We start from the raw sequence: 111041 nt of genomic DNA, 5'->3' as shown, positions 1-111041 counted from the left end.
GCGGGGCGCCGGTGACCGCGCTGTGCTCGGTGACCGAGTAGCGGCGGGGGTCGGTGGCGTACCACTGCACGGACGCGCGGGAGACGCCCTGGGTGGTGTACGTGCGGTCGGCGGCCAGCACGCGCTGGCTGACCCGGGCCCGCACGGCCAGCGTCTCGCCGTGCAGCCGCACCGCCAGCCAGCGCTCCTGGTCGCCGAGGAGCAGCGCCTGACGCAGGGCGCGCATCGCGCTGAGCGAGGAGGCGGTGTCGTCCTGCGGCGGTACGGTCCACACCGTGCCGCCGATCTTGCGGGGCTTGGCGTAGCGGGCGCCCGGCCAGGCGCCGTGCGCGGTGGGGCGGTCGGCGTCGGAGGAGTCGTACTCCGGCAGGTCCTCCCAGCCGCTGAGCCCGGCCCGGTCGATCTCGTACGGCGTTCCGGGCCCCATCAGCAGTCCGGCCCACTGCATCTGCCCGTCGCGGGTGATGAGTGAGCCGGGGGCCACATCGTCGGTGTATGCGGTTGTCGTGATCTCGGCCATGCTGGCCGTCACCTCACTCTCATGTGCGGGCGTGGGCGGAGGCGAGGAAGAGCAGGTCTTCCGCCGTGCCGCGGGCACCGGCGCCCCGGCTTTCGTGGAACTCCTTGACCTGGTACGGGAGTCGGGAGGCGGCCCGGTGGCGTCGGGCGAGCACCCGCTGCCGGTCCAGCGCGGTCAGCGGCAGCACCCGGCCCGACCGGCGGGAGGCGCCGGGAACCACGACACCGCCCTCGGCGAGCATCGGGATCCTGTCCAGGTGCACCCCGAACTTCTTGCCGAGGATGCTGAAGCTGAGGCTGTTGAGCTTGTCGATGACCCAGTTGGCGAAGGCGACGAGCCCCTGGATCGGCCCCTTCACGACCCCGGCGACGGTCTGCGCGCCGGTGGTGACGAACTGCCCCATCGCGCCGAGCGTGCGGGAGATGGCCTCCTTGATGCGGGTGAACATCCGGGGGATGTCCTTGGTGATCCAGTCCAGCGCCGGCTTGACCGCGTCCTTGAACCCCCGCCAGACCGACGACACCTTGCCGCTGAGCGCCCGGGTGTCCCCGGTGGTCAGCGCCTTCAGCACGGCGAACCCGGTCCCGACGAGGGCGCCGATGACGGTGAGCGCGGTGGTGATCACGCCGAGGTAGACGGTGACGTACGTGTTCACCGCGCTCGCGATGCCCTTGAGCAGCGGGGTCATGACCGTCAGATAGCCCTCGACGTACTTCAGCACGAGCGTGGCGAGCTGCTCCATCAGCCGCTGCCCGGTCTCGGAGTTCAGCGCGAGATCGAGCAGCCACCCGGCGACGGGGAGGAGGAGGCCGGTGACGAAGCCGATGGGGTTGGCGCGGGTGAGGGCGTTGATGATCAGCATGACGCCGGAGCCGATGGTCATGAGGGTGCCGAAGGTGCCCATGAGGTCGCCGAGGATGCCGGCGATGTCGATGAGGCCGGCGACGAGGGACAGGACACCGCCGAGGGCGGACTTGAGGGTGTCGAGTGCGCGCCGCCCGCCCTTGGCCCCGGAGCCGACGGCCTTCAGGCGGGCCGCGGCAGCGGTGGCGGTCTGCCCCGTCTTCGCGACGGACCGGGCGGTGTTCTCGGCGTTCGACTTGACCCGGCGCAGTACGGCGGCGGCCTGGTCGGTGGCGGGACGCACGCTGCCGACGGCCGTGGCGGTCGTCCTGATCCGGTCGGTGAAGGCTCGCACACCGCCGCGGCCCTGTGCCGCCCGGACACGGAAGGCGTTCATGGCCTGGGTGACACCGGCGAACAGATCGGCGGGTTCCCCGCCGGTGGACAGTGCGGCGGTACTCATCCGCGTGCCTTCGCCAGGAACATCAGGGCATCGGCGGTGCGCTGCGGGCTGCTGGTCTCGGCCGCGTAGTAGTGCTCGATGTGCAGTGCGCCGCCCGTCCCCGCCGCACCGGCGTGCGCCGAACCCTGCGCGGCCGCCCGCCTGAGCAGCCGGTCCAGCTTGCTCAGCGGCAGAACGGCCTCCGCCTCACCGGCCTCGGCGAGGATCGCGGGGACACCGCCGGAGCGGGGCATGACGACACCACCGGTGGCCAGCATGGGGATCCTCGGCAGGCTGACGCCGAAGGTCTTGCCGCCGACTCCCGGGACCCAGCCCGGGATGGAGACCTTGATGCCGTTGAGGGCGCCGATCGCGCGGTTGATGATGCCGATGACCGCGTTGATCGGGCCCTTCACCGCGCTCTGGATGCCGCTGAAGGCGCGGCCCGCGATGCCCTTGAGGCCGCCCCAGATGCTGGACAGCTTGTCCTTGACGGCCCGGAAGGCGTTCGGAATCGCCGACTTGACCCAGTTGACGACCGGGGAGATGACGGCCTTGATGCCCTTCCACACGCTGGAGACGACCGTCTTGATCGCGTTCAGCGCGGTGCTGATGACCTTCTTCCAGGTGTTGACGTAGGTCTTGATGACGGTGGCGATCGCCTTGACGACGGTGGAGATCGCCTTCTTGATGCCGTCCCAGACCGACTTGATCAGCTTCGCGGCGCTCTTCATGATCGGCCCGATGGCCTTCATGACCTTGCTGATGACGGACTTGATGACCTCGAAGGCCGCCTTCATGACCTTCTGCATGGTCTTGGAGTTGGCCGCCATGTCGACGACCTTCTCGATCAGCGGCCGGAGCAGATCCATGAGCATGCCGAAGAAGTTGCCCTTCATCGACTTGTTCATCTTGTCCTGGCCCTTGGCCGCCTTACTTGCCCCGGACTCGTATTTCCCGAGATTCTTCCCGGCCGTGGAGCCGGTCTTGCCGGCCTTTCCGATGGATTTCTCCGCCTGGTCGGTGGAGGTCTTGAGGCCCTTTAGTTCGCTTTCGGCGCCCTGAGCAGCGGTCTTGAACTGCTTGAGCTGCCCCTCCCCGGCCTTCGCCTTGTCACCGACGCTCTTCGCGGCGCTGCCGGCCGAGCTTGCCTGTGTCTGGAAGTTCTTGAGTCCGGAAGCTGATCTGTCGAGTGCTCGAACGAGAGACATCCGTTTCCAGTCCTTTCGCGGTCGCGCTCAGAGGCCTGCGAGAGCCACACTCAGAGAGGTGACTGATTCCCTGAGCGCGGTGACGTCCTGCTTCGCGTTGTTCTTCTTTCTCGGCCTGTCGGGAGTGCTCGCGGTTCCGGCTCTTTTCAGCTTGTTTCGGAGGTCGTCGAGGTCACGGTTCACCTTGTCCGCCGTGTCCTGGGCATGGCGAATGTCCTTGCGCAGGCCGTCGACGTGGGACTTCTCAAAGTAAAAGGGGTCGAGTTTGCGTCGCAGGGCATTCGGTTCGACCGCTTTCTGTAGGTCTTCGACCTTCTGCGGAATATTTTTGAGCTTGGCGTCCAGCTCCTCCTTGAGGGCTTTGTCGGCGGCCTTTCGATCCTTTTCCGCCGTTTCGTTCGCTATTCGTGCGGCCTTGGCTTGCTTGTCGAACAGCTCCTTCGTGTATCGAGTCGCATTCTTGAAGCCCGACGCGACGTCTTTCGCCTTCCACTCCTTGACCAACGTCATGTCGAGCTTGAAAAGCTGCATGTCGATCTTGAGGGCCTGGAGCCCGATGACGGCACCGATGAACATCCAGCGCCACAATTTGAACTTCTGCTTGAGTGTCGCGACGTCGGTCTCGAGTCGCGTCAGGCTGGGCGGCAGCTTTTCCAACTCGTTGACCCGGAACAGAATGGTGGGGCTGCTTGTAGGGAGGCTCCCCAGTTCGGTCATGATGCTGCCGATGCTGGCCTCGGCCGTCTTCAGATCCGCGTCAAGCTGTTTGACGTCTCGCGTCATGTGTCCTCCCGGGACGGCGAGAAGGGCCCGGCTGCGGTAGCCGGGCCCTTCTCGGTTGGTGGGTATCGGGGGTGGTCTCAGAACGTGTCCGCGAGGATCAGCCAGGTGATCGAGGCCAGGGCGAGGCAGCCGGCGCACAGTGAGAGGATCTCGCTCGTTCTGAGCCGTCCTGGCAGGACGGAGGGCAGCGTGATGACGCTGGGCGCCGCAGGGTCGTAGAGGACCTCGGTCCGGTCGCCCTCCTGTACACCGAGGGGCGGATGGCGGACCCCTTCGCTCGTCTCGGCTGTCATCTCGGTTCCGTCCGGAAGTGTGAAGATCACCACGGCGTAGTACAAGTCATGGCCGTCCGCCTCCGTCGTCGTGCGGAAGCGGACCAGTTCCCCGGTCGTCCTGACACCGCGCAGCCTCAGGCGGCACCGGCTCAGTATCTGGAATGCGAACGATATGCAGATGATGCCGGTGACGGCAGCGACGAAGCCACCGCCCAGCCGTTCGATCGTCATGGCGGGACCGTACCCGCTGCCCATGCGCAGGATCCGGCTGTTGTCGAGGGGGGTGGCCCTAGCGCCGGCCCCGGTAAGGCTGACGACCCCGCCGCGCCTCCGTCAGGGCGTCCGACCACCCCGCCGCGTAGGCGCGTGACTCCCGGGTAAGCAGTTCTTCGTACACCCGGTTGAGCAGAGCCTCGCGGTCACATGTGGGGCTGTGCAGGAGGTGGGCGAGGCGGGTGTAGGTGTCGATCGGCTGCTTCGAGGAGTTGCTCGTGCCAGTCGCCATGTCGGGCCTGCTTTCCAGTCTGTCCGCTGGTCTGTGGTGCTGATGACGCTCCTGGGGTGCCGGAAGCGTCTGTTCGAACTAGTGTACGAGTAATCCTGTGTAGTCGTACCGTGTTTGGTGACAACTCTCCGTGGTTCTGTGGTCCGGACCTGCGGTGATGCCGGGTGCGCCGAAAGTTGTGTCAGGTTCGTGGAGTAGGATCCGGCCGTTCTCCCGTCGGATAGGAAAACGGTGAACTGCCGGGCCCTCAAAGCCAATTGAAGGTCCGACAGGCGACGGTGGACGGCGACGGGCAGCCGTCCTCGCGCGGGGGGCGCGAAGAGGCAGGGGACTAGAGCAAGGCAAACGGGGTGGACGGGGACGCGAGCAAAGCGCGGAACGATCATGTGATCGACTGGCTGGAACAGGCTCCCGATCTTCCACATCTCATCGCCCGCGTCTCCGAGCTTGTCCTGCGCCTCGGCTACGACCCGGAGGGCCTCGTGGTCCTGCCGCGCGGCGAACTCGACCGACGCGAACTGGCCGCCTACAGCGCAGGCTGGGCCGACATGGTCGCCGAACAGCTGCCGGCGATACGGCGTGCCTACGAGGAGCGGATCACCGCCGCCTACCTCCAGGGCCAGGAGGACGCCCGCACCGGCCGCCGCCCGCGCCACACCCGGCGGCCGGACGGCGAGTCCGGCGGCGAGGTCATCCCGCTGCCGTACGTCGAGCTGCTGCGCCCGCCCTCCGAGGTGACACGCGTGGAGGAGCGGGGGGAGCGGGAGCGGTCGGTGGCGGACGGCGGGCCCCGGCCGACGCCCGCCCGCACATCTGGGCCCGCGCCCACGCACATGTCCACCCCCACGCCCGGCAGGAGCAACGCCGTCGAAGCTCCGCCGGACAGCGGCGGGGACGAGGCCGAGCAGCCGTCGCCGGAGAACTCCGCCGGCGACATCCTGCTCTCCGCCCGTGAGGTGCGCGAGAAGCGCCCGGCGCCGTCGGAGCGCCGGGCGGTGGTCCGGCGCAACGGCCGGCCCAGTGTGCCCCCGCTGACCCTGCCCGGCGGTGATGCGGGGGCCGGGCGGGACAAGGGACGAAAGGCCGATACGGCGGAGCGGCCGGCGGAGGAGCCCGCCGACCCGTCCGGGACCCGGGCCGAGGACCGGCCCCGGCTCTCGGACAAGGCGAGGGCCCTGGCCGAGGAACTGGAGGGAAGAGCGGGCCGCCGACACAGGGACGACTGACCGGCCGACGGGCGCGCGGGTCCCCGAGGGGCTCGGGGCCGCATCGGTGAACCGCCCGGTCCTCACCCGAAGAACCGGGCCAGCTGCCCCGCGGAAGGCGCCGAACCGTCACTCGGCTCCGCAGCCGCCTGCACGCTCTCCGCTTCCTCCTCCACCGCGTCCCCAGGACGCGGCACCGGCGCCGGCGGCTCCGGCTGCTCGCCCTCGTCCGAGTTGACGCAGGCGAACATCCAGTTGGCCGCCGCCAGATGATCCACGGCCGCGGCCAGCAGATGGTCCGTCACCGACCAGTCGGCGGCCTCGCCGTGCAGATCCCGGTTGAGCGCGCTCTCACGCGGCAGATGCTTGATGAGCACCGAGAGCCGCCGCGCGGAGAGGTGGTCCCGGTGCCAGTCGAGCAGGTCGATGCCGTAGTAGCGGAGCAGGTCCGCTTCGAGGGCCTCGGCGTGTTCGTCGACGAACCCGACGAGGCTCAGCCTTCCCCCAGGCCGAGCCCGGTCTCCTTGCCGTAGGCCTCCAGGATGGCGGCGATGTCCTGCATGGTCACCTCGTGCCGCTCGAAGCGGGCGAACTGCTCCTCGCCCATGAGCAGCCCGAGCAGCCCGTCCACGTCGTTGTCGTCGAGCTTGCGCAGGGCCTTGGCGGTGGCGCGGGTCAGCTCCGTGGGCAGGGTGTAGCTCTCGCCGTCGAGCTCGAACGACCAGGTGCGGCCGAGGGCTTCGAGACGCTGGGCGCGGGCGGCGTTGACGTCGAAACGGGCCATGGTGATGGGTGCTCCTTGGGTTCGTGAAGCGTGGTGGGAAGAGCGGGGTTCCGGGGTGGGGCGGGCGCGGGGCCCGCCCCACCCCGGTGGGTCAGGACGCGGCGTACGCGGCGTCCTTCATCACGAAGCTGGCCAGCGCCGAACCGTCGGCCGCGGCCATCGCCGTGAAGGTGATGCCGAGCTGGGCCGGCGACTTGCGGGCCAGCTTGATGTCGTCCGCCGCCGTGACCTGGCCGCGCGGGATGCCGAAGCGGTAGGTCACGGTGGAGCCGTCGCTGGCGCGGACGTCGGTGAACTCCAGGCCGAGGGCGCGCACGTCGGAGTACGGGCGGTCGGCGATGTCGTACTTGTAGACGCCCGTCGAGCCGGTCACGGCGTCGACCTGGCCGCCGCCCATGAAGAACGGCAGCGTGTCCTCGTTGAACTGCAGCAGCGAGAACTTCAGGGTCAGGTCGCGGTCCGAGTACACGAAGTGCACCGGGCTGACGGCCTGCCACACGTCGACCGGCTCCAGCTTGTCCTTCTTGCTGAAGGTGACGCCCTCGCCGTTGGTGAAGCCGAGGTTCTTCCAGCCGGTGGCCCAGTCGGTGGACGGGTCGGTGGAGAAGGTCGTCGGAACCTTGGTGTCGGCGGCGGCGACGTAGAGCCGGCCGACTCCGGCGATGCGGATCTCCGAGGAGTTGGTGCCTGCCATGGGTGGGTCTCCTTATATAGGGGTGCAGGTGTGGTGGTGGTGCGGGGTGCCGCCCCGGCGGTTCCGGGTACGGCGAAGGCCCCGCCGGTTCGCTCGTGAGGCGAGGGGCGGGGCCTTCGGTCTGTGGGGCGCTACGGCGGACGTGGCCGGGGTCAGTAGACGTTCAGGTAGACCTTCAGCACGGCCACGTAGCGGTTGGCCGCGTGGTAGAGGTAGTCGGGCAGCCAGCGCGGGCCGTCCTGCTCCTCCACCTCGGTGATCTGGTTGGTGCCGTAGCGGTTGCCGGCCGCCGCCATCAGCGCGCGGCGGGCGGAGTTGGCCAGGACGTGCGCGGCCTGCTTGGTCGGGCCGTACACCTCCAGTTCGATCAGCGGCTGGTCGACGTGGAGTTCGCCGACCCAGGCGCCGCCGCGCCGGTTGACGAGCACGGCGGCGGTGGTGCCGTCGAAGCTCTCCGGCGGCTCGACGGTCACGAGCGCGGTGGAGAGCGCCGAGTCGGCCTCCAGGATGTCGACGACCAGAGCCTCGACGTCGGGGAAGGCGCTCGGTGGAGTGGGTGTGGTCATGCCGGGTCACCTCGCCGGAAGCGGGAAGAAGGAAGGACCGCCGGGCGGGCGCCGCGCGGGGCGGCGGGGGAGGCGGCACGGCGCCTCGGCCCGGCGTACGGCGAGGGGCGCGACCCCGTTCTGCGGGGTGCGGGCACAGCTCCGCCGCTGCACCAACTGTGACAGACGATCGTGCGCGCACGCAACTAAATCGGCGAGGGAGTTGCGATCGGGGGCGCACGAGGGGCGGAAGCGCGAGGTGGGAGCGGTGGTGCGGAGGGGGGAGGGGGTGAGGCGGGGAGAGGGTGGGGCGGTGGGGGCGTGGGGTTTTTCGGCGCGGGGATGACCGTGCCCACCAGGTGCACCCGTCGGCCCACGGGTGCCCGTAGTCGGCGTCGGATCAGTCGGTGCCGGGAGCGGCCGCCGTCACGGCCTCCACCAACACCCGCCCGTCCGCGCGGTCCTGCTGTACCGAGATCTCCGCCTCGTTCGGCAGGAACTGCTCCACCACCCTCACGAACATCTCCCGCCGGTCGGCGGGCACGCCGAGCAGTTCGGCGACCTCCTCCAGCGTGGGGCGGCGGCCGACCTCCGTGCCGGGCGCGGGCGCGACCAGGTGCTCGTGCGGGTCGGCCAGTTCCTCGGCGGTGAGCCGGCCGGAGCGGATGAGCATGTCGCGGACCGGAACGCCGAGCACCCGCGCCAGGCGGCGCGTGGTCTCGAGGTCCGGCATGCTCTGGCGCTGCAGCAGGCGGGTGACGGCCGCGCGATGCACGCCCGCCTCGTCCGCGATCCGTGACTTTCCGCCGCCGCGTGGACTGTCGATGTCGTAGCCGCGCTCGCGCATGAGGTCTTCGACCCACACGGCGAACGCCTCCAGATCCTGGGTGGTCATCTCTGCTCGCTTCCTTCGGGGGTGGCAAGAGTTTAGCTTGCTTGCGCGCGCGGAATTACGTGCTCTCGTGCAAGCAATGAGGAAAGTTCGTGGGTTTCATGGAGATTCGGGGGGAGTTGGCGGAGTGCCGCAGTCCGGGAATTAGTTGCGGGCGCGCACGCAATCTGTAAGGTGGGGATGTTCACTCGTACGGCTCGTTCACGAACCGACAGGGGGGTCCCATGTCCATGCCCTTAACCAGCTCCTGTCCACCACCATCCGACCGCAGGCAGTCCGACCGGATGCAGCCCGACCGGATGCAGCCCGACCGCCGGCAGTCCGAGCGTTGGCAGGCCGCGGCCGCCTGTGCCGGGCTCTCCCCCCGGGTCGTCTTCTCCAAGAAACCCAAGGTGGCCGCCCCCGCGCTGAGGGCCTGCGCCGGCTGTCCCGTACGGCGGGACTGCGAGGAGACGGTGGCACCGGCCGAGAACTGGTTCGACGGAGTGTGCGGCGGCCGCCTCTGGCGCTCCGGCCGCCCGGTCCCCGTACCGGCCCACCTCCTGCCCCCGGCCCTGGCGGCCGTCGTGGACGCCCTCCCGAGCAAGCACCGGGGAGGCCCCCGTGGCTGACCACCGCCCCACCGCCCAGGCCGCCCTCTGGATCACCACACTGCTCCAGCAGTTCCCCGAGCTGGCCGTGGAGCTGGCCCCCGGACGGACCGGTCCCGGGGCCCGCGCCTCCGTACCGCGGGCCCCCGCCGACCTCGCCGACCGGCTGCGTGAGGAGCGCGAGGAGGCGCTGCTGCTTCAGCAGCGGCACGGACTCGTCGTCCCCGGACACAGCGCCGCGCCCCTGCGGCTGCACATCTCCGACACCATCCGGGACATCACCGACGGCGTGGTCGAACTGGAGGAGGCCGTCCGCGAGCGGCTCGGGCTGCCCCGCGCGCGCCGCGCCCCCGTGCCCGAGCGGCTGCGCCGGATCGCCGAGCTCCTCGACGACGTCGCCGCCGATCCGGTGCTGGCCGCGCACGTGCGCGACGAGACCCGCCGGATGGCCCGCCGCTGCGCCCGCGCGCTGGGCGACACCGAGACGGTCGTACGGATCTCCGGCCGCTGCCCCTGGTGCGAGTCGGTCTCCCTGCGCGCCTTCCCCGACCGCGGCGCGGTGCTCTGCGTCAACCCGGCCTGCCGCTGCTCGGACGCCGACTGCGGCTGCCACGACGACCCGGCCTACCGGCACACCTGGGACGAGGGGGAGTGGGAGCACGCATGAGGAACAGGACCAACGGCGACCTCCCCGACCGGCCGACCCTCATCCCCGGACCGCTCGCCGCCCAGGAGGTCGGTGTCACCCCCGCCACCATCCGCAAATGGGTCCAGCTGGGCCGTCTCAAACCCGCCGGCAAGGCCGGCCGGGCCCAGCTCTTCCGCCTGGAGGACGTCTTCGCGGCCGAACGCACGACGCGTGGGCCGAACCGTGACCCGCGCTGACCGGGGGAACCGTGGGCAGCCATGGCGCGTTGAGAGATGATGGAGGCATACAGCCGTCCGGGGGGAGGTGCCCGTGTCGTATCCGTCACCATGGCAACCGCAGGGACAGAGCGGTGCCTCGATGCTCGCGTCGCACGCCGACCGCGAGCGCGCCGTGGACGTACTCAGAGCGGGGTTCAGCGAAGGACGCCTGCAACAGGACGAGTTCACCAAGCGCGTCGAGCGGGCCTACCAGGCGCGTACGGTCGGTGAACTGCAGCTGGTCATCTCCGACCTGCCGCAGGGACCCATGGCCGTCCAGCCGGTCCTCGCCGCGCCCCCGGTCTTCGGCCCGCCCGTGCCGCGTACGTTCCTGCCCGCCCCGCCGCCGCCCACGAACGGCAAGGCGGTCGGCTCCATGGTCTGCGGCGTGCTCACCACGATGACCGCGGGCATCACCGGCATCCCCGCCGTGATCCTCGGCCACAAGGCCCGCGCCGAGATCCGCCGCACCGGCGAGGGCGGCGACGGATTCGCCATGGCGGGCCTCATCCTGGGCTGGCTCTCCGTGGCGGGCTGGGCGTTCTTCCTGTTCGTCCTCATCATGGCGGGGGCCTCCTCCACCTGACCGCCGCCCGCCCGTGCTCCCGCCTACGGAATCCCCAACTCGAAGATCACGTAGTGCGCGTACCACCCGGAGGCCACGGCCGCCGTCGAGAAGAACACCACCAGGCTCGGCCACTTCAGCCGACTCATCGCCGCCGCCGGGGCCAGCAGCAGCGGGAACACGGGCAGCAGATACCGCCCCGTGTTGGCGAACATCTGCTGCGTCCCCAGCACGGTCACGATCGACGCCAGCGCGTACGCCACCAGCACCAGCGGGGGCTTCCTGCGCAGCATCAGCGCGACCAGGAAGGGCAGCGCCAGCACGATCTGCACACCGAGCAGGTCGGGCACGGAGAACGCGAACAGGTACTGGTTGTGCCCGACCGCCGTGTTGCCGAGGACGTCGAGCGTGTACGCGCCGAAGTCGAAGTAGTGCGCCCAGCCCTCGCGCTGGAGCGTGAAGTAGGCGGTGAGGTCGCCCATGCTCAGGCCCACCCAGGCGACGTACGTGAGCAGCCCGAGCGGCGCGGCGACCATGGCGTACACCGGACCGGCGACGCCGTGCTCATGCCGGCTCTCCCGCCGGGCCAGCGTCACGATCGCGGCGAGCCCCACCGCCCCGATGAGCGCGGCGGCCGTCGGCCGGTTCAGCCCGGCCAGGAAGGCCAGCAGCCCCGCCGCCACCCACCGGCGCCGCATCACGCAGTAGCAGCACCAGGAGGCGATGGCGACGAACACCGACTCCGAGTAGACCGCCCACTCCACGCCCGCGCCCGGCACCACGGCCCACAACCCGGCCGCGATCGTGCCCGCCCGCACCCCGGCGAGCGCCGAGATCACGGCGTAGATGCCCGCGGCCGCCACGAAGGAGGCCAGGACCGACACCAGGATCGCGGAGCCGTACAGGCCAAGGCCGGTGATCTCCGAGACGCCCCGGATCAGCCCCGGGAAGAGGGGGAAGAACGCCACCGAGTTCTGCTCGACGGTGAAGAGCCCGCCCGGCGCGAGCGGCTGCAGCGGCCGGGGGTCGTACCCCTTCTCGGCGACCTGGAGGTACCACCAGCCGTCCCAGGTGCCGAGGACGTCCCACCAGTGGGCGCCGCCGCCGAAGCGCGGGTTCTTCTTGTGGTAGTCGTCGGCCCATTCGAGCAGCCAGGCGAAGACGGTCAGACCGACCAGCTTCGTCACGCCGTACAGGAGCAGTGGGGGGAGGTACGGTCGTAGACCGTCCGGAAGGGCGAGCCGGCTGCCCTTCGGCGGCCGCTCCTCCCCGTCCTCGGGTATGGCGGAGTCCGTCGCCGCGTCGCTGCGGGCCGTGCTCATGACTGGGGTCCCCCCTTGAGCGGCCATCCGGGGCGGCGACCGCTGTCCGGATGGTCGTGAAGCGCGGTCATAAGATCGCACCAGCGTCGCACATGTGCGCCGAAGGTTAGGAGGGGGTGCGTGGGGGAGGCATCGAACGCCGCGTCCGCGGCGGCCGTGCTGTCGGTCGTCATACCCATGTACAACGAGGAAGAGGTCCTTCCCGCTCTGGTCAGCAGGTTGCGTCCGGTCCTCGCCGGCCTCGGCTCGGCGTACGAGGTCGTCGCCGTCGACGACGGGTCCACCGACCGCACCGCCGAGCTGCTCGCCGCCTTCCGTCTGGGCTGGCCCGAACTGCGGATCATCGCCCTGCGCCGCAACTCCGGCCACCAGGCCGCCCTCACGGCCGGCCTGGACCGCGCCCTCGGGGCCTACGTCGTCAGCATCGACGCCGACCTCCAGGACCCGCCCGAGAAGATCCCCGAGATGCTGGAGCTGGCCCGCGCCGAACACCTCGACATCGTCTACGGCATCCGCGCCGACCGCGCCAGCGACACCGGCTTCAAGCGGTGGACGGCGGGGCTGTACTACCGGCTGGTGCGGCGGCTCGCCGGGCCCTCCGTCCCGGCCCAGGCCGGTGACTTCCGGCTGCTGAGCCGGGCCGCCGTGGACGCCCTCAAGGCGCTGCCCGACCAGCAGCGCGTCTACCGGCTCCTGGTGCCCTGGCTCGGTTTCCCCAGCGGGCAGGTGACATACGAGCGCGCCCCGCGCCCGGCCGGGCAGAGCAAGTACCCGCTGGGCCGCATGATCCGCCTCGCCGTCGACAGCGTCACCGGCTTCTCCGCGGCGCCCCTGCGCATCGCCACCTGGCTCGGCGGCTTCGCCTTCCTGGTCTGCCTGGGGCTGATGGCGTACACCCTGAGCGCCCACTTCTTCGACCACACGGTCCCCGGCTGGACCTCCCTGTTCACCGGGGTCCTGTTCATCGGCGCGGTCCAGCTGATCTGCGTGGGACTGCTCGGCGAGTACGTCGGCCGCATCTACACGGCCGTACAGAACCGACCGACGTACTTCGTGGGTCACGACACCGGGGCCGAGCAGACGAAGGGTGCGGAAACCGCCCTACCACAGCAGCGGTCCGGTACGCGAACGTAACCGCGGTGTGTCGGGCGCACTGCCTCTGTTTTGACCGGAGAGATTGCGCTGGGTACGCTCAGACCTTGTGCCTGGGGTGTGCCCTGGCCCTCGTGCGTGCCTTCGACCGCACCGGGGCAAAGAGCGGCCACCGTGATCCGTGCCTTCTTTCTGCCTCGCGGCGGAAGTCCGCGGGATTCGACACACCCGACCGCGTGGGTCGGCGATGTTCCAGGTTAGCTGTACCTATCGGCACACAGAAACCGGAGAAGTAGTGCCTACGATCCAGCAGCTGGTCCGCAAGGGCCGGCAGGACAAGGTCGAGAAGAACAAGACGCCCGCACTCGAGGGTTCCCCTCAGCGTCGCGGCGTCTGCACGCGTGTGTTCACGACCACCCCGAAGAAGCCGAACTCGGCCCTGCGTAAGGTCGCGCGTGTGCGTCTGACCAGCGGGATCGAGGTCACCGCTTACATTCCGGGTGAGGGACACAACCTGCAGGAGCACTCCATCGTGCTCGTGCGCGGCGGCCGTGTGAAGGACCTGCCGGGTGTTCGCTACAAGATCATCCGCGGCTCCCTCGACACCCAGGGTGTCAAGAACCGCAAGCAGGCCCGCAGCCGTTACGGCGCCAAGAAGGAGAAGTAAGAATGCCTCGTAAGGGCCCCGCCCCGAAGCGCCCGGTCATCATCGACCCGGTCTACGGTTCTCCTCTGGTGACCTCCCTGATCAACAAGGTGCTGCTGAACGGCAAGCGCTCGACCGCCGAGCGCATCGTGTACGGCGCCATGGAGGGTCTGCGCGAGAAGACCGGCAACGACCCGGTCATCACGCTCAAGCGCGCTCTCGAGAACATCAAGCCGACCATCGAGGTCAAGTCCCGCCGTGTCGGTGGCGCGACCTACCAGGTCCCGGTCGAGGTCAAGCCCGGCCGCGCCAGCACGCTCGCGCTGCGCTGGCTCGTCGGTTACTCCCGCGCCCGCCGCGAGAAGACCATGACCGAGCGCCTGCTCAACGAGCTTCTCGACGCTTCGAACGGCCTCGGTGCGGCCGTCAAGAAGCGCGAGGACACGCACAAGATGGCCGAGTCCAACAAGGCCTTCGCGCACTACCGCTGGTAGTCGCAGTCCACATCGAGACCGAGAGAAGACTGAAGCCTTATGGCTACCACTTCGCTTGACCTGGCCAAGGTGCGCAACATCGGCATCATGGCCCACATCGACGCGGGCAAGACGACCACCACCGAGCGGATCCTGTTCTACACCGGCGTTTCGTACAAGATCGGTGAGGTCCACGACGGCGCTGCCACGATGGACTGGATGGAGCAGGAGCAGGAGCGTGGCATCACGATCACCTCTGCTGCCACCACCTGTCACTGGCCGCTGGAAGACGTCGACCACACCATCAACATCATCGACACGCCGGGCCACGTCGACTTCACCGTCGAGGTGGAGCGTTCGCTGCGCGTGCTCGACGGTGCCGTGACGGTGTTCGACGGCGTCGCCGGCGTCGAGCCCCAGTCCGAGACCGTGTGGCGTCAGGCGGACCGCTACGGCGTTCCGCGCATCTGCTTCGTCAACAAGCTCGACCGCACCGGTGCCGAGTTCCACCGCTGCGTCGACATGATCGTCGACCGCCTGGGCGCGCAGCCGATCGTCATGCAGCTCCCGATCGGTGCCGAGGCCGACTTCCAGGGTGTCGTGGACCTGGTCCGCATGAAGGCCCTGGTCTGGTCCGCCGAGGCGACCAAGGGCGAGATGTACGACGTCGTCGACATCCCGGCCACGCACACCGAGGCCGCCGAGGAATGGCGCGGCAAGCTGGTCGAGGCCGTCGCCGAGAACGACGAAGAGATCATGGAGCTGTACCTGGAGGGCGAGGAGCCCACCGAGGAGCAGCTGTACGCCGCGATCCGTCGTATCACCATCGCGTCCGGCAAGGGCGGCGGCACCACCGTCACCCCCGTGTTCTGCGGTACCGCGTTCAAGAACAAGGGTGTTCAGCCCCTGCTCGACGCGGTCGTGCGCTACCTGCCGTCCCCGGTCGACATCGAGGCCATCGAGGGCCACGACGTCAAGGACCCGGAGACGGTCATCAAGCGCAAGCCGTCCGACGACGAGCCGCTGTCGGCGCTGGCGTTCAAGATCATGAGCGACCCGCACCTCGGCAAGCTCACCTTCGTGCGCGTCTACTCCGGCCGCCTCGAGTCCGGCTCCGCCGTGCTCAACTCGGTCAAGGGCCGCAAGGAGCGCATCGGCAAGATCTACCGTATGCACGCCAACAAGCGTGAGGAGATCGAGTCGGTGGGCGCCGGCGACATCGTCGCCGTCATGGGCCTGAAGCAGACCACCACCGGTGAGACGCTGGCCGACGAGAAGAACCCGGTGATCCTGGAGTCCATGGACTTCCCGGCCCCGGTCATCCAGGTCGCCATCGAGCCCAAGTCGAAGGGCGACCAGGAGAAGCTCGGCATCGCGATCCAGCGCCTGGCCGAGGAGGACCCGTCCTTCCAGGTCCACTCGGACGAGGAGACCGGCCAGACCATCATCGGCGGCATGGGCGAACTGCACCTCGAGGTGCTGGTCGACCGTATGCGCCGTGAGTTCAAGGTCGAGGCCAACGTCGGCAAGCCGCAGGTCGCCTACCGCGAGACGATCCGCAAGGCCGTCGAGAAGGTCGAGTACACCCACAAGAAGCAGACGGGTGGTACCGGCCAGTTCGCTCGCGTCATCATCGCGATCGAGCCCATCGAGGGCGGCGACACGTCGTACGAGTTCGTCAACAAGGTCACCGGTGGCCGTGTGCCGAAGGAGTACATCCCCTCGGTCGACGCCGGTGCGCAGGAGGCCATGCAGTTCGGCATCCTCGCCGGTTACGAGATGACCGGTGTCCGCGTGACGCTGCTCGACGGTGCCTACCACGAGGTCGACTCCTCCGAGCTCGCCTTCAAGATCGCCGGTTCGCAGGCCTTCAAGGAGGCCGCGCGCAAGGCCAGCCCCGTGCTGCTCGAGCCGATGATGGCCGTCGAGGTCACCACGCCCGAGGACTACATGGGTGACGTCATCGGCGACATCAACTCCCGCCGTGGCCAGATCCAGGCCATGGAGGAGCGGGCCGGTGCCCGCGTCGTGAAGGGTCTCGTGCCCCTCTCGGAGATGTTCGGCTACGTCGGCGACCTGCGGAGCAAGACGTCCGGCCGCGCCAGCTACTCCATGCAGTTCGACTCCTACGCCGAGGTTCCGCGGAACGTCGCCGAGGAGATCATCGCGAAGGCCAAGGGCGAGTAACGCACCGCGTTCCTACGCCGTAGGCTTGACCCCGGAGCCTCACGGGTCGTTCCTCCGCATTCGCGGCGGAACGACCCGGGGCCCGGGACCCAACAGCAAAGATCACCTGGCGCCGATGAAGTAAGGCGTACAGAACCACTCCACAGGAGGACCCCAGTGGCGAAGGCGAAGTTCGAGCGGACTAAGCCGCACGTCAACATCGGCACCATCGGTCACATCGACCACGGTAAGACGACCCTCACGGCCGCCATTACCAAGGTGCTGCACGACGCGTACCCGGACCTGAACGAGGCCACCCCGTTCGACAACATCGACAAGGCGCCCGAGGAGCGTCAGCGCGGTATCACCATCTCCATCGCGCACGTCGAGTACCAGACCGAGGCGCGTCACTACGCCCACGTCGACTGCCCGGGTCACGCGGACTACATCAAGAACATGATCACGGGTGCGGCGCAGATGGACGGCGCCATCCTCGTGGTCGCCGCCACCGACGGCCCGATGCCGCAGACCAAGGAGCACGTGCTCCTGGCCCGCCAGGTCGGCGTTCCGTACATCGTGGTCGCCCTGAACAAGGCCGACATGGTGGACGACGAGGAGATCATGGAGCTCGTCGAGCTCGAGGTCCGTGAGCTTCTCTCCGAGTACGAGTTCCCGGGCGACGACCTGCCGGTCGTCCGTGTCTCGGCGCTGAAGGCGCTCGAGGGCGACGCCCAGTGGACCCAGTCCGTCCTGGACCTCATGAACGCCGTCGACACCTCCATCCCGGAGCCCGAGCGTGACGTCGACAAGCCGTTCCTGATGCCGATCGAGGACGTCTTCACCATCACCGGTCGCGGTACGGTCGTCACCGGCCGTATCGAGCGTGGTGTCCTCAAGGTCAACGAGACCGTCGACATCATCGGCATCAAGACCGAGAAGACCTCCACCACGGTCACCGGTATCGAGATGTTCCGCAAGCTGCTCGACGAGGGCCAGGCCGGTGAGAACGTCGGTCTGCTGCTCCGTGGCATCAAGCGCGAGGACGTCGAGCGCGGCCAGGTCATCATCAAGCCGGGTTCGGTCACGCCGCACACCGACTTCGAGGCCCAGGCCTACATCCTGTCCAAGGACGAGGGTGGCCGCCACACGCCGTTCTTCAACAACTACCGTCCGCAGTTCTACTTCCGCACGACGGACGTGACCGGCGTGGTGACCCTCCCCGAGGGCACCGAGATGGTGATGCCGGGTGACAACACCGAGATGAAGGTGGAGCTCATCCAGCCCATCGCCATGGAAGAGGGCCTGAAGTTCGCCATCCGTGAGGGTGGCCGGACGGTCGGCGCCGGCCAGGTCACCAAGATCACGAAGTGACTTGCGCCTGATCGGCAGCCCAGCCTGAGCTGAGCTCCTGAAGGGGCCCGTACGACTCCGGTCGTACGGGCCCTTTCGCGTGACGGGCCGTACAGGTGTGCGGTGGGTGAACCGTGGACGAACGTTCCCCCGCGTTATCAGTGAGGCCCCTGTGCCGGGCCTAGCCTGGCCCCGATGTCTGGCCTCCCTCTCATACGCACCGCGCAGCCGCTCCCCGCGCCGATCGCGGTTCCCGCACCGCCCGGCCGCGAACGGCGCCCGCGCCTCTACGCGCTCGACGGCATCCGCCTGCTGGCCGCTGTGATGGTGGCGGTCCACCACTACGCCGGCACCCGCCGCGTGAACCAGCCCGGCAACCTGATCTGGGACCGGCCGGTGTCCGAGATCATGCCGACGGTGTTCCACGCGGCGAACTACGGCTGGATCGGCGTGGAGATCTTCTTCGTCATCAGCGGCTTCGTGATCTGCATGTCGTGCTGGGGCCGTACACCACGCCAGTTCTTCGTCTCGCGGGTCATCCGCCTGTACCCGGCCTACTGGTTCGCGGTGCTGTTCACGACGGCCGTACTGGTGGCGGTGCCGGGGGTCTGGGAGAGGCTGCCGCCGAGGGACGTGCTCCTCAACCTGACGATGCTGCAGTCGGGTTCGGGCGTCCGGAACGTCGACGGCGTCTACTGGACCCTGTGGTCCGAACTCCGCTTCTACCTCCTCTTCCTGGTGGTCGTCTGGAGGGGCCTGACGTACCGCAGGGTGGTGCTGTTCTGCTGTGTGTGGGGCGCGGCGGCGATGCTGGCGCCGGTGGCCGGACTGCCCCTGCTGGAGCTGATCGCCGACCCCGAGGCGGCCTGGTACTTCATCGCGGGCCTCGCCCTGTACCTGATGCACCGCTTCGGCCAGGACGTGCTGTTGTGGGGCATCCTCGGGACGGCCTGGCTGATGGGCCAGAAGGAACTGGGCACCCGGATCGACGAGGTCGAGCACGTGGGGAGCTGGCGGGGTGCGGTGCTGATCTTCACCGTGTTCCTGCTGGTGATGGTCGCCGTGGCGCTCGGCCGTACGGACCGGATCCGCTGGCGCTGGCTGGTGACGGCGGGAAGCCTGACGTACCCCCTCTACCTGATGCACTACGCGGCCGGTACGGCGGTCATCAACCGCCTGCGCGACGAGATGGACCCGCGGCTGTTGGTGGCGCTGGTGCTGACGGGGTTCCTGCTGCTGAGCTGGGCGGTGCACCGGCTGGTGGAACGGCCGCTGGCGGGGGCGGTGAAGCGCGGGCTGGACGGGGCTTTCGCCCGGGCGCGGCAGACCCGGCCATAACCCCCGAGCGCTTCCCCATGCGCTCCATGTGACGAGAGTGGCACTACGTGGAAAGTGAGGGGAGTGTCAGGACGCGGATCGCGGGGGTGATCACTCTCCCGGGTTTGACCTATGTCACCCTGCGGGTATTGTCTCCGGCTCGATTGGCGGAGCCCCTGCCCCGTATGGCAGACTAGCGGGGTTGCTCGGTCGAGTGTTGATGCTGCGCGCCTCCCGCCGGGAGGACCGGAAGCGAGTCCCACAGTACTCGTCGCCTTAACTGCCACACGGCAGCGCTGGGGCGGACGTACGGGAATCTTTCGGGAAGTGCGGTGCGGCACCGGCCAGGCGCCCGGTGAGCTTTTCGCTTCCGGCCTGCGGTTCCGGAAGGGCCGTGTGCATTCCCAGCAGGGATGTTCGAACAAGGGACATCTGTGTCAGCGGGATAGCGACACGCCCGACCGCGTGGGTCGGAGACCGGGTACCAGAGCGTTACGAGAGACAGGACTACTGAGTAGCCATGGCGGGACAGAAGATCCGCATCCGGCTCAAGGCCTACGACCACGAGGTCATCGACTCCTCGGCGAAGAAGATCGTCGAGACGGTGACTCGCACTGGTGCGTCGGTCGCGGGCCCGGTGCCGCTGCCCACTGAGAAGAACGTGTACTGCGTCATCAAGTCGCCGCACAAGTACAAGGACTCGCGCGAGCACTTCGAGATGCGCACGCACAAGCGCCTGATCGACATCCTCGACCCGACGCCCAAGACCGTTGACTCTCTGATGCGACTCGACCTCCCGGCCGGTGTCGACATCGAGATCAAGCTCTGAGGGTCGGTGATCTGAGAATGGCTAAGCAGATCAAGGGCATCCTGGGCGAGAAGCTCGGCATGACGCAGGTGTGGGACGAGAACAACCGTGTTGTTCCGGTCACCGTCGTCAAGGCCGGCCCCAACGTCGTGACCCAGGTCCGCACGAACGACGCCGACGGCTACGAGTCCGTCCAGATCGCGTTCGGCGAGATCGACCCGCGCAAGGTGAACAAGCCCCTCAAGGGCCACTTCGCCAAGGCCGACGTCACTCCCCGCCGCCACCTCGTCGAGATCCGTACCGCTGACGCCAGCGAGTACACCCTCGGCCAGGAGATCACCGCCGAGGTGTTCGAGGCCGGCATCAAGGTCGACGTGACCGGCAAGAGCAAGGGCAAGGGCTTCGCCGGTGTCATGAAGCGTCACAACTTCAAGGGCCTCGGCGCCGGTCACGGCACCCAGCGCAAGCACCGCTCGCCCGGTTCCATCGGTGGCTGCGCCACCCCGGGCCGCGTGTTCAAGGGCCTCCGCATGGCGGGTCGCATGGGCAACGAGCGTGTCACCACCCAGAACCTGACCGTCCACGCCGTTGACGCGGAGAAGGGTCTGCTGCTCATCAAGGGCGCGGTTCCCGGTCCGAACGGCGGCCTCGTCCTGGTCCGCACCGCGGCCAAGGGGGCCTGAGGTAACCGATGAGCACTGTTGACATCCTTTCGCCTGCCGGCGAGAAGACCGGTAGCGTCGAGCTCCCCGCGGAGATCTTCGGCGTGGAGAAGGTCAGCATCCCGCTGATCCACCAGGTCGTCGTCGCGCAGAACGCGGCTGCCCGCCAGGGCACGCACAAGACGAAGACCCGTGGCGAGGTCCGTGGTGGTGGCAAGAAGCCTTACCGCCAGAAGGGCACCGGCCGCGCCCGTCAGGGCTCGACCCGCGCGCCGCAGTTCGCCGGCGGTGGCGTCGTCCACGGCCCGCAGCCGCGTGACTACTCGCAGCGGACCCCGAAGAAGATGAAGGCTGCCGCCCTGCGTCACGCCCTCACCGACCGGGCCCGCCACAACCGCATCCACGTCGTCACCGGCGTGATCGAGGGCGAGACCCCCTCCACCAAGGCCGCTCGCACGCTGTTCGGCAAGATCTCGGAGCGCAAGAACCTGCTCCTGGTCGTCGACCGCGCCGACGAGGCCGCGTGGCTGTCCGCCCGCAACCTGCCCCAGGTCCACATCCTGGAGCCGGGCCAGCTGAACACGTACGACGTGATCGTCTCGGACGACGTGGTCTTCACCCAGGCCGCTCTCGAGTCCTTCGTCGCCGGCCCGAAGGCCAACGACACCGAAGGGAGCGAGGCCTGATGGCTACGCGTCACCCGAGCATTGCCCCGAAGGCGGCCAAGGCCGCCAAGGCCGCGCGCGTCGCCAAGGCGAAGCGCCACGCCACCGAGGGCAAGAACACCGTCGTCACCGCGCCCAGCAAGGCGTACACGGACCCCCGTGACGTGCTGCTGAAGCCGGTCGTGTCGGAGAAGAGCTACGCGCTCCTCGACGAGAACAAGTACACGTTCATCGTCGACCCGAACGCCAACAAGACCCAGATCAAGCAGGCCGTCCAGGCGGTCTTCTCGGTCAAGGTCACCGGGGTCAACACGATCAACCGCCAGGGCAAGCGCAAGCGGACCCGCACCGGCTTCGGCCAGCGTGCGTCGACCAAGCGCGCGATCGTGACCCTCGCCGAGGGCGACCGTATCGACATCTTCGGCGGTCCGACCGCCTGAGGGCGGTCCGGATCGTCCGATATCGGACGAGGACTGAGAAATGGGAATCCGCAAGTACAAGCCGACTACGCCGGGCCGCCGTGGCTCCAGCGTCGCCGACTTCGTCGAGGTCACGCGGTCCACGCCGGAGAAGTCGCTGGTCCGCCCCCTGCACAGCAAGGGCGGCCGTAACAATTCCGGTCGTGTGACCGTCCGTCACCAGGGTGGCGGCCACAAGCGCGCCTACCGCGTGATCGACTTCCGTCGTCACGACAAGGACGGCGTGCCGGCGAAGGTCGCGCACATCGAGTACGACCCCAACCGCACCGCGCGCATCGCGCTGCTGCACTACGCCGACGGCGAGAAGCGCTACATCATCGCGCCGCGCGGCCTCTCGCAGGGCGACCGCGTCGAGAACGGTCCCGGGGCCGACATCAAGCCGGGCAACAACCTGGCCCTCCGCAACATCCCGGTCGGTACCACGATCCACGCGATCGAGCTCCGTCCCGGTGGCGGTGCCAAGTTCGCCCGCTCCGCCGGCGCCTCCGTGCAGCTGCTCGCGAAGGAGGGCTCGATGGCCCACCTCCGTATGCCGTCCGGTGAGATCCGCCTGGTCGACCAGCGCTGCCGCGCCACGGTCGGCGAGGTCGGCAACGCCGAGCAGAGCAACATCAACTGGGGCAAGGCCGGCCGTAAGCGGTGGCTGGGCGTTCGCCCGACCGTCCGTGGTGTGGCGATGAACCCGGTCGACCACCCGCACGGTGGTGGTGAGGGCAAGACCTCCGGTGGTCGCCACCCGGTCTCGCCGTGGGGTCAGAAGGAAGGTCGTACTCGTTCGCCGAAGAAGGCTTCGAACAAGTACATCGTCCGCCGCCGCAAGACGAACAAGAAGCGCTAGGAGCGGGTTTAGATGCCGCGCAGTCTCAAGAAGGGGCCCTTCGTCGACGACCACCTCGTAAAGAAGGTGGACGCCCAGAACGAAGCCGGCACCAAGAACGTCATCAAGACCTGGTCCCGTCGCTCGATGATCATCCCCAGCATGCTGGGCCACACGATCGCGGTGCACAACGGCAAGACCCACATTCCGGTGTTTGTCACCGAGTCGATGGTCGGCCACAAGCTCGGCGAGTTCTCGCCGACGCGCACCTTCCGGGGCCACGTCAAGGAAGACCGGAAGTCGAAGCGCCGCTAGTAGCGGGGTGGAATGACCATGACAGACACTGGAAGGACAACCATGGAAGCCAGGGCCCAGGCGCGGTACATCCGCGTCACGCCCATGAAGGCCCGCCGCGTGGTGGACCTTATCCGCGGCCTCGACGCCGCGGAGGCTCAGGCGGTCCTGCGTTTCGCCCCGCAGGCCGCGAGCGTGCCGGTCGGCAAGGTGCTGGACAGCGCCATCGCCAACGCCGCGCACAACTACGACCACACCGATGTCGACAGCCTCTTCATCTCCGAGGCGTACGTCGATGAGGGCCCGACCCTGAAGCGGTTCCGTCCGCGTGCCCAGGGCCGTGCCTACCGGATCCGCAAGCGGACCAGCCACATCACCGTGGTCGTCAGCAGCAAGGAAGGAACCCGGTAATGGGCCAGAAGGTTAACCCGCATGGGTTCCGGCTCGGCATCACCACGGACTTCAAGTCCCGTTGGTACGCCGACAAGTCGTACAAGGACTACGTCAAGGAAGACGTCGCCATCCGTCGGATGATGACGTCCGGCATGGAGCGCGCCGGCATCTCGAAGGTGGAGATCGAGCGCACCCGTGACCGTGTCCGTGTGGACATCCACACCGCGCGTCCGGGCATCGTCATCGGCCGCCGCGGCGCCGAGGCCGACCGTATCCGCGGCGACCTGGAGAAGCTGACCAAGAAGCAGGTCCAGCTCAACATCCTCGAGGTCAAGAACCCGGAGACGGACGCTCAGCTGGTGGCCCAGGCCGTCGCCGAGCAGCTCTCCTCCCGCGTCTCCTTCCGTCGGGCCATGCGCAAGAGCATGCAGTCCGCCATGAAGGCCGGCGCCAAGGGCATCAAGATCCAGTGCGGTGGCCGCCTCGGTGGCGCCGAGATGTCCCGCTCGGAGTTCTACCGCGAGGGCCGCGTGCCCCTGCACACGCTCCGCGCGAACGTGGACTACGGCTTCTTCGAGGCCAAGACGACCTTCGGCCGCATCGGTGTGAAGGTCTGGATCTACAAGGGCGACGTCAAGAACATCGCCGAGGTCCGCGCCGAGAACGCCGCTGCCCGCGCCGGCAACCGCCCGGCCCGTGGTGGCGCCGACCGCCCGGCCCGTGGTGGCCGCGGTGGCGAGCGTGGCGGTCGCGGTCGTAAGCCGCAGCAGGCTGCTGCCGAGGCCCCCAAGGCCGAGGCTCCCGCCGCTCCGGCTGAGAGCACCGGAACGGAGGCCTGACCGACATGCTGATCCCCCGTAGGGTCAAGCACCGCAAGCAGCACCACCCGAAGCGTCGCGGTGAGGCCAAGGGCGGTACGACGGTCGCGTTCGGCGAGTACGGCATCCAGGCCCTCACGCCGGCGTACGTGACCAACCGCCAGATCGAGGCGGCCCGTATCGCGATGACCCGCCACATCAAGCGTGGCGGCAAGGTCTGGATCAACATCTACCCGGACCGCCCCCTCACCAAGAAGCCCGCCGAGACCCGCATGGGTTCCGGTAAGGGTTCGCCGGAGTGGTGGATCGCGAACGTGCACCCGGGCCGGGTCATGTTCGAGCTGTCCTACCCGAACGAGAAGATCGCCCGTGAGGCCCTGACTCGCGCCGCCCACAAGCTGCCGATGAAGTGCCGGATCGTCAAGCGCGAGGCAGGTGAAGCGTGATGTCGGCCGGTACCAAGGCGTCCGAGCTGCGCGAGCTGGGCAACGAGGAGCTTCTGGCGAAGCTCCGCGAGGCCAAGGAAGAGCTGTTCAACCTCCGCTTCCAGGCGGCGACCGGACAGCTCGAGAACCACGGTCGGCTCAAGGCCGTCCGTAAGGACATCGCGCGGATCTACACCCTGATGCGTGAGCGCGAGCTGGGCATCGAGACGGTGGAGAGCGCCTGATGAGTGAGAGCAACGTGACTGAGCAGACTGCAGAGGCCCGCGGCTTCCGCAAGACCCGTGAGGGTCTCGTCGTCAGCGACAAGATGGACAAGACCGTCGTCGTCGCCGTCGAGGACCGCGTCAAGCACGCGCTGTACGGCAAGGTCATCCGCCGTACCAACAAGCTCAAGGCGCACGACGAGCAGAACGCCGCGGGTGTCGGCGACCGCGTCCTCCTGATGGAGACCCGGCCGCTGTCCGCGACGAAGCGCTGGCGCGTCGTCGAGATCCTCGAGAAGGCCAAGTAGGTAATTCCCGCAAGGGAATACCAAAAAGTACGTTCCCGCGGGGCATCCCTCGCAGGACAGTTCCGCCAGGCTCCGGGAGCCGCTTCGCTGAGCGGCTCCCGGGGAACCGGCAGACAAACAGGAGATAGACGTGATCCAGCAGGAGTCGCGACTGCGCGTCGCCGACAACACTGGTGCGAAGGAAATCCTTTGCATCCGTGTGCTCGGTGGCTCCGGTCGCCGCTACGCGGGCATCGGTGACGTCATCGTCGCCACCGTCAAGGACGCGATCCCCGGTGGCAACGTGAAGAAGGGTGACGTCGTCAAGGCGGTCATCGTTCGCACCGTCAAGGAGCGCCGCCGTCCGGACGGCTCGTACATCCGCTTCGACGAGAACGCCGCCGTCATTCTGAAGAACGACGGCGACCCTCGTGGCACCCGCATCTTCGGCCCCGTCGGGCGCGAGCTGCGCGAGAAGAAGTTCATGAAGATCATCTCGCTGGCTCCGGAGGTGCTGTAAGCATGAAGATCAAGAAGGGCGACCTGGTCCAGGTCATCACCGGTAAGGACAAGGGCAAGCAGGGCAAGGTCATCGCGGCCTTCCCCCGCGAGGACCGCGTCCTGGTCGAGGGTGTCAACCGGGTCAAGAAGCACACGAAGGCCGGTCCGACCGCCAAGGGCTCCCAGGCCGGCGGCATCGTGACCACCGAGGCCCCGATCCACGTGTCCAACGTTCAGCTGGTCGTGGAGAAGGACGGCAACAAGGTCGTCACGCGTGTCGGTTACCGCTTCGACGACGAGGGCAACAAGATCCGCGTTGCCAAGCGGACGGGTGAGGACATCTGATGGCTACCACCACCACTCCGCGTCTCAAGACGAAGTACCGCGAGGAGATCGCGGGCAAGCTGCGTGAAGAGTTCAAGTACGAGAACGTCATGCAGATCCCGGGCCTCGTCAAGATCGTGGTCAACATGGGTGTGGGCGACGCCGCCCGCGACTCCAAGCTGATCGAGGGCGCCATCCGCGACCTCACCACGATCACCGGTCAGAAGCCGGCCGTCACCAAGGCCCGCAAGTCCATCGCGCAGTTCAAGCTGCGTGAGGGCCAGCCGATCGGTGCCCACGTCACGCTCCGTGGCGACCGCATGTGGGAGTTCCTGGACCGCACCCTGTCGCTCGCGCTGCCGCGCATCCGCGACTTCCGTGGTCTGTCCCCCAAGCAGTTCGACGGCCGTGGCAACTACACCTTCGGTCTCACGGAGCAGGTCATGTTCCACGAGATCGACCAGGACAAGATCGACCGTGTCCGGGGTATGGACATCACCGTGGTCACCACGGCGACCAACGACGCTGAGGGCCGCGCGCTCCTTCGTCACCTCGGCTTCCCCTTCAAGGAGGCGTGAGCGAGATGGCGAAGAAGGCTCTGATCGCTAAGGCTGCTCGCAAGCCCAAGTTCGGCGTGCGTGCGTACACCCGCTGCCAGCGCTGCGGTCGTCCGCACTCCGTGTACCGCAAGTTCGGCCTCTGCCGCGTGTGCCTTCGTGAGATGGCTCACCGTGGCGAGCTGCCGGGCGTGACCAAGAGCTCCTGGTAAACCCCTAATTCGGGGTTACCCAGGCTCTCGGTAAGCATCTGGGTCGGCAGGGGCCCACCTCCGCATGCCTTAGGCTTGTGGGGTTGGGCGTCTGCCGCCCGTACGACTTACTACGCCGTAGGTCCACCGCGCCGCACCCGTCCCGTCTCGGATCGGGGAGAGGGATGGCGCACCAGGAAACCCCGGCGAGAGAGGCCACAGGCCAATTCATGACCATGACTGATCCGATCGCAGACATGCTGACGCGTCTGCGGAACGCGAACTCGGCGTACCACGACTCCGTGACGATGCCGGCGTCCAAGATCAAGTCTCACATCGCGGAGATCCTCCAGCAGGAGGGCTTCATCACCGGCTGGCGCGTCGAGGACGCCGAGGTCGGCAAGAACCTCACCCTCGAGCTGAAGTTCGGCCCGAACCGTGAGCGCTCCATCGCGGGCATCAAGCGGATCTCCAAGCCCGGTCTCCGGGTGTACGCGAAGTCCACCTCCCTGCCGAAGGTGCTGGGCGGCCTCGGCGTGGCGATCATCTCCACGTCGCACGGGCTCCTCACCGACAAGCAGGCCGGCAAGAAGGGCGTGGGTGGGGAAGTCCTCGCCTACGTCTGGTAGCAGAAGGGAACGGAGGAAACAGCTATGTCGCGCATCGGCAAGCTCCCCATCGCGGTTCCCGCCGGCGTGGACGTCACCATCGACGGCCGCACCGTGTCGGTCAAGGGCCCCAAGGGCTCGCTGACCCACACCGTCGTGGCACCGATCGACATCGCCAAGGGCGAGGACGGCACCCTGCAGGTGACCCGCCCCAACGACGAGCGTCAGAGCAAGGCCCTGCACGGCCTGTCCCGCACGCTGGTGGCGAACATGATCACCGGCGTGACCCAGGGTTACGTGAAGAAGCTCGAGATCAGCGGTGTCGGTTACCGCGTGACCGCCAAGGGTTCGAACCTCGAGTTCGCGCTCGGTTACAGCCACCCGATCCTGGTCGAGGCCCCCGAGGGCATCACCTTCAAGGTGGAGACCCCGACCCGCTTCCAGGTCGAGGGCATCGACAAGCAGAAGGTCGGCGAGGTTGCGGCCAACATCCGCAAGCTGCGCAAGCCTGACCCGTACAAGGCCAAGGGCGTCAAGTACGAGGGCGAAGTCATCCGCCGCAAGGTCGGAAAGGCGGGTAAGTAAGCCATGGCATACGGGCAGAAGATCCTGAAGGGCGACGCCTACAAGCGCGCCGCGATCAAGCGCCGTCACATCCGGATCCGCAAGCGGATCTCCGGTACGGCGGAGCGCCCCCGTCTGGTCGTGACCCGCTCCAACCGCCACATCGTGGCGCAGGTGATCGACGACCTCAAGGGCCACACCCTGGCTTCGGCGTCCACTCTGGACACGTCGATCCGCGGTGCCGAGGGCGACAAGTCCGCGCAGGCCAAGCAGGTCGGCGCCCTGGTCGCCGAGCGTGCGAAGGCCGCCGGTGTCGAGGCCGTCGTGTTCGACCGTGGTGGCAACCAGTACGCCGGGCGCATCGCCGCCCTGGCGGACGCCGCCCGCGAAGCCGGGCTCAAGTTCTGAGCCGCTTGTAGCTAGCGGAAAGAGAGAGGTAATCCAATGGCTGGACCCCAGCGCCGCGGCAGCGGTGCCGGTGGCGGCGAGCGGCGGGACCGGAAGGGCCGTGACGGCGGCGCTGCTGCCGCCGAGAAGACCGCGTACGTTGAGCGCGTAGTCGCGATCAACCGCGTCGCCAAGGTTGTGAAGGGTGGTCGTCGCTTCAGCTTCACCGCGCTGGTCGTGGTGGGCGACGGTGACGGCACCGTGGGTGTCGGTTACGGCAAGGCCAAGGAGGTGCCGGCCGCCATCGCCAAGGGCGTTGAGGAGGCCAAGAAGCACTTCTTCAAGGTCCCCCGTATCCAGGGCACCATCCCGCACCCCATCCAGGGTGAGAAGGCCGCCGGCGTCGTGCTGCTCAAGCCCGCGTCCCCCGGTACCGGCGTTATCGCCGGTGGCCCGGTGCGCGCCGTGCTCGAGTGCGCCGGTATCCACGACGTGCTGTCGAAGTCGCTCGGCTCCGACAACGCGATCAACATCGTGCACGCGACCGTGGAGGCCCTGAAGGGTCTGCAGCGTCCCGAGGAGATCGCGGCCCGCCGTGGTCTGCCGCTCGAGGACGTCGCGCCCGCGGCCCTGCTGCGTGCCCGTGCCGGAGTGGGTGCGTGATGGCTCAGCTCAAGATCACGCAGACGAAGTCCTACATCGGCAGCAAGCAGAACCACCGCGACACGCTTCGTTCCCTGGGCCTCAAGCGCCTGGGTGACGTGGTCGTCAAGGAGGACCGCCCCGAGTTCCGCGGCATGGTGCACACCGTCCGCCACCTCGTGACGGTCGAGGAGGTCGACTGATCATGGCGGAGAACAACCCGCTCAAGATCCACAACCTCCGTCCCGCCCCGGGCGCCAAGACCGCCAAGACCCGTGTCGGTCGTGGTGAGGCGTCGAAGGGTAAGACGGCCGGTCGTGGTACCAAGGGCACGAAGGCCCGCTACCAGGTTCCGGAGCGCTTCGAGGGTGGGCAGATGCCCCTCCACATGCGGCTCCCGAAGCTGAAGGGCTTCAAGAACCCGTTCAAGACCGAGTTCCAGGTCGTGAACCTCGACAAGCTGGCCGCGCTGTACCCGGAGGGTGGCGAGGTCACCGTCGAGGGGCTCGTCGCCAAGGGTGCCGTTCGCAAGAACAGCCTCGTCAAGGTCCTCGGCCAGGGCGAGATCTCCGTGGCGCTGCAGGTGACGGTCGACGCCGTCTCCGGCTCCGCCAAGGAGAAGATCACCGCCGCCGGCGGTACCGTCACCGAGCTCGTCTGACTCCATCAGGCGTCTCGATGACTTGAGCGATCCCGACCGGGGATACCCCACAAATGGGGTATCCCCGGTCGGTCGTTCCTAGGGCGGCCGTGTCGCGGGTAAGGTGACCAGCGCTGCCCACTTTTCACAAGGTTCTCCCAACGGGGCACCTTGAGCGGCAGTCGACCGTTACTCATGTCGTTGTCGTTTGTCGTTGTTCTTATTCGACCTTCAAGACCGTCACCCTTGACGCAGATGCGCGGGGGTCGCAGGAGGCACCGTGCTCACCGCGTTCGCCCGGGCGTTCAGGACGCCCGACCTGCGCAAGAAGCTGCTCTTCACGCTCGGGATCATCGTGGTTTACCGGGTCGGCACCCACATCCCGATCCCCGGTGTGGACTACACGTCCGTTCAGCGCTGTGTGGACGAGGCGTCCGGCAACCAGGGCCTCTTCGGTCTGGTGAACATGTTCAGCGGCGGCGCGCTGCTGCAGATCACCATCTTCGCGCTGGGCATCATGCCGTACATCACGGCCAGCATCATCCTTCAGTTGCTGACCGTGGTCATCCCGCGTCTGGAAGCCCTCAAGAAGGAGGGCCAGGCCGGCACCGCGAAGATCACGCAGTACACCCGTTACCTGACGGTGGCGCTCGCCATCCTGCAGGGCACCGGCCTGGTGGCCACCGCCCGCAGCGGCGCCCTGTTCTCCGGCTGCTCGGTCGCCAGCCAGATCGTCCCGGACCGCGCGATCTTCACCACCATCGTCATGGTCGTCTGCATGACCGCCGGTACGGCCGTCGTCATGTGGCTCGGTGAGCTCATCACCGACCGCGGCATCGGCAACGGCATGTCGATCCTGATGTTCATCTCGATCGCCGCGACCTTCCCCTCCGCGCTGTGGGCCATCAAGAAGCAGGGCACGCTGGCGGGCGGCTGGATCGAGTTCGGCACGGTCATCGCGGTCGGCCTGGTCATGGTCGCCCTGGTGGTCTTCGTCGAGCAGGCCCAGCGCCGGATCCCCGTGCAGTACGCGAAGCGCATGATCGGCCGCCGCTCCTACGGCGGTACGTCGACGTACATCCCGCTCAAGGTGAACCAGGCCGGTGTGATCCCGGTCATCTTCGCCTCGTCGCTGCTCTACATCCCGGCTCTCGTGGCCCAGTTCTCCAGCGGAACCTCCAGCTGGAAGACCTGGATCGAGGCCAACCTGACCAAGGGCGACCACCCGATCTACATCAGCATGTACTTCCTGCTGATCGTTTTCTTCGCCTTCTTCTACGTCGCCATCTCCTTCAACCCCGAGGAAGTGGCCGACAACATGAAGAAGTATGGTGGCTTCATCCCGGGCATCCGGGCTGGCCGACCGACCGCTGAGTACCTCTCCTACGTGCTCAACCGGATCACCTGGCCGGGTTCGCTGTACTTGGGTCTGATCGCTCTCGTCCCGACGATGGCGTTGGTTGGCTTCGGGGCAAGCCAGAACTTCCCGTTCGGCGGGACCAGCATCCTGATCATCGTGGGTGTGGGTCTCGAGACGGTGAAGCAGATCGAGAGCCAGCTCCAGCAGCGCAATTACGAAGGGTTCCTCCGCTGATGCGAATCGTCCTCGTCGGGCCGCCGGGTGCCGGGAAGGGTACGCAGGCCACTCGCCTGGCCGAGACACTGCGCGTGCCGCACATCTCCACGGGCGACCTGTTCCGCGCCAACATCAGCCAGCAGACCGAGCTCGGGAAACTCGCGAAGTCCTACATGGACGCCGGCAACCTCGTCCCCGACGAGGTGACCATCGCGATGGCCAAGGACCGTATGGAGCAGGCGGACGCCGAGCGCGGCTTCCTGCTGGACGGCTTCCCGCGCAACGTCTCGCAGGCCGAGGCGCTGGACGAGCTCCTCACCACCGAGGGCATCAAGCTGGACGCGGTACTGGACCTGGAGGCTCCCGAGGAGGAGGTCGTGAAGCGGATCGCCGGCCGGCGCATCTGCCGCAACGACTCGGCCCACGTCTTCCACGTGTCGTACAAGAAGCCGGCGAAGGACGGCGTCTGTGACGTCTGCGGCGGTGAGCTGTACCAGCGGGACGACGACTCCGAGGAGACGGTCCGTACGCGGCTGGAGGTCTACCACACGCAGACCGAGCCGATCATCGACTACTACAAGTCCCAGGGCCTGGTCGTGACCATCGAGGCCATGGGCCCCGTGGAAGAGGTCACCGCCCGTGCGCTGGCGGCACTGAAGCGCGAGGGCGGCGACCAGTAGTCGTCGGCCTGGTACGGCCGTGGAGTCCTGGGGACTTCACGGCCGTACTGTTGTGTACGTACGAGAATGACCGACCTGAGTGACGGAGAGCGCAGGCCCCCCATGGTGCAGATCAAGAGCCCCGAGCAGATCGCCAAGATGCGTGCGGCGGGGCTGGTCGTCGCCGCCATCCACGCGGCGACGCGGGAAGCGGCGGTGCCCGGGGCGACGACGAAGGATCTGGACGATGTCGCGCGCAAGGTCCTGGCGGAGAACGGCGCTAAGTCGAACTTCCTCGGCTACGGGGGCTTCCCGGCGACGATCTGCACCTCGGTGAACGACGTGGTCGTCCACGGCATCCCGTCCGAGGAGGTCGTCCTCAAGGACGGCGACATCATCTCCATCGACTGCGGCGCGATCGTGGACGGCTGGCACGGCGACGCGGCGTACACGGCGTTCGTCGGCTCCGGTCACGCCCCGGAGCTGATCGAGCTCTCCCGGGTGACGGAGGAGTCGATGTGGGCCGGCATCGCGGCGATGAAGCAGGGCAACCGCCTGGTGGACGTGTCGCGGGCGATCGAGACCTACATCCGCCGCCAGCCCAAGCCCGGCGGCGGCCGCTACGGCATCATCGAGGACTACGGCGGCCACGGCATCGGCACCGAGATGCACATGGACCCGCACCTGCTGAACTACGTCGACCGCAGGCGGGGCAAGGGCCCCAAGCTGGTCCCCGGCTTCTGCCTGGCGATCGAGCCGATGGTGTCCCTCGGCACCCCGCGCACCGAGGTCCTCGAGGACGACTGGACGGTCATCACCACGGACGGCACCTGGTCTTCGCACTGGGAGCACTCCGTCGCCCTGACGGAGGAGGGCCCTCTGGTCCTGACGGCTCCCGACGGCGGCAGGGCCAAGCTGGCGGAACACGGCGTCGTGGCGGCACCGGACCCCCTCGCCTGAAGACCCGCATGATGATCTCGTCCGTGGGGCAGACTTCTCGATTCGTGTTTCAGCGGGGGCTGGCGTAGACTGACTCGTCGGCTCTTGTGTATCCGTATGTCTGCGTGCGGTAGCTCAGAGTCGATCAAGGTAGTCGATTCGAAGGGCGAAGCGTGGCCAAGAAGCAAGGTGCCATCGAGATCGAGGGCACTGTCGTCGAGTCTCTTCCGAACGCCATGTTCAAGGTCGAGCTCCAGAACGGCCACCAGGTCCTGGCACACATCAGCGGCAAGATGCGCATGCACTACATCCGCATCCTCCCTGACGACCGGGTCGTGGTGGAGCTGTCTCCGTACGACCTGACGCGTGGCCGGATCGTCTACCGGTACAAGTAGATCTTGCCCAGGTCCCGCGCACTGTCGTGTGCGCGGGGTTGCCGGCAACTGACCCGGAGAACCTCACATCCCATGAAGGTCAAGCCGAGCGTCAAGAAGATCTGCGACAAGTGCAGGGTGATCCGCCGTCACGGTCGGGTCATGATCATTTGCGACAACCCGCGCCACAAGCAGCGCCAGGGCTGATCGCTCACGGATCACACCCTCTGCATCGACATCGCAGAGACTTCGCGCGACGCGAGCTGAATATGTTCATACGCAGGGCCCAGGCATTTTTTTGTGCCTGATACCCCCGGTTCGGAGGCCGGGGACCCAGTTCGTACCTGGTACGGCGGCTGGGAGCCGGTTCTGCGGAAGACCTCCGAAGATCACCAGGAGCCATTGAATGGCACGCGTTTCCGGTGTTGACATCCCGCGCGACAAGCGCGTGGAGGTCGCCCTCACCTACGTGTTCGGCATCGGCCGGACCCTCTCGCAGGAGACGCTGGCTGCGACCGGCGTCGACCCGAACACCCGCGTCCGCGACCTCTCCGAGGAGCAGCTCGTCGCGATCCGCGAGTACGTCGACAACAACATCAAGACCGAGGGTGACCTCCGTCGCGAGATCCAGGCCGACATCCGCCGCAAGGTCGAGATCGGCTGCTACCAGGGTCTCCGTCACCGTCGCGGTCTGCCCGTCCGCGGTCAGCGCACCAGCACCAACGCCCGCACCCGCAAGGGCCCGCGTCGCGCCATCGCCGGCAAGAAGAAGCCGGGCAAGAAGTAGTCCGCAGCGGACTCGCCGTCCAGCGGTCTTCGCTGTAGGACCGACCACCTCCCGTAGGAGTAATAGATGCCCCCCAAGGGTCGTCAGGGCGCTGCCAAGAAGGTGCGCCGCAAGGAAAAGAAGAACGTCGCGCACGGCCAGGCGCACATCAAGAGCACGTTCAACAACACGATCGTGTCCATCACGGACCCGGCCGGCAACGTGATCTCCTGGGCCTCCGCCGGTCACGTCGGCTTCAAGGGCTCCCGCAAGTCCACGCCGTTCGCCGCGCAGATGGCCGCCGAGTCGGCTGCCCGCCGCGCGCAGGAGCACGGCATGCGCAAGGTCGACGTCTTCGTCAAGGGCCCGGGCGCCGGTCGTGAGACCGCGATCCGTTCCCTGCAGGCCACGGGCCTCGAGGTCGGCTCCATCCAGGACGTCACCCCGACCCCGCACAACGGCTGCCGTCCGCCGAAGCGTCGCCGCGTCTGACGCACGGCCGGTAGGTCTCGGGCTTTCGGGCGGTACGACCCCGTGAAAGGGCCGTATCGCCCGTACCCTTGCAGTACCCGCACTTTTCACCGGGTGCGGTTTCCGTCGGGCGTCAAATAGCGGGCGTCCACGAAAGAAGGATCTGATCCACACATGCTGATCGCTCAGCGTCCCTCGTTGACCGAAGAGGTCGTCGACGAGTTCCGCTCCCGGTTCGTGATCGAGCCGCTGGAGCCGGGCTTCGGCTACACCCTCGGCAACTCCCTCCGCCGTACCCTCCTCTCCTCGATTCCGGGTGCGGCGGTCACGTCCATCCGTATCGACGGTGTCCTGCACGAGTTCACCACCGTGCCGGGCGTCAAGGAGGACGTCACCGACCTGATCCTCAACATCAAGCAGCTGGTCGTCTCCTCGGAGCACGACGAGCCGGTCGTGATGTACCTGCGCAAGCAGGGCCCGGGTCTGGTCACCGCCGCCGACATCGCGCCCCCGGCCGGTGTCGAGGTGCACAACCCCGATCTCGTCCTCGCCACGCTCAACGGCAAGGGCAAGCTGGAGATGGAGCTGACGGTCGAGCGTGGCCGCGGTTACGTCTCCGCCGTGCAGAACAAGCAGGTGGGCCAGGAGATCGGCCGTATCCCGGTCGACTCCATCTACTCGCCGGTGCTGAAGGTCACGTACAAGGTCGAGGCCACGCGTGTCGAGCAGCGCACCGACTTCGACAAGCTGATCGTCGACGTCGAGACCAAGCAGGCGATGCGTCCGCGTGACGCCATGGCCTCCGCCGGTAAGACCCTGGTCGAGCTGTTCGGTCTCGCCCGCGAGCTGAACATCGACGCCGAGGGCATCGACATGGGTCCGTCCCCGACGGACGCCGCCCTGGCCGCCGACCTGGCGCTGCCGATCGAGGAGCTCGAGCTCACCGTTCGGTCGTACAACTGCCTCAAGCGCGAGGGCATCCACTCCGTGGGTGAGCTCGTCGCCCGCTCCGAGGCCGACCTGCTGGACATCCGCAACTTCGGTGCGAAGTCCATCGACGAGGTCAAGGCGAAGCTGGCCGGCATGGGCCTGGCCCTCAAGGACAGCCCGCCCGGATTCGACCCGACCGCCGCCGCCGACGCCTTCGGTGCCGACGACGACGCGGACGCGGGCTTCGTGGAGACCGAGCAGTACTGATCTCCACCACCTCCGGGGTTCGCCTGAGCGGACCCCGGATCTCCGACGGGCGACCGCCCGCTCGGATACTGACCCCGGTACCTGATACGGCCGGGGCAGACACACAGGAGAAGAACCATGCCGAAGCCCACCAAGGGTGCCCGTCTGGGCGGCAGTGCCGCGCACGAGAAGCTGCTGCTCGCGAACCTCGCGAAGAGCCTCTTCGAGCACGGCCGCATCACCACCACCGAGGCGAAGGCCCGCCGTCTGCGGCCGTACGCCGAGCGTCTGGTCACCAAGGCGAAGAAGGGCGACCTTCACAACCGCCGTCAGGTGCTCCAGGTGATCACGGACAAGAGCGTCGTGCACACGCTCTTCACCGAGATCGGCCCGCGCTACGAGAACCGTCCGGGTGGCTACACCCGGATCACCAAGATCGGTAACCGCCGTGGCGACAACGCGCCCATGGCCGTCATCGAGCTGGTCGAGGCGCTGACGGTGGCGCAGCAGGCGACCGGTGAGGCCGAGGCCGCGACCAAGCGCGCGGTCAAGGAGGCCGAGGAGGCCAAGGTCGAGGAGACCAAGGCCGACGAGGTCGTCGAGGACGCCGCTCCGGCCGACGAGGCTCCGGCCGAGGAGTCCAAGGACGCGTAAGCGTTCTGCGGGGGCTGCGCGTCGGCGGCCGCGGCTTCGTCGTGGTTGTTCGCTCGGTTCCCCGCGCCCCGTGGGGCGTTGGCGGGTCCGTTCCCTTTCCAGGGGCGGGCCCGCCTTTGTGTTGCTGAGAGGATCTCTGTGTGAGTGACGAAGTACAGCCCGGTTACGTCCGTGTTCGCCTCGACCTGTCCTACGACGGGAGCGAGTTCTCCGGCTGGGCCAAGCAGGCCGGGGGGCGGCGGACCGTGCAGGGGGAGATCGAGGACGCTCTGCGGACCGTGACGCGGTCGGGGGGGACCACGTACGAGCTGACGGTCGCCGGGCGGACGGACGCCGGCGTGCACGCGCGCGGGCAGGTGGCCCATGTCGATCTTCCGGAGCACGTCTGGCGTGAGCATCACGAGAAGCTGCTCAAGCGGCTCGCCGGGCGGCTGCCGAGGGATGTGCGGGTGTGGGCGCTGCGGGAGGCTCCCAGTGGCTTCAACGCCCGCTTCTCGGCGGTGTGGCGGCGGTACGCGTACCGGGTGACCGACAATCCCGGGGGTGTCGATCCGCTGCTGCGCAATCACGTCCTCTGGCACGACTGGCCGCTCGACGTCGACGCCATGAACGAGGCCGCCGGGCGGCTCCTCGGGGAGCACGACTTCGCCGCCTACTGCAAGCGGCGGGAGGGCGCGACGACCATTCGTACGCTCCAGGAACTGAGCCTGGTCAAGGGCGAGGACGGGATCATCACCGCCACCGTGCGGGCCGACGCCTTCTGCCACAACATGGTGCGCTCGCTGATCGGGGCGCTGCTGTTCGTGGGGGACGGGCACCGGGGGACCGAGTGGCCCGGGAAGGTGCTGGCCGCCGGTGTGCGGGACTCGGCCGTGCATGTCGTACGGCCGCACGGGCTGACGTTGGAGGAGGTCGGCTACCCGGCCGACGAACTGCTGGCGGCCCGCAGCCGGGAAGCCCGCAACAAGCGGTCGCTCCCCGGCGTGGGGTGCTGCTGACGGACCGTCATATTCGAGCGGTGTTGCCTGTTGGCGAGGAAGTGCTTCATGCGCGTTAATTTTCCCTTCTGGAGAGAAGCTGTGTGATTAAGGTCATCCCTTGATGGTTGGTGTGTGCATCGTGCGGGTTTAGGGTGAAGGCTGCTATCGGGGGGGCCGGCGTGTTGTGACAACAGAGGTGCCGGGACCTGTTCCCGATCCTTTGTGTCAGCCGGGGGGGAGCCCGCTGTGTCAAGTCTGTCTGTCGTCATACCGGCCTTGAACGAGGCCGAGAACCTGCCGGGTGTCTTCGCGACGATCCCGGTGGAAGAACTCACCTCGGCCGGTTGGGGCGTCGAGGTGATCATCGCCGACAACGGTTCCACCGACGGGACCGCCGAGATCGCCGAATCCTACGGGGCCAGGGTGGTCCATCAGCCGCTGCGCGGCTACGGCAACGCCTACAAGGCGGGGATCGCCGCGGCCCGCGGTGAGGTGATCGCCACCGGCGACGCCGACTGCACGTATCCCTTCGACGACCTGCCCAGACTGCTGAGCATCGTCGATGAGCACCAGGTCGAGTTCCTCAACACCAACAGGCTCGGCCGGGAGAACCGCGAGGCGATGAAGCCCTCGCACACCGTGGCCAATCACGCCCTCAGCCTGGTCAGCCGAAAGCTCTTCAAGAGCACGATGCGCGATTCCCAGAGCGGGATGTGGGTCTTCCGCCGCTACATCTGGGAGACGCTCAAGGTCACCTCCGACGGCATGGGCTTCTCCCAGGAGATCAAGAACGCAGCTGTGCGGGAAGGTTTCCGCTGTATGGAGGTGCCTATCGAGTACCGGCCACGCGGCGGTGACGTGAAGCTCAACGCCTTCTCCGACGGAGTGTCCAACGTGGCCCAGCTGTTCCGCCACCGGCTCCGCGACAACGCACTGCGCACCGACACCCGGGCCCAGTGGCACGACCGCTCCACCAGACCCGTCCCACCGCCCCTGATGCCGGCTCAGCGTGAGGTGCCTCGGGGCGCCGTGGACCGCGCGGCACAGGGGACGGTGAGGAGCGGCCACTCTCTGGCGTGACGGCCGAGGTTTTCGAGGGGACACATGCGGACTGAGACAGCGCCAGGCGAGCGCCGTGGGAGAGCCGGGAGGCCGGCCCGCGGGCGCGGCTCGTTGGTCCGGGGTGCCCTGGTGGCGGTCGCGCTGGTGGCCGCGCTGATCACGGCGTGGTCGGTTCCGGCGGTCCGTGAGGAACTCGCCAAGTCCTTCACCCGCCAGGACCGCCCTTATCTGGAGCTCTACTTCATCGAGCTCCCCTCCTACGCGGGCACGAAGCTTCAGGCGCAGGTCGCCTTCACCTCGCATGGGGCGCTGTCGTCCCCGGGGCCGTCCGCCAAGGAGCGGGAGGACGGCGCGCCCCAGCCCGGGCCGGGCACCTTCGTCCTCAAGGCCGAGGCGGACCGGGACGGCAAGCCGATCGCCACCGGATGGGCCACGGTGCGTGCCGTCAGCGGGAAGGCGAGCGTCGTGCAGGTCTCCGTGCCGAAGGCCGAGGGTGCCGACGCGCTGCGCATCTCGGTGGCGGGCCGGTCCGAGTACGTGCTCGGCCATCTTGAGAGCGCCGGATGAGCGCGGGGAAGGAGCCCCCGCGTATGGGGCGCAGAATCATTCAGGTCACCCCCTACTATCCGCCGGCCCTCGGCGGGCTTGAGCGCGTGGTGGCGCAGCTGTCCCGCGAACTCGCCCACCGGCACGAGGTGCATGTGGTCACCACGGGGCTGCGGACCTCCGACCTGCCGCGGCACAGCGTCGAGGACGGCGTCCGGGTGCACCGGCTGCCCGCGGTCGAGGTGGCCAACACCGCCGTCTCCGCGCTGCTGCCCGTACAGCTGGCCAAGGCGCGGCCCGGGGACATCGTGCACCTGCACATCGCGCACGCCCTCGTGCCGGAACTCGTCTCCGCGGTCGCCGCGTTGCGGCAGGTTCCGTACGTCGCCCACTTCCATCTCGACGTGGACGCCAGCGGCCCGCTCGGGCGGCTGCTTCCCTGGTACAAGCAGCACTTCCTGGGCCGGGTGCTGCGCCGGGCCGCCGCGGTGGTCGCGCTCACCGAGGAGATGGCCGATTTCCTGGTGGAGCGGTACGGGGTGTCCCGGCAGCGACTGCACATCGTGCCGAACGGGGTGGCGCACGAGTACTTCCGGGAACCCCGGACCGCTCCGGCGCGGCCCCTGCGCCTGCTCTTCGTCGGACGGCTGCAGATCCAGAAGAACGTGGCCCGGCTGCTGGACGCGATGGCGCTGGTCCAGGGGGAGGTGCGGCTGCGGATCGTCGGCGACGGCGAACTCCGCGCCCCGCTCGTGGAGCAGGCGGCCCGGCTCGGGCTGCGGAACATCGAGTTCGCCGGGGCGCTGTACGGGGACGACCTGGTGAAGGCGTACGCCGAAAGCGACGCCTTCGTGCTGCCCTCCGACAAGGAGGGGATGCCGCTCGTGCTGCTGGAGGCGATGGCCTCAGGGCTTCCCGTCATCGCCACCGACGTGCCCGGCAACCGTGAACTGGTCGACGGCACCGGACTGCTCGCGGCGCCCGCCCCGGCAGCACTCGCGCGGCGGATCGACGAGCTGGCCGCCGACGTGGACCTGTGGCGGGACCTGGCCGCGCGCAGCGCCCGCACCGCGGCGGGACTGTCGTGGTACCGGGTGGCCGAGCGCGTCGAGCAGGTTTACACCGAGGCGTTGGCATGACAATCGAGACGGACGACAACACACTCGCGCTGACCGCCGTGACGCACCCCCGGGAGCACCGGACGGAAACCGACACGGAGACCGACACGGAGACCGGGACGGAAACCGATACGGAGACCGGCACAAGGACCGGTCCACGGGCCGACCGCCGCCGGAGGAACAACCGGTTCGCGGTGACGGACGGCGCGGTGCTGATCGCCTCCGCGCTCTCCACCCTCGCGGTGCTGCTGTCCGTCGCGCCACCGCTCGTGCGTCTCGCGGCCGGCCTGTATCTCCTCTTCGGTGCCCCGCTGCAACTGTGGCGTCCGCTCGCCGGGCGGATCGTGCCGACGGGCAGCGGCCGCACGCTGGTCTCGGTCGGTTTGGTCCTCATCGGGGACATGCTGACGGCGCTCGTTGTCAACACGGTGCTGCCCTGGGTGGGCGTGGACCGGCCGCTGACCACCGAGTCGCTGACGGCTGCCACCGCGCTGGGCATCGGCGTCCTGTGGTGGTTCCGCCGGCGGTACGCGCCGTACGAACGCACTGGGCCCACGCGGCTGTGGGCGCTGGCCCGCGCCACCCCCGGCCTTGGCATGGCGTCCGCCGCGGGGGCGGTCACCCTGCTGTGCGCGATCGCGGGAACGATCCGTCTGAACAACGGATACGGCGGGTCGGTGAGCATCGTCGCGAGTGTGCTGGGCGGCCTGCTGCTGTTGCTCTTGTCCGTCAAGCGCGGCAAGTACCACCTGACCGCCCTGGAGACGGGGCTGTACATGGCGGCGCTCGCGCTGCTCCTCCTGGCCTCGCTGCGCGGCTGGTTCATCACCGGGCACGACGTCCAGACCGAGTACCTGTTCTACCGGATGGCGCTGGGCGGCGAGTACTGGGACGTGTCGACCTACCGGCACGCCTACAACGCCTGTCTGAGCATCACCCTGCTTCCGGTGAGCATCCGCCAGCTGACCGGCATCAACGACATCTACATCTTCAAGGCGATCATCCCGGCGCTGTTCGCCGTCACCCCGGTCATGCTGTTCCGCTCCGTGCGGAGCGTGGCCCCGCGCTCCGTGTCGCTGCTCGCGGCGGTCTTCTTCGTCGCCTTCCCGACCTTCCTGACGGACATGGTGTTCCTCGGCCGGCAGGCGATCGCCTTCGTCCTGCTCGGCAGCGCGATCGTGGTGCTCACCGACAGCCGGGGCCCGCGGAGGGCACGGCGGGTGCTGTTCGTGGTGCTGCTGGTCGGGGTGGTCCTCTCGCACTACTCGACCGCGTACGTGGTGATCGGGACGCTGACGCTCGCACTCGCCTACGACAAGGTGTGGCGGCTGGTGTCGCGGCGGGGCCGGGACCGGTTCCGGCGCAGACGGCGCGAGGACCGCATGCTGAGCTTCCTCCAGTGGTGGATGGTGCTCGTGCCGGCGGTGGCCGCCGTGGTCTGGGCCGGCCCGGTCACCCACACCGGCGGCCAACTGCACGAGACGGTGGCCACGGCGGTTTCGGACCTGATCTCGCCCGGCAAGAACCAGTCCGGTTCCTCCGACACCGGCTACAGCCTGTTCGGCGGCGAGCAGTTGTCGGCGCAGCAGCGCCTGGAGCAGTTCGTCAAGGAGTCGGAGGCCGACTCCGCCAAGGACCGTGCGAACCTGCTGCTGACGAAGAAGGAACTCGACGGCATCGACTGGACGGCCGTGTCCAGCGCGGACATGCCGCTCACCCCGCTCGGCCGGATCCTGGACGCCGTGGGCATTCCGGTGCCGTCGCTGAACGGCGCGGTGCGGGGCGCGGTCGCCTACTTCTTCCAGCTGATGACCGTGCTCGGCATCTGGGTGGTGCTCCGGGCCCGCCGCTCGGCGTTCCGTGCCGTCCGGGACCAGGCGACCATGGCCTGGGCCGCGCTGAGCACGGTCGTGCTCTTCACCGTCGTGCCGCAGCTGTCCGTGGACTACGGTGTGCTGCGCGCCTTCCAGCAGGGGCTGTTCTTCTTCGCCCCGTTCCTGGCCGCCGGCACCCTGTGGGTGCTGCGCTGGGCGCGCCGCAAGGAGGTCCTCGGCGCGGTGCTGACCTTCTGTCTGCTGCTGAACCTGGTGGGTGTCATGCCGAAGGTGCTCGGCGGCTACCCGGCGCAGATCCAGCTGTCCAACAGCGGCGACTACTACGACATCTACTACACCCAGGGCCAGGAGGTGCAGGCCGCGCTCTGGCTGGACGCCTGGAAGCGGGCGCAAGAGGACGCGACGCCGATCCAGATGGACAGCTTCTCGTACACCCGGCTCAAGCCGTACATGGCGTCCGACGCCAAGGGCGTGACCACCCCGGTGTGGCTGGCCAAGGAGGCGTACCTGCTGCTGGGCACGACGCCTGCCCGGACCGGACGGGTGTCGATCTTCTATCGGGGTGACCGGATCACGTACGAGTTCCCGCGGGCGCTCGTGGAGAAGAAGAAGGACCTGGTGTACAACAACGGCGGTTCGGTGGTGCTGCGGTGACCGGTTCCGTGCGGCGAGTGCTGCTCGTCTGTCACTTCTATCCTCCGCACATGGGCGGGATCGAGCGCGTCGTCCAGGCCGAGGCGCGTCGACTGGCCGCGCTCGGGCTGGAGGTCACCGTGGTGACCTCGGGCGAGCGGGCGTCCGAGACCGTCGGCGACGACGGCGTCCGGGTCGTGCGGGTGCGCGCCTGGAACGGGCTGGAGTCCCGCTTCGGGGTGCCCTTCCCACTGTTCGGGCCGCAGCTGCCGCGGCAGACGCGGCGCTGGGCGCGGTGGGCGGATGTCGTGCACATCCACGACACCTTCTATCTGACGTCCTGGGCGGCGGCCCGCGCGGCCCGGCGGGCGCGCCGCCCCTGGCTCGTCACCCAGCACGTGGAGCTGGTCGACCATCCGTCGGCGCTGGTCACCGCGGTGCAGCGGGCCGTGTACCGGCTGGCGGGGGCACGCATCTGGCGGGGCGCGCGCACCGTGTTCACCCTCAACGCCCGGGTCGCCGACTTCGTCCGCGGCCACGGCGCGGCGCCGGAGCGGATGCGGCATCTGCCCAACGGGGTGGACACCGAGCTGTACCGGCCGAGCCGGGACGCCCTCGAGCGACGCGAGATACGGGCCGAGTTCGGGCTTCCCCTCGACCGGCCGCTGGCCCTGTTCGCGGGGCGGCTCGTCCCGAAGAAGGGGTACGACGTCGCCCTCGCGGCCCGCGAACGCGGCACCGGCTTCGACCTCGTCCTCGCCGGCGGTGGCGACGCCTCCGCGCTGGACGGCGGCCAGGGCGTGCACTACGTCGGTGCGCTGTCGCCCGAGCGGCTGGCCCGTCTCTACCGGGCCTGCGACATGTTCGTGCTGCCCTCGGTGGCGGAGGGCTTCCCGCTGTCGGTGCAGGAGGCGATGGCGGCGGGTCTGCCGGTGGTGACCACGCCCGACCCCGGCTATGCGCCGTACGGGCTCGACACGGACCGGTTCGTGTTCGCCGAGCGGGATCCGCAGGCGGTCGCGGCGGAGCTGTCGCGGCTGGCCGCGGACGCCTCGCTGCGCACGGAGATGGCCAAGTACTCGGAGCGGTACGCGCGGACCGCGTTCTCGTGGGACGCGCATGCGGAGGCGCTCGTGGCGGCCTACGAAGAGGCCTAGACACGAAGCAGCGAAGGGGGGCGGGACTCAGGTCCCGCCCCCCTTCGCTGTGACAGCGGCCGTTACGGCGAGGCCGTCACAGCGAGCGGAACAGCTCGTTGTACCGCTTCGTCAGCAGCGGCCAGTCGTACTTCTCGACCACGCGGGCGCGTCCGGCCCGCCCCATGTGGTCGGCCAGCTCATCGTCGGTGAGCAGGGCGCGCAGTGCCCCCGCGAGCGCCGCGGGGTCGCGCGGCGGCACGATGAAGCCGGTCTCGCCGTCGGCCACCGTGAAGGGCAGCCCGCCGACGGCCGTGCCCACGGCCGGGGTGCCGCAGGCCTGCGCCTCGGCGAGAGCGGTGCCGAAGCACTCGGAGTCGCTCACAGAGGACAGCACCCCGGCCCGTGCGTGCCCCACGGCGTCCACGAGTTCCCGGCCGCGCAGCTCGCCCACGGCGATCACGCGGTCGGCGACGCCCAGTTCGGCGGCGAGCTTGAGCAGGTTGTCGACGTCGTCGCCGCCGCCGATCAGCTTCAGCCGTGCCTCGGGCAGGTCCGTCAGCAACGAGAAGGCGCGGATCAGCTGGTCGACGCCCTTCCAGCGGGAGGTGCTGTCCATCCGGCCCACGTAGACGACGACCGGCGGCCGCTCGGAGGGCGGGGGGCCGGGGACCCAGCGCTCGGTGTCGACGCCGGGCGGGATCTCCTGGGCGCGCGGACGGCCGTACGCCATCGATCCGGGCGCCACCGCGACGGGGACGGTGGCCCGGGCCATCAGCCGGGGCAGCACGGAGCGCTCGTAGACGGCGATGATCCGGTTCGCCAGGCCGTTGCCGGCGTCCTGCTTGTGCATGGTGCCCGCGTGGTACGTCAGCACGGTGGGCCGACGCTTCGCCGCGAACACCGCGATGTCAGCGAGGCCGGGCACCGGGGCGTGCGCGTTGACCACGTCGACGCGCTCCCGGCGCAGCCGACGGCGCACCTGGAGCGGCCACAGCGGGTTGATCGGGCTGTTGGACAGCTTCAGCCACGCGCCCAGGCGCACCACCTTCACGCCGTTCTCGACGCTCACCCGGGTGCGCCGGCCCTCGGTGTTGGTGGTCAGCACGACCGCCCGCATCCCCGGCTCGGCGGCGACGCCCTCGGCGATGCGGGCGGCGTAGTTCTCGACGCCGCCGATCTTCGGGGGGTAGTACGAGGAGACGACGGCCACCGTGCGCTGCCCCGCTCGGGAGGGGACGACGGAGCGCAGGCGGTCGGTGAACTCCTCGGCGCGGGCCCGGTAGGCCGGCAGGACGGAGCGCAGGTGGGCCCGGTATCCGGCCAGCTGCTCGACGAGCCGGTCCACCATCGGGATCAGGTTGTCGGCGCGCACCTCGTCCATCCTGAGCACCCACTCCCCCAGGCCCAGGTCCTCCATGATCCCCCGGGTCTTGTGGTCGTACTCGATGGCCGCACACGGCACCTCGGAGAGCAGACCGAAGATCACCGAGTGGAAACGGGTGCCGAGGATCAGGTCGGCCTCCCCGTACAGGGCGAAGACGTCGTGGTGGGAGAGGGAGGCGTCGTCGACCAGGTACAGCCGCTCGCTGTCGACCTGGGCGGCGATACGGCGGTTGACGATGCGGTCGTCGTCGTCCTGGAAGGCACAGGTCACCTGGGGTACGAGGATCACATGGCAGTCGGGGTCGGCCAGCAGATGGCTGATGGTCGCGGCCATGGCGGACTCGTACGCCGTCTGCGGGGCCTCGGGCAGATGCTGTCGGGCGGTGACCAGGACCAGCCGGGACCCGGCGGGGATGCCGAGCTCCGTGCGCCAGGGTCTGCTGGACTGCCCCCGGAAGGCGAAGGCGCTGTCGATCCCGCGCTCCATGTTCCGGTCGGGCACCCCGATCTCCGTCAGCCGGCGCACACTGATGTCCTCGCGGACCGAGATCAGCCGGGCGTGGCGCAGCACGCGGCGCATCAGCACCCGCTGCACACGGGTGGGGAACGGTCCGTAGGACTGGGGGCCCAGGACGATCGGGGTGCCGAGCCGGTGGGCCAGCCACAACGGCAGCAGCAGGAACGCCACGCTCAGGTCGGAGGGGAAGTCCTTGGTGCCGCGGAGGTACCCACCGCCCAGCGACAGCACCAGGTCGGCCTCGGCGAGCGCACGGACCTCGCGCCGGATCTCCGCCGGCATCAGCCGGGCGACCGCCCGGACGAGCAGGCCGCCGCCCGGGAGCGCGGCGAGCAGACCGAGGAGGGTGGCGAGCAGCTTGCCGGTGATACGCGTGACACGGCCGGCGTCCTCCTTGCCGACGTGGCGCCGGATGGAGCCCAGGTTCTCGGCGCCGTCGAACTCCGCGTGCTCCGCGGGCTCCTCGAAGCCGGCGATCCGGACCCGGGCGCCGGGGTAGGCGGCCCGTACCTGGTCGATGGCGACGCTGAGCAGCGCCGCGTCGCCGCGGTTGCCGCGCTCGAAGGCGTTGACGATGACGACGTTCACCGGCTGGTGGCCTCTCTGTAATGGTTCTCCAACGCGTCGAGGAACCGCTCGACGTCGTAGCGCTCGGCGCGGGCGGCGGAGCCGTCACCGAGCCGGCGCAGCAGCTCCAGGTCGCCCACGAGGGGGCGCAGCGCCTCGGCCAGTGCGGGGGCGTCGCCCGCGGGGACCAGAGCCCCGTTGTCCTCGCCGACGAGTTCCGGCAGCCCGCCCACCCGGGACGCCACGATCGGCCGCCCGATCTGCAGTGCCTCCAGGGCGACCGTGGGGAAGTTCTCGGGCCACACGGACGGGATGACCACCACCGAGGAGGCGGCGAGCGCCCCGCTCACGGCGTCCGGCGAGACCCAGCCCCGGAAGCGCACCCGTCCGGCAGCCACGAGGTCGGCGGCGGAGGCCTCCAGGGCGGCCCGGTCGGCGCCGTCGCCCACGATGTCGAGCGTGGCCCCGGGGAGCGCGGCGAGCAGGAGCCGGAAGGCGTCCAGCAGGACGTGCACGCCCTTCACCCTCTCCAGCCGCCCCACGTACAGCAGCGCGCCGCCCTCCTTCACCGGCTGAGGCATCGCCGTACGGGGTACTCCGTTCGGCAGGACGTGGACGGGGACCTTGCCGACGTCCTTGCGGACGAGGTCGGCGAAATAGGCGCTGGGCGCGAGGACCCGGTCCAGGCGGCGCAGCCGCGGGAGGTAGGCGGGGCGCTGGAGGAACCGCAGGTAGAGGTAGCGGGCCTGGTCCGACAGGGAGAGGCGCTCACCGCGGGTGGCGGAGTGCAGGTTCCAGCGCAGCAGTTCCAGCGTCCAGTCCTCGGGCCCGTGCAGGGTGAGGATCTGCGGGCAGCGGTCCGTCGCCGCGAGGGCCGCGGGGCTGAACTCGCCGATGGTGTGCAGATGGACGACGTCGGGCTGGAACTCGTCCATGATCCGGGTCAGGCGGCGGTGGGCGTCGCGGTGCCAGAAGTAGCCGAGGAAGCGCTGGGGTGCGCTGCCCTCGATGGCGGGGACGAGGTCGTCCGCGAAGAGTTCGTGGCCCTCGGAATTGAGGGTGGTGGCGACGGTGCGCATCTCGTGGCCGCGGGCGGTCATGCCCTGCTGGATGAGGCGGACGCTGCGTTCCGCGCCGCCCGCCTCGTGACCGATGTTGATGACGTGCAGCAGTTTCATGATGATGTCCGGTCGGCGGGAACGGGCGGTTGCACATGGGGTTCACGGGGCGTCCGACCGCCCCGACGGCGCAGCAGAGCGGTCAGCGCGACCAGCCCGGAGGCGAGGTTGCCCAGGCCCCAGGCCCAGCCGATCCAGACCAGGCCGCGGTGGGCCCACAGCAGTGCCAGCGAGATCGTCACCACGGCGAAGACCGCGTTGTTGACGATGAGCTGGCGCAGCTGACGGGTGATCTTCAGGGCGAAGTTCGCCCAGGCGGAGAGCGCGACGGCCAGCGAACCGATGGCGCAGGCGATCAGCAGCGGCCGGGCCGCGTCCGAGTACTGCGACCCGAACACCCACAGGATGAGCCCGCTGCCTCCCGCGACCACGGCGGCGGCCGGGGTCTGGGCGGCCGCGATGATCACGGCGGTGCGGCGCAGCAGCATGGGCAGCTGGCTCGGGTCGTGCGAGCCCTCGGCGAACAGCGCCTCGCCGACGGAGTAGGCGATCGCGTTGAGCAGGGCCGCGATCTGGAAGGCGACGTAGAAGTAGCCGGTCGCCTCGGCGCCCAGGTGGTGCAGCACGATCAGCGGCAGGACCAGCTGCGGCAGCAGGTTCAGCAGTCCGGAGAGGTAACTGGCCAGGGAGTAGGTGAACTGCTCGCGCAGCCGGGTGCCGCCGACCCGCAGCTCGAAGCGGAAATCGAGCCGGCGGCGCATGAGGAACAGCGCGCACAGCACGGCGGCGGCGAATCCGGCCCCGGTCGATCCGACGATCCCGTACATGCCGAGTCCGGTCAGGAAGGCCGGCAGGGCGAGTTTGGTGACCCCCTGGGTCAGCCCGTCCGACAGGACGTTGAGTTCCGGGGCGCGCGCCCCGGTGAACACCGACTTCGCCAGCTGGTTCAGCGCGGCGAAGGCGCACAGCGCGGCGAAGGTCGCGACCGCGACCGGGTTGTCGCGGACGAAGAGCAGTTTCTCGCCGTACAGGGGCAGCCCCGCCAGATAGCCGAGCGCCAGCAGGCCACCGGCCCCGGCGACCACGCACAGTGCCAGCGTCAGCTGGGCGTTGCGGTCGGACGAGGCGGCGGGGAAGCGCACGAGCGTGCTGTTGAGGCCGAACTGGGCCAGATACGAGATGAGGCTCATCGCCGAGATGAGCGAGGTGGCGATGCCGACCTGGGCCGGGCTGTAGAAGCGCGCGACGACCACCCAGAACAGGAAGCCCAGCGCGGCCGTGGTGGCCGTGGTGGCCAGTACGAAGAACGAGTTCCGGTAGACGGTGTGCACCTGCTTGGGACGGCTATGTCTCGGCACGGCCGGCCCGTCGATGGCGGAGCGCGAGGCTCACGTTTCCCCCCACATGGTGGTAGCGCCGAGGCCGCCGGTGCTACCGGCGGCCTCGATGGTGTGAACGGCCGCCCGGGTCGGTCCCCCCGCCCGGGTCGGCGGCCGTCAGTTCTTGGCCCGGTACGCCGCGACGGCGTCCCGATAGGCGTCGAACGCCGGCTTGCGCTCGCCGGCGTAGTCGATGAGTCCGTAGTACGCCCAGGTCCCCGCGTTCGCCTCGGGCGCCTTCATGTCGCGGTGGGCGTACAAGAACACCTTGGTGACCGCGGTGAGCTCGTCCGCGGCCTTGACCATGTCGGTGGCGATCCGCGCCTGATGGGCGGGGGTGACATGGCTGGTCTCGACGCCGGGCTGGTCGCTGTCGGCGATCGCTCCCCGGCCGTGGGTGGGGGCGCCCGTCTCGGTGATCCAGACCTCCAGATCGCTGCGCTCGTGTTGGGCGAGGACCGAGGTCAGGCTGCGGCGCATGCCGGTGATCCGCTCGTAGGGGCTCTCACCGGTCTTCGTGCTGAGCAGCACGCCGTGCGAGAACGCATGGAAGCTGACCCCGTCCACATGGTCGCCGACCCCGAGCCGCAGCACGTTGTCCAGGAAGTCGGCCGCGGTCTGGCGCTTGCTGTTGGTGGTGGCGGCGTTGGCGAGGCCGCCCATCAGGACGAAGGAGTCGGGGTCGGCGGCCCGGATGGCCTTGGAGGTCTTCTTGACCATCTCCGCGTAGCGCTCGGGGTCGGCGCCGCCCGGCCAGAAGCTGCTGATGTTGGGCTCGTTCCAGATCTGCCAGGTGTGCACGCCCATCGCCGAGTAGCGGGTGACCGCCTCACCGACGAACTGGGCGAAGCGGGTGTTGCTGGCGGGCGGGCAGGTGGCGCCCTCGGACGCGCACGCGAGGTCGCGGGACCACTGAGGGGTGTAGCCAAGCGTGGCGAGCACCTTCAGGTCCCGCTTCTGGGCGGCGCGGGCCACCCGGTCGAACCGCTCCCACAGGTACTGCGACTCACCGTCGGGCTGGATGTTCGTCCAGGCCAGGTCGGCGCGGATCCAGGTGATCCCCAGATCGACGGCGTCGTCGAGCGCCTGACCGAGATCCGCGTCGGTCATCCACGGCAGGGTGTCGCTGTAGGCGAGCCCGAAGTCCACGGGCTTCTTGCGCTTCTCGGCCGCCGGGGCGGCCGCCGAAGGCAGCTCGTACGGCCCGGTGGACTCGTCGGAGTCGGACGACGTGCTGCTGGAAGCCGTGGAGCATCCGCTGCCCAGCGCGATCAGCGCCGGAGCGGTCAGGAGGGCTCTCAGCAGAGGGCGGCGGGATATGACGGGAGGCTCTATATCAGCTCCGTCACCGCGTATGGGTGCTCTCGGCATGGAGGCACCTTAATGGATGAGGTCAATTGTGAAGGAAGGGAGGATGGCGGTGACTATGTGGCCGCAGTGGCGTGGTGGGACGGATCAGCTGTTCGCGGCCGCCGACGCCTGGGCCTGGCCGCGGCGGTTGATCTGCTGGAAGGTGAAGTCGGCGAGGTCGTCACCCGCGGTGAAGACCGCCGTGTCCTTCGTGGTCACGTCCTTGCCGTCGGTGAAGCCGGTGATCGTGAAGTAGGCGTAGCGGCCGTAGGAGTTGGTCGTCGAGCGGCAGATCGCGCCGTTGCAGAAGGCCTTCACGCCCTTGCCGGTGAGGGCCTTGACGATGCTCTTGCTGTCGGCCTGGCTCTTGACCTTGAGGGCCTGCGCCTCGGTGTCGAAGACGGCCACGCCGACCGTCACCGCGATGTTGCCCTTGGTGTACGTGACCCGCATGAGGCGGGTGCAGTCATTGGTGTCGAGGACCTTGGGCAGGGTGCCCTGGCTGCCGCCGGCGCAGGTGGTGGAGTCGGCCGTCGGGCCCTTCTTGTAGACGTTCGAGCCCATGGTCAGCTGCGTGCCGGGGAACATCAGGTCCGGGCTGTTGGCCGCCTTGTCCTTGGCCTTGCTGGCGACGAACTCCTTCGGGTTCAGCGGCGGCGGGGCGCTGGTCGGCGCGAAGGAGGGGGTGCCGGACGCGCTCGGCAGGTCGGCGGTCGCGGGCAGGGAGGCCGTCGGCCGGTTGGCCTCGTTCCCGCTGCCCGCGTTCACCACGGCCATGGCGACGGCCGTGCCGATGCCGACGGTGGCGAGCACGCCCGCGCCTATGAACAGCAGCTTGCGGCGCCTGTTGCGCGTCTCGGACGCCTCGGCCAGCGCGGCCCAGTCCGGACTGGCGCCGTCACTGCCGCCGCTCCACGGCTGCTGGGAGTTCGGTTTCCACGGATCCCACTGGGACTGAGGTCCCCCCTGCCCATAGCTCATGCGCCGCATCTTAGACGGGGGGCATGGGGTGCCGGTGTGTCTCGGCCGCGACCCCCGGGGGAGCATTCCGGCACCGGCGCACAACTCGGTCGTCCAGAGGGTCCCGGGGCCTCGTTTTGACCCGATCGGCGGGGCACGGGTATCCTGCATCTTCGTTGTGTATTGGCTTGCTCATTCTCACGGGACGGGCCCTTACACCGGTCCACCGGGCCGATGACCAGCGACCAGCACGCGGTTTGCGTCACCGCAGTGCGGTCTGGGCTGTCGTGATCGTCTTCGGTGACCTGTCAGGACCATTCACTGAAGAAGCGAAGGCTACGAACCGTGCGTACGTACAGCCCCAAGCCCGGCGATGTGACGCGCCAGTGGCACGTCATCGACGCTCAGGACGTTGTCCTGGGCCGTCTCGCCAGCACTGCCGCCTCCATCCTGCGCGGCAAGCACAAGCCGATCTACGCCCCTCACGTCGACACCGGTGACTTCGTCATCATCATCAACGCCGACAAGGTGCACCTGTCCGGCAACAAGCGGACCCAGAAGATGGCGTACCGCCACTCCGGCTACCCGGGTGGTCTGCGCTCCGTCCGCTACGACGAGCTGCTGGACAAGAACCCGGAGAAGGCCATCGAGAAGGCCGTCAAGGGCATGCTCCCGAAGAACTCGCTGGGCCGTCAGATGCTCTCGAAGCTGAAGGTCTACAAGGGTGACCAGCACCCGCACGGCGCGCAGCAGCCGCAGCCGTTCGAGATCACCCAGGTCGCGCAGTAACACCGGCCAGACCCACCCGAGCCAAGAGAATCTGAGGAATCACCGTGGCCGAGACCACTGCCGAGCAGCCGCTCGAAGAGCTTGACATCGACAGCTACACCACCGAGTCCGAGGTCCCCGTCGAGGGCGAGTACACCTCGGAGTCCCTGGCCTCCCGCTTCGGCGAGCCGCAGCCGGCCGCCGGCCTGGGCCGTCGCAAGAACGCCATCGCCCGCGTCCGGATCGTCCCGGGCTCCGGCAAGTGGAAGATCAACGGTCGCACCCTCGAGGACTACTTCCCGAACAAGGTGCACCAGCAGGAAGTCAACGAGCCGTTCAAGGTTCTCGAGCTCGAGGGCCGTTACGACGTCGTCGCCCGCATCGCCGGTGGCGGTGTCTCCGGTCAGGCCGGTGCGCTCCGTCTCGGTGTCGCCCGCGCGCTGAACGAGGCGGACGTCGACAACAACCGCCCGGCCCTGAAGAAGGCCGGCTTCCTCAAGCGCGACGACCGTGCTGTCGAGCGCAAGAAGGCCGGTCTGAAGAAGGCCCGCAAGGCCCCGCAGTACAGCAAGCGCTAAGCTTCGCTGCCTGCTCGTACGAACGCCCCGGCGGCACTCCACAGTGCTGTCGGGGCGTTCGTTTTACCGCAATCGGGGGCGTATAACGACACAAGGTGCTCAAATGCTTGTGTGACCGGATGCCGCTATCCGGTGAAATGCGCCTTTCGGTAACTGACGCTTCCTCAGGAGGACAAGTGGGACGACTCTTCGGCACGGACGGCGTGCGCGGTATCGCCAACGCGGATCTGACGGCCGAGATGGCGCTCGGTCTGTCCGTCGCGGCGGCGCATGTGCTGGCCGAGGCGGGCACCTTCGAGGGCCACCGGCCGGTGGCCGTCGTGGGACGGGACCCGCGTGCGTCCGGGGAGTTCCTGGAGGCCGCCGTGGTGGCCGGCCTCGCGAGCGCGGGCGTGGACGTGCTGAAGGTCGGCGTGCTGCCGACGCCCGCCGTCGCCTACCTCACGGGAGTGCTCGGCGCCGACCTCGGTGTGATGCTCTCCGCCAGCCACAACGCCATGCCCGACAACGGGATCAAGTTCTTCGCCCGCGGCGGCCACAAGCTCGCCGACGAACTGGAGGACAAGATCGAGACCGTGTTCGAGGAGCACCGGCGCGGGGAGCCGTGGGAGCGGCCGACCGGGTCCGGGGTCGGGCGGGTGCGGTCGTACGACGAGGGGTTCGACCGGTACGTGGCGCACCTGATCGCCGTACTGCCGAACCGGCTCGACGGGCTGAAGATCGTCCTCGACGAGGCGCACGGCGCCGCTGCGTGGGTCTCGCCGGAGGCCTTCACCCGGGCCGGGGCCGAGGTCGTCACGATCGGGGCCGAGCCGGACGGGCTCAACATCAACGACGGGTGCGGGTCGACGCACCTGGAGAAGCTGAAGGCGGCCGTCGTCGAGCACGGTGCCGACCTCGGTATCGCGCACGACGGGGACGCCGACCGGTGCCTCGCCGTGGATCACACGGGCGACGAGATCGACGGGGACCAGATTCTCTCCGTGCTCGCTCTCGCCATGCGGGAGCGGGGGGTGCTGCGGGCCGACACCGTCGTGGCCACCGTCATGTCCAACCTCGGCTTCAAGCTCGCCATGGAACGGGAGGGGATTCAGCTCGTCCAGGCGGCGGTCGGCGACCGGTACGTGCTGGAGGAGATGAAGGAGCACGGGTACGCGCTGGGCGGCGAGCAGTCCGGGCACGTGATCATCCTTGACCACGCGACCACGGGGGACGGGACGCTGACCGGGCTGATGCTCGCGGCACGCGTCGCCGACAGCGGGCGGTCGCTGCGGGAGCTGGCTTCTGTGATGGAGCGGTTGCCTCAGGTGCTGATCAATGTGCCTGATGTCGACAGGACGCGTGTCGCCGACTCGGCCGAGCTCGCGGGCGCCGTTGCGGAGGCCGAGCGGGAGCTGGGGGCGACGGGGCGGGTGCTGCTGCGGCCGTCGGGTACGGAGCCGCTGGTGCGGGTGATGGTGGAGGCCGCGGACATCGATCAGGCCCGGTCGGTGGCCGGCCGGCTGGCCGATGTGGTGAAGTCGGCGCTGGGTTAGGACCTGTCCGGCGGATCATGCCGGAGAGGCGGGCCCCGGCACGCCCTTTCCCCCGGCTCGGCTTCGCTCGAGCCGGGGACTCGTCACGTCGACTTCCCGACTGCGTGGCGGCGGAGGCCGCCGAGCGGCTCCTGCTCGATCTCACGCGCCGGCGCTCGTCCGGCCCGCCACGGCCTCGAAGGTCCGAGATCAGTCATGGGTGTCCAGGCCGTCGCGATCGAGTGCTGTTCGGATCTGGCTGAGCCATTCGGTGGCCAGCCGACGGCCGTCGGGGAGCTGGTCGTCCCGGTCCCAGCGCCACGTTGTGATCATCGCCAGCACGAGGACCCGGCACTCGCGCAGCAAGTCCTGATCGACGCCCGGATAGTGCTCGCCGACTTCTTCGGGCGCATGGGCGAGGTCGAATTCGACGGGCCCACGGCAACATGTCTCGAGGTCGATGAACAGCAGCCCGTTGTGCGTGGTGAGCACGTTGCCCGGGTGCGGCTCGCCGTGCAGCAGCTGCTCGGCGCCGCCGCGCTCGCCGATCAGATGGCTCAGGCTTCGCAACGTGTCGCCGAGCAGCTCCCGGTCCGCTTCGGCGAGCGCCGGAGTGCGGTCGCGGTTCGCCACGAGTTGCCGAGCCTGCTCGACTCGATCCGTGAAGTGCGGCGTCGGGACATCGAGCGTGCGCATGCCGGCGTGCAGCCGCTCGAGGGCGTTGGCGTAGTCGGCCGGTGAGATCTCTCGAGGTGTCACGGGTTCGTAGTGGGTCCACAGCGTGACCACGAAGCCATCACGTTCATGGACGCGTGGCTCCACTCGAGGCTCGAGGGCGGCCACAGGGCACCCGGACGCGACGAGCCGCTGAGCAAGCTCGAGCTCGAACCGTGCGACCTGCTGCGCCACAGGTGCCACCCGGGCCAGGACGTCACAAGGCAGCAGACGCAGAGTGAGCTTGTTCGAGTCATGCAGAACGGTCGCGTCGTCGACTGTCAGGCCGAGCGACGAGGCGGTCGACATGGCCGCGGCCACCGCACGCGGGACCTCTGACGCCTGCATCGTCGACTGGTCCCTCCCCGTGAGCGCCGCCATGACTCTCAAAGCGGCGACCGCGCGCACCCTACCAAGTCGTCGGCTGACGGCCTATCCGTTCGGCATCGCCACCGCCGCCCACGTCGGTACCTTGCGTACGAGCCCCGATGTGGATCGTCCGCTGCTCGTGGTCAGCCGTGCAGTCGGCGTTGCGCGGTACGGTCACCTGGGTGCAGGCGGTGTCGCACTTCGCCGGAGCTCGGGCATCGGTGCTTCTTTCGTTGCGCCGGGTGATGCGGTGACCGCGCTCAGAGGGTCGGGAAGACCGCTGCGAAAAAGAACCACAGCAGTACGGCCCAGAAGACGGCGGCCGCCAGCGACACGAGCAGGGAGTTGCGCCATCTCAGCACCAGGAACGGGAAGAGCGCCGGGAGCGCCCAGAAGCCGGCCACGTCTATCGACATACGGGCGGCCTGGCTGAGAGTTCCCGCGTGTCCCGCGGAGATACGCCGCAACAGCCGCTGGGAGACGAAGCCGTACAGGCCGAAGACGATCGGGAAGAACCACAGCGGAGTGATCGTGACCAGTTCGGACTCGTCGAGATCGTTGAACATGACCAGATAGACACAGGCGGCCCCCAGCACACCGGCGATGAGGGCGGTCAGGTAGAGGGCGGTCAGGGCGGCCGGCTCCACCGACGTGGTCGGCCCGGGAACAGAGCCGGGCGTGAGCACGGGCGAAGCGTACGGAACATCGGCGGCGGGAGCCGGGACCACCCGGTCACAGTGGGGGCAACGGACGTTCTGCCCAGCACGGTCGGCCGTGGCCGAGATCAAGTGCCCGCACGAGGCGTGGAATTCCATGTGCTGACGGTTCACGCGTTGCCTTCCCTGTACCTCTCCGGTGCTGATCGCCGGCCGACGACGCGGCGGTCGGCTGAATCGGCTCCGACTCGATAGTGAAGGGCCCCAGGGCGTCCAGCCTGCGCCGACGCGCGGCTCGTGAACGAGCTTCTTCGCCGCATGTCTTCCTGGCATCGGGGAAAACACGTAATCACTTACGTAGGCGGAGACCTGCGGTCAGGACGGGTGTGTGGCGTGGAGGGCCCACCTCGCCGTCGTGGCTGACCGTCGTCGGCTGAGGCCCGGCGAACCGTATCCGCCTCTGAGCAAGTACGGGCACCTGGAGTACGGTGCATGGGGCTACAAGGTGACCTGGAAGAAGTACCGTTCTGCCCACCTCCGAGACCGGCTGGAAGTACTGGGAAACCCCGACATGACGTACTCGACGGCAATCGGTCAGCGCCGACCTTCGTACGGCCGACGGTTCGGCGCCGTGGAAGAGACGCTGCCGCGGCTGGAGAACCTGTTTGCGGGAGCAGCGGCCTCCTGCGAGGCCGGTGCTCATGCGGCCGTGGCGGCGAGCGCCTTGCGCTTGTCCGCCACGTAGCGCGCGACGGTCCTTCTGTCGCTCGCGGTCAGCAGCTGCTTCTCGGCAGCCTGTTGTACGTCCTGGACGGCTTCGGACAGCCCGGTCTCGACCTGGCAGCCGGCGTCGACGCCCGCCAGCCTGATCTCGTCGCGGCCCAGTGCGCGCAGGGTCTGCCGGTCTGCCGCGGCCTTCTTCAGCCGGGAGTCGATGGTCCTGCGCGGAGCCTGGAGGTCCGTCGCCGGATACCCTGCCTCCGCCATGCACGAGGACCACTTCCGGACAGCGGCACGGTAGCCGGGGTCCGCTTCGACGGCGCCGATCACACGGTTCGCCAGTCCCATGGTGACCGGAGCCACGGTGTTCCAGTCCGCCCCGTACAACTCGGCGCGTGCTCGGGCGACACAGCCGTCGGTGGAGTACTGGAGGCTGACGCCGTCGGGCAGCCGCAGACTCACCCGGTGCGCCGGTGTGCCGGTCAGCGCCTCCTGCCAGGCCGCCTTACGGGGCTCGTCGGCCGGAGGAGGATTGGACTGCTGATGAAGGTACTCGCCGACGATCCCGTACCCGTCCTGGGCCGCCTTCTCGGGGGTGAGCAGCCCGTAGGGGTTGGTCTCCTCGCCGCGGGCTGACGCGGTCCGCGGCTGTGCCGTGTAGCTCTGGCCGCGGGAGGTCATGCAGGCCGCGACGGCACGTTCCTCGCGGTCGTGCAGGCGTACGGCCTCGGCGTAGGTGAACGCGGTGGCGCCGGAGAGAGGGCGGACGTCGACTGCCACGGGCCCGCGGCCGGGCTCCCCGTCGAGGGAGCAGCCGGCCGCGGTCAGCGCAAGGAGCACCGCAAGGAGTGTCCGCCGCGCCGTGGATGCGCTCATACGCACCAGTCGTTCGAGGCGACGTTGTGCCACCACACGGTGTTCGCCAGGGAGCCGTTGTAGTAGCCCCGGGCGAGCACGTAGTTGGAGCCGGTGTAGTTCAGGCCCGAGTAGATACGGACGTTGCAGTTGTTGCCGTGGTTGTACAGCGACTCGGCGTTGTTGAACTTGTTGTACTGGAGAAGGTTCGCGTTGTCGTTGTAGACGACGCCCGGGTCGCCCGCGCCGTTGACGCCGAGGTAGGCGCACAGCGCTCCGGCGGGACAGTCCGACAATGCCGCGTTCGCGGGTGCGGCAGTGATGAGTGCGCCGGTGGTGGCCAGGGCCACGCTTCCCAGGGCGATGCCGGCCCTGGCCAGGATCCGCTTCATGCTGAGTGTTCCTCCATCACTCGAGGCCCCCGCCCACGGGACGGGAGTCGTCCGTGGTGCGCAGTGGTGCCATGGACACGGTGGAGGAGGGTGGTGGTCGAGAAACTTGCGCGAATCTTGCCTCGCAGGTGGCGAGGTGGTTGGGTGACGCCCGGGACACGGTCGACCGCTCAGGGTGGGGCAGGGGGGACGGCGTGACGGGATTTCGGCTGCTGGGGCCCGTGGAGTTATGGGTGTCGGGCCGCCCGGTGGCTCTGGGCCCCGCCAAACGGCGTACGGTCCTGGCGGCGCTGTTGGTGGACGCGGGCCGCTGGGTGGCGGCCGAGACGCTGATCGACCGGGTCTGGGGCGAGGACCCGCCCGCCCAGGTGCGCAGCACGCTCTACGCGCACATCGCCCGCATCCGCCGGATCCTCGCGGACACTGCCCCGCACCTCTCGGCCGGCGCCGACGGAAGCCCGCCGGCCGGCGCCGACGTGCCCCTCCCCGGCGGTGCCGACGCCCACGGCTCGTCCAGCCCGCGCAGCGGGTCCACGACGCCGCAGTTGCTGCGCGGCTCGGGAGGCTACCGGCTCGACATGCCGCAGGACCTGGTCGACGCGCACCGGTTCCGGCGACTGGTCACGCGGGCCCGTGCGGCCGACGAGTCCGACGCGGGGCGGGTGGCCTTGCTGCGGGAAGCCCTGGGGCTGTGGCGGAGCGAACCCCTGGCCGGCCTGTCCGGGGAATGGGCGGCGCGCACCCGCGAATGCTGGCGGCAGCAGCACATCGAAGCGGTCCTGGCGTGGGCGGACGCCGAACTCCGCGTCGGCGGTCACCTCGGCGTGGTCGACACGCTTTCCGCCCTGGTCGCCGAACACCCGCTGACCGAGCCGCTTGCCGTGGCGCTGATGCGGGCCCTGCACGCCGCCGGGCGTGCTCCGGAGGCGCTCGCCTGCTACACCGCCCTGCGCCGACGGCTGGCCGACGAACTCGGCACCGCCCCCGGCGCCGAGGCACAGCGGGAGCACCAGGCGATCCTGAGCGGCAAGCCCGCCGCATCGGCCGTCCGCCGGACACCGCCCGGCGCCGACGCGGCGCATGCCAGGCCCGTTCCCACGCAACTTCCCATGGACGCAGGGGGGTTCACCGGCCGCGAGGAGGAACTGGCCCAGCTGGAGGCGATGCTGGCCACGGCGGCGGAGCGACCGGCCGCGGTGGTGGTCTCGGCGGTGTCCGGGACGGCCGGGGTGGGCAAGACGGCACTGGCGGTGCACTGGGCGCACCGCGCCCGCCCCCGGTTTCCGGACGGCCAGCTGTATGTGAACCTGCGCGGCTACGACCCCGACCAGCCCGTGACCGCAGCCGACGCGCTGGTCCGGTTCCTGACCGCGCTCGGGGTGTCCGGGCAGGACGTCCCGCTGGAGCTGGACGACCGGGCCGCGCGCTACCGCAGCGAGGCCGCCGACCGGCGCATGCTGATCGTCCTGGACAACGCCGCCACCGTGGAGCAGGTCCGCCCGCTGCTGCCCGGCACCGGCACCTGCGCGGTGCTGGTGACCAGCCGCGACAGCCTGGCAGGGCTGGTCGCGCGGGAGGGCGCCCACCGTCTCGACCTCGACCTGCTGCCGGCCGTCGCGGCCCGGACCCTGCTGTGCCGGCTCATCGGCCCGCGCGCCGACGCCGACCCCGACGCGGTCGACGCCCTCGCCGCGCAGTGCGCCCGACTGCCTCTCGCGTTGCGGGTCGCCGCGGAACTCGCCGCCGCCCGCCCCACCACGCCCCTGGCCGATCTCGTCGTCGAACTGGCCGACCAGCAGCGGCGACTGGATCTGCTCGACGCGGACGGCGACCCGCGGGCCGCCGTCGCCGCGGTGTTCTCCTGGTCGCTGCGGCACCTGCCACCGGACGCGGCGCGTACCTTCCGGCTGCTCGGCCTGCACCCCGGCACCGACCTCGACGCCTACGCCGCCGCCGCGCTGAGCGACAGCAGCCCGGCGGACACCCGCCGTGCCCTCGACGTCCTCGCCCGCGCCCATCTGGTGCAACCCGTGGACGCCGCCCGGTACGGCATGCACGACCTGCTCCGCGCCTACGCCGCCCGCCTCGCCACCGCCGAGGACGCGCCACAGACCCGCCGGGCGGCGCTTGACCGGCTGTTCGACTACTACCTGGCGACCGCTGCCGCCGCCATGAACTGCCTTCACCCGGCCGAGGCTCACTTGAGGCCCGAGGTTCGCGCACCCTCCACCCCTGCCCCCGAACTGTCCGACCCGGACGCCGCGCGCGCCTGGCTGAACACCGAACTACCGTGCCTGACCGCGGTCGCCGCCCACACCGCCACCCACGACCGGCCCACCCACACCATCCGGCTCTCCGCCATCCTGTACCGCTACCTCATCGGCGGCCATCACACCGACGGCCTCACCATCCACGGCCACGCCCGGGACGCCGCTCGCCAGGCCGCCGACCCGGCGAGCGAAGCCCGCGCTCTGCTCGGCCTCGGCACCGCCTACTGGCAGCTGGCCCGGCACGAGCCGGCCGGCCGTCACCTTCAGCAGGCACTGACACTGTTCCGTCGCGTCGGCGACGCGACCGGCCAAGCGCGCGCCCTGATCAACCTCGGCCTGGTCGCCGAGCGGCTGGGCCGCTACAGACCGGCCTGCGAGTTTTTCGAACAGGCGCTGGTCCTCTACCGGGGTGCCGACGACCAGGCGGGCGAAGCACTCGCCCTGAAGGACCTCGCCACGGTTGAGCGGCGGCTGGGCCGCTACGGACAGGCCGCCGAGCATCTCCGGCAGGCCCTGACCCTGTTCCGCCGGACCGGCAACCGGTACCTGGAGGCGCACGCGCTCAACGACCTCGGCACCGTCGAGGCGCGACTCGACCAGTACGGGTCGGCCGCCCACCACCAGGAACAGGCCCTGGCCCTGTCCCGGGAAGTCGGCGACCGGTACGGCGAAGCCGGCGCCCTGCACAGCCTCGGCACCATCCACACTCGTCTCGGCCAGCCCGAAAAGGCCGCCGAGCGCCACCAGGAAGCGTTCATCATCTACAGCGGGAACGGCGACCGGGACGGCGAAGCCAGGGCGCTCAACGGGCTCGGCGAGGCCGCCCGTGCCGCCGGCCGGCACGCCGACGCCCTCACCCACCACACCGACGCTCTCGCCATCGCCGAGGACATCGGCAACCCGGGCCAGCAAGCCCGCGCCCACGGCGGACTCGGCGACGCCCACCACGCCCTCGGAGACGCCCACCCGGCCGTTCGCCGCTACGAGCGCGCGCTGGCCCTCTACACCGAACTCGGCATGCCCGAGGCCGACGACATCCGAGCGCTCCTGGCCACGGTGACGGGTCCCCGGCCCCGGCGATAGCCCACCGCTCCAGGCCTCATTCGACGCGCGGTGGGCGCGCTGACGGCGGTGCACTTTTGTTCGGAGCTCTAAGAGGCGTTCGGCGCGGCGGGATCCGCCTGGTTCGGGCTGTCCGGTTCGCCGGGGCCGGTCAGGCGGTTCCCCGTGTCCCCGTCGCGTCGCAGCGCCCACAACGCGACGGGGGCTCCCGCTCCCACCAGCGCGGCCGCCAGACACAGACCGGCTCGGTAGCCGGTGAGGAAGGCGGCCGAGTCATCGGCTCCCGCGGCGGCCGCGGCATGCTCCGAGAACGACACCATCGCGCCCACGACGGCGATTCCGACGACTCCGGATGCCTCACGCATGGCGCTGAACAATCCGGCGGCGATGCCGGAAAGATGGTCGGGCGAAGACTCCAGAGCGCGGGTGGTCAGCGGAACGGCCAGCGCGGAGCCGAAGCCGATGGTCGAAAGGCCCGGCAGAATATGGACGATACTCCCCCCGAAGCTTCCCAGGGCGACCATCAGCAAACCCAGGCCGATCATGAGCAGGCCCGCAGCGGAGATTCGCCCGTCGCCCCAGTGGCGCGCCATCCGGGCAATGAAGGGTGAGGCGACGAGCAGGCAAAGAGCCACGGGGACAAACGTCAGCCCGGCTGACGTCGGGGCGAGGCCGAGGCCGTTCTGCAGAAACTGCGAGGTGAAGAAATAGACTCCGCTCACGCTCAGGCCCCCCAATAGCTGAGTGATGACCCCGCCGACGAAGGGGCGTTGCCGAAAGAGGAGCCGCAGTGCGGCATTCCGGCGCAACGTCAGTTGGTACGACAGGCCCACGGCTGAGGCGACGACAACGACCCCTGATGTGGCCACGGGAACACTGGCGAAACCGTGTTCAGGTCCTTCGATCAGGCAGTAGGCGAGGGCCACCAGCGAGCAACAGGCCGTCGTGACGACGCCGAGCGTGAGGGTGGCTGAGGACGCGGGTGGGGCGCAGGCGCCGGGCCGGGGGATGACGAGACCGATGAGGAGGCTCGCGCATCCCAGCGGCGTGTTCATGGCGAAGACCGACTCCCAGCCCAGATGCTGTGTCATGGTGCCGGAGATCACCGGTCCGCAGGCCAGCGCCGACGCCAAGGTGGCGGTGATGGCGCTGAAGGCCGCATTGCGCGCACGGGGCGGAAGATCGTGGGACAGGACCGCCAGTGAGGCCGGCAGGATCAGCGCCGCGCCGGCTCCCTGCAGCCCTCGGAAGGCGATCAGCGTCAGCCCCGAGGTCGCCATGCTGCACCCGACCGAGGAGACGGTGAAGAAGGTGACACCGAGCAGCAGCGTCGCCCGCCGCCCCACGGTGTCCGCCAGATGCCCGCCCAGCAGGAGAAGGCTTGCGAGAGTGAGGGGGTAAATGGCGGCCACCCATTTCAAGTCGGCGTCCCCCAATGCGAGTTCATCTCGGATTTGAGGCAGTGCCACATTGACGATGGTGTTGTCCAGGGCCGTCATGAACGACGGCAAAAGAACGGCCATAAGGATGGCGAGGACACGAAGTCGACTCACGGTACCTGCCTCGGGCAGCGGGGGAGGGTATGGCTGGGTAGCCGGGATCTTCACGTCGTTCCTGCATACGCTGCCCTCCGGGGATATCAAGCGCGACTCGCGGAGACCCCGACTGCGCTGGCCGTCGGCCACCTCGGCGTGTCACTGGAAGCCCGGCACATCTCCGTGTTTGGCTGATTTCTCACCACTGCCACTGTTCATTGGAAAGCGGTGACGGGTGGCGACGGCTGTCATCACATCCGCCTAAAAGGCCGGCAGTCGAAGAGTCCATTCCTTGCCCAGAACGAAGGTTCGGTGACTCAGTGCCGAAAAGCGTGAGAGACACGGTCAGCCACCATCTCGCCCAGGCCGCCGCACAGACCCCCGATGAGACGGCGTTCACCTTCGTGGACTTCGGCAGCGATCGCCACGGGGTGGCCTCCAGTCTGACCTGGCGCGAACTGGAGCATCGGGTACGCACCCTCGCCGCAGCCCTGCGCCACGCCGGGGCAGCCGTGAACGAGCGCGTGGCCGTCGTGGCACCGCAGAACCTGGACTATGTCGTCGGCTTCCTCGCGGCCACGTGCGCCGGCGCGATCGCGGTGCCTCTCTTTCCCCCGGGTCTGCCCGGCCACATGGAGAAACTCGCCACCGTACTCGCCGACGCCGACCCGGTGCTCGCCCTCACCAGCCCCGCCTCGCTGCAGGCCGTGGAGAAGTTCTGCGCCGACCAGGACGGCCTGCGCGTGCGGGTCGTCACCGAGCAGGACCTGCTCTCGGGGGCGGCGCCGGGGGGCGTACCGACGGGCGCGGAGACCTTTCATCCACAACCCGGGGACTGCGCCTACCTGCAGTACACCTCGGGCTCCACCCGTGTGCCGTCCGGCGTGGAGATCACCCACGCCAACGTCTGCGCCAACGCACGCCAGGCCCTGGAGGCGTACGACATCCGCACCGGGCGCAACTGCACCGTCGGCTGGCTTCCGCTGTACCACGACATGGGGCTGGTGCTGGCGATCGTGCTGCCCGTCGTCGGCCACGTCCACTCCGTGCTCATGGATCCGCTGGCCTTCGTCCAACAGCCCGTCAGATGGCTGCGGCTGCTCACCCGGCATCCGGGAGCGCTCACCGCCGCTCCCAATTTCGCCTACGACTACTGTGCGCGCCGCGTCACCGACGAGGAGCGCGCAGAGCTGTCGCTGGGATCGGTCGCGGCCATGGTCAACGGCAGCGAACCCATTGCAGAGCAGACGCTCCGACGGTTCCAGCAGGTCTTCGCCCCGGTGGGCGCGGTCCGCACGGCCATGCGGCCGTCGTACGGGCTGGCCGAGGCGACCGTCTTCGTCTCCGCCTCACCGGCCGGGGAGGAACCGACCGTCACCTGCTTCGACCGTGACGCGCTGGCGGCAGGCACCGCCCGGGTGGTCGAGACCACCGAAGCGCGGGCGGTGACCCGCCTGGTCGGCTGCGGACGGCCCACCGGCCAGGAGGCCGCCATCGTCGATCCGGTCACCCATGTCCGCCTGGAGGACGGGAACGTCGGTGAGATCTGGCTTCGCGGACCCAACGTCGGACGGGGGTACTGGGGACGCCCGGAACAGAGCGACACCACCTTCGGCGCCACCCTCCACGGCGACGACCCGGGCGACGGAACGCATCGCTGGCTGCGCACCGGCGATCTGGGACTGTGCCACGACAAGCAGCTCTACATCACCGGCCGCATCAAGGATCTCGTGATCATCGACGGCACCAATCACTATCCGCAGGACATCGAGCAGACCGTCGAGAGTGCCCACCCGGCCATCCGACGCCATCACACCGCGGCGTTCTCCGTCCTCACCGACGACGGAGAGCGTCTGGTCGTCGTCGCCGAGCACGCCCGTGACCTCGCTGAACCCCACAGGGTCCGGGACGAGGCGACCCGCGCCGTCCGTGCGGCGGTGTCCGCCGGTCACGCCGTCGCGGTGCACGACTTCATCCTCGCCCAGCCCGGCACCGTACCCCACACCACCAGTGGGAAGGTCGCCCGCGGCACCTGCCGTGAGCACTACCTCCGAGGTGCCTGGAGCTCCGACACCCAAGCACAGAGGGAGACCGGCAACGCATGAACCAGCCAGGCGGACACCAGGAGCCGGTCGAGGACACCCGGGTCACCACCTCCACCACGGACAGCCGCCCCGGATCGGGCGTGGCCGAACTGCGGGCCGCGCTGGTGCAGCTGATCTCGGACATCAGCGGCATCTCGGCGGAACAGCTCGACGACGCCCGCCCCTTGGCGGAGTACGGTCTCACCTCCCGCGACGCCGTCGGACTGACCGGCGAACTGGAGAAGATGCTCGACCGGTCACTGTCCGCCACCCTGCTGTGGGAGCACCCCACCATCGGACAGCTGGTGCACACCCTGGCGAACGCCGACGACGCCGACACCGTGGAAACCGACGGGCGGCCCCGTACGTCCGACGCGGCGGCCCCCGCCACCCCCGCAGAGGACGGCGCCATCGCCATCGTGGGCGTCGGATGCCGCCTGCCCGGGAACGTGCACGGGCCGGACGTGTTCTGGGAGCGGCTCCTGGCAGGGACGGACCTGGTCGGCCAGGTGCCCGAAGGACGCTGGGCGAACTTCGCCGGCGCAGCGCCCGATGCCACCGCCCTGATCGAGTCCACCACACGGTGGGGCGCCTTCCTCGACGACATCGAGGGGTTCGACGCGAAGTTCTTCGGCATCACGCCCCACGAGGCCGAAGTCATGGATCCCCAGCAGCGACTGGTGCTCGAGGTCAGCTGTGAGGCGCTGGACCATGCGGGAGTACCCGCCCACGCGCTCCAGTCCACGCCCACCGGCGTCTTCGTCGGTCTGAGCGCCCTCGAGTACGGGCATCTGACCACCTCGGACCCCGCGCGCCTGACACCGTGGACCAGCACCGGAGCCGCCGGCAGCATCGTCGCCAACCGCCTCTCCTATCTCTTCGACCTGCGCGGCCCCAGCATCACCACCGACTCGGCCTGCTCGTCGTCCCTCGTGGCCGTGCACCTGGCCTGCCGCAGTCTGCGCAGCCGGGAGTGCGACACGGCACTGGCCGCGGGGGTCAATGTGCTCCTGTCCCCGGCGGTCACGGCCTCGTTCGAACAAGCCGGAGCGCTGGCCGCGGACGGCAGGTGCAAACCCTTCGACGCCGCGGCGGACGGAATCACCCGCGGTGAGGGCTGCGGCGTCGTCGTGCTCAAACGACTCGCCGACGCCCTGCGCGACGGCGACAGGGTGATCGCCGTCATCAGGGGCACCGCGGTGAACCAGGACGGCCGGTCGGCCGGCCTCATGGCACCCAATCCGGCGGCGCAGGAAGCGCTGTTGCGCGACGCCCTGCGCGACGCACGGACCGGCGCCGCCGACGTCGACTACGTCGAAGCGCACGGGACGGGCACCCTGCTGGGAGACCCCATCGAGGCGTCGGCCCTCGGAGCGGTCCTCGGCAGCGGCAGAGGGCCCGACCGGCCGCTGCTGATCGGATCGGTCAAGAGCAACCTGGGCCACCTCGAAGGCGCGGCCGGCATCATGGGCCTGATCAAGACCGCGCTGGCCCTGCATCACGGCCGTATCCCGGCCAGCCTGCACTTCGACACGCCCAACCCCCACATCGACTTCACCGGGCTGGGGCTGCGTGTGGTCACCGAACCGACCGCGTGGCCCACCCCCGTGCACCGTCCTGGACGTGCCGGCGTGTCCGCCTTCGGGTTCGGCGGTACGAACGCCCACGTCATCCTCGAGCAGGCGCCGCCCGCCGCTCCGGTGCCCCGTCGGTCCGCGCAGCCCGACGCCGACGAGGGCGCCCTCCCGCACATCCTGGTGGTGTCCGCCCGTTCCTCGGACCGGCTCGCCGACGTGGCCGCGAGCCTGTCGCGGTGGGTGGCCGACGACGACGCGCCCGCCCTCGTCGACGTCGCCCACACTCTCGCCTCGTATCGCCGGGGCCCGGTCTGCGCGGCCGTCGTCGCCCGGACCCGTGCCGAGGCGGCCGCCAGGCTTGCCGCGCTGGCCCGGGACGAGATGGTTCCCGGCCTGGTCGCCGCCTGCGCCGACGCCGGAGCGGCGGCGGCGCCGCTCCGGCCCGTCTTCGTCTTCTCGGGGTACGGCTCACAGTGGGAGGGCATGGGGCAGCGACTGCTGACCGACGACCCCGTCTTCGCCGCCCAGGTGTCCGCGCTCGATCCGGTCTTCGTCAAGGAGACCGGCTCCTCACTGACCGAGCTGCTCACGTCCGCACCGGGCCGGACGGTGGACCGGACCCAGCCGCTGCTGTTCGGAGTCCAGCTGGCCCTGGCGCAGACCGTGCGGGCCTACGGTGTGGAGCCCGCCGCCGTCATCGGGCACTCGATGGGCGAAGTCACGGCCTCCGTGATCGCCGGCGCCCTCGACGCCGACGACGGACTTCGCGTCGTCGTCCGCCGATCGGCCCACCTCGCCACCATCGACGCCGAACAGACCGGTGCGATGGCCGCGATCGAGCTGCCCGCACCGTCACGGACGGACGTCCTCGGGCGCTTCCCCGGTGTCGAGGTCGCCGTGCACTCCTCTCCCCAGCGCTGCACGGTGGCGGGACCGGCCCGAGCGGTGCGCGACCTGGTGGACGAGCTGACCGAGCAGGGGCACCTCGCCCGACTGCTCGAGGTCGGCGGAGCCGGACACTCGGCCGCGGTCGATCCCGTTCTGACACCACTGCGCGAAGACCTCGCCGCGCTGCGCCCGCGTACACCCACGACGCCCTGGTACAGCACGGTCCTCGACGATCCCCGGGCGGGCGCGGCAGCCGACGCGCACTACTGGTGCGCCAACGTACGCCGCCCGGTGCGCCTGCAACAGGGCGTGACCGCCGCCGCCGAGGACGGCCACACCCTGTTCCTGGAGATCTCGCCCCACCCCATTGCCGTCGTCCCGCTCACCGAGACCCTCGACGCGACCGCGGTGGGCGACAGGGCCCTGGTCGTCCCGACCCTGCACAAGAACGCCGACGACACGGTCGACCTACGTGCCGCGCTGGCCAGGCTGCACTTCGCCGGCGTCACCGTCGACAGCGGGCTGTGGCCCGCCGGCGCGCGCACCGCACTGCCGACCCCCGCCTGGCGTCACGAACGGTTCTGGTTCTCCCGTCCCGCCCTCTCGGCCGAAGCCCTGGGCCATCCGCTGCTGGGCGTGCGCACCGACGACCCGCGCAGCGGTGCCGCGCTGTGGCAGGCGGACGTCGGCACACTTCGGCACGGCCCCCGGAGCACGGTCCACGACAGAGCGGTGCTGACCCTGGTCGAGGCCGCGGAACTGGTGATCGAGGCCGGGCTGGACCTGTGGGCCCGCGAGGGCATCACCCACCTCGGCATCGAGGACCTGCGGATCCACCAGTGGCTCGCCATCTCCGGCAGCACCCCCCTGACCGTGGTGTGGGAACCGGACTCCAGCACACACGGCGTCATCTCTCTCCACGCCCGCGGCACCGGCACCGCCTGGCGCTGCCACGCCTCGGCCCGCCTCACCCGAGATCCCGAACTCCAGGACGCCGACCATTCCGCCGCGGCGGAACAGGCGCCCGCGATCGTCCAGAGCTTCTCCTCCGAGCACCCGGAGCATCCGCACCGGCCGTCGTACGCACGCCTGCTGACCGCCATGCTGGACACGCTGAGCGCCGCGGGCACGACGGCAGGCGGCGACCGCGCCGACCGAGCCGCCCCGCACACCGTCCCGGTCGGCGTACGAACCCTGCGGATCAAGGGGCCGGGCATCCTCGACACCGGTTACGAGATCCGCTGCACACCCGCAGACGGGGGCGGCCCGGCGGAGGCCGAGGTCGACCAGTGGCACATCACCGCCGAGGGCGCCACGAGCGAGATCGTCGCCAGGTTCGTTCGGTTGCGTCCCGTCGAGCAGCACGAAGTGCCCCGGCCCCTCGAGACGAGCGCCTACGACATCCGGTGGGAGAAGGCCACCGCCCCACTGCCGCTGGGCAGGCTGCGTCGTGCCCTGCTCGTCAGCGACGAACCGGACGCCGCGGGGGGCACCACGGCCGCGCTCGTGTCGGTCCTGGAAGCCGCAGGTGTCGACGTCGCCCTGACCGATGCCCGGGACGACGCCCCCGACACCGCACTCGACGACTGGCTGGGGGCCCCGCAGGAGGGGCCGAGCGCCGTCGTCCTCTTCCTCCCGCAGCACGACGGGGAGGACGACACGTGGCCACTGCGCACGGCGGCACGGCTGGCCCGCCGCCTGGCCGGTGGTACGTACCGGCAACCGCCGCGTCTGTGGCTGGCCACCGTGCTGGCGCAGGCGACGGCACCCGGGGAGCAGGGAGCACCGCACCTCGCCTGCCTGCGTGGACTCGTGCGGGTACTGGCACTCGAACACCCCCAGCTGCGCGCCTCGCTGGTGGACATCGACAGACAGCCCGGCGCGGTCGACGACCTCGGCCAGGAACTCCTCGCCGACGGCGACGCCGATGAGATCGCCTGGAGGACCGGCACCCGACTCACCGCCCGTCTCGCCCGTGCCGACCTCACCCCCCAGCGCAACGACCAGGTGTCCTTCACACGTCCCGACGGCGCCTACATCATCACCGGTGGCCTGACCGGACTCGGCCTGGCGACGGCGGGCCGGCTCGCCGAGCAGGGCGCCGGGCGCATCGTCCTCAACGGACGTCGCGCCCCCGGACCCGAAGCCCAGGCCGTTCTGGGGGAGTTGCAGGCCCAGGGGGTCTCCGTCGCCGTGGTCCGAGGGGACATCGCGGAACCGGATGTGGCCCCCAGCCTGGTGCGTGCGGCCCTCGCCGAGGGCCATGCCCTGCGCGGTGTCGCCCACTGCGCGGGCCTCCTGCACGACCGTATGATCACGGACCTCGAACCGGAGGACATCGATACGGTGCTGCGGCCGAAGACCGTGGGGGCCCAGCACCTGGAGGCGGCCATCGCCGACCACGATCTGGACTGGTGGGTGATCTACAGCTCCGCCGCCGCCCTTCTCGGCTCACCGGGACAGTCCGCCTACGCGGCCGCCAACGCCTGGCTCGACGCCGTGGCCCACCGACGCAGAGCCGCCGGCCGGCCCGCCACCGCCATCGCCTGGGGCCCCTGGGAGAACGTCGGTACAGCGGCCGGGAACCCCGCGCTGGCCCTGGAGCCCATCCGGCTGGGCGAGGGAATGGACGCCCTGCAGGCACTCGTCGCCCTCAACCGCACGCACGTCGGCGTCGTCCACCTCGACGCGGACCGCGTGTTGGCGGCGTTCCCCGGCCTGTCGGCCATCCCCTTCTTCACCGACGTCCTCGAGGACAGCGCACTCGGCGACGACGACTGGGCCGGCCCCGCCGGCATCGCCGCCCTCCAGGACTCCGCCCCCGACACGGTGTACGCCCGCCTGGTCAGGAGAACGGCCGCCATCATGGGGTTCGGCACCCACGACCTCAGCGAGACGACCCCGCTGACCGAACTGGGACTGGACTCCCTGATGGCGGTCCGGATCCGCAACGCGATCCGCCAGGACTTCGGTGTCGACCTCGCCGCTCCCCGCCTGCTGCGCGGAGCCAGTCTGCGCGAACTCGGCCGAGCGGTGCTGGAGCAACTCGGTCTCGACTCCGCGGCGCCGACGGCGGCCTCCGTGCCGGCGGCGGCCGACCCGCCACCGGCGCAGCGGTCCGCACCCGCGCTGCCCAGCTCCCTGGGTGCCAGGGACGCCGCGGAACGGCTGGTCGCGAGCGCCTGGGCCGAAGTCCTGCACCAGGGGCCCAAGGACGTCCGCGAGGACTTCACCAGCGTCGGCGGAGACCAGCGCGCCGCCGCGGCCATGGTGGACGTCATCCACCGGCGCCTGGGCGACGACACCCGGCTGAGCCTGACGGCCGACGCCGTCCTCGCCCACCGCACCGTCGCGGCCATCGCCGAACTGATCCGGCCGGTGGTCAACCGGACCGGCCCGTCCGCCGTCACCACCCTGCGCCCCGCCCGCACGGGGTCGGCGAGGCCACCGCTGTTCACCTTCCACCCCGCCGGCGGGCCGACCTCGGTCTACCTGCCGCTGACGGGGCTGTTGCCGGCCGGACAACCCGTGTACGGGATGGAGCGGATCGACGAGCTGAGCACGATGGAGGAGAAGGCGGCCCGCTACCGCGCGCTCATCCAGGACATCCAGCCGGAAGGTCCCTACCACCTGCTCGGCTGGTCCTTCGGAGGATGTCTCGCCTACGAGGTGGCTCGTCAGCTGACGCAGGAAGGACAGGGCATCGGATTCCTCGGACTGATCGACACGATCCTGCCCGCCGCCCTGCCGCAACGGGAGTCACCAGAGTTCCTGATCGAGCGCTTCAACCGTTTCGCCGAGTACATCGAGAAGACGTACGGTCACCGCCTCGACCTGCCCTACGAGGAGCTGGCGGCCACCCCGGACGACCGGCAGATCGAGGTGATCATGCGGCTCGTCGCCGACGCCGGCCTCGACATGAGCCCGGGGATCATGGAGCACCAACGGACCTCGTACGTCGACGCCCGTGTCGGCGAACGGTACGCTCCCCGTCCTTACGACGGCCATGTGGTGCTCTACCGCGCCCAGCAGCCGCAGAAGCTCACCACCGCCCTGGATCCCCGCTACCACCGGCAGGACGCCGACCTCGGCTGGGCGCCCCTGTGCCCGTCCCTGGAGATCGTCCCCGTCGGGGGCGATCATCTGTCCGTCATCGACCCGCCCCACGTCCAGACGATCGCGCGGCACGTCACCCGTGCCCTGGGGTGGCCCGCCGAGTGATCGGCGCACCACGCCTGTTCCGTGGGGTCACCTGCGGAACAGGCGCAACCGCTCCTCACCGATCCGGGCGCGGGCCTGGGGGTCGGTGACCCCGAGCCCGGCGCGCGGAGCCAGACACAGGACGGCGACCTTGCCGATGTGCTCGTTGACCTGGACGGTCCGCGCGGCCGCCCCGACCTCCGCGAGCGGGTACGTCGTCGACAGCGCGGGAACCACGCCGCCCAGCGTGATGAGCCGGTTGACCTCGCACTGCTCGTGGAGGTTCGCACCGTGACTGCCGATGATCCGCTTCAGCCGCATCCACAGGTACCGGTTGTCATAGGTGTGTTCGTAGCCCGTACTGGATCCGCAGGTGACGATCGTCCCCCCTCGCCTGGCGAGGAAGACGGACGCCGCGAAGGTCTTCCTGCCGACGTGCTCGAACACGATGTGGGGGTCCTCGCCGACCATGGCGCGGATCGCCTTCCCCATCCTCTTCCAGCCCTCGGGCCGCTCCAGAAGGGTGTCGTCCCCGTCGAGAACCTCCTGACGGTTGATGACGGCGTCGCATCCCAGGGACCTGAGCAGGCGTGCCTTCTCGTCGGAGTTCACCACACCGACCGGGATCCCGCCCCCGTTGCGCACCAGTTGGACGGCGTACGCCCCCAGCCCGCCGGTCGCGCCCCAGACGAGGACGATGTCGCCCTGCTTCATCCGCGCGCCGCGGTCGCTGACCAGCATGCGGTAGGCCGTACTGGCGCACAGGGGGTTGACGGCGGCCTCCTCCCAGGTCAGTGCGGGAGGCTTCGGCATCAGCTGACTCGCCCGGACGACGGCGTAGTGCGCCAGGCCGCCGAAGTTCGTCTCGAACCCCCACGCCTTCTGCCCGAGCCCGAGCATGCCGTCGTGGTGCGTGTCGGGATCCTGTTCGTCGACGTAGGCCGGCGAGATCGAGACATGGTCGCCGACCTTCCACTTGCGTACGGACGAGCCGGTACGGACGACGACGCCCGAGGCGTCGGAACCCACGATGTGGTACGGCAGGTCGTGCCGCGCCTCCCACCGCCCGGCCTTGCCCATCTGCTGGAGGAACTGGAAGGTGGGCAACGGCTCGAACATGGCCGTCCAGACCGTGTTGTAGTTGATCGCACTCGCCATCACGGCGATCAGAGCCTCGTCCGGGGCGAGTTCGGGAAGGGGGACCTCCCCGACGCTGAGGGACTTGCGTACGTCCTTGTCCTCGACGCCCTCGAACATGTTGACGTCGGCGGCGCGCACACAGGCCGCCGGGAAGTGGTCCGGAAGGGGGAGGGACTCGAGGGCCGCTGCGTCCGCACCCGCGATGACCGCTTCGGACAGGGGCGATGTCATTTCGGCTCCAATCTTGCTCACGTCTCACGACTGTTCCCAAGAGAACCGCTGACCTGATGCCTCGCAACCGCTGCTCTGCTGTACGGGCGACTGCCGTGCGTCGAACGGAGTGTCTGCCGGTGGGGGACGGTGGGCTTCGTCATGCTCCGAGCCGTGTTCGTCTCTTTTCTGAAGTGTGCGAGAACGAATCTGGTGTGCCTGGGCCTCGTGGCCGCGCTCGTCTCGACCGAGGCGCATGCGGCTGTTCGGAGCGCGGAAGGCACGCCCGGGTCTCAGGGTGCGGAGGCTCGTGTCACTGCCGTGAAATCGATCGACGACAGAACGCGCGATCTCACGGTCAGTTCGCCGGCGATGGGAAGGTCCATCCCGGTCCGTGTCATTCTCCCCGCGAGCTGGAACAAGCGGCCGAAGGCCACTTTTCCCGCTCTCTACATGCTCCACGGCGGCGACGACGACTACACGGCCTGGACGCGCGAGACGGACGTCGAAGAGCTGTCGCAGAACTCCGATGTGCTCATCGTCATGCCCGACGCGGGGAAGGACGGCTACTACAGCGACTGGTTCGCCGGCCCGCCCCGCTGGGAAACCTTTCACACCGCCGAACTCGTGCGGCTCATGGAGAAGGAGTACCGTGCCGGCTCCTCGCGCGCCGTCGTGGGCCTGTCCATGGGCGGCTTCGGCGCACTCAACTACGCGGCACACCATCGGGGACTGTTCCGGTACGCGGCGGCGATGAGTTCCTACGTGGACCTCAACGACCCCGCAGTGCGCCTGGCCATCGGACTCGGTTCCCAAAGGGTCGGCGTCGACATCAAGAAGGTCTGGGGCGACCCGGTGCAGAACGCCGATGTCTGGCAGTCCCACAACCCCGCCGCCATGCCGCGGGCCTTCCGCGGGACGCACGTCCATCTGTCCGTCGGCAGCGGCATGCCCGGACCGCTGGACATCGGGCGCTCCTCCGACGTCATTCTGGCGAGCGTGGTGGGCGAGGCGGCGCTTCCGGAGCAGATCAGGAAGTTCGCCTCCTCACTGCGCGCGGAACGGGTTCGTGTCACGACGCACCAGTACGCGCCCGGGACGCATTCCTGGACGTACTGGCGCAAGGAACTCCACCACATCTGGCCCACGGTGATGGACTCGCTCGGGCGGCAGGCTCCCGGTTCCGTGGCCGGGCGTCAGCCTTCCTTGCGGGCGAGGATCCGGTAGGCCTGCCCGCCCCGGATCGCCCCCAGGAAGGGGGCGATCACGAGGTCGGCCGCGGCCGCCGCGGCGATCAGCGGGACGGAGGACGTCCAGATGGCCGCGTGGGCCAGGGCGCGGGTGCGGGTCGGGGGCCTCCGGGACCACGGGTGCCGGGGGCTCGGCGTCCAGGAGCGGAAGCGCTCCACGACGGCGCCGCAGAAGTCCCCGCCCGGCCGTCCGGTGACGCGTTGCTCCATCACGGTGGTGAAGCCCCGCTCCAGCAGCGCCTGTCTGAGATTGCCGAAGGGCATCAGGTGCACGTGCTGCGGCTGCATCCAGGGAATCCAGTGGCGGCCCAGCAGCCGGCTGAGGGAGCTCTGCGGGTCGGGGACCTCGATCACCAGGTGACCGCCCGGTTTGAGCACGGTGCGTGCCGCCTCCAGCTCGGCACGGGGATCCAGGGTGTGCTCCAGGTAGTGGAACATGCTGACCACGTCGTAGGCGGCTTCCAGGGATCCGGCCAGTTCCGGGAAGTCGCCCCGGTGACCGTGGTGCACCCAGCCGTACTTCGCGGCCTGTTCCACGGCGTCGCTCCGGTCCAGGCCGTGAAAGACGGTCCGCGGCCAGACGTCCTGGGCGACGAGGCAGAAGTGACCGTGCCCGGCCCCCACGTCCAGCCAGGTCAGGGGCGCGGTGTGCGGGCGCAGGAGGTGGGCGCGAGCGCGGTAGGCGGGACCCTGGAGGGCGAACACCTTCTCCATCTGCCGTTCGCCGACGCCGTCGTAGCAGTCGCGGTAGTAGAAGTCGAGGCCGGCCGGGCTCAGCCGTGGATTCTGGAAGGTGTGACCGCACTCTCCGCACTCCTCCAGAGTGAACCGGCCCGGTTTGCCCTGGTACATGTCCCGCGCCGTCAGGCGGTGTCTCAGGTCGGACGACCCGCACCACGGGCAGGAATCGCGGCGCGGCTCGAAGAACCGCTCGACACCCAGGGCGATCTCGGCCTGGTACTGCGCGCGGAGGCCGGGATGCGGATCGGCCGGACCGCGCAGGGCGTGCACCGCCCGCGCGGTGCGCAGCCAGTCGCCCGGGCCCAGTACGGGCCTGAGCAGGGTGGCGCGGTGGCGGTCGGCGGGAGCGAACCGACGACCGCGCACCAGCGCCGGCTGCAGTGCGTAGCCGGCCAGGGCAGCCGCTCCCCAGGCCGGGGCCGTCGCGAGGCAGGCGACGGTGAGCGCACCGGCGGCCAGGCGGGCCGCCAGGACGGCCGGCAGCGGCACCAGGGCGTTGTACGGCCGGGCGGCGACGCGTTCCCGGGCGGTGCGGCGGACACTGCGAAGCCGGGGGGCGAGCGCGAATCCGGTCGTGGTCGGCGCACACTTCTTCAGCTGCCCCAGCAGGTCGGTGTGTTCCGCGGCCGAGAGCCCCGCGAGGTCCGTGCCGGCGGGAAGGCGTCTGCCGAGTCGCTCCAGGACGGCCGCCTCCACGACGACGGCATGCTGGGCGCTGCGCCCGAAGGCCAGTCTTTCGCGTCGGAAGGAACGGGTGTCCACCAAGCGGGCGAAGTCGAGCAACTGTGCCGTCGGCAGATCGCCCGGCAGCAGATCGAGAACGGTCAGCCCCTCCCGGGAGGCGAAGGCGCAGGCTGCGCGGCGGGTCTCGTCGTCCAGTCGCACCCCGGAGGCCAGCACGAACCGGAAGTCCCGGGACGGTCGATCCATGGAGGGCTCGAGGGGGCGCAGCCCGGCCAGTCGGCGATGGAGCCGTAGCGCGTTGAGGGTGAATCCCGCGCCGAGCACTGCCGCGGTGAGATGGGCCATCGTCTTTGGCATCAGTTTCCCGTCCCGCCAGAAGGGGCCTTTTCCTCATCTTCGCCCGACAAGTACGGGAATGCTCCGCCCGATATGTCTATGGTCTGCCAATCGGGTAACGGTGCGGCCGGCATGTGGCCTGGAGAGAGGAACGGCATGGGTCGAGCAGTGGTGCTCTTCGCCGCGGGATCCCGGGGCGACGTCCAGCCCTGCCTGGCGCTGGGCCGGGCGCTGGCCCGTCGCGGAGACACGGTGAGGGTCCTCGCCAGCAGGCGCTACGAGCATCTGATCGCCGAGGCGGGCCTGGATCTCCATCCCCTTCCGGCCGACCCCGTGGAGATCATCGAGTCCGCCGAGGGGCAGGAACTCCTCGCCGGCCCCCGCAACCCGGTGGCGTTCGTCCGCCGGATGGACCGGGTCCTGCGACCCCGCATCATGCCGATGCTGGAGGAGACCCAGGCCGGAGCGAAGGGGGCCGACCTGGTCCTGGCGCCCACCCTCGGCTTCCTCGGCGTCCATCTGAGCCAGTACCTCGGCGTCCCGCACGCCGTGATCCACTTCCAGCCGAGCCAGCCCACGACGGCCTTTCCGCACCCCCTCGCACCGGCCGCCCGCACGCTGGGGGCCCTGGGCAACCGGCTCAGTTTCGGCGCGGTCGACCTCGCGTCCTGGATGCTGTGCCGGAGATTCGTCAACACCTGGCGACGGGAGAACCTCGGCCTCCCGGAGCTGTCCCCGGCGGCTCCCTTCCGGTACGTCCGCCACGCGCCCGTGCTCTGCGCGTTCAGCCCCACGGTCGTGCCGCGGCCGTCCGACTGGGGACCGAACGTCCACGTGACCGGCTTCTGGCACCACGACCAGCCGATGTGGAAACCCCCACGGCGACTGCTCGATTTCCTGGCGGGCGGGCCCCCGCCCGTCTACGTCGGCTTCGGCAGCATGCGGACCGCCGACCCCCGGGCCACCGACACGCTGGTGCGGACGGCGCTGCGCCGCGCGAACCTGCGCGGTGTACTGCCCGGAGACCCCGCCACCAGCGAGGAAGGCCTCCTCGTCGTCGACGACACCCCCCACGACTGGCTGTTTCCCAGGATGGCTGCCGTCGTCCACCACGGCGGGGCCGGCACGACGGCCTCGGCGCTGCGTGCCGGACGACCGTCCCTCGTCTGCCCGTTCTTCGGTGACCAGCCCTACTGGGCCGCCCGGGTACGGGCGCTCGGCACGGGACCGGAGCCTCTGCCGGCCCGCGATCTCACCGTCCCCGCCCTCGTCCGGCGCCTGCACGACCTCACCCGACACGCCCCCTACACCGAGGCCGCGCGCCGGATCGGCCGGGCCCTGGAAGCCGAGAACGGCACCGACCGGGCATGCCGTGTCCTGGACCGGTACGAGGTCCGTTCCGGGTGATCAGTGTGTGCCCGAACGAGCCCGCTGCCGTGCCCAGAGCCACTTCTGGATCAGCAGCGTCAGGGTGCCGGCCAGGATGATGCCCAGCAGGTTCAGGAGCAGCTGTTCCGACGAGCGCAGCGTCTGGTTGCTGTCGCCGTAGATCAGGGCCACGGAGGCGTTGGCGGCGGCCGGGACGGTGGTCACCGAGATGGCGACGCCCACCAGCGCCCCCGACTTCGCGGACGTGAGGGAGAGCATGCCGGCGGCTCCGGCCAGGACCGCCACGACGAAGGAGAACCAGTCCGGGGCGTAGATGAAGCCCGTGTTCGGGCGGTCGGCCTCCAGCTGTTCCTTGGTGAAGAGGCCGACGCCGTCCATGAAGAGGCTGAAGCAGGCCGTCAGCGCCATCGCCGCCGCGAAACCCACCAGCAGGGCGACGAGGGAGCGCAGCGCCAGCCGGGGCGCCCGCTGCACGAGCGCCGTGCAGACCCCGGCGAGGGGGCCGAACTCGGGGCCCACCGCCATCGCGCCGACGATCAGGATCGCGTTGTCCAGGACCACGCCGCAGGCCGCGATCATCGTGGCCAGGGCGATGAAGGCGAGGTAGGTGACGGAGAGGGTGGACTCCTCGTGGGTGGCGTCCGTGAGGTGCTCCCACAGGACCGCGTCCGCGCCCTCGCCCGGTGCCTCCGCCTCGGCCTTGTCGGCGCGCCTGGACAGGGACAGGTCGATGTTCTCGACGGCGATGGAGCCGGTGCGGTCGAGACCCAACTCCTGTAGTCCCGTCAGGAGTTCGTCGCCGGCCTCGCGGGCCACGTCGCACAGGACGACGTCTCCGGCGGGGTTGCGGGCGGCGCCCGGAAGTATGACGAGGTGTGTGGTGCCGACCGTCTTTTCGATCAGGCGGACCACGTCGTCGGTCCTGTCGGACGGCGCGATCAGGCGCAGGTGCAGCATGGGGAGAGGCTAGCGGTCACAGTTTGCGCAGGCGCAGGCGCTGCACCTTGTGGTCGGGCCCCTTGCGGACGACGAGGGTGGCGCGGCCGCGGGTCGGGGCGATGTTCTCCACCAGGTTCGGCCTGTTGATCGTCCGCCACTGGGTGCGGGCGTAGTCCAGGGCCTCCTCCTCGGAGACCTGGGTGTACTTGCGGAAGTACGAGTCCGGGTTCTGGAAGGCCGTCTGGCGGAGTTTCTTGAAGCGGCTGAGGTACCAGTGCTCGATGTCCTCGGTGCTCGCGTCGACGTACACGCTGAAGTCGAAGTAGTCGGCGAGGCCGACGCGGGTGCGGCCGTCCTTGCCGGGCAGCGCGGGCTGGAGGACGTTCAGGCCCTCGACGATCAGGATGTCGGGGCGGCGGACCGTGAGCCGTCGGTCGGGGACGATGTCGTAGATCAGGTGGGAGTAGACGGGGGCCGTCACTTCGTCCTTGCCCGCCTTGATGTCCGCCACGAAGCGGGTCAGGGCCCGGCGGTCGTAGGACTCGGGGAAACCTTTCCGCGACATCAGGCCGCGGGCTTCCAGTTCTCTGGTGGGCAGGAGGAAGCCGTCGGTGGTCACCAGCTCCACGCGGGGGTGTTCCGGCCAGCGGGAGAGCAGGGCCTGGAGGAGGCGGGCGACCGTCGACTTGCCCACGGCCACCGAGCCGGCGACCCCTATGACGAAGGGGGTGCCGGACTGGGAGCCCTGCTCACCCAGGAAGGTGTTCAGGGCGCCGCGCAGGCCGTCGGTGGCACCGACGTACAGATTGAGCAGCCGGGACAGCGGGAGGTAGATGTCCCGCACCTCGTCGAGGTCGATGACATCGCCCAGGCCGCGCAGCTTCTCGACCTCCTCGGCGGTCAGCGGCAGCGGCGTCTTGTCGCGCAGCGCGCTCCACTCGCGGCGGGTGAGATCGACGTAGGGAGTCGCCTCCGGCCTGGGCCGGTGGGCGCTCCGGGGTATCGAGGAGACCGGTGAGATCACAGTCCATTGTTAACGGAGTTTGAACGGGGCGGCGGGGTGGGGTGCGTCACGCAGGACGTCTGCCGCATGCCCCGAACAGGTATCTGACAGGGCGCCAGTCGCATGATCCACGGGGTCTCAGACCACGGCGAGCCGGTCCACCAGCAGTTCCACCCTCCACTCGGTGTGTTCCGGCGGCAGCCGTCCCGCCCGGGTCAGGGTGGCCAGCCCGTGCAGGGCGGCCCAGAACACCTCGGTGAACAGTCCCGGGTGGACGCCGTCCCCGGCCACCTCGCCGAGAGTCTCCAGCAGGGCGGCGAAGGCGTCCTTCAGTGGCGCAGGGGTGTCCTCCTGCGCGAACGCCAGGCCGCCGTCGAGCTGGAACATGGCGTCGTAGACCGCCGGGTTGCGCTCGGCGAAGTCGAGGTAGGTGCGGGCGAGGGCGGTGACCCGGGCGCGAGGGCCGTCCGCGGCGGAGGTCGCGGCCCGCAGCGCCGCGGCCATCTCAGAGGCACCCTCGAGGGCGACGGCGCCGATGATCTCGCGCTTGCCGCGGAAGTGGCTGTAGAGGACGGGCTGGCTGTATTCGATGCGCTCGGCGAGCCGGCGGGTGGTGACCGCGTCCCAGCCCTGCTGCTCGGCGAGTTCGCGGGCCGTCGCCACGATGAGGCGCTCGCGGCCCGCCCGTTCGCGCTCCTTGCGTTCCTGTACCGACATGAGTCGATCCTAGCACCGCTAGACAATCGAGCGACAGCAGCGCTAGCGTTGCCTCATCAGCTAGCAACGCTAGATCCCTGGAGGGGTCGTCATGCTCAACGCACTCGAGGTCTTCACCACCGTGGTCGTCGGCCTGATGGTGGGGGTGGAGTTCTCCGTCGCCTTCGTCATGAACCCGATCTTCGATGCGCTCCCTGAGGACAGCGGCCAGCTCGGCCGCAGCCACGGGGGCCGGATGCTCGGCGCCGTGATGCCGTTCTGGTACATCGGCTCGCTCGTCCTGAGCGCGGTCTGGGCCGTCGCCGGATGGCACCACCAGGGCACCGGCCTCGTCGTCACCGCCGCCGCACTGCTGATCCTCAGCGTGATCATGTCGATCCTGCTGCTCGTCCCGATCAACAACCGGGGCAAGACGTGGACCCCCGAGAACCGGCCCGAGGACTGGAAGGAGCAGATGAACCGCTGGAACCGCTTCCACTACGTCCGCGTCGCGATCATCATCGCCGCCTTCGCCCTGCTGGTCGCCGCCCTCGCCTGAGCCCGCGGGCCGAAGCTTCCCCGGGGCTGCTGAGCATCCGCCGAGTTGCTCGTACCCCCGTGGGAATTTCCGAAATCGGGCACGCGGAGGCTCTTTCTGGTGGAGGTTCGGTCGTAGGCTGCCGGGCATGTGCGGAATCGTGGGATACGTGGGGTCTCAGTCGGCGCTCGAGGTCGTGATGGCCGGGCTGAAGCGGCTGGAGTACCGGGGATACGACTCGGCCGGTGTCGCCGTGCTCGCCGACGGGGGGCTGGCCGCCGCCAAGAAGGCCGGCAAGCTCGTCAATCTGGAGAAGGAGCTGGGCGGGCGACCGCTGCCCACCGGGACGACCGGGATCGGGCACACACGGTGGGCCACGCACGGCGGGCCGACCGACGCCAACGCCCACCCCCATCTCGACAACGCCGGGCGCGTCGCCGTCGTGCACAACGGGATCATCGAGAACTTCGCCGCCCTGCGGGCCGAGCTGGCCGAGCGCGGGCACGAGCTGCTCTCCGAGACCGACACCGAGGTCGTGGCCCATCTGCTCGCCGAGGAGTTCTCCGGCACCGCCGACCTCGCCGAGGCCATGCGGCTGGTGTGCCGGCGCCTGGAGGGGGCGTTCACGCTGGTCGCCGTGCACGCCGACGAGCCGGACGTGGTGGTCGGCGCCCGGCGGAACTCGCCGCTCGTGGTCGGCGTGGGGCAGGGCGAGGCCTTCCTCGCCTCCGACGTCGCCGCCTTCATCGCGCACACCCGCTCCGCGATCGAGCTCGGCCAGGACCAGGTCGTCGAGCTGCGGCGGGACGGGGTCACGATCACCGGGTTCGACGGCCGTCCGGCGGAGGTGCGGTCGTACCACGTCGACTGGGACGCCTCCGCCGCGGAGAAGGGCGGCTACGACTACTTCATGCTCAAGGAGATCGCCGAGCAGCCGAAGGCCGTCGCCGACACCTTGCTGGGCCGGATCGACGGCTCCGGCTCACTGAAGCTCGACGAGGTGCGGATCCCTCCGGGGGTGCTGCGGGAGGTCGACAAGGTCGTCGTCGTCGCCTGCGGTACGGCCTTCCACGCCGGGCTCATCGCCAAGTACGCCATCGAGCACTGGACGCGCATCCCCTGCGAGGTCGAGCTCGCCAGTGAGTTCCGCTACCGGGATCCGATCCTCGACTCCCGGACCCTCGTCATCGCGATCTCCCAGTCCGGCGAGACCATGGACACGCTCATGGCCCTCCGGCACGCCCGTGAGCAGGGCTCCCGGGTGCTCGCCATCTGCAACACCAACGGCTCGACCATCCCCCGGGAGTCGGACGCGGTGCTCTACACCCACGCCGGGCCCGAGGTCGCCGTCGCGTCCACCAAGGCGTTCCTCACGCAGTTGGTCGCCTGTTATCTGGTGGCCCTCTATCTCGGGCAGGTGCGCGGCACCAAGTACGCGGACGAGATCAGGGCCGTCATCCGCGACCTCGCGCATGTCTCCGGCGCGGTCGAGCGGGTGCTGGGGACCATGGAGCCGGTAAGGGAGCTGGCGCGGTCGCTCGCCGACAAGAAGACGGTGCTGTTCCTGGGGCGGCACGTCGGGTATCCCGTGGCCCTGGAGGGTGCGCTCAAACTGAAGGAGCTCGCCTACATGCACGCCGAGGGGTTCGCGGCCGGTGAGCTGAAGCACGGGCCGATCGCCCTCGTCGAGGAGGATCTGCCGGTGGTCGTGGTCGTTCCCTCGCCCCGGGGGCGGTCCGTCCTCCACGACAAGATCGTGTCCAACATCCAGGAGATCCGGGCCCGGGGCGCGCGGACCATCGTCATCGCGGAGGAGGGGGACGAGGCGGTCGTTCCGTACGCCGACCACCTCGTACGGATCCCTGCGACGCCTACGCTTCTGCAGCCGCTGGTGGCCACGGTGCCGTTGCAGGTGTTCGCCTGTGAGCTGGCCACCGCCCGGGGCAACGAGGTGGATCAGCCGCGCAATCTAGCGAAGTCCGTCACCGTGGAGTAGCGCCGCCAGGAAGGCGTCGAAGGCCTCGGCCGGGAAGGTGAGGGTTGCCCTGGCCGGGGCTTTTGTGTCGCGGACGGCAACCTGGGTGGGGGTGTTCGCGATCTCCAGGCAGTCGTTGCCGTCCCCGCCGCCGGAGTAGGACGACTTCCGCCAGTTGTCCATGGGATGCCTCACAACTCTTTCGCCAGCTTGTGGATGAGTTCACGCGACTGTTGGGGGCTGAGTGACGCCGCCTCTACTCTACGGAAGCCCGTTCGGGAAGCGCTGAGTTGAGCCTCTGAGTCGATGAGGACCGTGCCGAGTGGTGTGTCCCGTACGACTGTGTCCAGCTTGGGTACGGGACCACCCACGTAGGACATGGAGTTTCCGGCTCGGGTGAAGCCGTCCAAGTCGAAGGGGATGACCCGTACCGTCATGTGATCGGCTTCGGAGACTTCCAGAATGCGGTCCAGCTGGGCTCGTGCCACGGCGCGGTCGCTGACTCTGATCCGAAGCGCCGCCTCATGGATCACCACTTCGTACGGGATGGTGATTTCCTGGCGCGCCAAGCGGTGCCGGACGCGCAACTCGATTTCTTCTTCGGTCAGTTCGGGGATCCTGTCGGAGAACACGGCCCGGGCGTAGTCCTTCGTCTGTAGCAGGCCTGGCACGTACAGGATGGCAACCTCATTCCGGAACGTGGAGTGATGATCAAGCTCGGAAAGGTCCAGGAACGACGTGGGCAGCAGGCCCCGAAACTCCTCCCACCAGCCGCGTGTCCGGTCGATGGCCATCGACACCAGGGCGTCAATGAACTCGCTGTCCGTACAGGCGTAATGGGATGCGAGGCGGCGTAGCCGTTGCTCGCTCACGCCCGTGAGGCCGGATTCGATGTGGCTGATCTGGACGCGGCCCACGCCAAGCAGTGCTGCTGCCTCGGTGGCGCTGAGTCCCGCTGCCTCACGGAGCCTGCGCAGTTCGGTCGCCAGGCGCAGCTGACGTGCCGTTGGTTCGCGCCTCAGAACCATCAGTTGCTCCTCCTCGTTCGGGTCCAGATTAAGGGATCGGCTTGCTTGGGATGACAAGTTATCCCTACGGTTGGTGATGCGACGAACACGCTGCGGAAGCGCACCGCCCCGTCCTGCCATGACGGCTGCGGCAATGACACCGCGCGCGGAAACCCACCCCCACCGAACGGAGCTGACGTATGCCCGACTCCTGGGACTACTCCCTCTACATCCCCAACGACCCCCGCGCCGTCACCGTCTCCCGCCACACCCTTCGAGTGATCCTCACCCTCCACGGCCTCACCGGCCTGCTCGACAACGCCGAACTCCTCGCCACCGAGCTGGTCTCCAACGCCGTACGACATCAAAAGGGCCCCGCCGCCCTGCGGGTGCGCTGGAAGGAAGGCGTCTTGCAGATCGGGGCGTGGGACGCGGACCCCGAGCCGCCGGAACCGCCCGCGCGGTTCGAGGAGTTGGGGGACGACGCCGAGGAGGGGCGCGGGCTCGCCATCATCCGGGCCTGCTCCGACCTGTGGCACTGGCAGCCGATGGCCAGATTCGGGAGCCGGGGCAAGTACGTGTGGTGCGAACTGAACGCGGCGGCGTGAACGGAGATCGCGCACATGGTCACCCCGTCTTCGAGGCGCTGGGGCTTCCGCCGCCTGTGGAGGCGGCCATCGCGGCCCAGGCCAGGAAGGCGCCTGACAAGGAGGTCGCGCGGCAACCGGCGCTCGCGACGCTCAGCGTCATCGCGCACAGCGAGAGGTCGTTCGACAAGGACACGGCGAAGTACTGGTCAGAGCTGGTGGAGATCGGTCTGGAGGACACTCCGGCCCGCGAGACGTGGAGGGAACTGGAGAAGATGGTCATCACTTACTTCCCCGGCCGGAGCACGGTCTTCGAAGAGGCCTATCTGGACGGCGAGGCGAAGGGTGAGGCGAGGGGCGAGGCGAGGGGGAAGGCGGAAGGTGTCCTGAAGGTCCTGGAAGTGCGTGGTGTTCCCGTCTCCGACAGCCTGCGCGAGCGCATCACCGCGTGCACCGATCTCGCCCTGCTCGACGACCTGCTCGGCCGGGCCGTGACCGCCGGGTGCGCGGAGGAGCTCTTCCAGGAGGACGACGAGGGCAGGTGCGACACGGCGCCGGACCTGCCCTGAGCGGTCGTCAGCCCCGTCTGCGGCGGCGGGCCCGGTACAGGGCCACCGTCACGGCCACCAGGGGCAGCCACATGATCCATACGCCCGTCACCGCGTCCCACTCGGGGTTCTCGGCGCCTGCCTCGTCGGCCGTGATGACGGCGCAGAGCAGGCCCCAGACGGCGGTCAGCAGGCCGACGGTCCACAGGGCGAGCGTCCAGCCCCAGGTGGACTTGCCGGTGCCGGTGTTTCCGTTCCTCCGGCCGCCGCTCGTCTCCCGCTCGCGTGGGTGCGGGATGCGGTCGGGGTCGCGGGCGGGCATGGGGACCGCCGCCTGCCGGGGCACGGCCGCGTCCAGGGCGGCTATGCGCTCGGGTGTGATGCCTCGGTAGAGGGTCGGTTCGACCGTCACCGAGAAGCCGTCGTGGCCGGTGAGGACGCGGGCGCCGTCGGGACGGGTGGTCATGGCGGCCGTCGCGTCGAAGCGGACGGTGACCGGGCCGCGCGGGGTCAGGAGGCTGACTCCCTCCGTGCCGATCACGAGGGTGACGTCGTCGTTCTCGAGGGACTGGTGGCGGGTGCCGGTGACCGACGTCTGCGAGTACTGGGGCGCCAGGGTGAGGCCCGCCCAGTCGACGCCCCGGCCCGGCACCTGGAGCAGCGCGCCGTCCCAGGCCTCGCGGGCGACCGCGCGCAGGTCGGCGACCGTGACCGCGTTCAGCTCGGCGCGGTGCTGGTCGGGGCTGAGGATGCGGTGGCCGAGGAGAAGGCTCAGCGCGTACGAGGGGAGCGAGGCGGCACCCAGGTCGGGGACGTCGTACATCTTGAGGAGCTTGCCGCGCACGGAGTCCAGTTCGGACTGCTCGATGCGGCCCGCGCGCAGGCGGGCCAGGGTGTCGATGAAGCCGCCGACCACCGCGTCCTGCTTCTGCGGGAGCGAGTCGGCGTACGCCGTGAGGGTGGCGAAGTCGGCGTCGCGGGGGCTGTAGTCGGCCTCCGCCGAGTAGGAGTAGCCGCCCTCCTGGCGCAGGTCCTGGAAGAGGGCCCGGCCGAGGACGTCCGCGAAGACGGAGGCGGCGGTGGAGCGGCGTACGACGGAGGTCATCACGACGTGTCCGTCGTCGCCGTGGATGTAGGCGGGGGTGACCGGAAGGGCGCTGGTCGGCGCGGGGGCCGGCAGGCGGGAGCCCGTGGGGAGGGTGAGGTCCAGGCCGGCGGGCACCTGGTCGCTGGTGATCCAGAGGACCGCGTTGTCGCGGGTGAAGCGGGTCTGCGCCCAGTGGCGGACCTGGTCCGGGGTCAGGTTCCAGGTGCCCAGTTCGTTGTAGCTGGACAGGCCGTAGCTCTGGGCGCCGTAGCGCCACAGCGGCATCTGGTGGGCCGGGCCGCCGCCCCGGCCGGCCGCCTCCGTGCGGAGGATCTCCTTCTCCGTCTCCAGCCGGTCCATGGGGAGGTCGCCCCGCAGGGCCTCGCACACGCTGTTGAGGTACCTGACGACCTCCTCCTCGCTGCCGGTGACGTGGAAGAGCGTGTACGCGTTCGCCGTCGCGCCGTTGTAGTGCAGGTCGGACAGGCCGAGGCGGTGCAGGGCCAGGTGTTCGACGAGGTGGGTGATGCCGGCGGTGGCCAGGGTCTCGTCGGCGCGGCCCACCCGGAAGAAGAGGCCGGCGGTGATCTCGTTGGCGGAGGTCGCGGCGTGGAGGGTGGGGATGCCCTGGGTGCTGGTGTGGGAGACCAGGCCGGCGAGGGTGTGCAGTTCGGTCGTCATCGGTCTCAGGCCCCCAGCGCGGACTTGCGGTACTTCAGGAACGTGGCCTTCGGGTCGCTCGTGTACTGCCACGGGAACTCGGAGGCGCGGTCGCCGAGGAAGGCGAAGTGCGGGGCCGCGTCCTCGAAGTGGCCGCCGACCGAGAAGGCGAACGCGAACGCGCTGTGCGCGCCGATCGAGTTCCAGTCGGGGCGGTGGTCCCGGTGCAGCACCGAGACCTGGGCGGCGAAGCGCAGGTCGTCGCGGACCGGCAGGCCCCGCATGTAGGCGGTGCGCTCGGGGCTGCCCAGGTCGAGCCACTGCTCGATGTGGGCGAGGGCGACCAGGGCGCCGGAGTTCGCGCCGTCCGGGGCCGCGGCGGCGCACTCACGGGCGAAGGCGAGCGCCGCGTCGTGGGAACCGCCCCACTTGCGGCAGACCTGCTGGAGGAGCTGCGTCTGCGCGCGGTAGTGGTGCGGGTGGTGGGCGGACAGGCGGTCGTAGCGGCGGCGGGCCTCCGCCTGGCCCAGCTCCAGACCGCGAGCGGTCATGAGACGGGCGGTCCAGGCGGGTGCGTACGCCGGCTGCTCGGCGCAGACCTCGATCAGGATCTGTTCGGCCCTGCGCAGCCAGGAGTGGAACTGGTCGAACTGGTCCCGCGAGACGTGCGTCGCGCGGGCGCCGCTGCGGATGTCCCAGCCGATGTAGACGTAGCGCTCGGCGAGCAGGGTGCGGGGGAGGGGGTCGCCGGGGAGGGCGGCGGCGGCCGGCTCCAGGAAGGTCTCCACGCCGGGGATGTCGGCGAGGATCGCTGAGGCCGAGGAGAGCCTGTCGACCGAGTCCAGGCCTGCCAGGTAGGCCCGTACGGCGGGCCAGTCGCCCGCCTGGGCGGCCGTACGCAGGGGAATCAGTTCGGGTGTGTTGTCGAACGGGTCGAAGGTCGGCCCGTTCGAGGGTATGGCTCTGCCGGTACTGCTCATCTCTCCGCCCCCTGGTGGTGATCAAGTCGCCGCAGGCTAGCAGTCGGGTGTGACAACGAGAGAGGGGTGGCCCGGGTCGTAGGGTGCTCGGCATGAGCATCATCGGGGTCGGTATCGACGTGGCGGAGATCGAACGGTTCGCGGCGTCGCTGGAGCGCACGCCCGCGCTCGCCCAACGGTTGTTCGTCGAGAGTGAGTTGCAGCTGCCGAGCGGGGAGCGGCGGGGGGTCGCCTCGCTGGCGGTGCGGTTCGCGGCGAAGGAGGCCTTGGCCAAGGCGCTGGGGGCGCCGCCGGGGCTGCTGTGGACCGACGCGGAGGTGTTCGTGGAGGCGAGCGGGCAGCCCCGGCTGCGGGTGCGGGGGAGTGTGGCGGCGCGGGCGGCCGAACTGGGAGTCCAGGCCTGGCATGTGTCGCTGAGTCATGACGCGGGGGTGGCTTCGGCGGTGGTCATCGCCGAAGGGTGAGAGTGCTCTGCGCACCCTGGCGGTGCGCGCTCGACGCGGCTGGTCACGCCCACGCGGCGGAGCCGCATGCCGGCAGCTGTTCCCGAGCCCCTTCAGGGCGTTGGTGTGAGACTTGGCCTCATGCGTACTGCCTTCTGTGTGGAAACGGTTCGGGGTGCTGAGCGGGAGCTGATGGCTCGCCTTCCGGAAGGGGCGCTCATGCAGCGGGCCGCCGCCGGGCTCGCCGTCGCCTGTGCGGAGCTGCTGGGGCGGGTGTACGGGCGGCGGGTCGTGTTGCTGGTGGGGAGTGGGGACAACGGAGGGGACGCCCTGTACGCCGGGGCCCGGTTGGCCCGGCGGGGGGCGGGGGTGAGCGCTGTGCTGCTGACGCCCGAGCGCACCCACACCGGCGGTCTCGCGGCCCTGCGGCGGGCGGGGGGAGTGGTCGTGGGGACCGGTGCCGCCGAGGAGCTCGTCGAGCGGGCGGACCTCGTCGTCGACGGCATCGTGGGGATCGGTGGCAAGGGCGGGCTGCGGCCCGACGCCGTGCCGCTGGCCGCCGCCGCCGAGCGGTCCCGGGCCGCCGTCGTCGCCGTGGATCTGCCGAGCGGGGTCGAGGCGGACAGCGGGGAGGTGCGGGGGGCTGCCGTACGGGCCGATCTGACCGTCACCTTCGGCACGCACAAGCCCGGGTTGCTGATCGATCCCGCGCGCGAGTACGCGGGGATCGTGCGGTTCGTCGACATGGGGCTGGGGGATGTGCTGCCCGGCGAGGCCGAACTGCAGGCGTTGCAGCACGCGGATGTCGCCGGCTTGTTGCCGGTGCCCGGGGGCGAGAGCGACAAGTACCGGCGGGGAGTGGTGGGGATCGCCGCCGGGTCCTCGCGGTATCCGGGGGCGGCCGTGCTGGCCGTCGCCGGGGCGCTGCGGGGTGGGGCGGGGGCCGTGCGGTACGTCGGGCCCGCGAGTCAGGCCGTGCTCGCCCGTTTCCCCGAGACGCTGGTGTCGGATCAGGGGCCCCGCAAAGCGGGGCGGGTGCAGGCCTGGGTGGTGGGGCCGGGGGCCGGGGACGACGCCGGGGCGGTGGCGGAGGTGTTGGGGACGGACGTACCGGTGCTGCTCGACGCGGACGGGTTGCGGCTCGCGGAGCGGGACGTCGTGCGGGGGCGGGAGGCGCCGACGCTGATGACTCCGCACGCCGGTGAGGCGGCCGCGCTGCTCGGGGTGACGCGGGAGGAGGTCGAGGGGGCGCGGCTGGCCTCGGTGCGGGAACTCGCGGCGCGGTACGGGGCGACCGTGCTGCTCAAGGGGTCGACGACGCTGGTCGCGGGGGCCGAGGGGGGGCCGGTGCGGGTGAACCCGACCGGGACGCCCTGGCTCGCCACCGCCGGAAGCGGGGACGTGCTCTCGGGCCTCGCGGGATCCCTGCTGGCCGCCGGGCTGAGCGCGCTCGACGCGGGGAGCGTCGGGGCGTATCTGCACGGGCTGGCGGGGCGGTTCGCGGCGCGGGGCGCGCCGGTGGGGGCGCATGACGTGGCGGAGGCGATCCCGGCGGCGTGGCGGGACGTGCGGGGCTGAGCCTCACCGACGGGCGTCGGCCGGTGCCTCGTCGGAACGGGTGACCCCTTCGCGTGGCAGCCCGGTGGCCCAGGTCCCTCGCGTTTGGCTGATCACATGATGAGCAGACGTATCGCCTTTCCTGCCCTCGGCCTCCTGCTCGCCTCCGCCGCCCTTCTGACCGGCGGAGGCGTCGGTGTCGCCTCCGGTTCTCCCGCGCCGCCCCCGCCCGGCGGTGAGTTGGTGCCGGGGGTGCCGCCCGGCCCCCGTCAGACCTGGCAGATCGACACGCCGGACCAGGCGCTCGTACCGCGCGTGTACCGGCCGACCGCCGCCGAGGACGCCGTGGAGCCGAAGGAAGCACCGGACGGGACGTACGCGCTCGTCGAGTACGTGCCGCTGGGGGAGGTGGCGGCCCGGGTGGCGTGCACCAAGTCGACCGGGCCCTATCAGCGGGCCGTCGAACGGTGGCTGAAGCTGACGGTGGACGGGAAGCAGTCCGCCGCCGACTGCAAGGCCGTTCAGGCGTTCCAGAAGAAGGAGGGGATCACGCCCGCCATCGGGTTCGCCGGGCCCGTCACCTGGGCCCGGATGCAGCTCATCTCGGCCGGGCCGCATCCCAACGCCGCGAAGATGTGTCCGGTCGGGAAGTACCGGGTCGCCTGTGTCGATCTCGACCGGCAACTCGTCTGGGTGCAGGAAGCGGAGAGGGTTCGCTTCGGGCCGGTCTCCGTGCGGACCGGGCGGGCCGCCCATCCGACGCGGTCCGGGTGGCACACCGTTTACTGGAAACACAAGAACCATGTGTCGACGCTGTACAACACCCCCATGCCGTACGCCCAGTTCTTCAGCGGCGGACAGGCCTTCCACGCCGTCTACGGCAGCATCCACACCACCGTCGGCTCCATGGGCTGTGTCAATCTCACGCTCGGTGACGCGCGCACGCTGTGGGATGTGCTGAAGAAGGGGGACCGGGTCTATGTGTGGGGGCACCGGCCCGGCACCTGAGGGGCCGGGCGAGCCCTCTGAGACACTGGGCGCGATGAGTGAGACTGCCATGCCGCCCGCCACCCCGCCGCGCGCCCGTGCCGAGATCGACCTGGCCGCGCTGCGGGCCAATGTGCGGACCCTGCGCGCCAAGGCGCCGGGGGCGGCGTTCATGGCCGTGGTCAAGGCGGACGGCTACGGTCACGGGGCGGTGGCGTGTGCCCGTGCCGCCGTCGAGGCCGGGGCCACCTGGATCGGGACCGCCACGCCCGAGGAGGCCCTCGCGCTGCGGGCCTCGGGCGGGCTGCCCGCGGACGTCAGGGTCATGTGCTGGCTGTGGACGCCCGGCGGGCCCTGGCGGGAGGCCGTCGAGGCCGGTCTCGACGTCTCCGTGAGCGGGATGTGGGCGCTGCGGGAACTCGTCGATGCCGCCCGGACCGCCGGACGCGTCGCGCGGGTGCAGCTCAAGGGCGACACCGGGCTCGGCCGGAACGGCTGTCAGCCGGGCGAGGACTGGGCCGAGCTCGTCGGTGAGGCGCTGCGGGCCGAGGCCGAGGGGCTCGTCCGGGTGACCGGGCTGTGGTCGCACTTCGCCCGCGCCGACGAGCCGGGGCATCCCTCCATCGCCGCCCAGCTCGGGCTCTTCCGCGAGATGGTCGCGTACGCCGAAGGGCGGGGCATCCAGCCCGAGGTGCGGCACATCGCCAACTCGCCCGCCACCCTCACCCTCCCCGAGACCCACTTCGACCTCGTCCGGCCGGGCATCGCCATGTACGGCGTCTCGCCCAGCCCCGCCCTCGGCTCCTCCGCCGACCTCGGGCTGCGCCCCGTGATGACGCTGACGGCCCCCCTGGCCCTGGTGAAGCACGTCCCGGGCGGCCATGGGGTGAGCTACGGCCACCACTACGTCACCCCCGGTGAGACCACCCTCGGCCTCGTCCCGCTCGGGTACGCGGACGGGGTGCCCCGGCATGCCTCCGGGAGCGGGCCGGTGCTGGTCGGCGGCAAGTGGCACACCGTCGCGGGGCGGATCGCGATGGACCAGTTCGTCGTGGACCTTGGGGGCGACGACCCCGGGGCCGGCGCGGAGGCGGTCCTCTTCGGGCCCGGCGACCGCGGAGAGCCCACCGCACAGGACTGGGCGCAGGCGGCCGGAACCATCGGGTACGAAATCGTCACGCGCATCGGACCGCGGGTTCCGCGCGTCTATCTGCATGCGTCCATGTAGACGCGGCCAGGTGAATGAGTGGCCGGACGGGTAACCCGTAGTCAGCGCATCAACACATCCACCCGGCGGCACCACCGGCGTCGGCCGAAGAGGAGCGGTACGTGAGCGAGAGCAGTGCGGAGGCAGTGGCGGAGGCCGCCTCGGCGGCCGTCGCCGTCGCCTCCGCCACGGGGGCGGCCGGGGGCTGGCGCCGGGCGACCGGTATCGCCGGCGCCGCGATAGGCGTCATCGCCGCGGGCGCCGCGGCGGGCGTGGCCCTGGAGCGGATGACCGTGGGGCGGGGCATGCGGGCGAAGGCCCGGCTCGCGCTCGACGCGGCGGGGCCGTACGGCTCCCTGCGCGGCACGCCCGAGAAGGCGTACGCCGACGACGGCACCGAGCTGTACTACGAGATCGACGACGTCGAGCCGCAGGGCGGCCCCGCGGGGCGTCGCCGGCGGCTTTTCGGACGCAAGGCGCCGCTTCCGGTGACCGTGGTGTTCAGCCACGGCTACTGCCTCACCCAGGACTCCTGGCACTTCCAGCGGGCGGCCCTGCGGGGCGTCGTACGGACCGTGCACTGGGACCAGCGCAGCCACGGGCGGTCCGCCCGCGGGGCGGCCCAGCTGCGGGACGGGGTGGCGCTCACCATCGACCAGCTGGGGCGGGACCTGAAGGCCGTCATCGACGCGGCCGCTCCCGAGGGGCCGATCGTGCTCGTCGGGCACTCCATGGGCGGGATGACGGTGATGGCGCTCGCCGCCCAGTACCCGGAGTTCATCCGGGAGCGGGTCGTCGCGACCGCCTTCGTGGGGACGTCCTCCGGGCGGCTCGGCGAGGTCAACTTCGGGCTTCCGGTCGCCGGCGTCAACGCCGTGCGGCGGGTGCTTCCCGGGGTGCTGAAGGCGCTCGGGCAGCAGGCCGCGCTGGTGGAGAAGGGGCGGCGGGCCACCGCCGATCTCTTCGCGGGGATCATCAAGCGGTACTCGTTCGCCTCGCGGGACGTGGATCCCGCGGTGGCGCGGTTCGCCGAGCGGATGATCGAGGGGACGCCGATCGACGTCGTCGCCGAGTTCTACCCGGCCTTCACCGATCACGACAAGACCGAGGCGCTCCCGCTCTTCAAGGACATGCCGGTGCTCGTGCTGGCCGGCATCGGCGACCTCGTCACGCCGAGCGAGCACAGCGAGGCCATCGCCGACCTGCTGCCGGACGCCGAGCTGGTCCTCGTACCGGACGCCGGGCACCTGGTGATGCTGGAACACCCGGAAGTGGTCACCGACCGCCTCGCCGACCTCCTCACCCGCGCGGGAGCCGTCCCGGCAGGGGCTACCGTGGGTGGCTATGGAAGCACCAGCAGCACCGCACAACCCGGCTGAGATCGAGCTGACCGTCAACTCCCCGGAGCAGATGCGCGAGTTGGGTCGCCGCCTGGCCAAGCTGCTGCGCGCCGGCGATCTCGTGATGCTGAGCGGGGAGCTCGGAGCGGGCAAGACGACGCTGACGCGCGGGCTCGGCGAGGGGCTCGGCGTCCGGGGTGCCGTCACCTCGCCGACCTTCGTGATCGCCCGTGTGCATCCCTCCCTCGGGGACGGTCCGCCGCTCGTCCACGTCGACGCGTACCGCCTGGGCGGCGGGCTCGACGAGATGGAGGACCTGGATCTCGACGTGTCGCTGCCCGAGTCCGTGATCGTCGTGGAGTGGGGCGAGGGGAAGGTCGAGGAGCTGACCGACGAGCGGCTCCAGGTCCGCATCCACCGCGCCGTCGGCGACACGACCGACGAGGTACGGCAGGTCACGGTCACGGGGCTCGGGGAGCGGTGGGCGGCGGCCGACCTCAGCGCGCTGGCGGCCTGACGCCTCGCGCGTCCGGCTCGTAAACGTTTCCGACAGGACGTCGGGAAAATCTTGCGTTCGGTACGTCGGGCGTGGTCACATGGTATCCAGTCCGTAGTTAGGTGTACCTAACTAGGTCCCGCCCCGCCCCCGGGAGGCGCCCATGCCGGCCACCGAGCCCCAGGCCCCCAAGGCCCAGCCGCCGCGGCCGTTCGCGCTCGCCGGGGTCTCCATGCGTGAGCTGCTGGCCTCCTGCGCGGCGGCGGAGGCCGTCTCCACACCGCCGCGCCTGCCCGACCCGGCGCCGGTGAAGGAACCGGTCCGGCACCCCCGGGCGGCGTAAGCGGGTCACCGCGTCAGCGGATCACCACGACCCGCTGACCGATCGTCGCGAACTCCCACATCGCGTCTCCGTCCGCCCGCGCCTCCCGGATCCCGCCCGTCCGCGCCGTCGGGCGCGGTGCCGGCTTCGAGGCGTCCACCGCCGCGCTGAAGCCGACGGTCACGCCGTCGACCGTGGCGAAGCGGACGACGTGCTCGACGGGGGTGCCGTCGGTGCCGGTGACCGCGCCCGAGCGGGTGGTGACGGAGTACGTGCCGGGGCGCGGGTCGACGGTGCCGGGCGTGACCCTGAACGTACGTACGACGTTTCCGCGCATGCCGACCAGCCACACCCGGTCGTCGTCCAGCGAGTACACCACCCGCCGGCCGCTGCCGGAGTGCTCCGGCAGCGCGGCGGGGTGCGCCCTGTCGCGGGGTGTCTTCTTCGTGGCGGCGGAGGCGTCGGCGCGTGGCCTGCCGAGTCCGTCGGGCACGGAGGCCCAGGCCTGGTAGGCGAGGAGCCCGACCGTCGCGACGGCCGCCGCGGTGAGCCCGGCGACGAACGTCGAGCTGCTGGCTGCCACGAGCGATCACCTCATCGTCGTAATCGTCACAATCTTCGTATGTCGTGCTTCCCGGCGACGGTAGCAGTCGTCCCGGGCCCGACCTGGTCATCCGACACGGGCGCCCGGGAGCCGTAGGCTGTTTGCGTGCTCTTGCTCGCTCTGGATACCGCCACCCCCGCCGTCACCGTCGCGCTGCACGACGGCACGGACGTCATCGCCTCCTCGAGCCAGGTGGACGCGCGCCGGCACGGTGAGTTGCTGCTGCCGGCCCTCGACCGGCTCCTCGCGGAGGCGGGGCGCAGGCTCGACGCCGTCACCGCGCTCGTCGTGGGCGTCGGCCCCGGCCCGTACACCGGGCTCCGCGTCGGGCTGATGACCGCCGACACCTTCGGGCTCGCGCTCGGCGTCCCCGTGCACGGGCTGTGCACGCTCGACGGCCTCGCCTACGCCTCCGACATCGACGGCCCCTTCGTCGTGGCGACCGACGCCCGCCGCAAGGAGGTGTACTGGGCGCGCTACGCCGACTCCCGCACCCGCGTCACGGAGCCCGCCGTGGACCGGCCCGCCGACATCGCCGAGCGGGTCGCCGGGCTGCCGGCGGTCGGCGCGGGCGCGCTGCTGTACCCGGACACCTTCCCGAACGCGCACGGGCCGGAGCATGTGTCGGCCGCCGCGCTGGCCTGCCTGGCCGCCGAGCGGCTGGCGGCGGGCGAGGAGCTCCCGGCCCCTCGGCCGCTGTATCTGCGCCGGCCCGATGCCCAGGTCCCCAAGAACTACAAGGTGGTCACCCCCAAGTGACCGACGCCGTGACTCCTCGTCTGCGCGAGATGCGCTGGTGGGACATCGATCCCGTGCTGGAACTGGAGAAGGACCTCTTCCCCGAGGACGCCTGGTCCCGGGGCATGTTCTGGTCGGAGCTGGCGCACTCCCGCGGGCCCGAGGCGACCCGGCGGTACGTCGTCGCCGTCGCCGGCGACCGGGTCGTCGGCTACGCCGGACTGGCCGCGTCCGGGGACCTCGCCGACATCCAGACCATCGCCGTCACCCGCGACCACTGGGGCACCGGGCTCGGCGGGCGTCTGCTGACCGACCTGCTGCGGGCGGCGACCGTCTTCGACTGTGCCGAGGTGATGCTGGAGTGCCGGGTCGACAACGTCCGGGCGCAGAAGCTCTACGAGCGCTTCGGCTTCGAACCCATCGGCTTCCGGCGCGGCTACTACCAGCCGGGGAACGTGGACGCCCTGGTGATGCGCCTCACCGATCCCGCAACCTCAGTACAAGGAACCGAGAGCAATGGCTGACGAACCCCTCGTCCTCGGCATCGAGACCTCCTGCGACGAGACCGGCGTCGGCATCGTCCGGGGCACCACCCTGCTGGCCGACGCCGTCGCCTCCAGCGTCGACGAGCACGCCCGCTTCGGCGGGGTGGTCCCTGAGGTCGCGTCCCGCGCCCACCTGGAGGCGATGGTCCCCACCATCGACCGGGCGCTGAAGGAAGCGGGGGTGAGCGCGAAGGACCTCGACGGCGTCGCGGTGACCGCGGGCCCCGGCCTGGCCGGCGCCCTCCTGGTCGGCGTCTCCGCCGCGAAGGCCTACGCCTACGCCCTCGGCAAGCCCCTCTACGGCGTCAACCACCTCGCCTCCCACATCTGCGTGGACCAGCTGGAGCACGGGCCGCTGCCGGAACCGACGATGGCGCTGCTGGTGTCCGGCGGCCACTCCTCGCTCCTGCTGTCGAGCGACATCACCTCGGACGTCCGGCCGATGGGCGCGACCATCGACGACGCGGCGGGCGAGGCCTTCGACAAGATCGCGCGGGTGCTGAACCTGGGCTTCCCCGGCGGGCCGGTCATCGACCGCTACGCCCGCGAGGGCGACCCGGCGTCCATCGCCTTCCCGCGCGGTCTGACCGGCCCCCGCGATCCGGCGTACGACTTCTCCTTCTCCGGTCTGAAGACGTCGGTCGCCCGCTGGATCGAGGCCAGGCGGGCCGCCGGCGAGGAGGTCCCGGTGCGGGACGTGGCGGCCTCCTTCCAGGAGGCGGTCGTGGACGTGCTGACCCGCAAGGCCGTGCGGGCCTGCCGTGACGAGGGCGTCGACCACCTGATGATCGGCGGCGGCGTCGCGGCCAACTCCCGGCTGCGGGCCCTGGCCCAGGAACGCTGCGAGAAGGCGGGCATCCGGCTGCGGGTCCCCCGGCCCAAGCTGTGCACGGACAACGGCGCGATGGTCGCCGCCCTGGGCGCGGAGATGGTGACGCGTGGCCGGTCGGCCTCCGGCTGGGACCTCTCGGCGGACTCCTCCCTCCCGGTGACGGACCCGCACGTCCCCGGCCACGACCATGCGCACGAGGTCGGCAAGGACAACCTCTACTCATGACCGTCGCGTTGATGTGGGAGGCCCGGGCGGCGGAGGGCCGCGGCGCCGACCTCCTCGCCTGGGCCGAGGCCCGGCCCCTCCCGGAACGCCCCCTGCGCCGCGAGACCTTCCGCGCCCCGCAGGACCGGGTCCTCGTCATCACCTGGTGGGACGCGGCCTACGACACCGCACTCCCCGAACTACCGGATCCCCCCGGCGAGTTGGTGACCCGAGCCGTGCACCGGTGGCGGTTCGAATCGGTACGGGCGGAATGATCCGGTCGTGGTCGTGGCGGCGGCAGGCGTCGTCGTAGCGCTCCCGCACGCTACGGCTGTGGCGCCGACAGGGCCCAGGTCGAGGTCAGGAGGGTTGCCGCGGAGAGGGCGAAGCCGATCGTGCCGATCAGGGTTCCGTCGCTCATGACGAAACCCGCGCCGACGCCGATCGCGGTGCCGAGGGCGGCGGTCAGGGCGCCTCGCCACCAGGGGGGTGCGGGGCGTGCGGTGGTGCCGGTGGGGAGGACGAAGGCGTCGCGGAGGTCGGCGCGGACGGACTCGTGGTCGTCGAAGTGCACGCGCGAGGGAGGGGCGGTGCGCGGGCGGCCGAGGGGGACCAGGCGGGTGCCGTCGGGGAGGGTGACGACCGTGGGGCGGCGCGGGGAGCCTTGGGCGGTGACCGGGAACTCGTCGGGCAGCCCCTCCAGCACCGGGTGCCACATGAAACGTTGCCAGCGCGCGGAGCCGTCCGGTGTCGTCAGGTGCAGCCAGGTCGTCGGTGTGCCCCGCCAGAACGTCGCCCGGTGGGTGCCGAAGCGGACCCGGGCCGTCATCGGGCGGCCCGGGCGGCGGGCCGTGAGGCAGAAGCGCAGGCCGCGCCAGATCCAGACCCAGACCAGGGGGAGGGCGACGGCGCCGCCCAGGAAGACCGGGACGATCAGGTCGTCCTCCCGTGCCGTCTCGTCCGGGTCGGCCGGGAAGCCCCGCGAGGTGCCGGGGGCGTAGGCGACGGGGAAGTGCTCGCCCTTGCCGTAGCGGTCGGTGTCGTAGACGCCGAAGCGCTGGAGGTGCGTGTGGCCTTCGGCGTCCGTCCAGCGGACCCGGATGTCCGAGTCGTCGCCGATGTCGTCCTGGACGACCGTGCCCGTGGCCCTGGCCGTGGCGCGGTCGCGGGCGTCCAGGTAGAGCTGGGCGTGCACACCCAGCCAGGTGGCGAACAGGGCGTAGCCGACGAGGGTGACGGCCACCCCGAAGAGGCCCACCCGCAGGGCGGGGCCGGGGCGTCTCATACGGCGTTCTCCTTCGCCTGGGCGGACACCAGCAACGTGCGCGGCGCGGCCGGGTCGCCGCTGTCCACGGCCTCGCCGACCAGCTGATGGACGTCCACGACCCGGTCGCCCGCGGCGGGCGGGGTGAGCGCCGTGATCAGCCAGCGGCCGGCGGGCGTCCAGCCGGACGCGAGCAGTGCCTCGGCGAGTGTCCGGCTCACGGCGGCCGTGAACACCGTCCGGGCGAGCTGCCCGCCGATGGCGGCGGGCGCCCAGCGCAGGCCGGGTTCGAGGCGGCGGGCCAGCCGCTGCCAGGTGCCGTCGGCGAGTGAGTCGAGCGCGGCCGAGACCGCCGCCGCCGGGTCGTCCCGGCCGGTGGCCTGGCGCAGGAGGGTGCTGCCCGTGTCGTCGCCGAGGGTGCGGAGTTGGCTGTGGACCATGTCGAGGAGGCGTACCGGATGGACGTCCTCCTCCTCTTCGCCGTCCAGCAGGGCCAGCCGCAGCACGCACCACCGCTCGACCGGCTCCGCCGTCCGCAGGCGGACGGGCGTGTCGCCGTACACCTGCGCCCCGGTGTGCGGCGGCAGTGCGGCCACGCGGACTGCGACGGGTGGGTGGTCGGCCGTGGCGTATGGGTCGAGCGCCTCCTCCTCGGCGGCCGCTCGGGCGGCACGGCGGGCCACCTGCGGGTCGGCGAGGGCGGCGTCGACGGCGTCGTAGAAGTCCTCGGGGTAGGCCTCCTCCTCGGCGAGCCCGGACAGCCAGGCCTCACCGAGGCCCGCGAAGACGGAGTGCAGCAGCTCGGTCCGGCGCAGCGCCCCGGCGGTGGCCCCGGCGCCCGCGATCCGGGCCGCGTCGGCGTCGGCGGCCGTCTCCGCGCGCCACAGGACGGGCTGGGAGGCGCGAAGCAGGGGGCCCGCCAGGGGGGCCAGGGGGCGGATACGGCCGTCCAGGCGGTCCGCCAGCCGGGCGCGGGCGTACCGCAGCAGCTGTGCGCGCCGGCTGTTCGTGTGCAGTCCGTGCGCCAGTTCGTGCGCGATGACGGAGGCCAGTTCGGCCTCGGTCAGGGTGCGCAGGAGGGGGAGGCCCAGGACAAGGACGTGGGAGCGCACACCGGAGACCCGCGCGCGGCCCAGGGCCGCCTGGACCTCCGGCACGACCCGGACGAGAAGCGGCTCGTGGAAGCCGAGTCGCTCGGCGACGTCCTGGACCAGCGCGGCCAGCTCGGGTTCGGCGGCGGGGCGTACGGCCCGGCCGGGCAGCGGGCCGTGTGCCGTCAGCGTGTTCCTGGCCATGACGGCGACGAGGAAGAGCAAGGGGCCGAGGGGCAGCCAGGATGTGCCCCAGATCAGGAGGGCGAGAACCGGCACCGCCCAGACGGCGGCCGCCGCGAACCAGGCGAGTGCCAGCGTGGCGGCGCCCAGCAGCCACTCGCGGACTCGGTGGTCGCCGGATATGGGGATGTCCATCGTGTTCCCGTCGCGTGCCTGGATGTCGGCGGATTCTGACACGCCGACACCCGGCAACCGCACCTCGATTACGCAAAACCTCCCTCACGGAGAACCCGCGTCTCGCACCTCAGGCGCCGCCCCGCCCCCACCTCCCGCACCGCGCCCGTCAGCCGCAGACGGGCCACCTCCCGCACCTCCGCGCTGGACGTCCCCAGCCGCAGCTCCAGCGCGCCCGGTTCGACCACCCGCCGCCCGGAGCGGTCGGTGAAGGCCGACAGGTCGGCGTGGAAGGCGAAGGTCACCCGGGCCGACTCGCCGGCCGCCAGCTCCAGCCGCTGGTAGCCGATCAGCCGTACGTCGGGACGCGTCACGCTCGCCACCGGGTCGTGCAGATACAGCTGGACGACCTCCGCGCCCGCCCGGTCCCCGGTGTTGCGGACGGTCACCGACACGTCGTACGAGCCGTCCGTACCGATCTCCGGGTCGGGACCGCAGGTGAAGTCCTCCCAGGCGAACGTGGTGTACGTGCGGCCGTGGCCGAAGGGGTACAGCGGGGTCGGGTCCAGGCTGCTGACCCCGCCCGCGAGGCCGAGCGGCGGCTGGAGGTACGTCCAGGGCTGGCCGCCCGGCACCCTCGGCACGCTCACCGGGAGGCGGCCGGAGGGGTTGACGCGGCCCGACAGCACGCCGGTCACCGCCGGGCCGCCCTCCTCCCCCGGGAAGAAGGCCTGGACGACCGCCCCCAGCCGCCCGTGCCAGCGGCCCAGCGCGTAGGGGCGGCCCGTCAGGAGGACCAGCACGACCGGGACGCCCGTCGCGACCAGCGCGTCCAGCAGCTCGCCCTGGATCCCGGGCAGACTCAGGTCGGCCACGTCGCAGCCCTCGCCCGAGGTGCCCCGGCCGAACAGGCCGGCCCGGTCGCCGAGCACGGCCACGCACACGTCGGCCTCCGAAGCGCGCGCGACGGCCTCCGTGAACCCGGACGGGTCCGGGTCGGAGACTCCGCAGCCCTCGGTGAACGTCACCTTCGCGTCCGGGAGTTCGGTGCGCAGGGACTCCAGCAGGGTCGGGATCTCGATGCCGAGGTCCGCCTCGGGGTGGTGGGTGAGGACATGGGAGGGGAACGAGTAGCAGCCGAGCATCGCGAGCGCGTCCGCCGCCCTCGGGCCCACCACCGCGATGCGTGTGTCGGGGGCGAGGGGGAGCAGGCCGTCCGGGTTGTCCAGCAGGACCACCGACTCCTCCGCGAGACGGCGGGCCAGGGCGCGGTTCGCCGCCGGGTCGAGATCGACCGACTCGGGGGTCCGGGGCTCCCAGTCCTCGTCCAGCAGGCCCAGCTCGCACTTCTGGAGCAGCACGCGGCGGGCCGCCCGGTCGACCAGCTCCTGCGGCACCTCGCCCGCCCGGACGGCCGCGACCAGAGCGTCGCCGTAGTACTTCACCGTCGGCAGTTCGACATCGATGCCGGCCGTCAGCGCCAGCCGCGCCGTCTCCGCCGGGGTGCCGGCCACCCGGTGCAGGGTCTGGAGGAAGCCGATGCCGAAGTAGTCGGCGACGACCGTGCCCGTGAAGCCCCACTCGTCGCGCAGGAGGTGCGTCAGCAGTTCGGGGTCGGCGGAGGCCGGGACGCCGTCCCGTTCCGTGTACGCCGCCATCACCGAGCGGGCGCCGCCCTCGCGCAGCGCCATCTCGAACGGGGGCAGGGTGACGTCCGCGAACTCCCGGGTGCCCGCCCGGACCGGGGCCAGGTTGCGGGCCCCCGCCGAGGAGGCGTACCCGGCGAAGTGCTTGAGCGTGGCGACGATCCCCGCCGACTCGAGGCCGCGGACGTAGGCCGCGCCGACCGTGCCGACCAGGTAAGGATCCTCGCCGATCGTCTCCTCGACCCGCCCCCAGCGCGGGTCGCGGACGACGTCCAGGACGGGCGCCAGACCCTGGTGCACGCCGACCGCGCGCAGGTCGCGGCCGATGTGCCGGGCCATCTCCTCCACCAGCGGCGGGTCGAAGGCGGCGCCCCAGGCCAGCGGGACCGGGTAGGCGGTGGCCCGCCAGGCGGTGAAGCCGGCCAGGCACTCCTCGTGGGCGACGGCCGGGATGCCGAAGCGGCCCGCCTCGGCGATGCGGCGCTGGGCGCGGGCCAGGGCGCGGGCGCCGAGCGCCGGGTCGACGGGGGCGGTGCCGAAGGAACGGGTCAGCTGGCCGAGCCCCCGGGTGATCAGCTCGTTCCAGTCGTAGTCGGCGGTCATGTCGTGCTGGTGCGGGGCGACTCCCTCGCCGTCCGTCTCGGCGCCGACCCACACGCCGTACAGCTGGGCGGTCCTCTCCTCCAGGGTCATCTGGGAGAGCAGGTCGTCGACACGGACGGCGGCGGGCAGAGCGCGGTCACGCCAGGGGGCGGTGGTCATGAAACTCCTGTCCCGGGGGATCCTGTCCCGAAGGATTCGAATGTTTCGTAACACACTTCGAATGTTCCGGGAACCTATGGTGCCACGCTGGGTTCGTCAAGAGGCCGCGCGGGGATACGATCGCCGCCATGACACCCTCGGAGCCCGCAGAAACGCGGACGCAAACGCGGCCGACGCAGACCGCCACGCTCGCGGAGATCGCCCGCGAGGCCGGCGTCTCGGCGCCGACTGTTTCGAAGGTCCTCAACGGCCGCGCCGATGTCGCCCCCGCGACCCGCACCCGCGTCGAGGAGCTGCTGCGCGCCCACGGCTACCGGCGCCGGCGTGCGGAGGCGACCCGTTCGCCCCTGATCGACCTGGTCTTCCACGAGCTGGAGAGCGCCTGGGCGATGGAGGTCATCCGGGGCGTGGAGAACGTGGCGCGGGACGCCGGGCTGAGCGTGGTGCTCAGCGAGAGCGCCGGGCGGCTCACCCCCGGGCGGACCTGGGCCGACCAGGTCGCCGCCCGCCGCCCGCACGGTGTCGTCCTCGTGCTGTCCGGGCTCGACGAGTCCCAGCGGGCGCTGCTGACCAGCCGTTCCATCCCGTTCGTGGTGATGGACCCGGCCGGCGACCCGGGCACCGACGTGCCGTCCATCGGGGCCACCAACTGGCAGGGCGGGCTCGCCGCCACCCGGCACCTGGTCGAACTGGGGCACCGGCGGATCGGGGCGATCAGCGGGCCGTCGCAGATGATGTGCAGCCGGGCCCGGATCGACGGCTACCGGGCGGCGCTGGAGACGGCCGGGCTGCCGGTCGAGCAGGATCTGATCAAGACCGGGGACTTCCACCACGAGACCGGCTACCGGCTCGGCCGTGAGCTGCTGGAGCGGCCCGACCGGCCCACGGCCGTCTTCGCCGGCAACGACCTCCAGGCCCTCGGCTGTTACGAGGCCGCCCGTGAGCTGGGGCTGCGGATCCCGGAGGACGTGAGCGTGGTCGGGTTCGACGATCTGCCGGTGGCCCGCTGGGTGGGGCCGCCGCTGACGACCGTGCGGCAGCCGCTGACCGAGATGGCGGAGGCGGCGGCCCGGCTGGTGCTGGAGCTGGGGCGGTCGGCGGGCGAGGAGGCGCCCACGGCGACACGGGTGGAACTCGCGACGAGTCTGGTGGTGCGGGCGAGCACCGCGCGGCCCCCGGTGGCCGGAAGCTGACGTATTGACGGGTGTGGCGGGCGCCCCGACACTCCTCCGAAGCCAATCGGTTGTACGACCGAAAGTTTCGGAGGCACCCGCATGAGATCTCTGAGAACAGGCTTGTCCCTCGCATCCCTGGTGGCCGGCGTCGCGATGCTGCTCACGGCGCCCGCGGCGCAGGCCGCCGACACTCCGCTGCGCGACCTGGGCGCCGCCCGGGGCAAGATGATCGGTACGGCGGTCACCGGCTCCAAGCTCACCGGCACCTACGGCGACATCGCCGGGGCGCAGTTCGGCTCGCTGACCCCCGGCAACGCCATGAAGTGGGGCTCGGTGGAGCCGACCCAGGGCTCCTTCAACTGGGCCGAGGCCGACCAGATCGTGTCCTTCGCACAGGCCCACGACCAGCAGGTGCGGGGCCACACCCTGGTCTGGCACAGCCAGAACCCGGGCTGGCTGACCAACGGAAGCTGGACCTCCGCCCAGCTCGGCAGCCTGCTGCAGAACCACATCACCACCGAGGTCGGCCGCTACAAGGGGAAGATCGCGGCCTGGGACGTCGTCAACGAGCCCTTCAACGAGGACGGCACCTACCGCTCCACCCTCTGGTACAACGGCCTCGGCGCGGACTACATCGCGAACGCCCTGACCTGGGCACGGGCCGCCGACCCGGCCGCCAAGCTCTACATCAACGACTACAACGTCGAGGGCGTCAACGCGAAGAGCACCGCTCTGTACAACCTCGTCAGGTCGCTGAAGGACCGGGGCGTACCGATCGACGGGGTGGGTCTGCAGGCGCACCTGATCCTCGGTCAGGTGCCGTCCACGCTCCAGCAGAACATCCAGCGCTTCGCCGACCTCGGCGTGGACGTGGCGATCACGGAGCTGGACATCCGGATGACGCTGCCCTCGGACAGCACCGAGCTCGCCCAGCAGAAGGCCGACTACAAGGCGGTCACCGCCGCCTGCGTCGCCGTCGCGCGGTGCGTGAACCTCACCGTGTGGGGCTTCACCGACTCCGACTCCTGGGTGGAGAGCACCTTCCCGGGGCAGGGCGCGGCGACCCCGTACGACGCGAACTACGCGCCGAAACCGGCGTACTACGGCATCGCCGAGGCGCTGGGAGACACCTCGACACCCCCGCCCACCGGTGCTTGTACAGCGGCGTACAGCGTGGGCAGCCAGTGGAACAACGGGTTCACCGGGAACGTGACGATCTCCTGCTCGGGTGCCTCGCTGTCGTCCTGGAAGGTGAGCTGGACGTACGGCGCCGGGCAGCAGATCACACAGGCCTGGAACGCCACCTGCACCCAGTCGGGGGCCGCGGTGTCGTGCGTCAACGCCTCGTACAACGGGTCGGTGCCCGACGGCGGTTCGGTGAGCTTCGGGTTCAACGCGAACTGGAGCGGGAGCAATCCGGTGCCGACGGTGACACTGGGGTGAGTACGTCCGAGGTGACGGCGGGATGAGAACCATGAGATTTTCACGAGAAATCCCGCTCGCGTCCCCCGTCCTAACAGTCTGCTAATAATCCCGACTTACGTTCCTCTCCGTGACGCGACTCGACGAGCACGGCGAAGACGGCGGAAGAGCGGGCCGGCGGTCGACAGTGCTGAAGGCCGCCGGCCTCGCGCTCGCCGCCGCCCTGGTGCTGGGCACCGGGACGGCCGGCTGGGCCTACTGGCACCTCAACGACAACATCAAGAGCGTCGACATCGACAGCGCGCTCGGCGACGACCGCCCCGCCAAGGCGGTCACGACCCCCACCCCCGCGGACTCGGCGTCCGCCGCCCCGCTGCCCACCGAGGCCGTCAACATCCTGGTGCTGGGCTCCGACTCGCGCAGCGGCGAGGAGAACCAGGAACTCGGCGGCGGCGACAGCGGCGGCGCCCGCTCCGACACCGCGATGGTCGTGCACATCGACGCGGGCCGCACCAGCGCGACCGTGGTCAGCATCCCGCGCGACACCCTCGTCACCCGCCCCTCCTGCCCGCTGCCGTCGGGCGGTACGTCGGCGGTGGCGTACGGCACGATGTTCAACAGCGCGTACTCGCTGGGCGGGCCGGTGTGCGCGGTCAAGACCGTCGAGTCGATCACGAACGTCCGGATGGACCACTACATCGAGGTCGACTTCTCCGGCTTCGCGAAGCTGGTGAACGCGCTCGGCGGGGTCACCGTCACCACCGACGAGGACATCGACGACGACGACAGCCACCTCCACCTCGAGGCCGGCACCCACCACCTGGGCGGCAAGCAGGCGCTCGCGCTCGCCCGTACCCGGCACGGCATCGGCGACGGCAGCGACCTCGGCCGCATAGGCCTCCAGCAGAAACTCGTGAAGGCGCTGCTGGAACAGATCGCCTCGACGAACCTGCTGACCAGCCCCACCAAGCTCTACGAGGTCGCCGACGCGATCACCGGCAGCCTCACCACCGACACCGGCCTGAACTCCCTCGCCGAGCTGACGGAACTCGGCCGGAGCCTCGAGGGCCTGACGGCCGACCGGGTCAGGACGGTCACCATGCCGGTGGTCACGGCCCCGTCCGACCCGAACCGGGTGGTGGCCGAGGAGCCGGAGGCGAGCGAGCTGTGGGAGTCGCTCAGGTAGCGGGCGGCGACGTTCCCGAAAAAAATTCCGGTGACCGTGTCGATCCGGCCGTCCTCCGTTCGACGCAGGGGTGAGAGGCCGGGAAGGACCCGGTCCACGGATCCTGGAGGTCACCATGCCCCGTTACCTGTCGCTCGTGAAGATCGACGAGGCATCCGTCCCCGCCGAGGGCCCCAGCCCCGAGCTGATGCAGCGGATGGGCGAGCTGATCGAGGAGGTCACCAAGGCCGGCGTCATGCTCGACACCGCCGGACTCACGCCGTCCGCGCAGGGCACCCGGGTGCGCTGGGAGGGCGGGAAGATCTCCGTCACCGACGGTCCCTTCACCGAGTCCAAGGAGGTCGTCGGCGGCTATGCCCTCATGCAGTGCAAGGACATGGCCGAGGCGATCGAGTGGACGAAGCGGTTCCTGCAGGTGCACGAGGAGTTCTGGACCGTGACCTGTGAGGTGCGGGAGATCGCGGAGGGCTGAGGGTTCCGCTTGGCCCGGGGAGCGCACGGGGTGTTCGATGGTGGGTTGTGGAACAGCAGCCCGCCGTCGACCCCCGGACCTCCCGCGCCATCGAGACGGTCTTCCGTCTGGAGTTCCCCCGGGTCGTCGCCGCCGTCACCCGGGTCGTCCGGGACGTCGGCATCGCCGAGGAACTCGCGCAGGACGCGCTGGTCGCCGCCCTGGAGCAGTGGCCGCGCGACGGCGTGCCGGACAGGCCGGGCGCCTGGCTCACCACCACCGCCCGCCACCGGGCCGTCGACCTGGTCCGCCGCCGGGAGAACTACGCCCGCAAGCTCCAGGAGATCGGCCGGGACCTCGGGGACGTACCCCCGCCGGAGGAGCCCGCCGGGCCGGACGACATCGACGACGACCTGCTGAGGCTCGTCTTCACCACCTGCCACCCGGTGCTGTCCCCCGAGGCCCGCACCGCCCTGACCCTGCGCCTGCTCGGCGGCCTCAGTACGGCCGAGATCGCCCGCGCCTTCCTGGTGCCCGAGCCCACGGTCGCGCAACGCGTCGTGCGCGCGAAGAAGACCCTGGCCACGAGGAACGTCGCCTTCGAGGTGCCGTACGGCCCCGACCGGGAGGCCCGGCTCGGGTCGGTCCTCGACGTCATCTACCTGATCTTCAACGAGGGGTACGCGGCCACCGCGGGCGACGACCTGCTGCGCCCGGCGCTGTGCGAGGACGCGCTGCGCCTGGCCCGGCAGCTGGCGGCGCTGATGCCGAAGGAGCCCGAGGTGCACGGCCTCGTCTCCCTCCTGGAGTTCCAGGCCTCCCGTACGGCCGCCCGCACCGCCCCCGACGGCACCCCCGTCCTCCTCAAGGACCAGAACCGCCGCCGCTGGAACCGCATGCTGATCGCCCGCGGCATCACCGCCCTGGACCGGGCCGGCGCCACGGCCGCGGGCGCCCCGGGCCCCTACGCCCTGCAGGCCGCCATCGCCGCCTGCCACGCGCACGCCCACACCTATGAGGACACCGACTGGGCGGCCATCGCCACCCTGTACGGCCTGCTGGCCGCCCGCGCCCCGTCCCCGGTCGTCGAACTCAACCGGGCGGTCGCCGTCTCGATGGCCGAGGGCCCGGGGCCCGCCCTGGAGATCGTCGACACCCTGGCCGCCGAACGGGCCCTGCGCGACTACCACCTCCTGCCCAGCGTCCGCGGCGACCTGCTGCAGCGCCTGGGCCGTACGGCGGAGGCGAGGGCCGAGTTCGCACGGGCGGCGGAGCTGACCGGCAACACACGGGAGCGGCAGCTGTTGCTGGGCCGGGCCGACGCGTGCGGTTCGTAACTCCGTTCGCATCGCGTCCTGTTGACCACTAGTGTGATCCAGCCGCTGCTCAGGCGGCTTCGACTTGTGATCCGTGGGGGGTCGACAACTTGAGATCGTTCACGCGCCGCCGTGCCGCGGCGCTCGCCACCGCGGCGGCGTTAGCCGCCGTGGGCACCCTGGCCACCGCACCCGGCGCCGCCGCCGACGACGCGGGGCCCTGGCCCGGCACCGAGGGCCGCATCCTCAACGACGGCGGACTCCTGATCGACCCGGCCACCGGCAGGGGCAGCCAGATCCCCAACGTGGGGAGCTACGCCGCCTGGGCGCCGGACGGCAGCCGTCTGGTCAGCGCCGCGAGCCAGGTCTCCAGCGTCCGCGTCAACGGCACCGGGAAGATCACCCTGCCCTGGGCCGAGGGCGTGCGCTCCAGCGCGTCGTACGAGGACCTGGCCTTCTGGTGGGGCGGCCGCTACGTCGTCTTCGCCACCGGCGGCCAGATCGTCTACGGCCCCTCCGACGGCTCGTGGGCGCCCCGCCCGCTGCTGACGGCCGCCCAGGAGCCGTCCACCGTCTGCGACAGCGAGCCCAGCGTGAGCGTCACGGGCCTGCTCGCGTTCGAGCGCAGCACCGGCAACTGCACCGGCACCCCGGGTGTCTACGTCTACGACGGGGCCGCGCGGACCGTCAAGCGCGTCCTCGCCGACGCCGAGCAGCCCGCCTACTCACCGGACGGCACCAAGCTGGCGTTCGTCCGCAAGGACGCCGACGGCAACCCGCAGGTGTTCACCGCGAACGCCGACGGCACCGACGTCAAGCAGCTCACCACCGGCCCGCGCCGGTACGCCAACCCGTCCTGGTCGCCGACCGGCAAGCGGATCGTCCTGGACGCCCACACCTCGCCGTACAGCGACGACGTGCACACCATCGAGTACGTCGACACGGCCACCGGCGAGCTGACCCCGGTCACGGCCGCCTCGCAGAGCGAGTACGTCAACAACCCCAGCTGGCAGCCGCTGCGCAAGAACGGCGCCGCCCGTATCTGGGGTGCCGACGCCTACGCCACCAACATCGCCTCCTCCCGCTGGACCTGGAACACGGTCGGCGAGAGCGTGCCCGGCCTGATGAACGCCAAGTCCGCGGTGCTGGTCAACCGGGACGACGCCGCGTACTCCGTCACCGCGGCGGCCCTGGCCGGCAGGAAGCAGGGCCCGGTGCTGATGACCCCGAAGTCCGGGCTGTCGTCGGCGGTGAAGAAGGAGCTGAAGCGGGCGCTGAAGCCGGGGAAGACGGTGTACCTCGTCGGCGGCACGTCCATCCTCACCGGCACGGTCGCCACCCAGCTGAAGTCCCTCGGCTATGTCCCGAAGCGGCTGTCCGGCGCGGACCGCTACGCGACCTCGGTCGCCGTGGCGAAGACCGTCACGACCGCCCCGAAGTACGTCTTCCTGGCCGGCGGCACCGAGTACCGGGCGGCCGTCTCCGCGGCCGCGGCGGCCGGCGCCGACGGGAGCACCAGCGCGGGCGGTGTCGTCCTCACCAACGGCAAGAAGCTGACCGCGTCGGTGAAGTCGTACCTCAACAGCCTGAACCCCGACAAGACCATGATCATCCCGGTCGGTTCGGCGGCGAAGTACGCGCTCACCCACACGAGCTTCTCCCGGTGGCCCTCCCAGTACTACTACTACCCGATCTCGGGCGGCACGGACGCGGCGATCTCGGTGAACATCGCCAAGTTCTGGTGGTCCGCGCCGAGCCAGACCGCCCTCGCCTTCTCCGGCCAGTGGCGTGACGGGGTCTCCGCGGCCGCCGCGATGAACGTCTTCGGACCGGTCCTGTGGACCACCCGCCCCGCCCTCTCCGCCGAGGTCAAGAGCTACCTGCTGCGCGAGTCCGCGAGCACCGACTCCACGGCCGCCTTCGGCAACACCGGCGCGGTGACCACGGAGGCGCTGAACACCGTGGGCGCCTCGATCAGCGCGGGCAGCAGCTACTTCGAGTACCGCCCGTACTACAACGGCGTCATCCCCGCGAGCGCGCAGGCGGCCACCTACGCGCTGCGCACCAACGACGGCCGGGCCGCCACGGTCGAGCGGTCGGGCCCGGTCGGCGCCGACCCCCACCTGGACCCGCTCAAGACGGTCCACCGGCAGTAGCGGCCGTTCTCGCGGGGGCGCCGACGAGCATCGTCGGCGCCCCCGCCACGCGCGTCAGGAACACCGTCGCGGAGTGCGGCCCCTGCGCCTTGGGCAGCACCTTCCTCCGCAGTTCCTCCGGCTCCACCGCCGATCCCCGCTTCTTCACGGTCAGGATCCCGACCCCCCGCTCGCGCAGCAGCGCCTTCAACTTCTTCACGTTGAACGGGAGTTGGTCGGTGATCTCGTAGGCGGCGGCGTACGGGGTGGGGCGCAGGCCGTCGGCGGTGACGTAGGCGATGGTCTCGTCGACCAGCCCGCCGTCCAGCTCCCGGGCCACCTCCGCGACCAGATGGGCGCGGATGACGGCGCCGTCGGGCTCGTAGAGATAACGCCCGACGGGCCGGACGTCCGGATTCGGCAGCCCGGTCCCGAGCAGGGTCCGCGGCCCCGGCAACAGCGTCGCCCGTACGGCCCCCGGCTCGGTGCCGAACCACAGCACCGCCTCCTTCACATCCCCGCCGTCCGAGATCCACTCGGCCTCGGCCTCCTCCGGAACCGCCTCGTGCGGCACACCGGGCGCGATCTTCAGGGCGGCACGGGGAGCGGAGCGGGCGGCGCCGATCGCCCACGACAGCGGCGGGGAGTAGGCCTCGGGATCGAAGATGCGGCCCCGGCCACCCCGCCGCGCGGGATCGACGAACACGGCGTCGTAGCCCCGCGTGTCCACCTCCGTGACGTCAGCCTCCCGTACGTCGACGAGGTCGCCGAGACCGAGCGCCTCGGCGTTGGCCCGTGCCGCCGCCGCCGTCAGCGGATCGCGGTCGACCGCGAGGACCCGGATCCCCGCCCGGGCGAGGGCGATCGCGTCACCGCCGATCCCGCAGCACAGGTCGGCGACGGAGGTCACCCCGAGGCTCTTCATCCGCTCGGCCCGGTGGGCGGCCACACTCGCCCGCGTCGACTGCTCCACCCCGTTGGGCGTGAAGAACATCCGTCCGGCGTCCTCAGGCCCGAACTTCGCCACGGCCCGCTGCCGCAGGCGCGCCTGTCCGAGCGCCGCCGACACCAGGGCGGCGGGATACTCCCGGCGCAGCCGCGTGGCGACGGCGAGCTCATCGGCGGGGTCGGTCCCCCGCACGGCGTCGAGGAGGGCACGGCCCTCGGGGGTGAGGAGGGGGGCGAGGTCGTTCACCGGGCCATTGTCGGTCAGTCGTTCCTCGTGTGGGCCAGTCGGTGGACGGGGTGGTGGCGGTGGCGGTGTCGGAGCGGGGCGCGGGGGCGGCGGCTGGGAGGATCCGGCGCCATGGGAGCTGTCGTACAAAATGATGAGAATGGCGCTTCTGGGGCAGGGGACGGCCATGGCGGTTCGGGGGTGGCGCACGGCCATGGCGGTTCGGGGGTGGCGCACGGCCATGGCGGTTCGGGGGTGGCGCGCGGCCATGGCGGTTCCGGGGTGGCGCGCGGCCATGGCGGTTCGGGGTGGAAGCTCGGCCTCGGTGCTTCCGGGCCGGAGTGTGGCCTCGGCGCTTCCGGGGCGGCGCGTGGTCATGACGCGTCGGGGGCGGCGCGCGGACGGGCCGCCGAGCGTCGGCGTGCCGCGGTCCGCGGGGGCATCGCCCTGCTGGCCCTGACCGCGATCGTGTCGGGGTGCGCGGAGGCCGGCGACCGGGCCGGCGCCGGATCCGACCCCGAGCCCGCCCCCGGCCGGCAGGCCGGAGTGGCCGCACCCCCGGGCCGCGCGCTTCACTCGTACGCCGACCGCCTCCGCTCCGAACAGGCCGCCCGGGTCGCGGCGGCGAAACGCTGGGGCCTGATGAAGGTCCCGCGGACCCCGCCCGCCCCGCCCGCGCAGAAGCCCCGGATCACCACCCGGGAGGGCTTCGAGGTGGAGGACCACCAGGAACTCGGCCTCCCGCCCGTCTTCACCACCATCCCCACCAGGAACAAGGTCGTCTTCCTCACCATCGACGACGGCGCCGAGAAGGACCCGGAGTTCCTGCGCATGATGAGCGAGCTGAGGATCCCGTACACGGCCTTCCTCAGCGACTACCTCATCAGCGACGACTACGCCTACTTCCGGAGGATGCAGGCCGCGGGCGTGACCCTGAACAACCACACACTCCACCACCCCTCCCTCCCCGCCCTGTCCCACCGGCAGCAGAAGCGCGAGATCTGCGGCATGCAGAGGGTGCTCCGCGAGCGGTACGCCAAGCGCCCCACCCTCTTCCGGCCGCCCTACGGCAACTACAACCGCGACACGCTGGTCGCGGCGAAGTCCTGCGGGGTGAAGTACGCCCCACTCTGGGGCGAGGAGGTCTTCGTCGACCACTGGGAGTACCGCGAGTGGGACCGCGACCTCCACCCCGGCGACATCGTCCTGAGCCACTTCCGC

At 70.3% G+C, this 111041-nt stretch carries 113 protein-coding genes (2 of these 113 only partly in view); 77 read left to right on the top strand and 36 right to left on the bottom strand.

Annotation, left to right across the window (positions count from 1 at the left end):
• From ACIBVL_RS18835 to ACIBVL_RS18810, 6 genes are all read right to left on the bottom strand, one after another.
• Window positions 1–520: the 5' portion of a phage distal tail protein gene (locus tag ACIBVL_RS18835; protein ID WP_399098290.1), read on the bottom strand. Its footprint begins 401 nt before the window's first position; only the first 520 of its 921 coding nucleotides appear in the window; the start codon lies at window positions 518–520; its stop codon lies beyond the left edge, outside the window.
• 19 nt (window positions 521–539) lie between these two features.
• Window positions 540–1826 (bottom strand): tape-measure protein, encoded by a 1287-nt coding sequence (locus ACIBVL_RS18830; protein ID WP_399098289.1) that lies wholly within the window; start codon window positions 1824–1826, stop codon window positions 540–542.
• Window positions 1823–3016, bottom strand: coding sequence for a phage tail protein (locus tag ACIBVL_RS18825; RefSeq protein ID WP_399098288.1), 1194 nt, complete (start codon window positions 3014–3016; stop codon window positions 1823–1825). The genes ACIBVL_RS18830 and ACIBVL_RS18825 overlap by 4 nt, the downstream gene beginning before the upstream one ends.
• 27 nt (window positions 3017–3043) lie before the next feature.
• Entirely contained in the window at window positions 3044–3799 is a 756-nt protein-coding gene (locus ACIBVL_RS18820) for a hypothetical protein (RefSeq protein ID WP_399098287.1), read from the bottom strand.
• 77 nt (window positions 3800–3876) lie between these two features.
• Window positions 3877–4305 carry a DUF3592 domain-containing protein gene (locus tag ACIBVL_RS18815; RefSeq protein WP_399098286.1) on the bottom strand — a complete coding sequence of 143 codons (429 nt, stop codon included), beginning with the start codon at window positions 4303–4305 and terminating at the stop codon, window positions 3877–3879.
• Window positions 4306–4363: 58 nt separating this feature from the next.
• Window positions 4364–4579 carry a hypothetical protein gene (locus ACIBVL_RS18810; RefSeq protein WP_399098285.1) on the bottom strand — a complete coding sequence of 72 codons (216 nt, stop codon included), beginning with the start codon at window positions 4577–4579 and terminating at the stop codon, window positions 4364–4366.
• A gap of 386 nt (window positions 4580–4965) precedes the next feature.
• Here ACIBVL_RS18810 and ACIBVL_RS18805 point away from each other — a divergent pair, with 386 nt between their 5' ends.
• Window positions 4966–5805: a hypothetical protein gene (locus ACIBVL_RS18805; RefSeq protein ID WP_399098284.1), complete on the top strand. Its 840-nt coding sequence runs from the start codon at window positions 4966–4968 to the stop codon at window positions 5803–5805.
• 62 nt (window positions 5806–5867) lie between these two features.
• Here ACIBVL_RS18805 and ACIBVL_RS18800 read toward each other — a convergent pair whose 3' ends face one another.
• The 5 genes from ACIBVL_RS18800 to ACIBVL_RS18780 all read right to left on the bottom strand — a co-directional run bounded on the left by ACIBVL_RS18800 (window position 5868) and on the right by ACIBVL_RS18780 (window position 8702).
• The gene (locus ACIBVL_RS18800; RefSeq protein WP_399098444.1) at window positions 5868–6212 is read right to left on the bottom strand and encodes a hypothetical protein; all 345 of its coding nucleotides are present in this window, start codon (window positions 6210–6212) and stop codon (window positions 5868–5870) included.
• Between the two features lie 65 nt (window positions 6213–6277).
• Window positions 6278–6568 (bottom strand): hypothetical protein, encoded by a 291-nt coding sequence (locus tag ACIBVL_RS18795; RefSeq protein ID WP_399098283.1) that lies wholly within the window; start codon window positions 6566–6568, stop codon window positions 6278–6280.
• Window positions 6569–6659: 91 nt separating this feature from the next.
• Entirely contained in the window at window positions 6660–7262 is a 603-nt protein-coding gene (locus tag ACIBVL_RS18790; RefSeq protein WP_399098282.1) for a phage tail protein, read from the bottom strand.
• 152 nt (window positions 7263–7414) lie between these two features.
• Window positions 7415–7828: a hypothetical protein gene (locus tag ACIBVL_RS18785; protein WP_399098281.1), complete on the bottom strand. Its 414-nt coding sequence runs from the start codon at window positions 7826–7828 to the stop codon at window positions 7415–7417.
• Window positions 7829–8207: 379 nt separating this feature from the next.
• Complete coding sequence (locus ACIBVL_RS18780) at window positions 8208–8702, bottom strand: helix-turn-helix domain-containing protein (RefSeq protein WP_399098279.1); 495 nt, start codon at window positions 8700–8702, stop codon at window positions 8208–8210.
• Between the two features lie 221 nt (window positions 8703–8923).
• Between ACIBVL_RS18780 and ACIBVL_RS18775 the strand changes: the two genes are divergently transcribed.
• The 4 genes from ACIBVL_RS18775 (at window position 8924) to ACIBVL_RS18760 (ending at window position 10781) form a co-directional block, all read left to right on the top strand.
• On the top strand, window positions 8924–9310 hold the full coding sequence (locus tag ACIBVL_RS18775) for a WhiB family transcriptional regulator (protein ID WP_399098277.1): 387 nt from the start codon (window positions 8924–8926) through the stop codon (window positions 9308–9310).
• Window positions 9303–9956: a hypothetical protein gene (locus ACIBVL_RS18770; RefSeq protein WP_399098276.1), complete on the top strand. Its 654-nt coding sequence runs from the start codon at window positions 9303–9305 to the stop codon at window positions 9954–9956. The genes ACIBVL_RS18775 and ACIBVL_RS18770 overlap by 8 nt, the downstream gene beginning before the upstream one ends.
• Window positions 9953–10174, top strand: coding sequence for a hypothetical protein (locus ACIBVL_RS18765; RefSeq protein ID WP_399098275.1), 222 nt, complete (start codon window positions 9953–9955; stop codon window positions 10172–10174). The genes ACIBVL_RS18770 and ACIBVL_RS18765 overlap by 4 nt, the downstream gene beginning before the upstream one ends.
• A 121-nt stretch (window positions 10175–10295) precedes the next feature.
• The gene (locus ACIBVL_RS18760; protein WP_399098274.1) at window positions 10296–10781 is read left to right on the top strand and encodes a DUF1707 and DUF4190 domain-containing protein; all 486 of its coding nucleotides are present in this window, start codon (window positions 10296–10298) and stop codon (window positions 10779–10781) included.
• A gap of 23 nt (window positions 10782–10804) precedes the next feature.
• Here the strand turns inward: ACIBVL_RS18760 and ACIBVL_RS18755 are convergent, their stop codons facing one another.
• Window positions 10805–12082 (bottom strand): hypothetical protein, encoded by a 1278-nt coding sequence (locus tag ACIBVL_RS18755; RefSeq protein WP_399098273.1) that lies wholly within the window; start codon window positions 12080–12082, stop codon window positions 10805–10807.
• Between the two features lie 120 nt (window positions 12083–12202).
• Between ACIBVL_RS18755 and ACIBVL_RS18750 the strand changes: the two genes are divergently transcribed.
• The 42 genes from ACIBVL_RS18750 to ACIBVL_RS18545 all read left to right on the top strand — a co-directional run bounded on the left by ACIBVL_RS18750 (window position 12203) and on the right by ACIBVL_RS18545 (window position 43358).
• Window positions 12203–13216: a glycosyltransferase family 2 protein gene (locus ACIBVL_RS18750; protein WP_399098272.1), complete on the top strand. Its 1014-nt coding sequence runs from the start codon at window positions 12203–12205 to the stop codon at window positions 13214–13216.
• Between the two features lie 253 nt (window positions 13217–13469).
• Window positions 13470–13841, top strand: coding sequence for a 30S ribosomal protein S12 (gene rpsL, locus ACIBVL_RS18745; RefSeq protein WP_003948652.1), 372 nt, complete (start codon window positions 13470–13472; stop codon window positions 13839–13841).
• Between the two features lie 2 nt (window positions 13842–13843).
• Window positions 13844–14314, top strand: a complete 471-nt coding sequence (gene rpsG, locus ACIBVL_RS18740) for a 30S ribosomal protein S7 (protein ID WP_030788318.1) — start codon at window positions 13844–13846, stop codon at window positions 14312–14314.
• 39 nt (window positions 14315–14353) lie between these two features.
• Window positions 14354–16480 (top strand): elongation factor G, encoded by a 2127-nt coding sequence (fusA, locus tag ACIBVL_RS18735; protein ID WP_399098271.1) that lies wholly within the window; start codon window positions 14354–14356, stop codon window positions 16478–16480.
• Window positions 16481–16636: 156 nt separating this feature from the next.
• Window positions 16637–17830 (top strand): elongation factor Tu, encoded by a 1194-nt coding sequence (gene tuf / locus ACIBVL_RS18730; RefSeq protein WP_399098270.1) that lies wholly within the window; start codon window positions 16637–16639, stop codon window positions 17828–17830.
• Between the two features lie 174 nt (window positions 17831–18004).
• Window positions 18005–19147: an acyltransferase family protein gene (locus ACIBVL_RS18725; protein WP_399098269.1), complete on the top strand. Its 1143-nt coding sequence runs from the start codon at window positions 18005–18007 to the stop codon at window positions 19145–19147.
• Between the two features lie 499 nt (window positions 19148–19646).
• On the top strand, window positions 19647–19955 hold the full coding sequence (gene rpsJ / locus ACIBVL_RS18720; protein ID WP_003948644.1) for a 30S ribosomal protein S10: 309 nt from the start codon (window positions 19647–19649) through the stop codon (window positions 19953–19955).
• Window positions 19956–19972: 17 nt separating this feature from the next.
• The gene (rplC, locus tag ACIBVL_RS18715; protein ID WP_007384065.1) at window positions 19973–20617 is read left to right on the top strand and encodes a 50S ribosomal protein L3; all 645 of its coding nucleotides are present in this window, start codon (window positions 19973–19975) and stop codon (window positions 20615–20617) included.
• An 8-nt stretch (window positions 20618–20625) separates the two neighbouring features.
• Complete coding sequence (gene rplD, locus ACIBVL_RS18710; protein ID WP_058923765.1) at window positions 20626–21282, top strand: 50S ribosomal protein L4; 657 nt, start codon at window positions 20626–20628, stop codon at window positions 21280–21282.
• Window positions 21282–21701: a 50S ribosomal protein L23 gene (rplW, locus tag ACIBVL_RS18705; RefSeq protein ID WP_399098268.1), complete on the top strand. Its 420-nt coding sequence runs from the start codon at window positions 21282–21284 to the stop codon at window positions 21699–21701. The genes rplD and rplW overlap by 1 nt, the downstream gene beginning before the upstream one ends.
• A gap of 40 nt (window positions 21702–21741) precedes the next feature.
• Window positions 21742–22578 carry a 50S ribosomal protein L2 gene (rplB, locus tag ACIBVL_RS18700; protein ID WP_360332146.1) on the top strand — a complete coding sequence of 279 codons (837 nt, stop codon included), beginning with the start codon at window positions 21742–21744 and terminating at the stop codon, window positions 22576–22578.
• A 12-nt stretch (window positions 22579–22590) separates the two neighbouring features.
• A complete protein-coding gene (gene rpsS / locus ACIBVL_RS18695; RefSeq protein WP_399098267.1) occupies window positions 22591–22872 on the top strand; it encodes a 30S ribosomal protein S19 in 282 nt (93 codons plus the stop codon).
• Between the two features lie 42 nt (window positions 22873–22914).
• Window positions 22915–23262 (top strand): 50S ribosomal protein L22, encoded by a 348-nt coding sequence (gene rplV / locus ACIBVL_RS18690; protein ID WP_133927829.1) that lies wholly within the window; start codon window positions 22915–22917, stop codon window positions 23260–23262.
• Window positions 23262–24083 (top strand): 30S ribosomal protein S3, encoded by an 822-nt coding sequence (gene rpsC, locus ACIBVL_RS18685; protein WP_390658130.1) that lies wholly within the window; start codon window positions 23262–23264, stop codon window positions 24081–24083. Before rplV ends, rpsC begins: the two co-directional genes overlap by 1 nt.
• A 5-nt stretch (window positions 24084–24088) precedes the next feature.
• Window positions 24089–24508 carry a 50S ribosomal protein L16 gene (gene rplP / locus ACIBVL_RS18680; protein ID WP_030788270.1) on the top strand — a complete coding sequence of 140 codons (420 nt, stop codon included), beginning with the start codon at window positions 24089–24091 and terminating at the stop codon, window positions 24506–24508.
• A complete protein-coding gene (gene rpmC, locus ACIBVL_RS18675; RefSeq protein WP_003974259.1) occupies window positions 24508–24732 on the top strand; it encodes a 50S ribosomal protein L29 in 225 nt (74 codons plus the stop codon). Before rplP ends, rpmC begins: the two co-directional genes overlap by 1 nt.
• The gene (rpsQ, locus tag ACIBVL_RS18670) at window positions 24732–25019 is read left to right on the top strand and encodes a 30S ribosomal protein S17 (RefSeq protein WP_003992363.1); all 288 of its coding nucleotides are present in this window, start codon (window positions 24732–24734) and stop codon (window positions 25017–25019) included. The genes rpmC and rpsQ overlap by 1 nt, the downstream gene beginning before the upstream one ends.
• Before the next feature lie 130 nt (window positions 25020–25149).
• Window positions 25150–25518 carry a 50S ribosomal protein L14 gene (rplN, locus tag ACIBVL_RS18665; RefSeq protein ID WP_003998823.1) on the top strand — a complete coding sequence of 123 codons (369 nt, stop codon included), beginning with the start codon at window positions 25150–25152 and terminating at the stop codon, window positions 25516–25518.
• 2 nt (window positions 25519–25520) lie between these two features.
• Window positions 25521–25844, top strand: coding sequence for a 50S ribosomal protein L24 (gene rplX, locus ACIBVL_RS18660; protein ID WP_030039760.1), 324 nt, complete (start codon window positions 25521–25523; stop codon window positions 25842–25844).
• A complete protein-coding gene (gene rplE, locus ACIBVL_RS18655) occupies window positions 25844–26401 on the top strand; it encodes a 50S ribosomal protein L5 (RefSeq protein WP_250070976.1) in 558 nt (185 codons plus the stop codon). Before rplX ends, rplE begins: the two co-directional genes overlap by 1 nt.
• 5 nt (window positions 26402–26406) lie before the next feature.
• Window positions 26407–26592, top strand: coding sequence for a type Z 30S ribosomal protein S14 (locus tag ACIBVL_RS18650; RefSeq protein WP_003956452.1), 186 nt, complete (start codon window positions 26407–26409; stop codon window positions 26590–26592).
• Between the two features lie 209 nt (window positions 26593–26801).
• Window positions 26802–27200: a 30S ribosomal protein S8 gene (gene rpsH, locus ACIBVL_RS18645; RefSeq protein WP_055632350.1), complete on the top strand. Its 399-nt coding sequence runs from the start codon at window positions 26802–26804 to the stop codon at window positions 27198–27200.
• Between the two features lie 24 nt (window positions 27201–27224).
• Complete coding sequence (rplF, locus tag ACIBVL_RS18640; RefSeq protein ID WP_399098266.1) at window positions 27225–27764, top strand: 50S ribosomal protein L6; 540 nt, start codon at window positions 27225–27227, stop codon at window positions 27762–27764.
• A gap of 3 nt (window positions 27765–27767) precedes the next feature.
• Complete coding sequence (gene rplR / locus ACIBVL_RS18635) at window positions 27768–28151, top strand: 50S ribosomal protein L18 (RefSeq protein ID WP_399098265.1); 384 nt, start codon at window positions 27768–27770, stop codon at window positions 28149–28151.
• 36 nt (window positions 28152–28187) lie between these two features.
• Window positions 28188–28793, top strand: a complete 606-nt coding sequence (gene rpsE, locus ACIBVL_RS18630; protein ID WP_014674381.1) for a 30S ribosomal protein S5 — start codon at window positions 28188–28190, stop codon at window positions 28791–28793.
• Complete coding sequence (rpmD, locus tag ACIBVL_RS18625; protein WP_009190145.1) at window positions 28793–28975, top strand: 50S ribosomal protein L30; 183 nt, start codon at window positions 28793–28795, stop codon at window positions 28973–28975. The genes rpsE and rpmD overlap by 1 nt, the downstream gene beginning before the upstream one ends.
• Before the next feature lie 2 nt (window positions 28976–28977).
• Entirely contained in the window at window positions 28978–29433 is a 456-nt protein-coding gene (rplO, locus tag ACIBVL_RS18620) for a 50S ribosomal protein L15 (protein ID WP_003974249.1), read from the top strand.
• Between the two features lie 259 nt (window positions 29434–29692).
• Window positions 29693–31006 carry a preprotein translocase subunit SecY gene (gene secY / locus ACIBVL_RS18615; RefSeq protein WP_399098264.1) on the top strand — a complete coding sequence of 438 codons (1314 nt, stop codon included), beginning with the start codon at window positions 29693–29695 and terminating at the stop codon, window positions 31004–31006.
• Window positions 31006–31668 (top strand): adenylate kinase, encoded by a 663-nt coding sequence (locus ACIBVL_RS18610; protein WP_399098263.1) that lies wholly within the window; start codon window positions 31006–31008, stop codon window positions 31666–31668. The genes secY and ACIBVL_RS18610 overlap by 1 nt, the downstream gene beginning before the upstream one ends.
• A gap of 102 nt (window positions 31669–31770) precedes the next feature.
• Window positions 31771–32607 (top strand): type I methionyl aminopeptidase, encoded by an 837-nt coding sequence (gene map, locus ACIBVL_RS18605; protein WP_399098443.1) that lies wholly within the window; start codon window positions 31771–31773, stop codon window positions 32605–32607.
• A gap of 152 nt (window positions 32608–32759) precedes the next feature.
• Window positions 32760–32981, top strand: a complete 222-nt coding sequence (gene infA / locus ACIBVL_RS18600) for a translation initiation factor IF-1 (protein WP_003948620.1) — start codon at window positions 32760–32762, stop codon at window positions 32979–32981.
• Window positions 32982–33053: 72 nt separating this feature from the next.
• Window positions 33054–33167 (top strand): 50S ribosomal protein L36, encoded by a 114-nt coding sequence (gene rpmJ / locus ACIBVL_RS18595; protein ID WP_003948619.1) that lies wholly within the window; start codon window positions 33054–33056, stop codon window positions 33165–33167.
• 199 nt (window positions 33168–33366) lie between these two features.
• The gene (gene rpsM, locus ACIBVL_RS18590) at window positions 33367–33747 is read left to right on the top strand and encodes a 30S ribosomal protein S13 (RefSeq protein ID WP_030788235.1); all 381 of its coding nucleotides are present in this window, start codon (window positions 33367–33369) and stop codon (window positions 33745–33747) included.
• Window positions 33748–33813: 66 nt separating this feature from the next.
• Complete coding sequence (gene rpsK / locus ACIBVL_RS18585) at window positions 33814–34218, top strand: 30S ribosomal protein S11 (protein ID WP_010354218.1); 405 nt, start codon at window positions 33814–33816, stop codon at window positions 34216–34218.
• Between the two features lie 153 nt (window positions 34219–34371).
• A complete protein-coding gene (locus ACIBVL_RS18580; RefSeq protein WP_003966937.1) occupies window positions 34372–35394 on the top strand; it encodes a DNA-directed RNA polymerase subunit alpha in 1023 nt (340 codons plus the stop codon).
• Between the two features lie 117 nt (window positions 35395–35511).
• Window positions 35512–36027: a 50S ribosomal protein L17 gene (rplQ, locus tag ACIBVL_RS18575; RefSeq protein ID WP_399098262.1), complete on the top strand. Its 516-nt coding sequence runs from the start codon at window positions 35512–35514 to the stop codon at window positions 36025–36027.
• A gap of 140 nt (window positions 36028–36167) precedes the next feature.
• A complete protein-coding gene (truA, locus tag ACIBVL_RS18570) occupies window positions 36168–37025 on the top strand; it encodes a tRNA pseudouridine(38-40) synthase TruA (protein ID WP_399098261.1) in 858 nt (285 codons plus the stop codon).
• 228 nt (window positions 37026–37253) lie between these two features.
• Window positions 37254–38087 carry a glycosyltransferase family 2 protein gene (locus tag ACIBVL_RS18565; RefSeq protein ID WP_399098260.1) on the top strand — a complete coding sequence of 278 codons (834 nt, stop codon included), beginning with the start codon at window positions 37254–37256 and terminating at the stop codon, window positions 38085–38087.
• A 111-nt stretch (window positions 38088–38198) separates the two neighbouring features.
• On the top strand, window positions 38199–38636 hold the full coding sequence (locus ACIBVL_RS18560) for a hypothetical protein (protein ID WP_399098259.1): 438 nt from the start codon (window positions 38199–38201) through the stop codon (window positions 38634–38636).
• 23 nt (window positions 38637–38659) lie between these two features.
• Window positions 38660–39754 carry a glycosyltransferase family 4 protein gene (locus ACIBVL_RS18555; RefSeq protein ID WP_399098258.1) on the top strand — a complete coding sequence of 365 codons (1095 nt, stop codon included), beginning with the start codon at window positions 38660–38662 and terminating at the stop codon, window positions 39752–39754.
• Complete coding sequence (locus tag ACIBVL_RS18550; protein WP_399098257.1) at window positions 39751–42222, top strand: DUF2206 domain-containing protein; 2472 nt, start codon at window positions 39751–39753, stop codon at window positions 42220–42222. The genes ACIBVL_RS18555 and ACIBVL_RS18550 overlap by 4 nt, the downstream gene beginning before the upstream one ends.
• Before the next feature lie 50 nt (window positions 42223–42272).
• Complete coding sequence (locus ACIBVL_RS18545) at window positions 42273–43358, top strand: glycosyltransferase family 4 protein (RefSeq protein WP_399098256.1); 1086 nt, start codon at window positions 42273–42275, stop codon at window positions 43356–43358.
• A 76-nt stretch (window positions 43359–43434) separates the two neighbouring features.
• On the opposite strand, the gene ACIBVL_RS18540 is transcribed toward ACIBVL_RS18545, so the two are convergent.
• The 5 genes from ACIBVL_RS18540 to ACIBVL_RS18520 form a co-directional block, all read right to left on the bottom strand.
• Window positions 43435–45828, bottom strand: coding sequence for a glycosyltransferase (locus tag ACIBVL_RS18540; RefSeq protein ID WP_399098255.1), 2394 nt, complete (start codon window positions 45826–45828; stop codon window positions 43435–43437).
• Window positions 45825–46985: a glycosyltransferase family 4 protein gene (locus tag ACIBVL_RS18535; RefSeq protein ID WP_399098253.1), complete on the bottom strand. Its 1161-nt coding sequence runs from the start codon at window positions 46983–46985 to the stop codon at window positions 45825–45827. Before ACIBVL_RS18535 ends, ACIBVL_RS18540 begins: the two co-directional genes overlap by 4 nt.
• Window positions 46982–48283 (bottom strand): lipopolysaccharide biosynthesis protein, encoded by a 1302-nt coding sequence (locus ACIBVL_RS18530; protein WP_399098252.1) that lies wholly within the window; start codon window positions 48281–48283, stop codon window positions 46982–46984. Before ACIBVL_RS18530 ends, ACIBVL_RS18535 begins: the two co-directional genes overlap by 4 nt.
• Window positions 48284–48421: 138 nt before the next feature.
• On the bottom strand, window positions 48422–49675 hold the full coding sequence (locus tag ACIBVL_RS18525; protein ID WP_399098251.1) for a cellulase family glycosylhydrolase: 1254 nt from the start codon (window positions 49673–49675) through the stop codon (window positions 48422–48424).
• Between the two features lie 84 nt (window positions 49676–49759).
• The gene (locus ACIBVL_RS18520) at window positions 49760–50635 is read right to left on the bottom strand and encodes a hypothetical protein (protein ID WP_399098250.1); all 876 of its coding nucleotides are present in this window, start codon (window positions 50633–50635) and stop codon (window positions 49760–49762) included.
• Between the two features lie 324 nt (window positions 50636–50959).
• Between ACIBVL_RS18520 and rplM the strand changes: the two genes are divergently transcribed.
• The 3 genes from rplM (at window position 50960) to glmM (ending at window position 53495) form a co-directional block, all read left to right on the top strand.
• On the top strand, window positions 50960–51403 hold the full coding sequence (gene rplM / locus ACIBVL_RS18515) for a 50S ribosomal protein L13 (RefSeq protein WP_137303147.1): 444 nt from the start codon (window positions 50960–50962) through the stop codon (window positions 51401–51403).
• Window positions 51404–51447: 44 nt separating this feature from the next.
• Complete coding sequence (rpsI, locus tag ACIBVL_RS18510) at window positions 51448–51960, top strand: 30S ribosomal protein S9 (protein WP_399098248.1); 513 nt, start codon at window positions 51448–51450, stop codon at window positions 51958–51960.
• Between the two features lie 176 nt (window positions 51961–52136).
• Window positions 52137–53495: a phosphoglucosamine mutase gene (glmM, locus tag ACIBVL_RS18505; protein WP_399098247.1), complete on the top strand. Its 1359-nt coding sequence runs from the start codon at window positions 52137–52139 to the stop codon at window positions 53493–53495.
• Between the two features lie 189 nt (window positions 53496–53684).
• On the opposite strand, the gene ACIBVL_RS18500 is transcribed toward glmM, so the two are convergent.
• The 4 genes from ACIBVL_RS18500 to ACIBVL_RS18485 form a co-directional block, all read right to left on the bottom strand.
• Window positions 53685–54536 carry a phosphotransferase enzyme family protein gene (locus ACIBVL_RS18500; RefSeq protein WP_399098442.1) on the bottom strand — a complete coding sequence of 284 codons (852 nt, stop codon included), beginning with the start codon at window positions 54534–54536 and terminating at the stop codon, window positions 53685–53687.
• A 281-nt stretch (window positions 54537–54817) separates the two neighbouring features.
• A complete protein-coding gene (locus tag ACIBVL_RS18495) occupies window positions 54818–55243 on the bottom strand; it encodes a hypothetical protein (protein WP_399098246.1) in 426 nt (141 codons plus the stop codon).
• Between the two features lie 669 nt (window positions 55244–55912).
• Window positions 55913–56773, bottom strand: a complete 861-nt coding sequence (locus ACIBVL_RS18490; RefSeq protein ID WP_399098245.1) for a hypothetical protein — start codon at window positions 56771–56773, stop codon at window positions 55913–55915.
• Window positions 56774–56805: 32 nt separating this feature from the next.
• Window positions 56806–57180 (bottom strand): peptidase inhibitor family I36 protein, encoded by a 375-nt coding sequence (locus tag ACIBVL_RS18485; RefSeq protein ID WP_399098243.1) that lies wholly within the window; start codon window positions 57178–57180, stop codon window positions 56806–56808.
• A gap of 194 nt (window positions 57181–57374) precedes the next feature.
• On the opposite strand from ACIBVL_RS18485, the gene ACIBVL_RS18480 reads away from it, so the two are divergent.
• Window positions 57375–60533 carry a tetratricopeptide repeat protein gene (locus ACIBVL_RS18480; protein WP_399098241.1) on the top strand — a complete coding sequence of 1053 codons (3159 nt, stop codon included), beginning with the start codon at window positions 57375–57377 and terminating at the stop codon, window positions 60531–60533.
• A gap of 68 nt (window positions 60534–60601) precedes the next feature.
• On the opposite strand, the gene ACIBVL_RS18475 is transcribed toward ACIBVL_RS18480, so the two are convergent.
• Window positions 60602–62011: an MFS transporter gene (locus ACIBVL_RS18475; RefSeq protein ID WP_399098240.1), complete on the bottom strand. Its 1410-nt coding sequence runs from the start codon at window positions 62009–62011 to the stop codon at window positions 60602–60604.
• Between the two features lie 368 nt (window positions 62012–62379).
• Here ACIBVL_RS18475 and ACIBVL_RS18470 point away from each other — a divergent pair, with 368 nt between their 5' ends.
• Both ACIBVL_RS18470 and ACIBVL_RS18465 read left to right on the top strand, forming a co-directional pair.
• Window positions 62380–64152 carry a fatty acyl-AMP ligase gene (locus tag ACIBVL_RS18470; protein WP_399098239.1) on the top strand — a complete coding sequence of 591 codons (1773 nt, stop codon included), beginning with the start codon at window positions 62380–62382 and terminating at the stop codon, window positions 64150–64152.
• Window positions 64149–70817 (top strand): SDR family NAD(P)-dependent oxidoreductase, encoded by a 6669-nt coding sequence (locus ACIBVL_RS18465; protein ID WP_399098238.1) that lies wholly within the window; start codon window positions 64149–64151, stop codon window positions 70815–70817. The genes ACIBVL_RS18470 and ACIBVL_RS18465 overlap by 4 nt, the downstream gene beginning before the upstream one ends.
• A 27-nt stretch (window positions 70818–70844) precedes the next feature.
• Here the strand turns inward: ACIBVL_RS18465 and ccrA are convergent, their stop codons facing one another.
• Window positions 70845–72167, bottom strand: a complete 1323-nt coding sequence (ccrA, locus tag ACIBVL_RS18460; RefSeq protein ID WP_399098237.1) for a crotonyl-CoA carboxylase/reductase — start codon at window positions 72165–72167, stop codon at window positions 70845–70847.
• 351 nt (window positions 72168–72518) lie between these two features.
• Here ccrA and ACIBVL_RS18455 point away from each other — a divergent pair, with 351 nt between their 5' ends.
• Window positions 72519–73373: an alpha/beta hydrolase gene (locus tag ACIBVL_RS18455; RefSeq protein ID WP_399098236.1), complete on the top strand. Its 855-nt coding sequence runs from the start codon at window positions 72519–72521 to the stop codon at window positions 73371–73373.
• Here the strand turns inward: ACIBVL_RS18455 and ACIBVL_RS18450 are convergent.
• Window positions 73343–75178, bottom strand: a complete 1836-nt coding sequence (locus ACIBVL_RS18450) for a class I SAM-dependent methyltransferase (RefSeq protein WP_399098235.1) — start codon at window positions 75176–75178, stop codon at window positions 73343–73345. The genes ACIBVL_RS18455 and ACIBVL_RS18450 overlap by 31 nt on opposite strands.
• Before the next feature lie 135 nt (window positions 75179–75313).
• Here ACIBVL_RS18450 and ACIBVL_RS18445 point away from each other — a divergent pair, with 135 nt between their 5' ends.
• Complete coding sequence (locus ACIBVL_RS18445) at window positions 75314–76564, top strand: glycosyltransferase (RefSeq protein ID WP_399098234.1); 1251 nt, start codon at window positions 75314–75316, stop codon at window positions 76562–76564.
• Here ACIBVL_RS18445 and ACIBVL_RS18440 read toward each other — a convergent pair whose 3' ends face one another.
• From ACIBVL_RS18440 to ACIBVL_RS18430, 3 genes are all read right to left on the bottom strand, one after another.
• The gene (locus ACIBVL_RS18440) at window positions 76565–77503 is read right to left on the bottom strand and encodes a DUF389 domain-containing protein (RefSeq protein WP_399098233.1); all 939 of its coding nucleotides are present in this window, start codon (window positions 77501–77503) and stop codon (window positions 76565–76567) included.
• A 16-nt stretch (window positions 77504–77519) separates the two neighbouring features.
• Complete coding sequence (gene coaA, locus ACIBVL_RS18435) at window positions 77520–78509, bottom strand: type I pantothenate kinase (protein WP_399098232.1); 990 nt, start codon at window positions 78507–78509, stop codon at window positions 77520–77522.
• Window positions 78510–78626: 117 nt separating this feature from the next.
• Window positions 78627–79205, bottom strand: a complete 579-nt coding sequence (locus tag ACIBVL_RS18430; RefSeq protein ID WP_399098230.1) for a TetR/AcrR family transcriptional regulator — start codon at window positions 79203–79205, stop codon at window positions 78627–78629.
• Between the two features lie 91 nt (window positions 79206–79296).
• Here ACIBVL_RS18430 and ACIBVL_RS18425 point away from each other — a divergent pair, with 91 nt between their 5' ends.
• The gene (locus tag ACIBVL_RS18425) at window positions 79297–79743 is read left to right on the top strand and encodes an anthrone oxygenase family protein (protein ID WP_399098229.1); all 447 of its coding nucleotides are present in this window, start codon (window positions 79297–79299) and stop codon (window positions 79741–79743) included.
• Between the two features lie 127 nt (window positions 79744–79870).
• Window positions 79871–81718 carry a glutamine--fructose-6-phosphate transaminase (isomerizing) gene (gene glmS / locus ACIBVL_RS18420; protein ID WP_399098228.1) on the top strand — a complete coding sequence of 616 codons (1848 nt, stop codon included), beginning with the start codon at window positions 79871–79873 and terminating at the stop codon, window positions 81716–81718.
• Here glmS and ACIBVL_RS18415 read toward each other — a convergent pair.
• Together ACIBVL_RS18415 and ACIBVL_RS18410 are read right to left on the bottom strand one after the other, a co-directional pair.
• On the bottom strand, window positions 81692–81880 hold the full coding sequence (locus tag ACIBVL_RS18415) for a DUF397 domain-containing protein (protein ID WP_399098227.1): 189 nt from the start codon (window positions 81878–81880) through the stop codon (window positions 81692–81694). The genes glmS and ACIBVL_RS18415 overlap by 27 nt on opposite strands.
• Before the next feature lie 8 nt (window positions 81881–81888).
• The gene (locus ACIBVL_RS18410; RefSeq protein WP_399098226.1) at window positions 81889–82725 is read right to left on the bottom strand and encodes a helix-turn-helix domain-containing protein; all 837 of its coding nucleotides are present in this window, start codon (window positions 82723–82725) and stop codon (window positions 81889–81891) included.
• Window positions 82726–82904: 179 nt separating this feature from the next.
• Between ACIBVL_RS18410 and ACIBVL_RS18405 the strand changes: the two genes are divergently transcribed.
• Together ACIBVL_RS18405 and ACIBVL_RS18400 are read left to right on the top strand one after the other, a co-directional pair.
• Window positions 82905–83312, top strand: a complete 408-nt coding sequence (locus tag ACIBVL_RS18405; protein ID WP_399098225.1) for an ATP-binding protein — start codon at window positions 82905–82907, stop codon at window positions 83310–83312.
• On the top strand, window positions 83309–83860 hold the full coding sequence (locus ACIBVL_RS18400) for a hypothetical protein (protein ID WP_399098224.1): 552 nt from the start codon (window positions 83309–83311) through the stop codon (window positions 83858–83860). Before ACIBVL_RS18405 ends, ACIBVL_RS18400 begins: the two co-directional genes overlap by 4 nt.
• A gap of 7 nt (window positions 83861–83867) precedes the next feature.
• On the opposite strand, the gene ACIBVL_RS18395 is transcribed toward ACIBVL_RS18400, so the two are convergent.
• Window positions 83868–85607 (bottom strand): M16 family metallopeptidase, encoded by a 1740-nt coding sequence (locus tag ACIBVL_RS18395; RefSeq protein WP_399098223.1) that lies wholly within the window; start codon window positions 85605–85607, stop codon window positions 83868–83870.
• 5 nt (window positions 85608–85612) lie between these two features.
• Window positions 85613–86566: a hypothetical protein gene (locus tag ACIBVL_RS18390; protein ID WP_399098222.1), complete on the bottom strand. Its 954-nt coding sequence runs from the start codon at window positions 86564–86566 to the stop codon at window positions 85613–85615.
• 92 nt (window positions 86567–86658) lie between these two features.
• On the opposite strand from ACIBVL_RS18390, the gene ACIBVL_RS18385 reads away from it, so the two are divergent.
• From ACIBVL_RS18385 to ACIBVL_RS18355, 7 genes are all read left to right on the top strand, one after another.
• The gene (locus tag ACIBVL_RS18385; RefSeq protein WP_399098221.1) at window positions 86659–87030 is read left to right on the top strand and encodes a holo-ACP synthase; all 372 of its coding nucleotides are present in this window, start codon (window positions 86659–86661) and stop codon (window positions 87028–87030) included.
• A gap of 120 nt (window positions 87031–87150) precedes the next feature.
• Complete coding sequence (locus ACIBVL_RS18380; protein ID WP_399098220.1) at window positions 87151–88587, top strand: NAD(P)H-hydrate dehydratase; 1437 nt, start codon at window positions 87151–87153, stop codon at window positions 88585–88587.
• Window positions 88588–88683: 96 nt separating this feature from the next.
• Window positions 88684–89574, top strand: coding sequence for a L,D-transpeptidase family protein (locus tag ACIBVL_RS18375; protein WP_399098219.1), 891 nt, complete (start codon window positions 88684–88686; stop codon window positions 89572–89574).
• A gap of 34 nt (window positions 89575–89608) precedes the next feature.
• The gene (gene alr / locus ACIBVL_RS18370; protein ID WP_399098218.1) at window positions 89609–90781 is read left to right on the top strand and encodes an alanine racemase; all 1173 of its coding nucleotides are present in this window, start codon (window positions 89609–89611) and stop codon (window positions 90779–90781) included.
• Between the two features lie 101 nt (window positions 90782–90882).
• A complete protein-coding gene (locus ACIBVL_RS18365) occupies window positions 90883–92139 on the top strand; it encodes an alpha/beta fold hydrolase (protein WP_399098217.1) in 1257 nt (418 codons plus the stop codon).
• Window positions 92105–92617 (top strand): tRNA (adenosine(37)-N6)-threonylcarbamoyltransferase complex ATPase subunit type 1 TsaE, encoded by a 513-nt coding sequence (gene tsaE / locus ACIBVL_RS18360; RefSeq protein WP_399098216.1) that lies wholly within the window; start codon window positions 92105–92107, stop codon window positions 92615–92617. Before ACIBVL_RS18365 ends, tsaE begins: the two co-directional genes overlap by 35 nt.
• 142 nt (window positions 92618–92759) lie before the next feature.
• Window positions 92760–92939, top strand: a complete 180-nt coding sequence (locus ACIBVL_RS18355) for a hypothetical protein (protein WP_399098215.1) — start codon at window positions 92760–92762, stop codon at window positions 92937–92939.
• Window positions 92940–92952: 13 nt separating this feature from the next.
• Here the strand turns inward: ACIBVL_RS18355 and ACIBVL_RS18350 are convergent, their stop codons facing one another.
• Window positions 92953–93501 carry a hypothetical protein gene (locus ACIBVL_RS18350; RefSeq protein WP_399098214.1) on the bottom strand — a complete coding sequence of 183 codons (549 nt, stop codon included), beginning with the start codon at window positions 93499–93501 and terminating at the stop codon, window positions 92953–92955.
• A gap of 126 nt (window positions 93502–93627) precedes the next feature.
• Here ACIBVL_RS18350 and tsaB point away from each other — a divergent pair, with 126 nt between their 5' ends.
• Genes tsaB through ACIBVL_RS18330 form a run of 4 tightly spaced genes read left to right on the top strand, consistent with a single transcriptional unit; the run spans window position 93628 to window position 96116 of the window.
• The gene (tsaB, locus tag ACIBVL_RS18345; RefSeq protein ID WP_399098213.1) at window positions 93628–94281 is read left to right on the top strand and encodes a tRNA (adenosine(37)-N6)-threonylcarbamoyltransferase complex dimerization subunit type 1 TsaB; all 654 of its coding nucleotides are present in this window, start codon (window positions 93628–93630) and stop codon (window positions 94279–94281) included.
• Window positions 94278–94784, top strand: coding sequence for a ribosomal protein S18-alanine N-acetyltransferase (gene rimI / locus ACIBVL_RS18340; RefSeq protein WP_399098212.1), 507 nt, complete (start codon window positions 94278–94280; stop codon window positions 94782–94784). The genes tsaB and rimI overlap by 4 nt, the downstream gene beginning before the upstream one ends.
• On the top strand, window positions 94777–95862 hold the full coding sequence (gene tsaD, locus ACIBVL_RS18335; RefSeq protein ID WP_399098211.1) for a tRNA (adenosine(37)-N6)-threonylcarbamoyltransferase complex transferase subunit TsaD: 1086 nt from the start codon (window positions 94777–94779) through the stop codon (window positions 95860–95862). Before rimI ends, tsaD begins: the two co-directional genes overlap by 8 nt.
• Window positions 95859–96116: a hypothetical protein gene (locus ACIBVL_RS18330; RefSeq protein WP_399098210.1), complete on the top strand. Its 258-nt coding sequence runs from the start codon at window positions 95859–95861 to the stop codon at window positions 96114–96116. Before tsaD ends, ACIBVL_RS18330 begins: the two co-directional genes overlap by 4 nt.
• 50 nt (window positions 96117–96166) lie before the next feature.
• Here the strand turns inward: ACIBVL_RS18330 and ACIBVL_RS18325 are convergent, their stop codons facing one another.
• The 3 genes from ACIBVL_RS18325 to ACIBVL_RS18315 are packed head-to-tail and all read right to left on the bottom strand — an operon-like array spanning window position 96167 to window position 100961.
• On the bottom strand, window positions 96167–97126 hold the full coding sequence (locus ACIBVL_RS18325) for a hypothetical protein (RefSeq protein WP_399098209.1): 960 nt from the start codon (window positions 97124–97126) through the stop codon (window positions 96167–96169).
• A complete protein-coding gene (locus ACIBVL_RS18320) occupies window positions 97123–98616 on the bottom strand; it encodes a M48 family metalloprotease (protein WP_399098208.1) in 1494 nt (497 codons plus the stop codon). The genes ACIBVL_RS18325 and ACIBVL_RS18320 overlap by 4 nt, the downstream gene beginning before the upstream one ends.
• A 26-nt stretch (window positions 98617–98642) precedes the next feature.
• On the bottom strand, window positions 98643–100961 hold the full coding sequence (locus ACIBVL_RS18315) for a glycoside hydrolase family 3 N-terminal domain-containing protein (RefSeq protein ID WP_399098207.1): 2319 nt from the start codon (window positions 100959–100961) through the stop codon (window positions 98643–98645).
• A gap of 128 nt (window positions 100962–101089) precedes the next feature.
• Here ACIBVL_RS18315 and ACIBVL_RS18310 point away from each other — a divergent pair, with 128 nt between their 5' ends.
• The 6 genes from ACIBVL_RS18310 (at window position 101090) to ACIBVL_RS18285 (ending at window position 108667) form a co-directional block, all read left to right on the top strand.
• Window positions 101090–102154, top strand: coding sequence for a LacI family DNA-binding transcriptional regulator (locus ACIBVL_RS18310; protein ID WP_399098206.1), 1065 nt, complete (start codon window positions 101090–101092; stop codon window positions 102152–102154).
• 81 nt (window positions 102155–102235) lie between these two features.
• Window positions 102236–103579 carry an endo-1,4-beta-xylanase gene (locus ACIBVL_RS18305; RefSeq protein ID WP_399098205.1) on the top strand — a complete coding sequence of 448 codons (1344 nt, stop codon included), beginning with the start codon at window positions 102236–102238 and terminating at the stop codon, window positions 103577–103579.
• Between the two features lie 109 nt (window positions 103580–103688).
• Window positions 103689–104744 carry an LCP family protein gene (locus ACIBVL_RS18300; RefSeq protein ID WP_399098204.1) on the top strand — a complete coding sequence of 352 codons (1056 nt, stop codon included), beginning with the start codon at window positions 103689–103691 and terminating at the stop codon, window positions 104742–104744.
• A gap of 115 nt (window positions 104745–104859) precedes the next feature.
• Entirely contained in the window at window positions 104860–105216 is a 357-nt protein-coding gene (locus tag ACIBVL_RS18295) for a YciI family protein (RefSeq protein WP_399098203.1), read from the top strand.
• Window positions 105217–105263: 47 nt separating this feature from the next.
• A complete protein-coding gene (locus ACIBVL_RS18290) occupies window positions 105264–106532 on the top strand; it encodes an RNA polymerase sigma factor (protein ID WP_399098202.1) in 1269 nt (422 codons plus the stop codon).
• 89 nt (window positions 106533–106621) lie between these two features.
• The gene (locus tag ACIBVL_RS18285) at window positions 106622–108667 is read left to right on the top strand and encodes a cell wall-binding repeat-containing protein (protein ID WP_399098201.1); all 2046 of its coding nucleotides are present in this window, start codon (window positions 106622–106624) and stop codon (window positions 108665–108667) included.
• Here ACIBVL_RS18285 and ACIBVL_RS18280 read toward each other — a convergent pair.
• The gene (locus ACIBVL_RS18280) at window positions 108645–109841 is read right to left on the bottom strand and encodes a methyltransferase domain-containing protein (RefSeq protein ID WP_399098200.1); all 1197 of its coding nucleotides are present in this window, start codon (window positions 109839–109841) and stop codon (window positions 108645–108647) included. The genes ACIBVL_RS18285 and ACIBVL_RS18280 overlap by 23 nt on opposite strands.
• Before the next feature lie 420 nt (window positions 109842–110261).
• Between ACIBVL_RS18280 and ACIBVL_RS18275 the strand changes: the two genes are divergently transcribed.
• Window positions 110262–111041, top strand: the 5' portion of a protein-coding gene (locus ACIBVL_RS18275) for a polysaccharide deacetylase family protein (RefSeq protein ID WP_399098441.1). It continues 105 nt past the right edge of the window; 780 of the gene's 885 nt are visible here — the first part of the coding sequence; it begins with the start codon at window positions 110262–110264; its stop codon lies beyond the right edge, outside the window.

Origin of the sequence: Streptomyces sp. NPDC049687, from assembly GCF_044465285.1 — a bacterium.
GTDB lineage: Bacteria > Actinomycetota > Actinomycetes > Streptomycetales > Streptomycetaceae > Streptomyces.
The sequence above is the reverse complement of the archived record's forward strand: the minus strand, read 5'-3'. Positions and strand labels throughout refer to the sequence as shown.

Excerpts from the sequence above, each read along its gene's own strand:
- ACIBVL_RS18830 (WP_399098289.1), bottom strand. The coding sequence starts at position 1,826 with ATGAGTACCGCCGCACTGTCCACCGGCGGGGAACCCGCCGATCTGTTC.
- ACIBVL_RS18825 (WP_399098288.1), bottom strand. The coding sequence starts at position 3,016 with ATGTCTCTCGTTCGAGCACTCGACAGATCAGCTTCCGGACTCAAGAAC.
- ACIBVL_RS18820 (WP_399098287.1), bottom strand. The coding sequence starts at position 3,799 with ATGACGCGAGACGTCAAACAGCTTGACGCGGATCTGAAGACGGCCGAG.
- ACIBVL_RS18815 (WP_399098286.1), bottom strand. The coding sequence starts at position 4,305 with ATGACGATCGAACGGCTGGGCGGTGGCTTCGTCGCTGCCGTCACCGGC.
- ACIBVL_RS18810 (WP_399098285.1), bottom strand. The coding sequence starts at position 4,579 with ATGGCGACTGGCACGAGCAACTCCTCGAAGCAGCCGATCGACACCTAC.
- ACIBVL_RS18795 (WP_399098283.1), bottom strand. The coding sequence starts at position 6,568 with ATGGCCCGTTTCGACGTCAACGCCGCCCGCGCCCAGCGTCTCGAAGCC.
- ACIBVL_RS18790 (WP_399098282.1), bottom strand. The coding sequence starts at position 7,262 with ATGGCAGGCACCAACTCCTCGGAGATCCGCATCGCCGGAGTCGGCCGG.
- ACIBVL_RS18785 (WP_399098281.1), bottom strand. The coding sequence starts at position 7,828 with ATGACCACACCCACTCCACCGAGCGCCTTCCCCGACGTCGAGGCTCTG.
- ACIBVL_RS18780 (WP_399098279.1), bottom strand. The coding sequence starts at position 8,702 with ATGACCACCCAGGATCTGGAGGCGTTCGCCGTGTGGGTCGAAGACCTC.
- ACIBVL_RS18775 (WP_399098277.1), top strand. The coding sequence starts at position 8,924 with ATGTCCATGCCCTTAACCAGCTCCTGTCCACCACCATCCGACCGCAGG.
- ACIBVL_RS18765 (WP_399098275.1), top strand. The coding sequence starts at position 9,953 with ATGAGGAACAGGACCAACGGCGACCTCCCCGACCGGCCGACCCTCATC.
- ACIBVL_RS18760 (WP_399098274.1), top strand. The coding sequence starts at position 10,296 with ATGCTCGCGTCGCACGCCGACCGCGAGCGCGCCGTGGACGTACTCAGA.
- ACIBVL_RS18755 (WP_399098273.1), bottom strand. The coding sequence starts at position 12,082 with ATGAGCACGGCCCGCAGCGACGCGGCGACGGACTCCGCCATACCCGAG.
- rpsG (WP_030788318.1), top strand. The coding sequence starts at position 13,844 with ATGCCTCGTAAGGGCCCCGCCCCGAAGCGCCCGGTCATCATCGACCCG.
- fusA (WP_399098271.1), top strand. The coding sequence starts at position 14,354 with ATGGCTACCACTTCGCTTGACCTGGCCAAGGTGCGCAACATCGGCATC.
- ACIBVL_RS18725 (WP_399098269.1), top strand. The coding sequence starts at position 18,005 with ATGTCTGGCCTCCCTCTCATACGCACCGCGCAGCCGCTCCCCGCGCCG.
- rpsJ (WP_003948644.1), top strand. The coding sequence starts at position 19,647 with ATGGCGGGACAGAAGATCCGCATCCGGCTCAAGGCCTACGACCACGAG.
- rplC (WP_007384065.1), top strand. The coding sequence starts at position 19,973 with ATGGCTAAGCAGATCAAGGGCATCCTGGGCGAGAAGCTCGGCATGACG.
- rplD (WP_058923765.1), top strand. The coding sequence starts at position 20,626 with ATGAGCACTGTTGACATCCTTTCGCCTGCCGGCGAGAAGACCGGTAGC.
- rplW (WP_399098268.1), top strand. The coding sequence starts at position 21,282 with ATGGCTACGCGTCACCCGAGCATTGCCCCGAAGGCGGCCAAGGCCGCC.
- rplB (WP_360332146.1), top strand. The coding sequence starts at position 21,742 with ATGGGAATCCGCAAGTACAAGCCGACTACGCCGGGCCGCCGTGGCTCC.
- rpsS (WP_399098267.1), top strand. The coding sequence starts at position 22,591 with ATGCCGCGCAGTCTCAAGAAGGGGCCCTTCGTCGACGACCACCTCGTA.
- rplV (WP_133927829.1), top strand. The coding sequence starts at position 22,915 with ATGGAAGCCAGGGCCCAGGCGCGGTACATCCGCGTCACGCCCATGAAG.
- rpsC (WP_390658130.1), top strand. The coding sequence starts at position 23,262 with ATGGGCCAGAAGGTTAACCCGCATGGGTTCCGGCTCGGCATCACCACG.
- rplP (WP_030788270.1), top strand. The coding sequence starts at position 24,089 with ATGCTGATCCCCCGTAGGGTCAAGCACCGCAAGCAGCACCACCCGAAG.
- rpmC (WP_003974259.1), top strand. The coding sequence starts at position 24,508 with ATGTCGGCCGGTACCAAGGCGTCCGAGCTGCGCGAGCTGGGCAACGAG.
- rpsQ (WP_003992363.1), top strand. The coding sequence starts at position 24,732 with ATGAGTGAGAGCAACGTGACTGAGCAGACTGCAGAGGCCCGCGGCTTC.
- rplX (WP_030039760.1), top strand. The coding sequence starts at position 25,521 with ATGAAGATCAAGAAGGGCGACCTGGTCCAGGTCATCACCGGTAAGGAC.
- rplE (WP_250070976.1), top strand. The coding sequence starts at position 25,844 with ATGGCTACCACCACCACTCCGCGTCTCAAGACGAAGTACCGCGAGGAG.
- ACIBVL_RS18650 (WP_003956452.1), top strand. The coding sequence starts at position 26,407 with ATGGCGAAGAAGGCTCTGATCGCTAAGGCTGCTCGCAAGCCCAAGTTC.
- rpsH (WP_055632350.1), top strand. The coding sequence starts at position 26,802 with ATGACCATGACTGATCCGATCGCAGACATGCTGACGCGTCTGCGGAAC.
- rplF (WP_399098266.1), top strand. The coding sequence starts at position 27,225 with ATGTCGCGCATCGGCAAGCTCCCCATCGCGGTTCCCGCCGGCGTGGAC.
- rplR (WP_399098265.1), top strand. The coding sequence starts at position 27,768 with ATGGCATACGGGCAGAAGATCCTGAAGGGCGACGCCTACAAGCGCGCC.
- rpsE (WP_014674381.1), top strand. The coding sequence starts at position 28,188 with ATGGCTGGACCCCAGCGCCGCGGCAGCGGTGCCGGTGGCGGCGAGCGG.
- rpmD (WP_009190145.1), top strand. The coding sequence starts at position 28,793 with ATGGCTCAGCTCAAGATCACGCAGACGAAGTCCTACATCGGCAGCAAG.
- rplO (WP_003974249.1), top strand. The coding sequence starts at position 28,978 with ATGGCGGAGAACAACCCGCTCAAGATCCACAACCTCCGTCCCGCCCCG.
- ACIBVL_RS18610 (WP_399098263.1), top strand. The coding sequence starts at position 31,006 with ATGCGAATCGTCCTCGTCGGGCCGCCGGGTGCCGGGAAGGGTACGCAG.
- map (WP_399098443.1), top strand. The coding sequence starts at position 31,771 with ATGGTGCAGATCAAGAGCCCCGAGCAGATCGCCAAGATGCGTGCGGCG.
- rpmJ (WP_003948619.1), top strand. The coding sequence starts at position 33,054 with ATGAAGGTCAAGCCGAGCGTCAAGAAGATCTGCGACAAGTGCAGGGTG.
- rpsM (WP_030788235.1), top strand. The coding sequence starts at position 33,367 with ATGGCACGCGTTTCCGGTGTTGACATCCCGCGCGACAAGCGCGTGGAG.
- rpsK (WP_010354218.1), top strand. The coding sequence starts at position 33,814 with ATGCCCCCCAAGGGTCGTCAGGGCGCTGCCAAGAAGGTGCGCCGCAAG.
- ACIBVL_RS18580 (WP_003966937.1), top strand. The coding sequence starts at position 34,372 with ATGCTGATCGCTCAGCGTCCCTCGTTGACCGAAGAGGTCGTCGACGAG.
- rplQ (WP_399098262.1), top strand. The coding sequence starts at position 35,512 with ATGCCGAAGCCCACCAAGGGTGCCCGTCTGGGCGGCAGTGCCGCGCAC.
- ACIBVL_RS18555 (WP_399098258.1), top strand. The coding sequence starts at position 38,660 with ATGGGGCGCAGAATCATTCAGGTCACCCCCTACTATCCGCCGGCCCTC.
- ACIBVL_RS18550 (WP_399098257.1), top strand. The coding sequence starts at position 39,751 with ATGACAATCGAGACGGACGACAACACACTCGCGCTGACCGCCGTGACG.
- ACIBVL_RS18545 (WP_399098256.1), top strand. The coding sequence starts at position 42,273 with ATGGGCGGGATCGAGCGCGTCGTCCAGGCCGAGGCGCGTCGACTGGCC.
- ACIBVL_RS18535 (WP_399098253.1), bottom strand. The coding sequence starts at position 46,985 with ATGAAACTGCTGCACGTCATCAACATCGGTCACGAGGCGGGCGGCGCG.
- ACIBVL_RS18525 (WP_399098251.1), bottom strand. The coding sequence starts at position 49,675 with ATGCCGAGAGCACCCATACGCGGTGACGGAGCTGATATAGAGCCTCCC.
- ACIBVL_RS18520 (WP_399098250.1), bottom strand. The coding sequence starts at position 50,635 with ATGAGCTATGGGCAGGGGGGACCTCAGTCCCAGTGGGATCCGTGGAAA.
- ACIBVL_RS18500 (WP_399098442.1), bottom strand. The coding sequence starts at position 54,536 with ATGCAGGCGTCAGAGGTCCCGCGTGCGGTGGCCGCGGCCATGTCGACC.
- ACIBVL_RS18485 (WP_399098243.1), bottom strand. The coding sequence starts at position 57,180 with ATGAAGCGGATCCTGGCCAGGGCCGGCATCGCCCTGGGAAGCGTGGCC.
- ACIBVL_RS18475 (WP_399098240.1), bottom strand. The coding sequence starts at position 62,011 with ATGACGGCCCTGGACAACACCATCGTCAATGTGGCACTGCCTCAAATC.
- ACIBVL_RS18465 (WP_399098238.1), top strand. The coding sequence starts at position 64,149 with ATGAACCAGCCAGGCGGACACCAGGAGCCGGTCGAGGACACCCGGGTC.
- ccrA (WP_399098237.1), bottom strand. The coding sequence starts at position 72,167 with ATGACATCGCCCCTGTCCGAAGCGGTCATCGCGGGTGCGGACGCAGCG.
- ACIBVL_RS18455 (WP_399098236.1), top strand. The coding sequence starts at position 72,519 with ATGGGAAGGTCCATCCCGGTCCGTGTCATTCTCCCCGCGAGCTGGAAC.
- ACIBVL_RS18450 (WP_399098235.1), bottom strand. The coding sequence starts at position 75,178 with ATGCCAAAGACGATGGCCCATCTCACCGCGGCAGTGCTCGGCGCGGGA.
- ACIBVL_RS18445 (WP_399098234.1), top strand. The coding sequence starts at position 75,314 with ATGGGTCGAGCAGTGGTGCTCTTCGCCGCGGGATCCCGGGGCGACGTC.
- ACIBVL_RS18440 (WP_399098233.1), bottom strand. The coding sequence starts at position 77,503 with ATGCTGCACCTGCGCCTGATCGCGCCGTCCGACAGGACCGACGACGTG.
- ACIBVL_RS18430 (WP_399098230.1), bottom strand. The coding sequence starts at position 79,205 with ATGTCGGTACAGGAACGCAAGGAGCGCGAACGGGCGGGCCGCGAGCGC.
- ACIBVL_RS18425 (WP_399098229.1), top strand. The coding sequence starts at position 79,297 with ATGCTCAACGCACTCGAGGTCTTCACCACCGTGGTCGTCGGCCTGATG.
- glmS (WP_399098228.1), top strand. The coding sequence starts at position 79,871 with ATGTGCGGAATCGTGGGATACGTGGGGTCTCAGTCGGCGCTCGAGGTC.
- ACIBVL_RS18415 (WP_399098227.1), bottom strand. The coding sequence starts at position 81,880 with ATGGACAACTGGCGGAAGTCGTCCTACTCCGGCGGCGGGGACGGCAAC.
- ACIBVL_RS18410 (WP_399098226.1), bottom strand. The coding sequence starts at position 82,725 with ATGGTTCTGAGGCGCGAACCAACGGCACGTCAGCTGCGCCTGGCGACC.
- ACIBVL_RS18405 (WP_399098225.1), top strand. The coding sequence starts at position 82,905 with ATGCCCGACTCCTGGGACTACTCCCTCTACATCCCCAACGACCCCCGC.
- ACIBVL_RS18395 (WP_399098223.1), bottom strand. The coding sequence starts at position 85,607 with ATGACGACCGAACTGCACACCCTCGCCGGCCTGGTCTCCCACACCAGC.
- ACIBVL_RS18390 (WP_399098222.1), bottom strand. The coding sequence starts at position 86,566 with ATGAGCAGTACCGGCAGAGCCATACCCTCGAACGGGCCGACCTTCGAC.
- ACIBVL_RS18385 (WP_399098221.1), top strand. The coding sequence starts at position 86,659 with ATGAGCATCATCGGGGTCGGTATCGACGTGGCGGAGATCGAACGGTTC.
- ACIBVL_RS18380 (WP_399098220.1), top strand. The coding sequence starts at position 87,151 with ATGCGTACTGCCTTCTGTGTGGAAACGGTTCGGGGTGCTGAGCGGGAG.
- ACIBVL_RS18375 (WP_399098219.1), top strand. The coding sequence starts at position 88,684 with ATGATGAGCAGACGTATCGCCTTTCCTGCCCTCGGCCTCCTGCTCGCC.
- alr (WP_399098218.1), top strand. The coding sequence starts at position 89,609 with ATGAGTGAGACTGCCATGCCGCCCGCCACCCCGCCGCGCGCCCGTGCC.
- tsaE (WP_399098216.1), top strand. The coding sequence starts at position 92,105 with ATGGAAGCACCAGCAGCACCGCACAACCCGGCTGAGATCGAGCTGACC.
- ACIBVL_RS18355 (WP_399098215.1), top strand. The coding sequence starts at position 92,760 with ATGCCGGCCACCGAGCCCCAGGCCCCCAAGGCCCAGCCGCCGCGGCCG.
- tsaD (WP_399098211.1), top strand. The coding sequence starts at position 94,777 with ATGGCTGACGAACCCCTCGTCCTCGGCATCGAGACCTCCTGCGACGAG.
- ACIBVL_RS18330 (WP_399098210.1), top strand. The coding sequence starts at position 95,859 with ATGACCGTCGCGTTGATGTGGGAGGCCCGGGCGGCGGAGGGCCGCGGC.
- ACIBVL_RS18325 (WP_399098209.1), bottom strand. The coding sequence starts at position 97,126 with ATGAGACGCCCCGGCCCCGCCCTGCGGGTGGGCCTCTTCGGGGTGGCC.
- ACIBVL_RS18315 (WP_399098207.1), bottom strand. The coding sequence starts at position 100,961 with ATGACCACCGCCCCCTGGCGTGACCGCGCTCTGCCCGCCGCCGTCCGT.
- ACIBVL_RS18310 (WP_399098206.1), top strand. The coding sequence starts at position 101,090 with ATGACACCCTCGGAGCCCGCAGAAACGCGGACGCAAACGCGGCCGACG.
- ACIBVL_RS18305 (WP_399098205.1), top strand. The coding sequence starts at position 102,236 with ATGAGATCTCTGAGAACAGGCTTGTCCCTCGCATCCCTGGTGGCCGGC.
- ACIBVL_RS18295 (WP_399098203.1), top strand. The coding sequence starts at position 104,860 with ATGCCCCGTTACCTGTCGCTCGTGAAGATCGACGAGGCATCCGTCCCC.